108 protein-coding genes, 2 tRNA genes and 3 pseudogenes are annotated in these 115,343 nt (G+C 42.1%); 42 read left to right on the top strand and 71 right to left on the bottom strand.

The annotated features are described in order from the left end of the window. Positions 1–671: 671 nt before the first annotated feature. Positions 672–1,046: a hypothetical protein gene (locus tag NIES592_RS18930; RefSeq protein WP_073556564.1), complete on the bottom strand. Its 375-nt coding sequence runs from the start codon at positions 1,044–1,046 to the stop codon at positions 672–674. A 516-nt stretch (positions 1,047–1,562) separates the two neighbouring features. On the opposite strand from NIES592_RS18930, the gene NIES592_RS18925 reads away from it, so the two are divergent. From NIES592_RS18925 to NIES592_RS18910, 4 genes are all read left to right on the top strand, one after another. Then, positions 1,563–3,977, top strand: coding sequence for a sucrose synthase (locus tag NIES592_RS18925; RefSeq protein ID WP_062244251.1), 2,415 nt, complete (start codon positions 1,563–1,565; stop codon positions 3,975–3,977). Positions 3,978–4,089: 112 nt separating this feature from the next. Beyond that, complete coding sequence (gene pgmB / locus NIES592_RS18920; RefSeq protein ID WP_073556563.1) at positions 4,090–7,026, top strand: beta-phosphoglucomutase; 2,937 nt, start codon at positions 4,090–4,092, stop codon at positions 7,024–7,026. 218 nt (positions 7,027–7,244) lie between these two features. Further along, positions 7,245–8,108 carry a tetratricopeptide repeat protein gene (locus tag NIES592_RS18915; protein WP_073556562.1) on the top strand — a complete coding sequence of 288 codons (864 nt, stop codon included), beginning with the start codon at positions 7,245–7,247 and terminating at the stop codon, positions 8,106–8,108. A gap of 105 nt (positions 8,109–8,213) precedes the next feature. Continuing rightward, positions 8,214–8,576 carry a DUF2237 family protein gene (locus tag NIES592_RS18910; RefSeq protein WP_009455671.1) on the top strand — a complete coding sequence of 121 codons (363 nt, stop codon included), beginning with the start codon at positions 8,214–8,216 and terminating at the stop codon, positions 8,574–8,576. 263 nt (positions 8,577–8,839) lie between these two features. Here NIES592_RS18910 and NIES592_RS18905 read toward each other — a convergent pair whose 3' ends face one another. Together NIES592_RS18905 and NIES592_RS18900 are read right to left on the bottom strand one after the other, a co-directional pair. Continuing rightward, a complete protein-coding gene (locus NIES592_RS18905; RefSeq protein ID WP_062244264.1) occupies positions 8,840–9,871 on the bottom strand; it encodes a hypothetical protein in 1,032 nt (343 codons plus the stop codon). A gap of 321 nt (positions 9,872–10,192) precedes the next feature. Then, positions 10,193–11,374 (bottom strand): phosphoserine transaminase, encoded by a 1,182-nt coding sequence (locus tag NIES592_RS18900; RefSeq protein WP_062250435.1) that lies wholly within the window; start codon positions 11,372–11,374, stop codon positions 10,193–10,195. A gap of 322 nt (positions 11,375–11,696) precedes the next feature. Between NIES592_RS18900 and moaA the strand changes: the two genes are divergently transcribed. After that, positions 11,697–12,683 (top strand): GTP 3',8-cyclase MoaA, encoded by a 987-nt coding sequence (gene moaA, locus NIES592_RS18895; protein ID WP_073556561.1) that lies wholly within the window; start codon positions 11,697–11,699, stop codon positions 12,681–12,683. Between the two features lie 127 nt (positions 12,684–12,810). Then, positions 12,811–13,248: a hypothetical protein gene (locus NIES592_RS18890; protein ID WP_062244269.1), complete on the top strand. Its 438-nt coding sequence runs from the start codon at positions 12,811–12,813 to the stop codon at positions 13,246–13,248. 268 nt (positions 13,249–13,516) lie between these two features. On the opposite strand, the gene NIES592_RS18885 is transcribed toward NIES592_RS18890, so the two are convergent. Further along, positions 13,517–13,921, bottom strand: coding sequence for a hypothetical protein (locus NIES592_RS18885; RefSeq protein WP_073556560.1), 405 nt, complete (start codon positions 13,919–13,921; stop codon positions 13,517–13,519). 540 nt (positions 13,922–14,461) lie between these two features. Here NIES592_RS18885 and NIES592_RS18880 point away from each other — a divergent pair. Next, positions 14,462–15,358: a phytanoyl-CoA dioxygenase gene (locus tag NIES592_RS18880; RefSeq protein ID WP_073556559.1), complete on the top strand. Its 897-nt coding sequence runs from the start codon at positions 14,462–14,464 to the stop codon at positions 15,356–15,358. Between the two features lie 137 nt (positions 15,359–15,495). On the opposite strand, the gene NIES592_RS18875 is transcribed toward NIES592_RS18880, so the two are convergent. Beyond that, complete coding sequence (locus NIES592_RS18875) at positions 15,496–16,011, bottom strand: GNAT family N-acetyltransferase (RefSeq protein WP_073556558.1); 516 nt, start codon at positions 16,009–16,011, stop codon at positions 15,496–15,498. Between the two features lie 286 nt (positions 16,012–16,297). Further along, positions 16,298–17,212 (bottom strand): metallophosphoesterase family protein, encoded by a 915-nt coding sequence (locus NIES592_RS18870; RefSeq protein ID WP_073556557.1) that lies wholly within the window; start codon positions 17,210–17,212, stop codon positions 16,298–16,300. A gap of 117 nt (positions 17,213–17,329) precedes the next feature. Between NIES592_RS18870 and NIES592_RS18865 the strand changes: the two genes are divergently transcribed. Next, complete coding sequence (locus tag NIES592_RS18865) at positions 17,330–18,175, top strand: hypothetical protein (RefSeq protein WP_073556556.1); 846 nt, start codon at positions 17,330–17,332, stop codon at positions 18,173–18,175. 123 nt (positions 18,176–18,298) lie between these two features. Here the strand turns inward: NIES592_RS18865 and ggt are convergent, their stop codons facing one another. The 7 genes and pseudogenes from ggt to NIES592_RS18830 all read right to left on the bottom strand — a co-directional run. Further along, complete coding sequence (gene ggt / locus NIES592_RS18860) at positions 18,299–20,146, bottom strand: gamma-glutamyltransferase (RefSeq protein ID WP_073556555.1); 1,848 nt, start codon at positions 20,144–20,146, stop codon at positions 18,299–18,301. A gap of 387 nt (positions 20,147–20,533) precedes the next feature. Further along, positions 20,534–22,276 carry a diflavin flavoprotein gene (locus NIES592_RS18855; protein WP_073556554.1) on the bottom strand — a complete coding sequence of 581 codons (1,743 nt, stop codon included), beginning with the start codon at positions 22,274–22,276 and terminating at the stop codon, positions 20,534–20,536. A 122-nt stretch (positions 22,277–22,398) separates the two neighbouring features. Next, the gene (locus NIES592_RS18850; RefSeq protein ID WP_062250437.1) at positions 22,399–22,917 is read right to left on the bottom strand and encodes a phosphate-starvation-inducible PsiE family protein; all 519 of its coding nucleotides are present in this window, start codon (positions 22,915–22,917) and stop codon (positions 22,399–22,401) included. A 212-nt stretch (positions 22,918–23,129) separates the two neighbouring features. After that, positions 23,130–24,857 (bottom strand): diflavin flavoprotein, encoded by a 1,728-nt coding sequence (locus NIES592_RS18845; RefSeq protein WP_073556553.1) that lies wholly within the window; start codon positions 24,855–24,857, stop codon positions 23,130–23,132. A gap of 452 nt (positions 24,858–25,309) precedes the next feature. Next, complete coding sequence (locus NIES592_RS18840) at positions 25,310–28,045, bottom strand: MGH1-like glycoside hydrolase domain-containing protein (protein ID WP_073556582.1); 2,736 nt, start codon at positions 28,043–28,045, stop codon at positions 25,310–25,312. A 106-nt stretch (positions 28,046–28,151) separates the two neighbouring features. Beyond that, positions 28,152–29,828 carry an alpha/beta hydrolase gene (locus NIES592_RS18835; RefSeq protein WP_062244297.1) on the bottom strand — a complete coding sequence of 559 codons (1,677 nt, stop codon included), beginning with the start codon at positions 29,826–29,828 and terminating at the stop codon, positions 28,152–28,154. Between the two features lie 327 nt (positions 29,829–30,155). Further along, positions 30,156–30,578: pseudogene (locus NIES592_RS18830) on the bottom strand (EamA family transporter); the annotation flags it as partial. 215 nt (positions 30,579–30,793) lie between these two features. Here NIES592_RS18830 and NIES592_RS25360 point away from each other — a divergent pair. The 4 genes from NIES592_RS25360 (at position 30,794) to NIES592_RS18815 (ending at position 34,520) form a co-directional block, all read left to right on the top strand. Continuing rightward, a complete protein-coding gene (locus tag NIES592_RS25360) occupies positions 30,794–30,931 on the top strand; it encodes a hypothetical protein (RefSeq protein WP_178379583.1) in 138 nt (45 codons plus the stop codon). Between the two features lie 70 nt (positions 30,932–31,001). Then, positions 31,002–32,180 carry an anhydro-N-acetylmuramic acid kinase gene (locus NIES592_RS18825; protein WP_073556552.1) on the top strand — a complete coding sequence of 393 codons (1,179 nt, stop codon included), beginning with the start codon at positions 31,002–31,004 and terminating at the stop codon, positions 32,178–32,180. A gap of 140 nt (positions 32,181–32,320) precedes the next feature. Continuing rightward, complete coding sequence (locus tag NIES592_RS18820) at positions 32,321–32,770, top strand: hypothetical protein (RefSeq protein WP_062244302.1); 450 nt, start codon at positions 32,321–32,323, stop codon at positions 32,768–32,770. A gap of 190 nt (positions 32,771–32,960) precedes the next feature. Further along, positions 32,961–34,520 (top strand): serine/threonine protein kinase, encoded by a 1,560-nt coding sequence (locus NIES592_RS18815; protein ID WP_073556551.1) that lies wholly within the window; start codon positions 32,961–32,963, stop codon positions 34,518–34,520. A gap of 595 nt (positions 34,521–35,115) precedes the next feature. Here NIES592_RS18815 and NIES592_RS18810 read toward each other — a convergent pair. From NIES592_RS18810 to NIES592_RS18795, 4 genes are all read right to left on the bottom strand, one after another. Further along, positions 35,116–35,316: an NblA/ycf18 family protein gene (locus NIES592_RS18810; RefSeq protein WP_009455637.1), complete on the bottom strand. Its 201-nt coding sequence runs from the start codon at positions 35,314–35,316 to the stop codon at positions 35,116–35,118. Between the two features lie 568 nt (positions 35,317–35,884). Then, the gene (locus NIES592_RS18805; protein WP_062244308.1) at positions 35,885–36,610 is read right to left on the bottom strand and encodes a Stp1/IreP family PP2C-type Ser/Thr phosphatase; all 726 of its coding nucleotides are present in this window, start codon (positions 36,608–36,610) and stop codon (positions 35,885–35,887) included. Positions 36,611–36,625: 15 nt separating this feature from the next. Continuing rightward, positions 36,626–38,311 carry an ABC1 kinase family protein gene (locus NIES592_RS18800; protein ID WP_073556550.1) on the bottom strand — a complete coding sequence of 562 codons (1,686 nt, stop codon included), beginning with the start codon at positions 38,309–38,311 and terminating at the stop codon, positions 36,626–36,628. Between the two features lie 182 nt (positions 38,312–38,493). After that, positions 38,494–38,823 carry a DUF6825 family protein gene (locus tag NIES592_RS18795; RefSeq protein WP_073556549.1) on the bottom strand — a complete coding sequence of 110 codons (330 nt, stop codon included), beginning with the start codon at positions 38,821–38,823 and terminating at the stop codon, positions 38,494–38,496. A 231-nt stretch (positions 38,824–39,054) separates the two neighbouring features. On the opposite strand from NIES592_RS18795, the gene NIES592_RS18790 reads away from it, so the two are divergent. After that, on the top strand, positions 39,055–40,041 hold the full coding sequence (locus tag NIES592_RS18790; RefSeq protein ID WP_062244314.1) for a LysR family transcriptional regulator: 987 nt from the start codon (positions 39,055–39,057) through the stop codon (positions 40,039–40,041). 16 nt (positions 40,042–40,057) lie between these two features. Here NIES592_RS18790 and NIES592_RS25355 read toward each other — a convergent pair whose 3' ends face one another. After that, entirely contained in the window at positions 40,058–40,342 is a 285-nt protein-coding gene (locus tag NIES592_RS25355; protein WP_073556548.1) for a hypothetical protein, read from the bottom strand. A 74-nt stretch (positions 40,343–40,416) separates the two neighbouring features. Here NIES592_RS25355 and NIES592_RS18780 point away from each other — a divergent pair, with 74 nt between their 5' ends. Then, on the top strand, positions 40,417–40,794 hold the full coding sequence (locus NIES592_RS18780; protein ID WP_009455630.1) for a zinc ribbon domain-containing protein: 378 nt from the start codon (positions 40,417–40,419) through the stop codon (positions 40,792–40,794). A 110-nt stretch (positions 40,795–40,904) separates the two neighbouring features. Here NIES592_RS18780 and nblS read toward each other — a convergent pair whose 3' ends face one another. The 4 genes from nblS to NIES592_RS18760 all read right to left on the bottom strand — a co-directional run bounded on the left by nblS (position 40,905) and on the right by NIES592_RS18760 (position 46,179). Next, complete coding sequence (gene nblS, locus NIES592_RS18775) at positions 40,905–42,854, bottom strand: two-component system sensor histidine kinase NblS (protein ID WP_178379584.1); 1,950 nt, start codon at positions 42,852–42,854, stop codon at positions 40,905–40,907. Positions 42,855–43,087: 233 nt separating this feature from the next. Beyond that, positions 43,088–44,362, bottom strand: a complete 1,275-nt coding sequence (purD, locus tag NIES592_RS18770) for a phosphoribosylamine--glycine ligase (RefSeq protein ID WP_009455628.1) — start codon at positions 44,360–44,362, stop codon at positions 43,088–43,090. 388 nt (positions 44,363–44,750) lie between these two features. Continuing rightward, the gene (gene mraY, locus NIES592_RS18765) at positions 44,751–45,854 is read right to left on the bottom strand and encodes a phospho-N-acetylmuramoyl-pentapeptide-transferase (RefSeq protein WP_062244323.1); all 1,104 of its coding nucleotides are present in this window, start codon (positions 45,852–45,854) and stop codon (positions 44,751–44,753) included. 82 nt (positions 45,855–45,936) lie between these two features. Beyond that, positions 45,937–46,179: a DUF3134 domain-containing protein gene (locus NIES592_RS18760; RefSeq protein WP_062244326.1), complete on the bottom strand. Its 243-nt coding sequence runs from the start codon at positions 46,177–46,179 to the stop codon at positions 45,937–45,939. Positions 46,180–46,549: 370 nt separating this feature from the next. On the opposite strand from NIES592_RS18760, the gene NIES592_RS18755 reads away from it, so the two are divergent. The 8 genes and pseudogenes from NIES592_RS18755 (at position 46,550) to NIES592_RS18715 (ending at position 53,822) form a co-directional block, all read left to right on the top strand. Beyond that, positions 46,550–47,134: a PAP/fibrillin family protein gene (locus NIES592_RS18755; RefSeq protein WP_073556547.1), complete on the top strand. Its 585-nt coding sequence runs from the start codon at positions 46,550–46,552 to the stop codon at positions 47,132–47,134. 357 nt (positions 47,135–47,491) lie between these two features. After that, positions 47,492–47,710, top strand: coding sequence for a photosystem I reaction center subunit IV (locus NIES592_RS18750; RefSeq protein ID WP_062244332.1), 219 nt, complete (start codon positions 47,492–47,494; stop codon positions 47,708–47,710). A gap of 169 nt (positions 47,711–47,879) precedes the next feature. Beyond that, positions 47,880–48,812, top strand: a complete 933-nt coding sequence (locus tag NIES592_RS18745; protein ID WP_062244338.1) for a DNA-formamidopyrimidine glycosylase — start codon at positions 47,880–47,882, stop codon at positions 48,810–48,812. A gap of 116 nt (positions 48,813–48,928) precedes the next feature. After that, positions 48,929–49,144 carry an NAD(P)H-quinone oxidoreductase subunit O gene (locus NIES592_RS18740; RefSeq protein WP_009455621.1) on the top strand — a complete coding sequence of 72 codons (216 nt, stop codon included), beginning with the start codon at positions 48,929–48,931 and terminating at the stop codon, positions 49,142–49,144. An 18-nt stretch (positions 49,145–49,162) separates the two neighbouring features. Continuing rightward, positions 49,163–50,149, top strand: a complete 987-nt coding sequence (gene mdh, locus NIES592_RS18735; RefSeq protein ID WP_073556546.1) for a malate dehydrogenase — start codon at positions 49,163–49,165, stop codon at positions 50,147–50,149. A 222-nt stretch (positions 50,150–50,371) separates the two neighbouring features. Beyond that, a pseudogene (locus tag NIES592_RS25995) lies at positions 50,372–50,601 on the top strand (ABC transporter ATP-binding protein); the annotation flags it as partial. Between the two features lie 483 nt (positions 50,602–51,084). Then, entirely contained in the window at positions 51,085–52,044 is a 960-nt protein-coding gene (locus NIES592_RS18720; protein ID WP_256678170.1) for a hypothetical protein, read from the top strand. Between the two features lie 206 nt (positions 52,045–52,250). After that, positions 52,251–53,822 (top strand): metallophosphoesterase family protein, encoded by a 1,572-nt coding sequence (locus NIES592_RS18715; RefSeq protein ID WP_073556543.1) that lies wholly within the window; start codon positions 52,251–52,253, stop codon positions 53,820–53,822. 513 nt (positions 53,823–54,335) lie between these two features. On the opposite strand, the gene abc-f is transcribed toward NIES592_RS18715, so the two are convergent. The 3 genes and pseudogenes from abc-f to NIES592_RS25990 form a co-directional block, all read right to left on the bottom strand. Next, positions 54,336–56,285 carry a ribosomal protection-like ABC-F family protein gene (gene abc-f / locus NIES592_RS18710; protein WP_062244352.1) on the bottom strand — a complete coding sequence of 650 codons (1,950 nt, stop codon included), beginning with the start codon at positions 56,283–56,285 and terminating at the stop codon, positions 54,336–54,338. Between the two features lie 360 nt (positions 56,286–56,645). Then, a complete protein-coding gene (locus NIES592_RS18705) occupies positions 56,646–57,062 on the bottom strand; it encodes a DUF1824 family protein (RefSeq protein ID WP_062244356.1) in 417 nt (138 codons plus the stop codon). A gap of 75 nt (positions 57,063–57,137) precedes the next feature. Further along, a pseudogene (locus NIES592_RS25990) lies at positions 57,138–57,522 on the bottom strand (SPFH domain-containing protein); the annotation flags it as partial. Positions 57,523–57,745: 223 nt separating this feature from the next. Between NIES592_RS25990 and ccmS the strand changes: the two are divergent. Then, positions 57,746–58,174: a beta-carboxysome assembly chaperone CcmS gene (gene ccmS / locus NIES592_RS18695; protein ID WP_062244359.1), complete on the top strand. Its 429-nt coding sequence runs from the start codon at positions 57,746–57,748 to the stop codon at positions 58,172–58,174. Positions 58,175–58,538: 364 nt separating this feature from the next. Here ccmS and NIES592_RS18690 read toward each other — a convergent pair. The 5 genes from NIES592_RS18690 to yqeK all read right to left on the bottom strand — a co-directional run bounded on the left by NIES592_RS18690 (position 58,539) and on the right by yqeK (position 61,397). Next, positions 58,539–58,615, bottom strand: a tRNA-Met gene (locus NIES592_RS18690). Between the two features lie 46 nt (positions 58,616–58,661). Beyond that, positions 58,662–59,615, bottom strand: coding sequence for an asparaginase (locus NIES592_RS18685; protein WP_009455612.1), 954 nt, complete (start codon positions 59,613–59,615; stop codon positions 58,662–58,664). Between the two features lie 111 nt (positions 59,616–59,726). Beyond that, the gene (locus NIES592_RS18680; protein ID WP_009455607.1) at positions 59,727–60,227 is read right to left on the bottom strand and encodes a CGLD27 family protein; all 501 of its coding nucleotides are present in this window, start codon (positions 60,225–60,227) and stop codon (positions 59,727–59,729) included. Between the two features lie 6 nt (positions 60,228–60,233). Then, positions 60,234–60,686, bottom strand: coding sequence for a ribosome silencing factor (gene rsfS / locus NIES592_RS18675; RefSeq protein WP_016870846.1), 453 nt, complete (start codon positions 60,684–60,686; stop codon positions 60,234–60,236). Between the two features lie 114 nt (positions 60,687–60,800). Beyond that, positions 60,801–61,397, bottom strand: a complete 597-nt coding sequence (gene yqeK / locus NIES592_RS18670; RefSeq protein WP_073556542.1) for a bis(5'-nucleosyl)-tetraphosphatase (symmetrical) YqeK — start codon at positions 61,395–61,397, stop codon at positions 60,801–60,803. Positions 61,398–61,585: 188 nt separating this feature from the next. Here yqeK and NIES592_RS18665 point away from each other — a divergent pair. The 6 genes from NIES592_RS18665 to NIES592_RS18640 all read left to right on the top strand — a co-directional run bounded on the left by NIES592_RS18665 (position 61,586) and on the right by NIES592_RS18640 (position 67,051). Next, positions 61,586–61,659, top strand: a tRNA-Val gene (locus NIES592_RS18665). Positions 61,660–62,007: 348 nt separating this feature from the next. Beyond that, positions 62,008–62,982, top strand: coding sequence for a phosphate/phosphite/phosphonate ABC transporter substrate-binding protein (locus tag NIES592_RS18660; protein WP_062244370.1), 975 nt, complete (start codon positions 62,008–62,010; stop codon positions 62,980–62,982). A gap of 94 nt (positions 62,983–63,076) precedes the next feature. After that, complete coding sequence (locus tag NIES592_RS18655) at positions 63,077–63,808, top strand: phosphonate ABC transporter ATP-binding protein (RefSeq protein WP_073556541.1); 732 nt, start codon at positions 63,077–63,079, stop codon at positions 63,806–63,808. A 122-nt stretch (positions 63,809–63,930) separates the two neighbouring features. After that, positions 63,931–64,719, top strand: a complete 789-nt coding sequence (phnE, locus tag NIES592_RS18650; protein ID WP_073556540.1) for a phosphonate ABC transporter, permease protein PhnE — start codon at positions 63,931–63,933, stop codon at positions 64,717–64,719. A gap of 345 nt (positions 64,720–65,064) precedes the next feature. Then, the gene (locus NIES592_RS18645) at positions 65,065–65,544 is read left to right on the top strand and encodes a hypothetical protein (protein ID WP_073556539.1); all 480 of its coding nucleotides are present in this window, start codon (positions 65,065–65,067) and stop codon (positions 65,542–65,544) included. A 178-nt stretch (positions 65,545–65,722) separates the two neighbouring features. Then, a complete protein-coding gene (locus NIES592_RS18640) occupies positions 65,723–67,051 on the top strand; it encodes a PQQ-dependent sugar dehydrogenase (RefSeq protein WP_073556538.1) in 1,329 nt (442 codons plus the stop codon). 87 nt (positions 67,052–67,138) lie between these two features. Here NIES592_RS18640 and NIES592_RS18635 read toward each other — a convergent pair whose 3' ends face one another. The 7 genes from NIES592_RS18635 to dndE form a co-directional block, all read right to left on the bottom strand. After that, the gene (locus NIES592_RS18635) at positions 67,139–67,897 is read right to left on the bottom strand and encodes a HEAT repeat domain-containing protein (RefSeq protein ID WP_073556537.1); all 759 of its coding nucleotides are present in this window, start codon (positions 67,895–67,897) and stop codon (positions 67,139–67,141) included. Positions 67,898–67,974: 77 nt separating this feature from the next. Then, positions 67,975–68,472, bottom strand: a complete 498-nt coding sequence (locus NIES592_RS18630; protein ID WP_073556536.1) for a GNAT family N-acetyltransferase — start codon at positions 68,470–68,472, stop codon at positions 67,975–67,977. Positions 68,473–68,495: 23 nt separating this feature from the next. Then, positions 68,496–68,771, bottom strand: coding sequence for a hypothetical protein (locus NIES592_RS18625; protein WP_062244391.1), 276 nt, complete (start codon positions 68,769–68,771; stop codon positions 68,496–68,498). Between the two features lie 84 nt (positions 68,772–68,855). After that, positions 68,856–69,302, bottom strand: a complete 447-nt coding sequence (locus NIES592_RS18620) for an ABC transporter permease (RefSeq protein ID WP_073556535.1) — start codon at positions 69,300–69,302, stop codon at positions 68,856–68,858. Continuing rightward, positions 69,287–70,585 (bottom strand): AmpG family muropeptide MFS transporter, encoded by a 1,299-nt coding sequence (locus NIES592_RS18615; protein ID WP_443134931.1) that lies wholly within the window; start codon positions 70,583–70,585, stop codon positions 69,287–69,289. The genes NIES592_RS18620 and NIES592_RS18615 overlap by 16 nt, the downstream gene beginning before the upstream one ends. Positions 70,586–71,280: 695 nt before the next feature. Next, positions 71,281–72,747 carry a DNA phosphorothioation-associated putative methyltransferase gene (locus tag NIES592_RS18610; RefSeq protein WP_073556533.1) on the bottom strand — a complete coding sequence of 489 codons (1,467 nt, stop codon included), beginning with the start codon at positions 72,745–72,747 and terminating at the stop codon, positions 71,281–71,283. Positions 72,748–73,014: 267 nt separating this feature from the next. After that, positions 73,015–73,401, bottom strand: a complete 387-nt coding sequence (gene dndE / locus NIES592_RS18605; RefSeq protein ID WP_062244406.1) for a DNA sulfur modification protein DndE — start codon at positions 73,399–73,401, stop codon at positions 73,015–73,017. Between the two features lie 510 nt (positions 73,402–73,911). Here dndE and NIES592_RS18600 point away from each other — a divergent pair. The 5 genes from NIES592_RS18600 to brxL all read left to right on the top strand — a co-directional run bounded on the left by NIES592_RS18600 (position 73,912) and on the right by brxL (position 83,654). Further along, positions 73,912–74,742 (top strand): DUF4007 family protein, encoded by an 831-nt coding sequence (locus NIES592_RS18600; protein ID WP_073556532.1) that lies wholly within the window; start codon positions 73,912–73,914, stop codon positions 74,740–74,742. After that, positions 74,726–75,163, top strand: coding sequence for a hypothetical protein (locus NIES592_RS18595; protein ID WP_073556531.1), 438 nt, complete (start codon positions 74,726–74,728; stop codon positions 75,161–75,163). The genes NIES592_RS18600 and NIES592_RS18595 overlap by 17 nt, the downstream gene beginning before the upstream one ends. Positions 75,164–75,419: 256 nt before the next feature. After that, positions 75,420–80,048: a hypothetical protein gene (locus NIES592_RS18590; RefSeq protein WP_073556530.1), complete on the top strand. Its 4,629-nt coding sequence runs from the start codon at positions 75,420–75,422 to the stop codon at positions 80,046–80,048. Beyond that, complete coding sequence (locus NIES592_RS18585) at positions 80,045–82,219, top strand: hypothetical protein (protein WP_256678169.1); 2,175 nt, start codon at positions 80,045–80,047, stop codon at positions 82,217–82,219. The genes NIES592_RS18590 and NIES592_RS18585 overlap by 4 nt, the downstream gene beginning before the upstream one ends. Continuing rightward, on the top strand, positions 82,206–83,654 hold the full coding sequence (gene brxL, locus NIES592_RS18580) for a BREX system Lon protease-like protein BrxL (protein ID WP_073556528.1): 1,449 nt from the start codon (positions 82,206–82,208) through the stop codon (positions 83,652–83,654). Before NIES592_RS18585 ends, brxL begins: the two co-directional genes overlap by 14 nt. Before the next feature lie 169 nt (positions 83,655–83,823). Here brxL and dndD read toward each other — a convergent pair whose 3' ends face one another. After that, positions 83,824–85,806 carry a DNA sulfur modification protein DndD gene (gene dndD / locus NIES592_RS18575; RefSeq protein ID WP_073556527.1) on the bottom strand — a complete coding sequence of 661 codons (1,983 nt, stop codon included), beginning with the start codon at positions 85,804–85,806 and terminating at the stop codon, positions 83,824–83,826. A 114-nt stretch (positions 85,807–85,920) separates the two neighbouring features. After that, entirely contained in the window at positions 85,921–87,540 is a 1,620-nt protein-coding gene (gene dndC / locus NIES592_RS18570; RefSeq protein ID WP_073556526.1) for a DNA phosphorothioation system sulfurtransferase DndC, read from the bottom strand. 232 nt (positions 87,541–87,772) lie between these two features. Between dndC and NIES592_RS18565 the strand changes: the two genes are divergently transcribed. Continuing rightward, positions 87,773–89,371, top strand: coding sequence for a DGQHR domain-containing protein (locus NIES592_RS18565; protein ID WP_073556525.1), 1,599 nt, complete (start codon positions 87,773–87,775; stop codon positions 89,369–89,371). Between the two features lie 297 nt (positions 89,372–89,668). On the opposite strand, the gene NIES592_RS18560 is transcribed toward NIES592_RS18565, so the two are convergent. After that, entirely contained in the window at positions 89,669–90,148 is a 480-nt protein-coding gene (locus tag NIES592_RS18560; protein ID WP_016868056.1) for a DNA phosphorothioation-associated protein 4, read from the bottom strand. A gap of 396 nt (positions 90,149–90,544) precedes the next feature. Between NIES592_RS18560 and NIES592_RS18555 the strand changes: the two genes are divergently transcribed. The 6 genes from NIES592_RS18555 to NIES592_RS18530 all read left to right on the top strand — a co-directional run bounded on the left by NIES592_RS18555 (position 90,545) and on the right by NIES592_RS18530 (position 94,987). Beyond that, entirely contained in the window at positions 90,545–90,880 is a 336-nt protein-coding gene (locus tag NIES592_RS18555) for a DUF4870 domain-containing protein (RefSeq protein WP_073556524.1), read from the top strand. Between the two features lie 59 nt (positions 90,881–90,939). Further along, the gene (locus NIES592_RS25985; protein ID WP_256678171.1) at positions 90,940–91,353 is read left to right on the top strand and encodes a YjbQ family protein; all 414 of its coding nucleotides are present in this window, start codon (positions 90,940–90,942) and stop codon (positions 91,351–91,353) included. Between the two features lie 50 nt (positions 91,354–91,403). After that, on the top strand, positions 91,404–91,823 hold the full coding sequence (locus tag NIES592_RS18545; protein ID WP_062244450.1) for a KTSC domain-containing protein: 420 nt from the start codon (positions 91,404–91,406) through the stop codon (positions 91,821–91,823). Positions 91,824–92,060: 237 nt separating this feature from the next. Continuing rightward, positions 92,061–92,417, top strand: coding sequence for a hypothetical protein (locus NIES592_RS18540; RefSeq protein ID WP_062244453.1), 357 nt, complete (start codon positions 92,061–92,063; stop codon positions 92,415–92,417). Between the two features lie 143 nt (positions 92,418–92,560). After that, a complete protein-coding gene (locus NIES592_RS18535) occupies positions 92,561–93,919 on the top strand; it encodes a UDP-N-acetylmuramoyl-tripeptide--D-alanyl-D-alanine ligase (RefSeq protein WP_073556523.1) in 1,359 nt (452 codons plus the stop codon). 483 nt (positions 93,920–94,402) lie between these two features. Beyond that, positions 94,403–94,987 (top strand): GNAT family N-acetyltransferase, encoded by a 585-nt coding sequence (locus tag NIES592_RS18530; protein ID WP_016870838.1) that lies wholly within the window; start codon positions 94,403–94,405, stop codon positions 94,985–94,987. 163 nt (positions 94,988–95,150) lie between these two features. Here the strand turns inward: NIES592_RS18530 and prfA are convergent, their stop codons facing one another. From prfA to rplC, 31 genes are all read right to left on the bottom strand, one after another. After that, positions 95,151–96,251 carry a peptide chain release factor 1 gene (gene prfA / locus NIES592_RS18525; protein ID WP_009455560.1) on the bottom strand — a complete coding sequence of 367 codons (1,101 nt, stop codon included), beginning with the start codon at positions 96,249–96,251 and terminating at the stop codon, positions 95,151–95,153. 102 nt (positions 96,252–96,353) lie between these two features. Further along, positions 96,354–96,593 (bottom strand): 50S ribosomal protein L31, encoded by a 240-nt coding sequence (gene rpmE / locus NIES592_RS18520; RefSeq protein WP_009455559.1) that lies wholly within the window; start codon positions 96,591–96,593, stop codon positions 96,354–96,356. A 119-nt stretch (positions 96,594–96,712) separates the two neighbouring features. Further along, positions 96,713–97,129: a 30S ribosomal protein S9 gene (gene rpsI, locus NIES592_RS18515; RefSeq protein ID WP_009455558.1), complete on the bottom strand. Its 417-nt coding sequence runs from the start codon at positions 97,127–97,129 to the stop codon at positions 96,713–96,715. After that, positions 97,129–97,584 (bottom strand): 50S ribosomal protein L13, encoded by a 456-nt coding sequence (gene rplM, locus NIES592_RS18510; protein ID WP_016868069.1) that lies wholly within the window; start codon positions 97,582–97,584, stop codon positions 97,129–97,131. The genes rpsI and rplM overlap by 1 nt, the downstream gene beginning before the upstream one ends. A gap of 2 nt (positions 97,585–97,586) precedes the next feature. Beyond that, on the bottom strand, positions 97,587–98,450 hold the full coding sequence (gene truA / locus NIES592_RS18505) for a tRNA pseudouridine(38-40) synthase TruA (protein WP_073556522.1): 864 nt from the start codon (positions 98,448–98,450) through the stop codon (positions 97,587–97,589). A gap of 82 nt (positions 98,451–98,532) precedes the next feature. Further along, positions 98,533–98,883 (bottom strand): 50S ribosomal protein L17, encoded by a 351-nt coding sequence (gene rplQ / locus NIES592_RS18500; RefSeq protein WP_016868071.1) that lies wholly within the window; start codon positions 98,881–98,883, stop codon positions 98,533–98,535. A 93-nt stretch (positions 98,884–98,976) separates the two neighbouring features. Next, complete coding sequence (locus NIES592_RS18495; RefSeq protein ID WP_016868072.1) at positions 98,977–99,924, bottom strand: DNA-directed RNA polymerase subunit alpha; 948 nt, start codon at positions 99,922–99,924, stop codon at positions 98,977–98,979. Between the two features lie 344 nt (positions 99,925–100,268). After that, entirely contained in the window at positions 100,269–100,664 is a 396-nt protein-coding gene (gene rpsK, locus NIES592_RS18490; RefSeq protein WP_009455552.1) for a 30S ribosomal protein S11, read from the bottom strand. 54 nt (positions 100,665–100,718) lie between these two features. Next, complete coding sequence (gene rpsM / locus NIES592_RS18485; protein WP_009455551.1) at positions 100,719–101,099, bottom strand: 30S ribosomal protein S13; 381 nt, start codon at positions 101,097–101,099, stop codon at positions 100,719–100,721. An 88-nt stretch (positions 101,100–101,187) separates the two neighbouring features. Beyond that, on the bottom strand, positions 101,188–101,301 hold the full coding sequence (gene rpmJ / locus NIES592_RS18480) for a 50S ribosomal protein L36 (protein WP_071588098.1): 114 nt from the start codon (positions 101,299–101,301) through the stop codon (positions 101,188–101,190). 114 nt (positions 101,302–101,415) lie between these two features. Then, positions 101,416–101,640, bottom strand: a complete 225-nt coding sequence (infA, locus tag NIES592_RS18475; RefSeq protein ID WP_006276978.1) for a translation initiation factor IF-1 — start codon at positions 101,638–101,640, stop codon at positions 101,416–101,418. Positions 101,641–101,919: 279 nt separating this feature from the next. Continuing rightward, positions 101,920–102,474, bottom strand: a complete 555-nt coding sequence (locus tag NIES592_RS18470; protein WP_073556521.1) for an adenylate kinase — start codon at positions 102,472–102,474, stop codon at positions 101,920–101,922. 2 nt (positions 102,475–102,476) lie between these two features. Beyond that, on the bottom strand, positions 102,477–103,799 hold the full coding sequence (secY, locus tag NIES592_RS18465) for a preprotein translocase subunit SecY (protein ID WP_062244465.1): 1,323 nt from the start codon (positions 103,797–103,799) through the stop codon (positions 102,477–102,479). A 155-nt stretch (positions 103,800–103,954) separates the two neighbouring features. Then, positions 103,955–104,398 (bottom strand): 50S ribosomal protein L15, encoded by a 444-nt coding sequence (gene rplO, locus NIES592_RS18460; RefSeq protein WP_026086338.1) that lies wholly within the window; start codon positions 104,396–104,398, stop codon positions 103,955–103,957. Between the two features lie 63 nt (positions 104,399–104,461). Beyond that, positions 104,462–104,986: a 30S ribosomal protein S5 gene (gene rpsE / locus NIES592_RS18455; protein ID WP_009455542.1), complete on the bottom strand. Its 525-nt coding sequence runs from the start codon at positions 104,984–104,986 to the stop codon at positions 104,462–104,464. Positions 104,987–105,133: 147 nt separating this feature from the next. Further along, complete coding sequence (gene rplR, locus NIES592_RS18450) at positions 105,134–105,496, bottom strand: 50S ribosomal protein L18 (protein WP_009455540.1); 363 nt, start codon at positions 105,494–105,496, stop codon at positions 105,134–105,136. A gap of 2 nt (positions 105,497–105,498) precedes the next feature. After that, positions 105,499–106,047 (bottom strand): 50S ribosomal protein L6, encoded by a 549-nt coding sequence (gene rplF / locus NIES592_RS18445; protein WP_009455538.1) that lies wholly within the window; start codon positions 106,045–106,047, stop codon positions 105,499–105,501. Positions 106,048–106,195: 148 nt separating this feature from the next. Next, entirely contained in the window at positions 106,196–106,597 is a 402-nt protein-coding gene (gene rpsH, locus NIES592_RS18440; RefSeq protein ID WP_009455535.1) for a 30S ribosomal protein S8, read from the bottom strand. A 21-nt stretch (positions 106,598–106,618) separates the two neighbouring features. Beyond that, positions 106,619–107,164, bottom strand: coding sequence for a 50S ribosomal protein L5 (rplE, locus tag NIES592_RS18435; RefSeq protein WP_009455534.1), 546 nt, complete (start codon positions 107,162–107,164; stop codon positions 106,619–106,621). 123 nt (positions 107,165–107,287) lie between these two features. Next, the gene (gene rplX, locus NIES592_RS18430) at positions 107,288–107,638 is read right to left on the bottom strand and encodes a 50S ribosomal protein L24 (RefSeq protein ID WP_062244471.1); all 351 of its coding nucleotides are present in this window, start codon (positions 107,636–107,638) and stop codon (positions 107,288–107,290) included. Further along, positions 107,638–108,006, bottom strand: a complete 369-nt coding sequence (rplN, locus tag NIES592_RS18425; protein WP_009455531.1) for a 50S ribosomal protein L14 — start codon at positions 108,004–108,006, stop codon at positions 107,638–107,640. Before rplN ends, rplX begins: the two co-directional genes overlap by 1 nt. 99 nt (positions 108,007–108,105) lie before the next feature. Beyond that, positions 108,106–108,354 (bottom strand): 30S ribosomal protein S17, encoded by a 249-nt coding sequence (rpsQ, locus tag NIES592_RS18420; RefSeq protein WP_009455529.1) that lies wholly within the window; start codon positions 108,352–108,354, stop codon positions 108,106–108,108. 6 nt (positions 108,355–108,360) lie between these two features. Next, positions 108,361–108,588 carry a 50S ribosomal protein L29 gene (gene rpmC, locus NIES592_RS18415; protein WP_062244474.1) on the bottom strand — a complete coding sequence of 76 codons (228 nt, stop codon included), beginning with the start codon at positions 108,586–108,588 and terminating at the stop codon, positions 108,361–108,363. A gap of 9 nt (positions 108,589–108,597) precedes the next feature. Continuing rightward, entirely contained in the window at positions 108,598–109,023 is a 426-nt protein-coding gene (rplP, locus tag NIES592_RS18410) for a 50S ribosomal protein L16 (RefSeq protein ID WP_009455525.1), read from the bottom strand. 86 nt (positions 109,024–109,109) lie between these two features. Then, entirely contained in the window at positions 109,110–109,862 is a 753-nt protein-coding gene (rpsC, locus tag NIES592_RS18405; protein ID WP_073556520.1) for a 30S ribosomal protein S3, read from the bottom strand. A gap of 44 nt (positions 109,863–109,906) precedes the next feature. After that, positions 109,907–110,269, bottom strand: coding sequence for a 50S ribosomal protein L22 (gene rplV / locus NIES592_RS18400; protein WP_009455518.1), 363 nt, complete (start codon positions 110,267–110,269; stop codon positions 109,907–109,909). 80 nt (positions 110,270–110,349) lie between these two features. Continuing rightward, complete coding sequence (gene rpsS / locus NIES592_RS18395) at positions 110,350–110,625, bottom strand: 30S ribosomal protein S19 (protein ID WP_009455516.1); 276 nt, start codon at positions 110,623–110,625, stop codon at positions 110,350–110,352. A gap of 74 nt (positions 110,626–110,699) precedes the next feature. Beyond that, the gene (gene rplB, locus NIES592_RS18390; protein ID WP_026086337.1) at positions 110,700–111,563 is read right to left on the bottom strand and encodes a 50S ribosomal protein L2; all 864 of its coding nucleotides are present in this window, start codon (positions 111,561–111,563) and stop codon (positions 110,700–110,702) included. Positions 111,564–111,733: 170 nt separating this feature from the next. Further along, complete coding sequence (locus tag NIES592_RS18385; RefSeq protein WP_009455511.1) at positions 111,734–112,048, bottom strand: 50S ribosomal protein L23; 315 nt, start codon at positions 112,046–112,048, stop codon at positions 111,734–111,736. Then, positions 112,041–112,673 carry a 50S ribosomal protein L4 gene (gene rplD / locus NIES592_RS18380; RefSeq protein ID WP_062244482.1) on the bottom strand — a complete coding sequence of 211 codons (633 nt, stop codon included), beginning with the start codon at positions 112,671–112,673 and terminating at the stop codon, positions 112,041–112,043. Before rplD ends, NIES592_RS18385 begins: the two co-directional genes overlap by 8 nt. Positions 112,674–112,787: 114 nt before the next feature. Further along, on the bottom strand, positions 112,788–113,423 hold the full coding sequence (gene rplC, locus NIES592_RS18375; protein ID WP_062244485.1) for a 50S ribosomal protein L3: 636 nt from the start codon (positions 113,421–113,423) through the stop codon (positions 112,788–112,790). A 1,021-nt stretch (positions 113,424–114,444) separates the two neighbouring features. Between rplC and NIES592_RS18370 the strand changes: the two genes are divergently transcribed. Next, positions 114,445–114,921 (top strand): NAD(P)H-quinone oxidoreductase subunit N, encoded by a 477-nt coding sequence (locus NIES592_RS18370; protein ID WP_062244488.1) that lies wholly within the window; start codon positions 114,445–114,447, stop codon positions 114,919–114,921. Positions 114,922–115,343: the final 422 nt, after the last annotated feature.

Here is a 115,343-nt window from a genome sequence, read left to right as displayed (position 1 = left end):
TCTCTACATATCCGTGAATTGTAAATTCATATCTTGATTCAGCAATGCCAGATTTGTTGTTTCCTCAGATGAAGTTTGAGAAATATTAAAAATTTTGGTTTATCCCCCTAAGCTTTTTTGAAGGAAAGTTAGGGGAATATCTAATTGCTTTGTATATCGACAAGTACTTTTCAAACCTCATCTAAACCCGTGTTTGCAAGTTTTAAAGTTGGGTAGGTGAGGAGAGATACAGAGCAAAAAAAGAGGGGAGGGGAAATCTCTTTTTGCTGCTGTCGCCTCCGACAATGGATGAGGGAAGCTTTCTCTCCTCACAGCGCGACACAGGTAGCACGGTTATAGGGATAAACAGATACTAAATCAGTACATCCGTGTTAAAAATACCTCTTGTGACACTACTTAGAGCGAACACTAACATTGAACCCTACTAAAACTGTTGTTCTTCTTCGTAGAAGAAAAACTCTGCTAAAAGTGTCAAGCCAATAATCCAAAGAAAACACAAAATGGAAAAGCCAATAATTACTGTCATTTTTATCACCTTAACCTTTTATTAATTTTTTTGAAAATCTTGATAAGAGTGGATTAATTTTCTGACAGTAGAGAATTTAAACTTGCTAGTGATGGGTAATAGAAAATCAACCTGAATAATTCATTCTGTTTTCGCAACAATCCATTTACTCCCGCACATCCACCTGTAATTGCAATCCGTCATTACCGTTAGTATTAGACTGGGCAGGTTGTAAGATCAGCTCTGAACCATTTGTCTGCGATCGCGGTTTGAGAATTCTCTGTAACTGCACAGGATTATTTATTTGTTGAGTAGTCTGAGCAGTATTAGTATTGTTGTTAATTTGACCAGCTAAATTTTGTTGTTGGTCAAAAAATATTGCAAAGTCATTCTCAGATGTTCGATCAGTGATTCCAGTCAGCGAATCACCAGATAAGGTATACCCCTGTTGGTGAGAACTCGATGATTGAGCTTGAACCTTGGTAGACAAGCCAGCCACAGTTGCCGCAATTACCAAAACAGCAAGAGTTCTTTTATTCATTGTGTTTATCCAAACTCTACATATATATATATTTGTATTAGATAGTGCCTGTGTGATGATTTTTAGCTCAATTCTAATATTACATCTATATAAAACTGTATTTCTACATACTTATTTTATTAAGTATTGATTGTTTTTAAATAAATTTAATATCATACAATTTAGTTAGGAAGTGGTAAAATTTCGAGCTTAATATTAGTTAAAGAAAATGTGTGAGTGGATGAAATCAGTCAAAGTGAAAAATGAAGAATTAGTAATACTGCAAATAAAAAGTCAAATAAGATACTTTGATCAATATGTATCTGTTTTTTATTTACTGAACAAATAAACTATTCTGTATCTAGATTGATCGATACTTCAGATATGCTGCTGGTAACTCAATTTTTGCCTATTTACAGGAATAGAGACAATTATGCGCTAACGTTAAAGGTAGATGAAGCTTTTCCAGCCTGCCCCTTGAAATTTGTCGAGGAGAAATAATGAGGTCGTAGGCAAGCTCGAATGCAGGAATTCGCTATGTATGAACTAATTCAAACTGTTTTAAGTAGTGACGAAAAAACGATTCTGCGTCAATTAATCTCCAAGTTAAGCGCCTCGGGTAAACGTTATTTCCTGAGAAATGAAATTCTGCACGCTTTTGCTGACTACTGTCACCAATTCCAAAAGCCTGCCTACTTTTTTCATTCTTCTTCCTTAGGAACACTTATTCACTATACGCATGAAATAATCTTGGAAGGAGATGATATTTGGTTGCTGGTGCGACCCAGGATAGGTAGTCAAGAAGTTTGGCGTTTGTTATCAGCAGACACGAGTAACTTTGAACTGCAAACACCACAAGCACTGCTTGATGTGTGTGATCGCTTTGTCAATCGCTACCAATCTCCAATTCTCGAAATCAACTTTCATCCTTTTGATAGAGGTATTCCATCAATCGATGACCCCAGAAACATTGGTCAAGGTCTAGCCTTCCTCAATCGTTATCTGTGCAGTCAAGTGTTAAGTGATCGCGAGTATTGGTTAGATGTATTATACGATACATTACACCGATTAGAATATGATCATAAACAGTTACTGATTGGCGATCGCATCAAATCAGGCATACAACTATACAAAGAAATTAAACAAGCCATCAAAATCATCGGTGAAAGACCACCGGAAGAACCCTACGAAAAGTTTCACAAACAACTACAAGCCCTTGGCTTAGAACCAGGTTGGGGTAACACCGCCTCCCGAGTACGTGAAACTCTGGAACTATTTGATCGGCTGATTGAGACCCCACAACCAGCCATCCTCGAAGCCTTCGTGGCTCGTATTCCCGCAGTTTTTCGCGTTGTTCTCGTTTCCATCCACGGCTGGATCGGTCAAGATGATTCTGTAGGTAGACCGGAAACTCTAGGTCAAGTCGTCTACGTCCTGGAACAAGCCCGGAGTTTAGAACATCAAATTCGTGAAGAAATTAAATTAGCAGGACTCGATTCACTCGGTATTCAACCGCAAGTAATTATTCTCACTCGCCTCATCCCCAACTGTGAAGGAACCCAGTGTAACTTGCGCCTGGAAAAAGTAGAGGGAACCGAAAACGCCTGGATATTGCGTGTTCCTTTCCGAGAATTTAATCCCCAAGTCACGCAAAACTGGATTTCTAAATATGAGATTTGGCCATATCTAGAAACATTTGCTGTTGATGCTGAAAAAGAACTCCTAGCTCAATTAGGGGACCGTCCTGATTTAATAATTGGTAACTACAGTGATGGTAATTTAGTTGCCTTTTTGCTGGCACGTAGCTTAAAGGTAACGCAATGCAATATCGCCCATTCCTTAGAAAAACCCAAACATTTATTTAGTAACCTCTACTGGCAAGAACTAGAACAACAGTATCACTTTTCAGCTCAATTTACCGCTGATCTAATCAGCATGAATGCAGCGGACTTTATTATTACCTCGTCTTATCAAGAAATTGTTGGCACACCAGACACTCTTGGGCAATACGAATCGTATAAAATATTTTCCATGCCTCAGCTATATCACGTAGTTGATGGCATTAATTTATTTAGTTCCAAGTTCAATTTAGTGCCACCGGGAGTAGATGAAAATATCTTTTTCCCCTACAACAAAATAGAAAGACGTGATGAAAGTCTACGTAAAAAAGTTAACGAGCTACTTTTTAGTAGTTCAGATTCACAAATCTTTGGTCATTTAGATGATCCTAACAAACGGCCGATCTGTGCGATCGCTCATATCACCCCAGTGAAGAATCTTTCTGGTTTGGTAGAATGCTTTGGTAAAAGTCAGGCTTTGCAGAAGCAATGTAACTTGATTATTGTTACCAATAAGTTGCATTTATCTGAAGCTACTAATTCAGAAGAAGCAACAGAACTGGAAAGAATCCACAACTTAATTAATCAGTACAATCTCCAGGGTCAAATTCGCTGGGTAGGAATGCGCCTTCCTAAACCTGAACTTGGGGAAATTTACCGAGTAATAGGAGAACGTCAGGGTATTTTTGTCCATTTTGCCCGCTTTGAAGCCTTTGGCAGACCGATCCTGGAAGCAATGAGTTCTGGTTTACCCACCTTTGCTACTGAATTTGGTGGTGCAGCAGAATTAATTGATGATGGAGAGTGTAAATTTCATATCAACCCCACAGACTTAGAAGGTACAGCTCAAAAAATTCTGCAATTTCTTGACCAGTGCAATACTCACCCCGAACACTGGCACGAAATTTCAGAACGGGTCATCCAGCGAGTCCGTAACAAATATAATTGGCAAATGCATACCAAACAATTGTTATTACTCGCTAAAATTTATAGATTCTGGGACTTTTTGAATAAAGAAAACCGTGAAGCATTACTACGCTACGTGGATACTTTATATCATCTGGTCTTTAAACCCAGAGCCGAAAAAATCCTGGAAGAACATATGCAACGATAAATAGTTATTTGTTGCTGGTTGTTAGTTGTTTACAACCAAAAACTAACAACTACCAACTACCAACAGTTTTTGTTCTGCCCACCCCTCAGTCTCCTAAGTAACAGCAGCGACGATGGATACAACAGGACGTCACCAGCACCTCACTTATACAGATTGGACCGTCAGGGAAACCCAGCTTGAACCCGAGCAGTTTCGCTACCGAGAAACAGTTTTTACCATCGGTAATGGTTATTTGGGAACACGGGGTAGCTTTGAAGAAGGCTATTCTTATGCCTTACCAGCTACCTTTATCCACGGTGTTTACGATGAAGTTCCGATTGTCTATACCGAACTAGCCAACTGTCCTGACTGGTTGCCATTTACAATCACCATTGATGGCGATCGCTTCCGTCTGGAAAAAGGCGAGATATTAAGTTATGAACGAATCTTAGACTTGCGTCGGGGAATTCTCAACCGTAGCGTACGTTGGCGCAGTCCCAATGGCAAGATAATAGACATCCATTTTGAAAGATTTGCCAGCCTCGCAGATGAACATGTTCTTGTCCTGCGTTGTCAACTCACCCCAGTGGATTTTGCAGGTGCGATCGAGATACAAGCCAGTATTAACGGCTACCCAGAAAACCAGGGTTTTAACCACTGGGAATGGTTAGATCAAGGAAAAACAGAAGCAGGAGTGTGGTTAAACCTGCGCACCCGTTCTTCCCGTATTCAGCTAGGGATGGCTACTGGTATAAAAATCTCGGGGGCAGAAGCTGCGCTGCAAGTTACTAGTCCACCGGGTTATCCTACACTCAGTGCATCTTTTCTTGCTTCCCCTGGACAAACTGTGACAGTAGATAAATTTGTGACAGTTTTTACCTCTCAACACCGGGAAAACCCAGTCACAGCTGCTTGTGATCAACTCGCCCAATTGCCAGACTACTCATTCTTGTTAACTGCCCATACCCAAGCTTGGGAAGAAGTTTGGCAAAAAAGTGACATTGTAATTGAGGGAGATGTGACAGCTCAGTTAGCTGTACGTTACAACCTCTTTCAGTTACTGATCGTTGCCCCGCGCAATAATGATAAAGTCAGTATCCCAGCTAAAACACTTTCGGGGTTTGGTTATCGCGGTCATATATTCTGGGACACAGAAATTTTTATACTTCCTTTCTTTATCTACACCCAACCAGAACTAGCGCGTAATTTATTAACTTATCGCTATCACACCTTGCCGGGAGCGCGGCGGAAGGCAGTACATTACGGGTATAAAGGAGCAATGTATGCTTGGGAAAGTGCCGATAGTGGTGATGAAGTAACACCTCGATGGTTACCCCCTAACGATCCTTACGGTGAAGATATTCGGATTTGGTGTCGCGATCGCGAAATTCATATTAGCGCCGATGTGGCTTATGCCATATGGTACTACTGGCAAGCTACCAACGACGACGAGTGGATGCGGGACTACGGCGCTGAGATCATTCTGGATACAGCAGTATTCTGGGGTAGTCGGGTAGAGTACAACACCAAACACGAACGGTACGAAATTCGGGATGTGATTGGTGCTGACGAATATCATGAATTCGTCCACAACAACGCCTTTACCAACCGACTAGTGCAATGGCATCTAGAAAAAGCACTTTATATATATGACTGGCTAGACAAAAATTTCCCCGGCAAAGCCACAGAACTAAAAGATAAACTGCAACTAACTGCCGGCAGGCGATCGCGTTGGAGTGATATCATTACCAACATCTGGATTCCCTACGACGAGTCCACTGGGCTGATTGAGCAATTTGAGGGATTTTTCCAGTTGCAAGATATTAATCTAGAAGACTACGAACCACGCACCAAATCCATCCAAGCGATCTTAGGTATCGAGGAAGGCAACAAACGGCAGGTGCTCAAACAACCCGATGTGTTAATGCTGTTGTACCTGATGCGACAATCACAGGAATCTCCCTACAACCCGCACACTTTGCAAGCCAACTGGGATTATTACGCACCCCGTACCGATATTAGTTATGGTTCCTCTCTCGGCCCGGCGATCCATGCCATCCTGGCCTCAGACTTGGGCAAAACAGCAGAAGCCTACGAAAGATTTATGCAAGCAGCATTAGTCGATTTAGAAGATGTCCGAGGTAATGCCCATGAAGGTATTCATGGGGCTAGTGCTGGTGGCATTTGGCAAGCAGTAGTTTTAGGTTTTGGTGGAATTCAAATGGGAAACAGTGAACCCATAGCCCATCCCCACCTACCTCCTGGATGGACACGCCTGAAGTTCAAGTTAATGTGGCGTGGTAAATGGCATGAGTTTGACTTGGGAACTGGGGACAAGGAGATAAGGAGACAAGGAAAATGGATAACAACCAACAAACAACCACCAACAACCATGTCAGCAGACATCCGAGGCTTTATCTTTGACCTAGACGGCGTATTAACAGATACAGCAGAATATCATTATCTGGCTTGGCAAAAACTGGCAGATGAAGAAGGATTACCCTTCAGCCGTGAGGCTAACGAAGCTTTACGAGGTGTATCTCGTCGGGAATCACTTCTACGTATAGTAGGGGATAGAAAGTATTCAGAAGCACAATTGCAAGAGATGATGGATCGGAAGAATCGTTATTATGTAGAATCTATCCAGAACATCTCACCACAAGATTTGTTACCTGGTGTAGTCACTTTACTTGATGAATTAAAACAAGCAGGAATTAAAATTGCCCTCGGCTCAGCCAGTAAAAATGCTCGAACTGTGATCGAAAAACTGGGTATTGCCAACCGCATAGATGCGATCGCTGATGGTTATAGTGTACAACGCCCCAAACCAGCCCCTGACCTATTTTTGTATGCTGCCAAACAATTAGGACTTGAACCAGCCCAGTCCGTAGTTGTGGAAGACGCAGAAGCAGGCATTGAGGCAGCTTTAGCTGGTGGGATGTGGGCAATCGGACTCGGTCCCGCTTCACGAGTTGGTGCTGCTCACATTGTCCTACCCAGTTTAGCAGGCGTGCATTGGAGTGATTTACACGCCAAGTTGAATGAGTTGGTGATCGGAAATCGGGGATAGGGGAAGGTGGGGTTCCCTTTGGGGATAAGGGACAACGGGAATCAGGGACAAGGGGGAGACTAGGAGGACTAGGAAGCATTTCTCCCGTGTCTCACACTCCCCACATTCCCCACACTCCCCACCTCCCATCCCCCGCTACCCAATTATGCCCTAACGCCTTAATATAAAAGAGTGCGTGTGTCTGTAGCAGTAGTAACTGTTTGGTTGGGGCAAAAATTATGAGTCAAATAGCAGGGGCTAAAGCAGATATTCCACTGCTCATTACAGAAGACAGCAGATATTGGTATCGACAGGGTAAACGATTTGATGATCAAGAGTGTTATGCAGAAGCAGTTGCATGTTATGACAGAGCTTTAATCAATAGCCCGAATGCATACTGGATCTGGTATAACAAAGGTTGTGCTTTACGAGAATTAGGTGAGTATGAAAGCGCAGTAGCTAGTTTTAAAGAGGCATCCGCACTGCGCCCAAATGATTACTGGGCTTATTACAATCAAGCTTGCATATTAATAGAAGATTTAGATCAATTTGAAGATGCGATCGCAACTCTCAATCAAGCTTTAGCAATTCGCCCAAATGACTACTGGACTTATTTTCGGCGTGGAGATGCCAAAAGGCACTTAAAACGCTATGAAGACGCAATTTCTGACTATGATCAGGCTCTATCAATCCGTCCAAATGATTACTGGGCATGGTTACGTCGTGGAGATGCTTGTAGGCATTTAAAACGCTACGAAAATGCCATTAACAGTTATGAACAAGCCCAAGCCATTCATCCACAAGATTTTTGGTCTTATTACAAGTTGGCAGATACTTTCAGATACACAGAAGACTTTGCAGCAGCCTTGAAGAATTATCAAAAAGCCATCGAAATCAAACCCAATGATGAGTATGCCTGGTATAATGGCGCCTGTTGTGCAGCCAGAATTGGGGATATTTCCCTGGCGATGGAATACCTAGAGTCAACCCTACTCATCAATCCAAATTTTCAGGAATTATTAAAGAATGATCCTGATTTAGTTATAATTCGCGATCGCGGACTACTAGGAGATTTGTTACGCGAAATTAATTGTTTAAATTGATCAAGAGGGAACAGGCAATAGGGAACAGACAACAAGTTGATTTCACACGTCATCCTTCATACTTCATAATTGTTATCTGAAGTATTTCACTAACAAGTTATTGCCATGACCCAGGCTAAAAACGTTCTTGGAGAACCCTTAGAGGTTTGTTGTACCTCACCCATGACAGGCTTTTATCGTGATGGACTATGCAGCACAGGTGCAGGTGATGTGGGCGTCCATGTAGTTTGCGCCCAAGTGACTGAAGAATTCTTGGCATTCACTAAGTCCAGAGGAAATGATTTAAGTACACCCGTTCCTGCGTTTGATTTTCCGGGTTTAAAACCAGGCGATCGCTGGTGTTTGTGTGCTTCTCGCTGGAAAGAAGCCCTAGACGCTGGAGTTGCACCACCCGTAGTTTTGTCAGCAACCCATGCGTCAGCTTTAGAATATGTTTCTTTGAGTGAATTGAAGCAACACGCGCTTTGAGGAAGATGGGGGGATGGGGCGATGGGGAGATNTGTGTAGACGCGGTAGCGGTGAGGGGGTCGCAGTCTTGGACGCCAGGTGCTTTATGCCGGGAGACCCGTCCACCGCACTGGCTCCGCTTCCCGTCACGATTGCGAACCCCCGTAGACGGGCGAAGCCCGGCTTCTCGAAGAGTACCCGGAGGGCTTCCCGTAAGGGTGGAGTGTGGGAATAACCATTAACCACTAACCACTAACAACCAACCACCAACAATCAACAACCAACTAACTTGTTTCCTGAATTTGCAGGCGAATAGTACGTTCTCCTGCACCACCAAGTTGTAATTCCATCACTTCACTACCAAGGGGTTCTAAGCAATCCAAGAGCGATCGCAACTCTGGTGTACTTGCACCAGTATCTACGTATAATCTGTCTGCTAAATTACCGATGCGTTTCCAAGTCATGTACAATTTACCGATGGTTTGTTCTAACTGGGACGCTTGATTTACTAAGTCAGCAGCAATGCTTAAACAACCGACTCTTTGTGCTTCTATGAGTGCGGTTTCGATGTCAACTTCTTGTTCGTTCAACGCTTGGACTTGAGCAGCAGCTTTAAGATATTTTGCCAGACTCCGCGCTTCTGAAGTTACCTGTTTGAGAGTATCGAGGTCGGGATTTTGAGCGATTTCCTTCTGTAAGCTTTTTTGATGCGATTCTGGCAGTTTTTCCATTTCCTTGACCAGAGGTGCAATATAACGGGGAGGAAGAACGTTTTCTGCTGCTTTTTGCTTGACTGGTTCGGGTAACAATTCTGACGACATCGCTGTCCATTCATCAGTGAGTTGACGTACTTCTCTTCTGGTGATGCGATCGCCTTTTTGTGCTGCTTCACTCACCATGATTTGCACTTCAGGCGCTGATTTGGCGGTTTCTACAAAGGCGCGTTTACTAAAATTCTTAATCGCACTTGGATCTAGCTTGCCTTCTTCTAAAAGCGTATCAGCACTATTGGCAAGCTGAATCCAAGCATAAGCCTGGCTTTTACTGATTTCCCGCTCTTTGAGCCATTTGAGAAATCCCGCACCCCTTCCGTCTCCCCCCTTTTTCTCGCGATCTCGAACTGCTCTTAAAATTCGCCCCCGCCAAATTTCTGTTTGCAAATCAAAGCGATCGCACACTTGCCAAGCTATATCTACCTGCTGTTGAAATTCCTGCTCCGGAATTCCTTCATCCTCTGGATCAGGTATCTCAAAATCCAGATCTGCCGGCTGTTGTAAGGCTGCGGCTAAGTCATCAAAATTATCGGTTGCTTGCACGGTTGGGAACGTAATAGTGTATGCGATCGGTTTATTATTACACAATCTGCGAACACTAAGTGTTGCTTGTTATGGCTGTGCATCACACCGCATATTTTTTTGATTACAGGAGGTGCGATCGCCAGTTCGCATTAATTGTTTTAGGGGTTGTTTGCAGCGATCGCACTTCTTGAATAGAGAGTTTTACTGACAGTTACGAAAATTCCAACTTTTCAGCCCTTCAGGTGTCCAATATTCTAAAGTACTATTTACACAGAGACACAGAGAATTTCTGTGTCTCCCCTTGTTTGCTCTACCACGTCTTCCTAGTAAAGCTCTGGGTTATGATGCTGCTACTTTCATTTCTGCTTTTACATTCGCATACGCCCAATCTAACCACGGTAGCAAAGCTTCAATATCTGTGGTTTCGACTGTTGCACCACCCCAGATTCTGATTCCAGGAGGTGCAGCTCGATAGGCAGCTATATCATAAGCTACTTGTTGTTTTTCCAGGATTTTAGCTATTTTTTTTGCACATTGTCCTTGTGCTTCTGGACTTAAGTCTGTAAACCAAGGATCAACAATCTTGAGACAAATTGATGTACAAGAGCGAGTTTCCGGCTTTTGGGCTAAAAATTCTGCCCAGCTACTTTGCTCTACCCATTTGGTAATGGCTGCGAGGTTAGCTTGGCTGCGGCTAATCAAACCAGGAAGTCCGCCGATGCTTTCTGCCCATTTCAGCCCATCTAGTGCATCTTCTACACATAACATTGATGGTGTGTTGATGGTATCTCCCTGAAAGATACCTTCAATTAATTTGCCTTTTTGCGCCAAGCGAAATAGCTTTGGTAAAGGACGGGGTGGCTTGTAGGTTTCCAAACGTTCCACAGCGCGGGGTGAAAGAACGATGACGCCATGCTGCGCCTCTCCACCCAAGACTTTTTGCCAAGAATAAGTGACTACATCTAACTTATCCCAAGCTATATCCATCGCGAAAACTGCTGATGTAGCATCGCAGATGGTTAACCCAGTGCGATCGCTAGCAATCCAATCGCCATTTGGGACACGAACACCGGAAGTTGTTCCATTCCACAAAAATACTACGTCGTGGCTAAAATCCACTTGCGATAAATCCGGTAAACTTCCGTAAGGTGCTTTCAGAATGCGAGTATCGGGTAACTGGAGTTCATCCACCACATCTTTTACCCATTCCTGACCAAAGCTCTCCCATGCCAAAATATCTAGGGGTAGTTTTCCCAGCATTGACCACAGAGCCATTTCCACTGCACCTGTATCGGAAGCAGGGACGATACCCAGACGATAATCTGCGGGTACACCCAAAATTTTCTTAGATAGCTCTATGACTTCTTTGAGCTTTGCTTTCCCACCCTCAGAACGGTGAGAGCGCCCTACATAAGCATCTTGCAGAGCAGAAACAGACCAGCCAGGACGTTTGGCACACGGGCCAGAGGAAAAATGCGGACGACAAGGCTTGGTGGTTGGAGGAGTAAGAGGTGCTGACATTGGTTGAAGTTGCAAAATCACAAATGGGGGACAATAAACCCGGTTCCTATAAGGAAACCGGGTCTCTACATATTCAATAAAAAATTAGAAACTAATGAAACGATCATGCCAGATTAAATACACGTTTGTTTAGAAGAATATAGGCAAAAGTATGCGGTGTTCGCATAATTAGTATTTTTATTGAGCAAAGCTAAACTAGCAAACTAGTCAAATTCAAGCTAGCTTAAAAGAAAGTCAGTAAAATTTACAAAATAACTAGAAATTTTATCTTGACAAAGTTGTGTCTCTATTTACAGAGACAATCAGATAACTCTATTAAATCATGAACCAGGTTGATTACCTCCGGATTAGTTTGATTGATCGCTGTAATTTCCGCTGTCAATACTGTATGCCAGAGGGGACAGAACTAGACTATATCCTCAAACAAGATTTATTGACTGATGAGGAATTGCTCACCCTCATTCAAAAAGTTTTTATACCTCTAGGATTTACCCGGTTTCGTTTAACAGGGGGAGAACCTTTGTTACGTCCGCGTGTGGTAGAGTTGGTGAGTGCGATCGCTTCTTTTCGGGAAACACAAGACCTCTCGATGACAACCAACGGCTTTTTACTCGCCCCGATGGCGCAAAGTCTCTACCATGCTGGATTACGGCGGATTAATATTAGCTTGGATTCTCTCGATCCTGAGGTTTTTGACCAAATTATTGGCAATCGTGGTCGTTCTCGTTGGCAAGATGTGTGGAATGGAATTCAAGCAGCTTATAGTGTCGGATTTGACCCGTTGAAAATAAATGTTGTGGTTATCCCTGATGTTAACGACCAGGAAATTTTGGATCTAGCAGCATTGACCATTGACAAACAATGGCATGTCCGCTTTATCGAGTTTATGCCAATTGGTAATCTGTCATTATTTGGCGATCGCGGTTGGATATCTTCTGCCGAACTCAGGCAACGCATCCACGCACGCTGGGGATTGACAGAATCACAAGTTTATGGTAGCGGGCCAGCCGATATATTTCAAATTCCGGGAGCAAAGGGGACTTTGGGTTTTATCAGTCAGATGTCCGAGTGTTTTTGCGATCGTTGTAATCGGATGCGTCTTTCTGCTGATGGTTGGTTACGTCCGTGTTTATTAAATGAAACTGGGCAAATAGATTTAAAAACAGCCCTACGAACTGGAGTTAGTACCAGCAAACTTCGGCAAAAGGTGAGAGAGTTACTAGCCATTAAGCCAGAAATCAACTTTAAGTCACGTAATTCAGGCACAACAGGCGCATATACTCGTACCATGTCGCAAATAGGTGGATAGTCGTTGATATATTCAAATTCTAATCTCTTCAAGATTGCCAACTTTTTAGAAAAGTCCTGGATCTGGGCGACTCAAACTTGTTTTTATCTACTCTAGAAACTAGACAAAATTTACAGGAGATCATGCGGTGAGTAGTTTGGGCAAAAAAAGATTAGATGTAGCGATCGCCATCGCTGCTTGCGCCATTGGTGGTGGTGGTATTTCAGCTGCGCCGACTCCTGGCGTAGAAGTTCCGAAGCAGGTTGTCTTAACGACCTCTGATATTGCCATGTACACTTCGATCTGGAAAATCTATTTTGAAGAAGATTTATCTAGCAAACAAGTGATAGAAATGTTGGTAGAGATAGGTTTAGTAACAGTAGCAGCAGTAGGAACAGCTTATATTGTTTCCAAAGCAACCACAGCAATATTGTGTGAAATTACAGACTGGTTTGGGCCAGCCGGTTGGGGTATTGCAGCAGCGATCGCAGGTTCTTTAACAGGTTTATTTGGCGCTACTTGGGCAGTATATTGCGATTATATTTATCGTCAAAATTCAAATTTGAGAAATTTTCACACCAAGTAGTTAGGCAAAATATAAAGTTATAGGTAGAAGTAAGAAAACCCGAAAATAAAGAATGTGTGATGAAATTTTTCAAATACTGAATCAAAATCAGATTACTCATCAATAACCTTTTATTAACTTAAAATTTATCTGTTGTACTTACCCCCTATCCCAAAAGATTAAAGAAAAACTTTTCTTCCAAAACATATCTCTACTCTGCGTTCCTCTGCGTGAACCTTTGCGTTCCTTTGCGTTAAAAAATATATTATTCCGATGCTTTACCAAAACACTACTCAATCAGATAACTGTGCCAAGTGGGTTCAGTATCTTTACGACTCTGTTCTGGAAGTAGTAACCGCCACGTCTTACCCTCTTTTTGCAGTTGCAGATACACTTCAAACGGTTTGTTTAGTTGTGTTAATTTTCGTTTCGGTAGCTTGAAGGTGAAATCGTAGGTTCCACGAACTTGGTATGTAATCAGATTTTCAATAGTCAAAGGTTTTTCTTGGGTAATTGACAGGTGGTTAATTTGAAATCCCTGAAAATCAAGATCCAACTGTTGGTTGAGTTGCTGTTGGGTTTTCTCCAACTGAAGTGCGATCGCTTTTTCCACTAACTCATGAGGTGGTGTAAGTACGCTGGTAGTACATGCAGTCAGTACTAATAGCACAATGACAATGATTGTTAGCCGCATTTTTTGCCGTATAACTGCCAAAAACAAAGTTTTAGGGGGAAATCAGGAATTTATACTACTCTTCCTGTAGGATATACCAAACTACAGACTGAATCTGAACTCAAATCCATACGTATTAATTTTCTCTTTCTAATGAATTTAATTGCTATTTCTCCTGGAAAAATTAACACCTATGACAGCAGTTAGCATGATATTAACCGTACACTTAAGTATGCATTGATGAGTATAAAATTTTTCTAAAACTTTAGTTCACAATATTAATTTTGGAGATACTAATACTCATCTTTACATGATACGGTAATCACCTAGTTCATTTTTGTAAAGTAACGATAAATTTTTCATGAAAACCATTATGATTGATTAGACAAGTACACTTAATACTACTTACAATACATCAGAACTAAGTAGAACGAAAAAATAAACACCAGCCTATAAAGTAGGTATTCAACTAAAAAAGTGCTTATGCTTTGCCTGGTGACAACCTTCACAAAAAAACATTATGCATTACTCACTGTTTCATCAAAATAAATAACTGAAAATATGAGTACTATTGTTAAAAAGCTACGAAATCACGTTTTAAAGAATTTGTATCAAATTTCGTTCTTGCAAAATAAAGCTGAGCAGACTTATGAAGCTGCTGTTAAGCAGCACTCAGTAAATTTATCTGTTCTTTCAGTAGCTGATTTTAATTTAGTTGAGTCTATCATACGTGAAGGAGTAGTAGTAACTTCACTAGAAGCTTTATCTATTCCACATACAGAGAAAATGTTTTTGGCTGCACAAAAATTGATGCCAGAAGTAGCAAACAATGTGTGTGCAGAAGAACATGAATATGTTGTTCATGCTAATTTTGAACAAATGATGCAGCATCCAGAAATATTTATGTGGGGGCTGGAAAAACGTTTACTCGATATAGTTGAGAATTATATTGGTCTACCTGTAGCCTATCATGGAGCATATTTTCGCAGAGATCTTGCTAACTCTGTTGAGCGAAAATCTAGGCTATGGCATATAGACGTAGAAGACAGAAAAATTCTCAAGATAATTGTGTATTTAAATGATGTAGATGAAAATAGTGGTCCTTTTCAATATATTCCACAATCTTTAACTTCGACTGTAGCTCATTCTTTAAGATATAAACATGGTTACATTCAAGAAAAAAGATTGCAAAATGTTTTATCCCCATCTTTTTGGAAATCATGTACTGGTTCGGCTGGTACAGTAGTTTTTGCAGCTACTTCCAAAGTTTTTCACAGAGGGAAAATTCCTATAGATCAAGATAGATTCACAATCTTTTTTGACTATACAAGTAGACAACCTATGTATCCATTCTATTGTAAGTCATCCCTGCCTTGGGAAGACTTACTGTCACTAGCAGCAAAAGCAAATCTTTCCGAACACCAAAAGCAGTGTGTTTTTTGGCGTCCAAGTCTGTAAAAATTAAGTTTTAGCTATTATCTGCTGCATACGCTCCACCACACAACAGCAGAGATTAGGACTTGGGGCTAGTAAATTAAAAATGTAAAGAAAATAGGTTCTTTTTTGAGGTTTGAACTTAGATTTATCTTTACTAATTAAAGATTTTGAAAATACGCAGGATATAGCACAGTACCAGTTATATTTTTCAAAGCAGCAGGTTGCAACTCTAACGCCATAAAAACTTCATCAGGAAGAGATAATGATGATTGTAAGCCAAAGTTCCCTGCTGTTTGGAAACCAAAGCGTTGATAATAACGTGGATCGCCAACAACAATAACAATCGCATGATCTAATTCGCGACATTTTGACAAACCCACTTGCACCAATCTGCTACCAATACCTTGGTGCTGGTGTGATGGTTTTACTGCTAAAGGTGCTAGTGCTAGTGCTGGAATAGTTTTATTGGGTGTTTTAATGATAATCTGACTAAAAATAATGTGTCCTAATACTTCTTCTTTTTCTACTGCTACTAATGATAGTTCAGGTATAAAATTCTCCGATTTCCGAATAATATCTACAAGTTCAGCTACCTTAGCTTGCTCAAAAGCTTCTGTGATTAATTGGCGAATTGCTAAGATTTCTTTCTTACTTTCTGGAATAATATCAATCATTAACCTTTCAATAATAAATTAGGTGGGCACGAATGTAGAGACGTGCCATGACACGTCTCTACTAGTTAGGGTCATCATTTGTCATTGGTAAAAAAGTTTTGTCCGTATTTACTTTTTCTAATGTAGTTAAGTTTCTTTCCACTCATCTGACTTTAAATTAAGTTCACCCCGTCCTATCGGACACCCCTCTCCTTATTAAGGAGAGGGGTAGCGGGTGAGGTTTTTCCTTCATTTTGGTGTACACAGTTTATCTTGGCTGGTTATTTGTGATTTTTTGATTATAAAATCAAGCTGACTTCAATGGAATGATACCTTGATCAAAAATACGGTTCGCTGTATCAATACCACTAACTTCTATGCGATCTGCAAACACTTCATAAGCTGCAAAACTCAATCTTTCCGCAGAATACTCCGTCCATTCATTTTTACCAACAGAACGAGTACCTGCACCACCGCCACAAGTTAAATAAGTTGTGCCATTAATGACACGGGTACGTTCATAATGGTGTTCATGTCCATTGATATAAAGTTGCACACCATATTTTTGAAATAAAGGAGTAAAAATTTGAATAAAATCTGGGTTGCTACCATAGACACCTGATGCATAAATGGGATGATGACCAAAAACAATTTTCCAGGTAGCATTACTACGGCTTAATTCTTTTTCTAACCAATTTAGCTGGCTAATCCAGTCAGCATTACTATTAGTATCTAGTGCGAAAAACTGGATTTTATTCCGACCAAATGTGTAGTAGCGCCCTTGCATATTAAAGCCTGCATATTTAACTTGCAAGTCTCCATTGGCAGTGCGAATATCGTGATTTCCTAAAGCAGCTTGAAATTTTACACCTTGCTTTAGTAATGGAGCATAGGGACGCTCAAAGACTGCGTTGATTTTCTCAATTTCGCCGTTGGTATAGATATTATCTCCTGCTAAGATAACCAAATTATAAGGATTTTTGCTGTGATAATTAGCCATTGCTCTAGCTACAGCATATTGCCCTCTTGCACCTGTACCTGTATCTGCTACAGAAACAAAACGTAATAATAAATCTTTTTTGGTAGATGGATTTGCAGCTATTACCTTTGAGATTTGCTCGCTACTTTGACCAATAATCCCACGACTAATACTAGCTAAAAATCCTACACCGATCGCACCGAGTCCACTTAAAAATAAAAATTGACGACGTTTTAGTTTCATGTTTGGCAAAAATCATTAATTAGTCAGTTTAACCCAAGCATTGAAATGATACATTAAGGCTGGGGAGGTAGCAGCCACAATATAAATCTTTGATTAGCTGCTCTAGGTGAAAGTTCCATGTCACAGGACAATCAGAATTCACAACTACCTTCTTCGCCACAACCGCAAGATCATACATCTCGTCAGAGAAATCACCAAAGGGGACAGTCTTTTTGGAAGACTAAAACTATCCAAATTCTCAAAGGCGCGATCGCAGTTTTAGAAACGACAGTAGATAAGCTAGAAACAGAATCACCTCCAGGTGATGTATCTCTCAACTGGTGGAGTAGACTATTAGCCAAAATCCGTTCTTACTTACCAGCAAATTTCTCAGAAAAGTTGTCAGATACAGCCTTGACAGGGGCGATCGCTATTTTTGCTGTCATCCTAGTTTGGGCTACTTCCACCATTTTCCCAGGCAAACCCACCGAAATTGCCACCACTTCCCCTACTTCTCCTACCTCCCTCACCTCCCCATCTCCAGAACCATCTCTAACTGAAGAACCAACCGTAGCAGAAACACCACCAGAGGAAGAACCCACACCAATACCAGAACCAGAACCAGAAGTAACTCCAACACCCACACCCACAATTGACAACCAACCAGCAACGATAGTATTAACACCAGAACAAATTCTAATTGCAACGATTGAAAATCAAGTAGCAGAAGTTAGCGATCGCTTTGCTTCTGGACTCATAAAATCGATCCAAGCTAACTTTCTCACTAGCAATTTGGATATCAAAATTGGCGATGATTGGTACACCCTCAGCGAATCCGAACAGAATAAACTCGCAGCCGAAATCCTCCAACGTTCTCAAGAACTGGACTTTACCCATCTAGAAATTAGCGACTCACAAAATAGGCTTGTTGCACGTAACCCTGTTGTGGGTAGTGAAATGGTAATTTTTAGAAGACAAGCCTAAGAGTGGTCAATTGTCAATTGTTAGTAGTTGGTTGTTGGTGGTTAGTGGTTAATGGCTACTAATCCCCATCACCCCTACCCTACGGGAAGCCGCGCAGAGCGCGTCTACACCCCATCACCTAATTTAATATCCTCTTGCTGATCCTTCACCACGTGGATCGGCTGCTGCTTCTAAACTTCCATCAGACGTAACTGCGATCGCGTTAATATTACCCCAAGGCTGGGTTTGTTTAATTTTGTGTCCCCGACGCTGTAATTCTACCAAGGTGAGAGCATCCAAACCAAAGGGTTCGACTCGCAACTCATCAGGAAGCCACTGATGATGGATGCGAGGGACAGAAACGGCTGCGCCTACATCCATGTTGTATTCCAGCACATTTAGAATGACTTGCAGTACTTGGGTAATAATAGTACCACCACCAGGCGCACCCACCGCTAAACGTAGGCGGCCATTTTCAGTCACAATCGTCGGAGTCATGCTAGATAAAGGTGTTTTGCATGGCGCGATCGCATTAGCTTCGTTACCCAGTAAACCAAAAGCATTCGGTACTCCCGGTGCAGCGGCAAAATCATCCATTTCATTATTAAGTACAATTCCCGTCCCATCAGCAACCACAGCAGCGCCAAATCCCAAGTTAACAGTAAAAGTTAGACTTACGGTGTTGCGTTGTGCATCTACAACGTTAAGATGACTGGTTTCTGTAGACTCGTAGCGGGGTTTGTAGAATGTTTCCTGGGTGTTGTGAGTGATCATCAAAGAATTACTTGCAGAAATTAGTCTCGATTTCTGCCTACACAGAAGAGGTTGAGGAGTAAGATTCTGCTGTAATTTTATATTCGCAGGCTTGACTTCAGTTGCAGCCCTAGCTCTATTCATTGTAATTTCAGCCCGACGCAGTTGGGCATAGGCAGGGCTGAGTAATTGTTGTATAGGTACTTTGACAAAATTAGGATCGCCTAACAATTGTGAGCGATCAGCATAAGCAATTTTCATTGCTTCTACCATCAGGTGGATGGCATCTGGATGACGCCATCCTAAAGATTTTAAATCAGTGGAACCGATAATATTGAGCATTTGTAATAAATGCACGCCTCCAGAAGAAGGAGGTGGCATGGAGCAAATTCTTGCTTGGCGAAAATTGCCACATACAGGAGTGCGCCAGATGGGTTGGTAGGATTTCAAGTCTTCTAGAGTTACCAAACCACCATTTTTTGCCATGTCAGTAGCTATGGCACGGGCGATATTTCCAGTATAAAAACTGCGGGGGTTCTGGGAGATTGCTGTTAAAGTTTTTGCCAAGTCACGCTGTACTAATTTTTCTCCTGGTTGATACAATTCCCCGTTGCGAGTGAAAATTGCCCGTGCTGCTGGGTTAGTGAGAATTGCTTGCTTGCGAGTTTGGTGGGCTGTGATCGAACGCCACGTTACATGAGGACTCAGGATAAACCCATCTTTGGCAAGAGCGATCGCAGGTTTTACAACTTCTGCCCAAGGCAATTTACCATAACGTTGATGTACTTCGTACAGTCCTGCCACCGTCCCTGGTGTTGCTACTGCTAAGTGACCATTTATACTTAGATTCGGACGCACTTTACCTTGGGCATCCAAATACATATTTCTCGTTGCTTTGAGTGGGGCGCGTTCGCGAAAATCTAAAGCTTTAATTTCTCCTGTTTTGGCATCGCGAAACAGCAAAAAGCCACCGCCACCAATTCCCGCCGAAAAAGGTTCTACCACGGAAATAGCAAAAGTCGTCGCTACAGCTGCATCAATTGCATTACCACCTTTGCGTAAGATTTGCAACCCTGCGTTACTGGCGAGGGGATGAGCAGACACCACCATAGCTTTTTTGGTGCGTAGGGGTAAGCTAATGGTGGCAGTTACTTGTTTGTGGTTGTAAAAAAGTGATGCAGAAAAACACAGGTAATATACAAAAAGTAAAACCTGTGTGTGGGGACGGAATTTGGGCATTTTGATTACATACAGCACTCACCCAAGTATCACATAGATGATGATTTTCTCAAATCACCTCAATTTATTCTCTGTTGTGAATTGGAGAGGTGACAGAATATATATGTTTTGAAAATCGATCACCGATGCACACAGATGGACACCGATGGACTGTGATAGATTTTGGGTGTGTGCGGGTATAAGGGGTGACTCATGCTGACATTAAGTTGTAAATATTACACCGATGCACTCTGATAGATTTGGGGTGTGCGTGAGTATAAGGGGCGGCTTCTGCCAACATTAAGTTGTGAATCGAACACTGATGCACACAGATGCACACAGATGGATTTTGGGTGTGCGTTTATGTTATCTTTTGGTAAAAAAATTCATGTTGTGAGTAATTTGTGATTAATAATGACTACCTGATTTCCGATGCTGAATGGCGGTGACACCCGTTGGTTCTAAGACTTCGCCTTTATCTACAGTGGCATAAATTAACCAGCGATCGCCACATTCGGTTCGTTTTTGCACAGTACATTCTAGATAGGCAAGGGCATCACAAAGAATCAAGCAACCGTTATTAGCTGTTTTGGTTGCTAATTGAGCAAAAGGATGATCACCCGGCGTACTGTGGTAGGAAAAGTAGCGTCTGAGGTTACGTCCTTCTTTGAGAATATTCAGGACAAATTGATCACCAGGATGAATCATGGCATCGGCATTTTGATCTTGGGCGATCGCAATCATTAAACCGGGAGGGTTGAAAGTAGCCTGAGATACCCACGATGTGAGGATTCCACTGTGGCTATCTCCGCGGCGAGTACTAATAACACACAAAGAACCAATAATGCGTCCAACGGCTTGTTCTGTCCGGTCTACTTGCGCTGCTGTTAACGCTTGGCGGGGACTGCGGAGTTTCTTTTTCTTTTTCAAGACTTGGGCAAATTCTGCTCCCGCATCCTGGCATTGTTGCAAAGTGAACTCAGTAGGACTGAAGCGAATGCGGATAGTGTTAAACCCTAAGCGGTAATTGGCATCTAATAGTTTACTTTCAATCAGGTCGATCGCTTCCCCACTCCAACCGTAGGAACCAAATACACCCGCTAATTTGGTTTTCGCCGCCGCCGAGAGGACAATTCCCAAAGCAGTTTGAATTTGGGTGGGTGCATGGCCGCCTAAAGTAGGAGAACCGATGATAAAGCCATCGCAAGCTTCAATGGCGCGAGTAATTTCACTGGGTTCTGCTAGTTCGCAGTTGATAGATTCGACTGCAACTCCAGTTTGAATTAATCCTTGGGCGATCGCCTGTGCTAAAGTTGCCGTGTTACCGTAGGCAGAAGCATAAAGCAAGGCTACTCGCAATTCTTGATTTTTTTGTTCCTGACACCATTGGCGGTAATCGTAACTAAAGCGACTGAGACTGTAGCGAACAATCGGCCCGTGACCAGGGGCGTAATATTTCGCTTTTAGAGGTGCTAATTTATCTAAAGCTGCTTCTACTTGTTTGGCTTGGGTGGCGTGGAGACATTCAAAATAATAGCGGCGATCGCCATCCAGTTGTTTCCAATCTTCATCAAACAGGACATCACTACAGACATGTACGCCAAACAACTTGTCAGTATAAAGAATGCGAGTAGCAACGTCGTAAGTACACATACCATCTGCCCATCGGGGAGTCGGTACTGTGACAAATTGCAATTGATGTTCGCCGCCCAAGTTAAGAGTATCTTCGGAACGAACAAGTTGTATTTTTGACTCCCAGTCAGGAAAGGTGTTTTTCAGGACATTTGCACCAGGTTTAGAACAGACAATCTTGACTTGGGGTGCTTTTTCCATCAAGACTTTGAGAGTTGCCATCCGGTTAGGATTGACGTGATTGAGAATGATGTAATCCAACTTACCCAAATCTTGGTGTTTCTGTAACTCTTCTAAAAAAATCTGGGTAAAAGACTCACCAGGAGGATCAATCAAAGCAGTTTGCTGGGCTTGAATCAAATAAGAATTGGCTGTAGTGCCTTTTTGACGGGCGTATTCAACCTCAAACTTGAGACGTTCCCAAGTTCGCGATCGCAAAACTAAAGTATTAATACCAATTTCAGCAACTTGAACATCACGGGGACGACTGAGAGTTGGGATTACAGTTGAGAAAGACATAGTAAAGGTTGGTGGTTGTAGAGACGTAAGTAAATCAGTAAGCTATTGTGCAAACGGAATAACCCATCCGTGTGCATCGCCTTGCACGGTGTTCGATCTTCCAAACAAAACCTTGCGCTAATTCAAAAATCAGAATGGCCCATTTCTTTAGCAAGACGTCTCTTATAACGCCTCGAAACTTCTTGTTCAGGATCAATACCTTCAAAAGTTGGAGGTAGCCAAACCCTCAGCACCATCAACACACCCAATACCAGTAAAAATGCGCAAGCAGCCAATACTTGCATAAACGTCGTTTCTAATACACCCCGTACAATCATTTCTCGGAGTACAGAAACAATCGAAACTTCCACAGCAACCCCAATCGAAACTCGTTGCTCTTGCAAGTAAATAATCAGCAGACGGAATAACTCGACTAAAATCAGCAATGATAGGATATCTGCTGTCACAACGTGGAAGTGGATCGGGGGGATAAGAGAAAGGAACATAGTCCAGATTTGCAGCACCATAAAGCTAAATAGCCCGATGCACAAAGAAATCACAATTAAATCTTGAACAAATTCCAGTGCTTGCACAATCCGACCTAAATTCAACCAACTTTCTCGCTTAACAGGTTTGACAGGCAAATCTTTCAGCAATTGCATCATGTAATAACTCCAGTGCGGGAGGTGGGGAGTGGGGGGAGTGGGGGGAGTGTGAGGAGTGAGGGGAGTGTGAGGTGTGGGGGAGTGTGAAGAGTGGGGGGAGTGGGGGGAGTGAAAGAAATAATATTTATTCTTGTATTTCTCATACCTCTCATACTCCTCATACTTCTCACACCCCTCATACCCCTCACACTCCTCATACCCCTCATACCTTAATAATGGTTACCAACCTTCCGATGATGGACGGCGGTGAGGGCGTCTAGTTTGGCGACTCTACCAGTGTGGACGTTGCTGTAAATGATCCAGTGATCGCTGCACTCCATGCGGGTTGTGACTTCACATTCCATGTATGCTAGGGCATCTGCCAAAATGGGACAGCCATTGCTAGCGGGATAAGTTTTGATATCTGCAAACCGATCTGCACCGGGGGGAAAACGCTTGAGGAAGTGTTTCATTAAGCTTTGGTAGTTGTCTTCCTCAAGGACGTTGAGAATAAAGCGATCGCCTACATGCAGCAAGGATTCTATTGCCCGATCTTTGGCAACTGCAATGGCAACTCCTAAGGGATTCATACTTGCTTGCATCACCCAGGAGGCTAACATGGCACTACTAACATCGCCTTTTTGGGCAGTCAGAATGTAGAGTCCACTGCTTAGTCTTCCTAATGCCCGTTCTAAGTCATTATCTAGAGTTTTAATTTGCTTAATGGTGCGATCGCGCGTTAACCATTGTCCGATATCAGTTCCTGCTTCATCACACATTTGTTCAGTTGCTTGTGTGGGCGGTTCTTTGATCAAAATTGGGGGAAAAGCTTCGGTGAGTCCAATTTCTTGAAACTTGTTCCGTAGGGGATAAATTGGTTCATCTTCCCCACCACCAGTTTCAAACAGCCCGACTGCTTGTTTGTTGTGGGCGGCGGCGAGAATGGTACTTAAAGCTGCATGGGCATTTTGATCAGATTGGGATGGCATTCCAATCACTAAACCGGTTGCTTGGTTGACTAATTCCCGGACTTCTTGGGGTTCAGTAGTACTTAAATCTACCAGTTCTACTGCAACACCATTTCTTGTGATCCCATGAGCGATCGCCCTTGCTAATTGGTCGCTGTATCCGTAATCTTCACAGTAGAAGAGGGCTACTAAGGTATCTGTTTTGGCTTGCTCCTGGCTCCATTTTTGATAGTAATTCACCCAGTCTAAGAGGTGGTGTTGTAATAAAGGGCCGTGTCCCGTGGCAATCATGCCGACATCTAATTTTTCCATCCGCTTGATTGCAGACAACACAGAACGGGCATTTGGCCCCATCAGGCAATCATAATAATATTTAAAATCTTGTTCTATTAGTTCTGGATCTTCGTCAAAGGTATGGTCATCACAGTAGTGCATTCCAAAAGCATCACAAGTATAAAGGATGCGGGTTTTGGCATCGTAGGTAAAAATAGTATCTGGCCAATGCAGATTGGGAGCGGAGACAAATTCTAACTCATGTCCGTTGCCTAAATCCAAGCGATCGCCATTCTTGACGATTAAAGATGAGAATGGCTGATGTACCATGTTTTCTAAAAATTGGATGGCAACCTTGGCCCCTACTACTGTGACTTGGGGGGCTAACTGCAATACCTCTTTCACCAGTCCACTGTGATCTGGTTCGGTATGGCTAATAATTAAGTAGTCGAGGGTTGAGAGGTCAATTAATCCTTTGACCACATCTAAGTATAATTGCTGAAACTTGCGGTGAGAGGTATCAACCAGGGCAGTCTTTTCACCTTGGATGAGAAAGGAATTATAGGTTGTACCATTCTGCAATCCAAACTCAATATCAAAGCGATCGCGATCCCAATCTAGAGAACGAATAGCGATCGTCTCAACCCCAATCTCAATTGTTTGCATGGTCAAGCGACCTTGGGGTTTGGTATTTTCACGAGCAGTTAGTGCAACCATACGCTGCTGCCTCCAGCAATCTTCGTAATAATGCTTTACCTTATTTAATGTTTATCTGGATGCACTAGATTTGTAAAATGTCAATTTCTAAAGACTGTTATTAGTTATTTTAAATATTGGATACATATTTATTAGCTGATGCTTATCATAAAGTTTGTGCGATTAACAAGCCTAGCAAAGAGCGATCGCCTCAACGGTAACACCGTGAGTCAGACACTCAGTGAAGACGCAAATGCCCAACGCCAACCATAAATGGAGGTAGCCCCCTAGCAGCGATCCAGACAAGCCACCCAGTGTTGCAGCTAAAATTAGCGCTCGATAATGGTTTGCATTAATTTGTAGTATTTTTAAACGCAAAGGATCGCAAAGGAGAACGCTAGGGAGCGCAGAGTTTAGCTACGGGAATTTCGCTAAAAATGCGACTTTATACTAAATACAGCAATGCAAGCAATTCAAACACGGTACTTTGCCAGTTCGCCTGGTGTTATGGTATCCAACACAGTTTCCTTAGTAAAGTAGCCCAAACCCTGAATAATTCGAGCAACGCAGCCAGTCCATCCAGTTTGGTGACTCGCACCGATTCCTGCCCCATTATCCCCGTGGAAATATTCGTAGAACAGAATTAGATCGCGCCAGTGCGGATCTGTCTGGAACTTTTCACTACCGCCATAGACCGGACGGCGACCGGATTTATCCTTGAGAAAAATACTCACAATTCGCTCGCTGATTTGCTGGGTGATGTCAAACAGCGATAGGTATTTACCAGATCCTGTGGGGTATTCAACGGTAAAGGCATCGCCGTAGTAGCTATAGAGATGAAGTAGCGATCGCAACAGCAAAAGATTGACAGGCATCCAGATGGGACCGCGCCAGTTAGAATTGCCACCGAACATACCTGAGGTAGAGTCACCGGGAACGTATCCTACTTTGTACTCCTGTCCCGCGTGATAGAAGTAGTAGGGATGTTCCAAGTGATAACGGGAAAGAGAACGAATCCCGTAATCGCTCAGAAACTCTGATTTATCCAGCATTGTGGAGAGAACACGGCGCAGTTTGTCTTCGTTCAAGATAGACAACATCAGTCGTCCTCGCTCCCCAAGCTGATTGGGGAGATGGACTTTTTGAGTCAGTTCGGGATGCTGCAAAATGAACTTTTGTGCCTCTGCTTGAAAGCGTGGCAGTTTTTCAAAGGCTTCACGTGGGAAGACGGCTACTGCCATCAGTGATAATAAGCCCACCAATGATCGCACTTTTAAGCGGGTGGAGTTGCCGTTAGGAAAGCGCAACACATCGTAGAAGAAGCCATCTTCTTCATCCCACAGTTCGTCATGGTGTTCACCAATCCGATCCATAGCTCCAGCAATCCACATGGTATGTTCAAAAAACTTGATTGCAAAGTCTTCGTAGAGCGGATCGTGGAGTGCCAGTTCAATCGCAATCTGGAACATGCGCTGACTGAAGAACACCATCCAGGCTGTCCCGTCTGCTTGATCGAGGTAGCCGCCTGTGGGTAACGCTGAGCTGCGATCAAATACTCCTATGTTGTCCAGTCCCAAAAATCCACCTTGAAATAAATTATTGCCACCTTCGTCTTTGCGGTTGACCCACCAAGTGAAGTTGATCAGCAATTTGGAAAAGGCGTATTTGAGGAATTCAATATCGCCCACACCGTTGTTCCGTTCGCGATCGCGGGTGTAAATTTCCCAGGTGGCAAAGGCATGTACAGGTGGATTCACATCGCCAAAGTTCCATTCATAGGCAGGAATTTGCCCGTTGGGATGCAAGTAATCTTCCTGTAGCATCAGCATCAGTTGATCTTTGGCAAAGTCCGGATCGATTAAACTAATAGGGATCACGTGAAATGCCAAATCCCAGGCCGCATACCAGGGATATTCCCACTTGTCTGGCATGGAAATAATATCATCGTTATACATATGAAACCAATCGCTGTTCCGCACGTGCTTCCTGTGGGCTGCTAGCGTCCAAGGGGTAACGTTGCGCTCCCTCAGCCATTGATTCAGGTCGTAGTAAAAGTATTGTTTTGTCCACATCATCCCAGCCAGTGCCTGCCGCATGACATTGGTGCGATCGCTATCTGCTAAAACTGATGGTGGAATCACAGTCTTATAGAATTCATCTGCTTCCTGAATACGAGTCACAAACGTTTGCTCGAAGTCGGTGCTAAATGGCTCCGCCACCTGATCTGGAGCATGTTTTGAGAGGCGCAATCGGATCACCTTTGTCTCGTTTGCCCCAACATTAATTTTGTAATGGGGTGAAACTTTTGTGCCAACATTGCTGGGATTAATGGCATCTTGCTGCCCATGCACAATGTAATTGTTGATGCCGTCTTTCACATAGGGGCTGGCATTGGGTGTGCCAAATAATCGCTGATTGTTTGTTTCATTCTCCGTAAACAGCAGCGCAGGTATACCATCACAGTAGAAGTAGTAATCGCTGATGTGTTGATTCAGCAGGGTATCTGTAATGTGGGCATGAACCACACTGTTAGCCGTTCCCTCAACCTTTGTTAATACAGGCTTGGCTCCACCATCTGCCCAAGACCAAGTGTTACGAAACCAAAAGGTTGGTAGCACATGAATGGTAGCGGCTTCAGACCCCCGGTTGACAATGCTGATTTTAATCAAAATATCTTCGGCATCTGCTTTGGCGTATTCTACAAACACATCAAAGTAGCGATCGTCGTCAAAGATGCCTGTATCTAACAACTCGTATTCCAGTTCATAACGGCTACGGCTACGATTGGTGTTAACTAAATCATTGTAAGGAAACTCTGCCTGGGGGTATTTGTAGAGGTACTTCATGTACGAGTGGGTGGGCGTGCTATCGATATAAAAGTAGTATTCTTTTACATCTTCGCCGTGGTTGCCTTCGCCGTTGGTCAACCCAAACAACCGCTCTTTGAGGATGGGGTCTTTGCCATTCCATAGCGCCAGTGCAAAGCAGAGTAAGTTGTGGTTATCGGTGAGCCCGCCTAGTCCATCTTCGCCCCAACGATACGCTCGCGATCGCGCATGATCGTGCGGGAAGTAATTCCAAGCATTCCCATCAACACTATAATCTTCGCGCACCGTTCCCCACTGGCGTTCACTCAAATATGGTCCCCATTTGTACCAATCGACTTTGCCAGTACGGTTTTGTTCGAGCCGTTGTTTCTCTACGGTCATAGAAGACTCAAGCGCGATCGCGATCATTTTTTACTTTAACTAAGGCTGTAACTCCTCAAGTATCTACGTCATAGAAGACTCAAGCGCGATCGCGATCATTTTTTACCTACTTTGCTGTAGCTCTTGCCAATTCATTTGGAGTCAAAGACTGAATTAGACTTAAGCTCATATTCTGGTTAGAGATATATTTAGCATAGCCAGCATTCAAATAGGGAGAGTATCTCGATATGCCACCAACGTAAGTTTGCAAAAAAGGCATACTTAACATGCTTACATAACGACGTGCTTGCCTTGGATCATCTCCAATTAAGTTTGAAGGTAACGGTACTTGTTTAGAAGCATTACTACTCTCGCCGATACTAGAAAAATGTGTTCCACCGGCAAGTAAGACGAGATACTTGTGAGAATTTGTAATCCACGAGAAGGGTTGTATTTGCTCATATAAGGCAGGTGCGATCGTATCATCACTGCCAGCAACTATCATGACTGGAATTTTAATTTGACTTAAGCCCGCTTCACCAAAGATACTGCTGGTAATTGGGTTAATTGCAATCACAGCTTTAACTCGCTCATCTCGCAGGTTATAGCTAATACCATAGTTCTTGCCATGCAATTCTAAGGCACGACACTGGAATAGCAAAGACATGTTCCAAGTCTGCTGGAGTTTCTGTTCGTGACAGTCTTTATTTAATTTCTTAAAGTTAATCTTTGCACCAGCTAAAGCTAAAGCTGTGTAACCACCAAAAGATTGCCCAATTACACCTACTTGTTGTAGGTTTAGCCGATTCTTAAAGTTAGCATCATTCTCTAATCGATCTAATATATATTTTATGTCCAAAGGACGGTTGTAAAATTCTTCCGCTTGTGATATTTCTTTGGCACTGCCGTTAAGTAGCGATCGCAGTTGTTGAGTATTGCTACCCGGATGGTTGGGAACAACAACAGCAAAACCGTGGGAAGCTAGATACTCAGCTAAGTATTGAAAGTTGCTGCTGTCTGTACCTAAACCGTGAGAAATAACGATCACGGGTACTTTGGTGCGGGCGTTAGGAAGATAAACATCGCTCAATAAAAGTCGTTCCCGCCCTCTTGCGCCATCTATTTGATTCAACGAGGTTTTTGTCACAACAAATTTTCCCTGACGCCGTACATCTGGCAATTGGGAAAGATTAAATGATGATGGCATCCTGGCAGCTTCTGTGGCAGACTTTTGCAAAACTGCTTCTACGGCGCGGTTAGTGTCATCCACCATTTTTGTTAGTTCTGCTGCAATACCCAGAGTACGCGCTAAGTCAATATGAATGCTGGAATTGGGATACTTCCGCACCAAATTTAGTAGTGTTAAGCCTCCTGGTTCATTTGCTGCTAAAATCAACGCCGATCGCAAAGCATGGAATCCTGATTTTGGTTGGCGAGATTCGGTTCTAATCACTCCTCCCAAGCGTTTTAGCAAAAATTCTCCCTGCGGTGTATGGAGAAATTGTGATACTGCCACAGGATGAACCTTAATCGGACTAATTAATACCCGCCGCAACTCCTGAAGTTGTTCTGGTTTGAGAAATTGGGTATAAACTGCCAATTCTTCATCTACTACGCCATTTGTGGCGAAGTTTTCCAAGGCTGTAACGGAAACAGAACGTTCTATGGCTGAATAAGATCCATAAATTCGCTCTGCTGCCAAGGCTGAATGACTCAACCCAAAGGTTGGCAGCACCGTAGATAGAACCAGCAACTGCCAATTTTTTGTGAGGGTGCTGACCCACTTACTAAACAAGCTATTCATCGTTCAACCATACACAGTGATGTTGTTGACGAGGCGTGTATTGTGGTAGTTATTCCTACACCCTGGGTTTAGTTTTTGTGATGCGCCTCTAATGTACGGATTTTTTGCAGTTTCTGGAAATTTAGAAATTCAATATTGAACTTTAGTTAAGTTTACTGGATAAGTTGAGTTACTTATCTAGTCGTCGAGCAAATCAGCTAGTTGACGCTAACGATGACATCATATCAAATAAAAAAAACATACGCTTGCGTATGCAAATCATAAATATTTAGAATCCTCTTAACTGAATTAAATCAAGAGTAATAGTACTGATTAAATAAAATTTAACTAGCGTTTACCCAAAGCGTTCGCTACTGAACTAGTGATAACTAAAACTGTTCCTAACATTCCTACCAGGGTTAATTTTTCGGGAGCGATTAAATTAGGTGCGATTACTGATATAAATTCTACTGACAATAAAGTGATAATCGGAGTCGAAGCCAATACAGCACTTACGCATGATACTTCCCAATGTTCCAAAGCTTCCGAAAAAGCACCATAGGCAATCAGAGTATTTAAGGCACAAAAAAGTAATGTTGCAGCATGAAAGTAATCAAGATTAAATATTGTTTTTGGTTTTGCAAATACAGAGAAAAATAATGTACATCCTCCATAAATCATTAACATGATATTGGATGAAGATAAAGATTTTAATAACTTTTTTTGTGCTAAAGCATAGACTGCCCATGTGACTGCTGCTAAGATAATCACCACTGTCTCATCGGGATATAGGTTCAGCGTGAAAATTTTCGATTTGTTATGAAGGCGTTGCTGAATTTGGTCATGAATTATGTGTGCATACATTTCTGTAGTTCGATGCCAAATCATTGACCAGACGTAGAGACGTAGCAATGCTACGTCTCTACTACGTCTGGTCATACCCGTGAATTGTAAATTCATATCTATCTTGATTCAGCAACGCCGTTATGAATCAGGCTTTAGGAGATGGAGTGGCGATCGCTTTTGCAATTGGATTTTACAAAGCATTGGGAGTAGGTTTTTCTATTGAGAAATATTCTCATCCGATTAATCATCGCTATTCTACGGTAAAGGTCACTAGATAGCCTAATTACCGAGCAAAACATAAGCTTTGTGATATAACTAACCACTAACTACCAACCATTAACAATATATATGACTCGCGTCATCGGTTTAATAAGTGGCACATCTGTAGATGGTATAGATGCTGCTTTAGTAGATATTTCTGGTACAGGCTTTGATTTACAAGTAGAATTCGTAGCCGGAGCAACATATCCCTACCAAGATGATCTAAGAAAACGTATTTTGGCTGTTTGTGCTGGTCAAGCCATCTCAATGGCAGAGTTGGCAGAATTAGATGATGCGATCGCAATTGCTTTTGCTCAAGCCGCACAAAACATTCAAGTCGATCACCAACCAGCTAATTTAATTGGTTCTCACGGTCAAACAGTTTACCATCGACCAGCTGGTGTGGGAGATAGGGAAAACACTTCACCCCGCCATCGTTTAGGTTATACTCTCCAACTCGGTCGCGGTGCTGTCATTGCTCAATTAACAGGTATAACAACTGTAAATAACTTCCGTGTAGCAGATGTTGCTGCTGGTGGTCAAGGTGCGCCCCTTGTATCGCCTGTAGATGCTGCTTTGTTTAGTCATCCCCAAGAAGCACGTTGTATTCAAAATATTGGTGGTATTGGTAATCTTACTTATCTACCTCCTCGGCAAGATTCTCAGCCAGATCATTGGTTAGAAAAGATTCGTGGTTGGGATACCGGACCGGGAAATAGCTTATTGGATCTGGCAGTACAGTATTTAACAAATGGCACAAAAACCTATGATGAAAACGGCTCTTGGGCTGCTAGTGGAACCCCTTGTCATGCCTTAGTTGAACATTGGCTGGAGCAAGAGTACTTTCATCTGCCACCACCAAAGTCTACAGGCCGAGAATTATTTGGTGTTGATTACCTACAAGAGTGTATCAAAGATTCTGAACAATACCAACTCAATTCCGTAGATTTACTAGCAACCCTCACAGAACTAACAGCCGTTTCTATTGTTCACAATTACCGCTCTTTTTTACCAAAATTGCCAGAAAGAGTGTTTTTATGCGGTGGTGGTAGTCGCAATCTTTATTTAAAAAATCGCTTACAACAGCTTTTAGAACCAGTGCCAGTTTTAACAACAGATGAAGTTGGATTGAGCGCAGATTTCAAAGAAGCGATCGCCTTTGCAGTCTTAGCCTACTGGCGACAATTAGGCTTTCCCGGTAACTTACCAACTGTTACTGGAGCAAGCAAACGAGTATTGTTAGGAGAAATAAATTTTAGTCAATAGTCAATAGTCATTGGTCATTTGTTACTATTTATTCTCCTCACACTCCCCCCCCACTCCCCACACTCCTCACACTCCCCCACCTCCCCACCGATACTATGCTATCTTGGCGGTACTCGCTCAACGGCAAGGAATTTGACAAGGTGGCTCATACGTTTTTATTGCAACCCGGACGCTGGGTATTACAAGGGAGTTGGCTGGAACGCGATGGTCTACCAATCAATGTTAAGGGTATGACTTTGGTGGCTTGGAATCGAGATAATTGGTTCACAATGGCAACAAAGTTGATTTTTCCTGGTAGCGATCGCCCGGATATTGCCTTGCAGTATAAAGGACGTTTAGATGTAGGTGCGCGGCAGTATACTTTTTTACTACAACATAATATTTTAGGGCAAGTTGAAGGCGAGGGCTGGATTGGTTTAGATACAATTGTGCAGCGTTACTGGGTACTGAGCGATCGCGAACGTCGCAGCGGTTTTGAAACTCTACATCGAGTGAACGATGACAGCTACTACTTAACTAGTGGCATTATGGCTGGTCACTATTTAACTATCACAATGGAAGCGAGTCTAGAACGCCAGCGTACAAACTGAAAAATTGCCAAGTGTATAGTGCTTAATAATAACCGCTAACAACTGACTACCAACTACTAACTACTAACATTCCTTTATCCAGAGTTAATGAACTGAGTCAAAAGTGGGCAAACTAAAATACAAGGCAAAGCCAAAGATACTAGTACCTTTTGTATCGTTTTCTACTTTTGAACATTGGAGTCAATTTTATATGTCAGACCCCAACGTTGGTCGTTTACTCAGTAATCGCTATGAGCTTAAAGAGTTGATTGGAACCGGAGCAATGGGTCGAGTTTATTGTGCTAGGGACGTTTTGTTGGGGGGCGTACCGGTTGCTGTTAAGTTTTTGGCTTTGTCAGTTCAAAATAAAAAAATGCGATTGCAGGAGCGTTTTGAACGAGAAGCAAAAACCTGTGCTTTATTGGGACAAAAAAGTATTCATATTGTTCGGGTGATGGACTATGGCGTAGACGACCATGATACTCCGTTCTACGTGATGGAATATTTACAAGGTATAGGTCTAAACCAGATTGTTCGTAAGCAAAATTTATCTTTACCAAGATTCTTGAGCTTGGCGCGTCAAATTTGTTTAGGGTTACAATGCGCCCATGATGGAATTCCAATTGATGGCAAAATCTACCCAATTATCCATCGTGATATTAAACCCAGCAATATATTAGTCGTTCAAGACGCTAGTTTTGGAGAATTAGTCAAAATTCTAGACTTTGGTATTGCTAAATTACTACAGGCAGATAGCAATTATACAAATTTCTATTTAGGTACACTAGCTTATTCTTCACCAGAGCAAATGGAGGGTAAGGAATTAGACAACCGTTCTGATATTTATAGTTTGGGCGTAATGATGTTTGAAATGCTTACAGGCAAAATGCCCCTAGTCGCACCAACCCATTCTTTTGGAGCATGGTATAAAGCACATCAAACTCAACCACCACGGACTTTTGCTGAAGTTGCCCCGACATTACAATTACCTAAGCAAATAGAAAATTTGATCATAGGTTGTCTGGCTAAATCACCAAGCGATCGCCCTCAAAATATTGGTGAAATTCTCAAAGTACTAACATCTGTTGAACAGCATGGTTTTACACGTACTCAAGAAAAAACCACTAATTTACCTGCTATTATCAATCCTCCGCCTGTAAAAACTAATGTTGCTCACAAATCTGACGCTGATTCGCGCATATCTCCATTAAATAATGAAATTGCACAACAAGTTTCCTGGCCTCAAAATAAACCCATTGCCAATATTGTTTTTCCTCACCCTATTCGTCTCAATGGGGAACTAAAACCTGCTTTGTGGGTTATGCTACCGCAAGCAGAAATTCAAAAGCGTTTAGTCTGTACTCGTTATAATCAGTTTCTTTTTATTACTTCTCCTCATCCCATGCTCTTGTGGATTACTGTCCTCTATAACCGCAAGCATGGTTCTAAATGGTTACCTTATTATCTTGATCTCAAAACAAATATCGCCCAGGAAACTACTCGCCTACTCGTGGAAAATGGTTACTACCGTCTACTATTATTTGCTAGAGAAACACCAAACCATTGCGCTCACATCATAATTTCGACAATTGCCTCTGCTCAACGTCAAAGACTCGAAGAGTGGGCAAGAATGAGTAAATCACTGGCATCCTCAGATGACCCCCAAGTTAGTAAAAATTTACTTAAATTTGAGTACGAAAAACTTAAGCCCCAAATTTTAGCAAAATTACAAGCAATTGATACAGATTCCCCATTCGACCTCTCAGGCTAACTTGAAATGAAGGAAAAAGCCCGAATGAACTGGATCACATCTATGAAATTGCTGTGTGAAGAGAGCAAAATATTAATTAATGTTAAGAAAAATTGTTTAGGAGTTGCAAAATACCCTCATAAGAAATATAAATAATGAAGATATAAACTTAAAAACAAATATGAGCTAGAGGTTGTACAATAACCTCTTTTTGGGGCATGAGCGGAGGTAGAGATTGTTTATATCTAAAAGTCCAAGGCTCTGTGCCTTTGCATAAGATTTGTGCTAATGTACTCATCTAGTGAGCGTTTAAAATCATTTCATTGGTGCTATCGCTGGGTTAAAAAATTACAATAATGTGCTTTTAAACAAGGTACTTTGTTGTGGAGTAATAAATAATTTGCTAGTGTAATTTTTAGGAATACACGAATTTATCGCGGGTAACGTTTAGAACACGCAAGCTTATATGTTATGGTTTCCTTCCATACATTGGAGCTTGATTGTGTCAAGTTTTTTATTTTCACCCTTATCTAAAGTTGACGCCCCGACATCCCCAGCTCTTTTCCTCTGGTGGAACCTAGCAAGAGAAGGAGGTCGCCTACCGCGACTCAAAATCCTAAGCTGCCCAGCTAGAACCTGAGTCTAAGCCCCACTGGTGCTTGAGCAATTCTTTGTAAGTTGCTTCTCTGACAACCATTTGCTCATAGAGCTTGACGAGGAAATCTTTTGCTTGATCATGGCTCATGTTTTGTACCTGAGTAGCAAAAGAGCGGATGCTAAATTGCTGTTCTAAAGTTAATTCAATAGGTTTGTCCATAATTAGCTCCTGAAAAATAAGTAAAGGTTAGATTCGGTTACAAGGGATCCGAAGAGATTATTTGGCTAGTCGCTTATGTGTCTGACACTTAGTTTATCTATATTAAGAAAGATAACAAGTGTTTGACAGTTTGCCCATATCCTTTGTGGGGATTTTTTGACTAACCTAACATCTTTGTTTTCATCCTACTGATATAAACCTCAAGTCTACCTAAAGAAATTTCGGTAAAAATTAGGTTTTCCAGAAACGCTCTGGTCGGCGAAGTTCCCTTATTACTCTTTGCGATAGATCAAAGAGAGGGTATAAACATATATTATATTCGCCATACCCTATAAAGCGCAAGGTGTCAACCAGCTAAAGATAGTAAAATTAGCTTCTGTAGGTAAGTTTTTTCAGAGGTTAGATTTATATGTATCAAGTTGTAAATCAGAAAAATGCTCAAGATGAACAAAATGATGAGTATATTTACCAAAAAAAGGATAGGGGATCAGGGAGTGGGTATTGGGGAGTAGGATTTAGGAGAAAAGGAGGACAAGCCGACCGCCTATCCCCGCTCCCTAATCCCCAATTATTCAAGAGTAACGATGACAACAGTGATGTTATCGTGTCCACCTTCTTTTTTGGCAGCTTCAACAAGGGCGATCGCAGCTTTTTCCACAAGCAGGCTTTCTTGAAGGTAGGAAGCAATTTTTTCATCCACTAGTTCTTCTGTGAGTCCATCGCTACATAACAACAAGCGATCGCCACTTTTAACATCAAGTTGTTGTAAATCAATTTGATGTAGGTCTTCACGTCCTAAACAGCGAGACAAGACATGACGGAAAGGATGAATCCGCGCCTCATCTGGTGTAATATCACCCATTTTGATGGCACGTGCCACCCAGGTGTGGTCTTCAGTAATTTGTTGCAATTGGGAATCTCGGAAGCGATATAGCCTAGAGTCACCAACATGAGCACACCAGGGAGGTTCTCCAGGGCGGAAAATCACCACCACAGCTGTTGTTCCCATATCAGATCTTTCTGGATGACTTTCCTGATCCTGTAAGATAGCTTGATTTGCTTGCCAGAGAGCATCTTCTAACAGCTGCGCTGAGGTTTTGGAAGAATCCCAATTGTCAAGCAAATACTTTTTCACTTCACAAGCAGCAATGTGACTTGCCTGTTCACCTCCTGCATGACCGCCCATACCATCAGCAACAATGAAAAAGCGCCCTTCTGGGTCAATATAGTAAGCATCTTGATTGTTAGAACGAATAAGTCCCGGATCACTAATACCGGTAAAACGAAGTTTCATATATTTTTGCAAAAATTAATACATACGGTCATAACGGTCAAGACGCATTAGCAGTCTAATTAGCAACCATAATACTGCGGTTGCGATCAAGCCAATAAAAACTGCCTGCCAAAAATAATTGTTGACAAATAAAATCGTTGCTGAAAGTGTAAAAGCACTGATTATTAAGGCATAGGCTATGCCAAGTTGAATATTGCTCTGCCGACGTAGTAGACGCTCTGTTTCAATAGACCGGACACGCAGACGTACATCTCCACGCTCAAGTTTTTCCAGTGTATCTTCCAGTCTACGTGGTAGACCAAATGCTGTGCTACTAACTTGGGCAGCTTGTCGGCTTAATTCATTGAAAAAGCTATTGCCTTCAGAACCATTCATATTCGTCATAAGCTGCATTGCATAGGGTTGGGCAACTTCCATAAAGTTAAATTCTGGGTCTAAACCTTTGCCTACACCCTCTAAAGTCGAGAAGGCGCGCATCACAAAAGTGAATGTAGCTGGAAATCTAAAAGGTTGATCATAAGCTATCTCATATAAGTCGTCACTAATTGCTGCTACGGACTGATTTTCAAAAGGCTTATCCATGAAATTATCCAGCATGTACTGGACAGAACGCCGCACAGGACCCATATCTTCTACAGGTGCTAATGCGCCCAAATTGATCAAAGATTGGACAACGCGATCGCCATCTTTAGAAGCAATGCCAAATAGTGTTTCCATCAGTCCTTCTCGCACGTTGGATTTGATGCGTCCCATCATGCCAAAATCGTAGAAAATTAAAGCACCATCCGGACTAACAGCGATATTGCCAGGATGTGGGTCGGCATGGAAGAAACCATTGTCGAGTAGCTGAAGTAAATAGGCTTGAGCGCCCTGACGAGCAATTTGCTTACGATCTAAACCCGCGGCTTCAATAGCTTCGTATTGACTAATTTTGATCCCAGGAACGTATTCTAAAGTTAAAACTCGTGAGGAAGTATAGCGCCAGTAAACACGTGGTACTTTTACCCATTCGTAAGCGCGAAAATTGCGGCGAAAAGTATCAGCATTGCGTCCTTCATTGAGATAATCAATCTCTTCCCAAAGAATACGGCAACACTCTTCATAAATTCCGATCCAATCCCGCCCTCTACCCCACTTTGGATGATTTTGAAAGTAACGAGCTATACCTTTAAGAATTTTTAAATCAATTTCAAATAGCTTTTTTAATCCTGGACGTTGCACTTTCACAACGACAGCTTCACCTGAGCGCAAAACTGCTTTGTGTACCTGTCCCAAGCTAGCAGCAGCTAAAGGAATTGGTTCAAAACTGGCAAAGAGTTCCGGTATCTTTTTACCTAACTCTTGCTCAATAATCGTTTCTACTTGCTCATAGGTAAAAGCAGGCACTTTGTCTTGTAATTTTGACAATTCTTCTACATATTCGCTAGGAAAAATATCCGCACGTGTAGAAAAAAGTTGCCCAACTTTAATAAAGGTCGGCCCTAAATCCAGCAGAGTATTACGAATCCACACTGCTAACACTTTGCGTCTAGCAGCTTGCTTGGCTTCAGTAACTCCACCAGCATAACTCCAAGATTTGTTGTAGAGCCAGAGTCTATACAATAAGGTCAATACAAATGACCAAATGTCTACAAACCGCCGTCTACTCGAGTAGTTTTCGCGATTCCAACGGTATGCCTTATCTGTATAACCTTTTTCCATATGCTTTGCTTACCGCTGGTTTTGATCTAAGTCAAACAATTTTGGATTTTAGATTTTAGATTTTGGATTGACCCTACTTAGGTCATCTGGAGGCTTATAGCCTGGTCGGAATGATTGCTCATAGGTCATTGGTAAATAGTTGATTTTTCTAAACAAAAAAACTACTAACCACTAACCACTAACTAACTATTTCTACTGCTGCGATAACGTTGTAGTTCTGTTCGCAAAAAGGCGATTTCTGCCCGCAGTTCATCAATCATTGCTTGCAAATCCACAGGGTCAGTACCCGTTTGACCAAATCCTGTTGTGCTTTTACCTGTGTCAACAGCATCAGCGGCTCGATTGGCTCGCTCCATCACTTCCTCTGTGAACTGGCGCAGCTGCTCTCTGAGTTCCGCATCCAGTTTGCCTACTTCGCTCAAAGTGTCAGTCAAAGCGTTTTCCAGACGTTCTGTCATCACTTCTGCGACTGCTCTACCTACGAAAAAAGCTTGTACCAGGGGGTTGCTCATAAATTTTTGTTACGTCTCTTCTGCACAAAAATTATAACTTGCGGATTTGCTTTACTGCTTCTACTTAAAGTGTTGTTGGTTGTTTGTTGTTTGCAGAACCTACCAACAAATTTGAACTTTAGCAACATTAATGTTGTTAAAGTAATGTATATTAAAACTAAACAAAAATTAAGCAACATTAGTGTTGGTAGAAATTTTGATTTTTGATTAACAGACGCTTACTACAGTTCTATGAAAAGTTCTTTGGCAGAATTTAGACAAAAAGATAGCCTCTCAAGATCAATTACTCTCGATCAGTTGCAGGTCTTTGAAGCAGCTGCGAGACACTGTAGCTTTACTCGTGCTGCCGAAGAGTTGTTTGTCACCCAACCAACAGTATCAATGCAGGTGAAGCATCTTGCACAGGCTGTGGGTATGCCCCTGTTTGAACAAGTGGGTAAGCGTATCTACTTGACCCAAGCAGGTCAAGAAGTTTTGCATACTTGCCGGGAAATATTGCAGTGCCTAGATCGCCTAGAAACAACTATTTTTGACTTGCAGGGGATGAGACAGGGACGGCTGCGATTAGCCGCAGTGACTACAACAAAGTATTTCCTCCCTAAACTACTAAAGCCTTTTTGTCAACTCTACCCTGGTGTGAAATTGTCTTTGGAGTTTACCAATCATGAAGCGCTATTGGCGAGAATGCATGAGAACCTTGATGACTTGTATATCATGAGTTGTCCACCGAATAGAGAAGACATAGAGGTAAGGCCATTTTTAGCTAATCCCCTCGTAGCGATCGCTCCTGCAAGTCATCGTTTTGCTCACCAACGCGATTTATCCCTGAAAGCTTTTGCTGAGGAACCCTTAATCATGCGGGAAGAGGGTTCGGGAACCCGCAAGGTAGTAGAACAATTTTTCAAACAACATGAAATAGACCTGCAAATTAACATAGAACTAGGCAGCAATGAAGCAATTCAGCAAGCTGTCATTGATGGTTTGGGAGTTTCCATCATATCTATGCACACCCTTAACTGTGCAGAAGTCAGAAACCAGCTAGCAATATTAGATATTGATCATTTTCCAATTCATCGTCAATGGCAGATCATCTTTCCTAAGAAAAAACAGCTACCAATAACTGCTAGTACATTTCTAGAGTATTTGCTCAAAGAAAGTCAAAGATTTTCTGCTAACAAAGAAAACCCAATGCAAGTAGTTGAAGCTTTATGGATATAGCCTTGATCTGGGAGCATTAGCTTTGATCAAGTAATTCTTGATCACATTCCTGTGTTTGATGCAGCAGATATATAGTCATTTGCAAAGCTTGTTGAGTCAACTGAAAAGCTTTATTGATATTGATCCGGGTGAGAAAATCTAAATCATGGGAAATAGCGCAAACTGCACTCTGATATTCATTAATAGCTTGTACCATTTGCTCCACGCTTTTTATATAGAGGTTATTGGTTGGCTCATCAATGGCCAAACTCGATTTCCTAGAACCATTAGCACCAGCGATCGCAATTCTATTGCTTAGCAAATTCCTATTTCGGATACTCCAATCAAAAAAAATAAAATATAAGATCAAAGTATTTACTCATTGACATTCAAGTTGTGGACATTACTAAAACTACTTGCCCTCGTTGTCATCAACCTGTAAACAGGCAAGCTATCACCTGTCCCTATTGTCGCGCTCAACTAAAAGCTTACGGCCATCCTGGTATTCCTCTACACAGAGCAACTGGAAATAGCTATCTGTGTGACAGTTGTGCTTACCACGCTGATGATAGCTGTAATTTTCCCCAGCGTCCTTATGCCAAAGAATGTACGCTGTACCAAAATCTTGCAGAAAGTGAACTGGAGTTACAGCAGTTGCGCGAAGCGAAAAGCTTTAGCACTACTGCGAGAAACTGGATCAAACGCAATCAGGCTTTATTGTTGCTATTGGCTTTATTATTAGTGTGTTTGCTCGTAGCTCTGTTGCAATCTTAAAGATCGAATAAGCACATAAAAGTCAATAGAAACTGATACCAGTTAATCAAGTCTTCTGCATTATCCAGTTATTTTTGGGGGAAACGATATTAATTCATATTAAACATGTTTCATAATTCGCTGTGATTTTTGTAATCACTACTAGCTTTAGCTGAAGGCAACAGGGGTTCTTCAAATACTGCCAGATCAAACCAAAAAGTTGTGCCTACACCCACTTCGCTAACTAAATGAACTTTACTGTGATGTTTTTCTTCGATAATATTTCTAACAATTGATAATCCTAAGCCTGTACCTTCTAGGGTGTGAACACGATTTTCTACCCTAAAGAAGCGATCAAAAATTGCTTCTTGATCTTCTGGACCAATGCCAATACCAGTATCAGCAATTTCTACCCGCACTTGAGCAGGGCGATCGCCATCGTGTAGCTGCGGTTCTAGTTGATAGGCACGAATCATAACTTTACCACCAGCCTTGGTAAATTTCAGCGCATTGCCTAGTAAGTTTGCTAGCACTTGCAGTAACAAATCATAATGACCTACCACTAAAGGTAAATTGGGTTCCACTTCTTGATATAATTCGATACCTTTATCTTTGGCATTAAGTTGGTATGTACGTAGTGTCTGTTCTATTGCTTGCGTTAAATCCACCCCGTCTAAGTGATAACTCCGACCAGATTCTAATCTGGATAAATCCAAAACATCATTCACCAAACGTGCCAAGCGATCGGTTTCATGATTAACCGTTAACAAAAAATCTTGCCGTTGTTCTGAACTGAGTTCTTCCCCATATTCGTGCAAAGTTTCAATAAAAGACTTGATATTAAATAAGGGAGTGCGTAATTCGTGGGAAACATTACTGATAAATTGACTTTTGGCTTCGTTTAGTTCTACTTCTCGGGTGATATCTTGCACAGTAATGGCAATTCCTTTCACACTCTCCCTTTGTTGGTCAAATACAGTGGCTAGGAGAAGGCGAATAGTGCGTTTACTCGGTTGAGTGAAAGGAATACGAAATTCGGCACTTTCGCATTCCCCGGCTGCCATTTCATACAAAGTACGAGTGATTTCTATTTGTACTGCTGACGGCAATAAATTAAGAACACTCTCACCCACAACATCCAGCCCTTCCCAACCAAAAATGCGTCGGGCTGTGGGGTTGACTAAAATCACCTGCATATGGTCGTCTATCAAAACCGCACCATCAGCAATGGTGGAAACTAATGTTTCTAACTTGGCTTTTTCGGCAGTGAGTTCCTCAATATTCTGTTCTTCGTAGCGCTCTAGACGCTCTGCCATTTCATTAAAGCTGAAAATTAATTCTTTGAGTTCGCCTCCAAATGGCAAGTCAATACGCTGCTTAAAGTTGCCCGCAGCAATTTGCTTTACACCTAGTAATAGCTCTTTAATTGGTTTGGTGATTGTCAAAGCATTAATTACCCCTCCTAAAATCACCATTACCCAAATAGAAATGAATACAGCAATGGTGACATCGCGGGTAAAGTTTGTAGAAATGACGGCGTTCGGATTGGGGTTAATACCGATCGCTAAAACACCCAGATATTTTTTTTCTACTGTCAGAGGCACAAACACATCTGTCACAATACCATCTGGGGACATATGTTGTCGCACCATTGGTTTGTCGGCATCAGCAGCGTAATCGTCTGGTAGTTGGATGCGTCTTTCAATCGTTAAGGAGGTTTCAACCTCCGGTTCCCAAAAGGGAATACCAAAATAGATTTTTCCAGTCTCATCAGCGTAAAGCATGTAACGCACGCTGGAAGTACTGCTGTAAAAGCGTTGAGAAAATTGTGCTACCTCGGTCAGATTATGATCGGCAATTAAGGGAGCAACGTTAGCAGCCAGCAGCAGTCCTAAGTCACGACCGAAACGAGTGTCATTCAAACGGGCGTCCTGCTGAATCGTATTGATTGCCCAAAAGGTCAGACCACTCATCACCAAAGAAACCACCAAGGTTACAGCAGCCAAAAGTTTGGTCTGGAGAGTGAACTCTGACCACCAATTCACGATCGTTTCTCGGATGTTTTGTAAAAGAGCCAGCATCTTAAAATAAAAATTTGTTATGTCTGTGGTTATTTCAATTAAAGACATTGCTTGTTATTTTTGTTGTACCCTGCACCGATGTCTTTCTAGGATTACAGTTGCTCAAATAGTAGGCTTTGGGGGTGTTCTGGAAATTAGATACGGCTATAGACCTACGGTGCAGGGTAGCATTTGGTGAATAATATTTTTCCAAACTATAAATTATCGCTCAAATGCTTAGCCCCTAAATTATTTCACCCCTTTAACCGATGACCGATATCTCGCCGATAATACATACCCTCAAAGTTAATACATCTCATACCAACATATGCTTGAGCTAATGCTTGTTCAAAATTTTCTCCTGTACCAGTAACGTTTAATACTCGACCTCCATCGGTGAGCAATTGCTGATCCTGTAACTTAGTACCAGCATGAAATACAATTGCTCCTGCGGCTTGGGCTTCTGCAATTCCTGCGATCGCTTTACCTTTTTCATAAGTCCCAGGATAACCAAGTGCAGCAGCAACAACAGTAGCAGCTGCACCTTGTTTCCAAGCGATTGGTGGCATTTGTGCCAAGCGCTGTTCAATGCAGGCAAGCATTAACTCTTCTAACGGTGTTTCCAACAGTGGCAAAATCACTTGGGTTTCTGGATCACCGAACCGACAATTAAATTCTAAAACCTTAAAATCCCCATCAGGAGTAATCATCAATCCAGCATAGAGTACACCTCGATAGTCAATATTCTTGGCTCTAAAAGCTGCGATCGCTTTCTCTAATACTTCTTTTTCAACTCGTGCCATTAACTCTGGCGTCGCAATAGGTGCTGGAGCATAAGCTCCCATACCACCTGTATTTTCTCCTGTATCACCCTCACCGATCCGTTTATGATCCTGAGCTGGCAACAATGACCTAATTGTCAACCCATCTGTTAAGGCTAAAACAGAGACTTCTTGACCAACTAAACACTCTTCAATAACGACAAATTTTCCAGCATTGCCAAACTGACCCCGAAAAATAGCTTCAATAGCTTCAATAGCTTGATCAAGTGTTTGAGCAACTGTCACACCTTTACCTGCTGCCAAGCCATCAGCTTTCACAACAATGGGTGCGCCATGATCCTTTACATAAGATTTAGCAGCAGATGCCTGCGTAAATACCGCAGCATTAGCTGTAGGAATTCCTACTTCCTGCATTAAAGCTTTTGCCCAGGCTTTACTCGCTTCTATTTGCGCCCCTGCCCTAGTTGGACCAAAAACCTTCAAGCCTTGTGAGTGCAGATAGTCTGATATACCCATAGCCAAAGGAACTTCTGGTCCGACTACAACCAGAGAAATTTTCTCTTTTTGAGCAAACTGACTTATACCCTCAAAGTCATCTATTCCTAAAGGCAAGTTTTGACACTGTGACATACTGGCTGTACCACCATTTCCTGGCACACATGTAACTTGCTCAATTTGCCTCGATTGCAATAGTTTCCAAGCAAGGGCGTGTTCCCGCCCTCCATTACCTACTACTAAAACTTTCACAGATTTCCTCTTGCGTCCCTTGAAGCACGAGCAGCCATTAAGGATTCTCGCGCTTCAATTTTTTCACCAATTCTAATACTTATGCAAGTCCAAAGAACAACCTGAAGTTAATAAGAGGAAAGGTAGAGGACAGTCCAAATGAAACAATTTTCACCGCCACGCATGAAAATGTGATAGTTTCGAGTTAAGCCTGAGACAAAGAGGTAGTTCTCATCGCAATTTCAACCTGTAATTGATGTATAGGTTTTGGCTGTCGCCATTCCACGACTTCAGCTACATACTCTTGTTGGGTTTTAGCTAAAATTTTATTTTCAAGTTAGAAGGTTTAAATTAAAAAAACCTCCTTTACATAGGGAGGTTATCTGCTGTGATGATTTGTGTCGAAATCTCAGAATTTGCCGCTCGCCAAACAGATGACAGCCAAAATAGCACTGATGATGTAGAAAACTGCTACTACTTGTAATTCTGACCAACCTGAAAGCTCAAGGTGATGGTGTAGTGGAGCCATTTTCAACAAACGTTTGCCTTTGCCATCAGGACCTTTTGTGGCTTTGTAGTAGCTGACTTGTACCATTACAGACAGGGTTTCTACAAAGAAAATCCCGCTCAAAATGAATAGTGTTACTAGACTGTTAGTCAGCAATCCCACAGCCGCTAATGCTCCTCCCAGGGCGAGAGAACCAGTATCTCCCATGAAGACGCGAGCCGGGTTACGGTTGTGTGCCAAAAAGCCTAAGCAAGCACCACTCAAAGCAGCGCAGAAAACCATCAGTTCTGGTGAAGTGCAACCAATCAGCGCACCTAAGGCCAGCAATGCGATCGCTACTGTTCCTGCTGCCAATCCGTCAATACCATCTGTTAAGTTAGTAGCATTGCTCTCTGCTACTAATACAAAGCCTGCTAGAGGCCAGAACAGTAAGCCTAAAGGTAAAGAGAAGCCCAAAGGTAAAGCTAAATTTGTGATATTAGCAGGTTGATTAAAAAGCAGCCATAAACAGAAAAGAACCGCAAAGCCAATCTGTAGAAAAAGCTTCATCCGAGGGGAAATACCCTTGTTGGATTTACGGCGCAAAATTTGCCAATCGTCGAGCCAGCCAATTAATCCGTAACCTAACGTCAATCCCGAAACTGCCAATACATTTGTATTAAAGTTTGATAATATACAAGCAGCTATCACCCCAACAGGAACAAAAAAGATACCACCCATTGTCGGCGTACCTGCTTTTTTCAAGTGGGCTTGGGGGCCGTCTTCGCGAATTATTTGCCCTGTTTTGAGTGCTTGCAGCATTGGCACAACAAAAAAGCCCACGGCTGCTGAAATGACAGCGCATAAAAGAAATGGCAAGGTGAGGGAAAAAGTGTTAGCCCACGGCAATCTATTTGCCATGCCATCCAAAACTAATGCTGTGACACTTAACCCTACACCTAAAACAGAAACTAAACCTATGCCAGAAATATTCAACCCCTGGTCAGGAGATAATTTAGCGTCCACGGTTGTTTCCCCTCACTCCACACTTGTACGACAGATGAACAATAGGGACTCGTTAAGATGTTGACTCTTTAGTCTTTACTGACTACTCTTCGTCTGGAACGATATCATCATCGTCATCAAAGTCATAATCGGCTATACCGTCATCACCACCCAAAAATTCCGCAATTTCTTCTTCGTTATCTTCACTAAAATCTGGCTCTTGGGTGTCACGCGCTATCAGACGACCACTATTTTGCAACCAATCCAAAATGGAGGACTCTTGCTTTAATGGTATTACAGCAGCACGTTGATTGCGAGGTTCTTCGCGTAATGGGGAATTTAGCATATTAGACTTAGGATACAAGGAGTGCCATCATAGCTTGACATTAAGAGTCTATCACTTGATACGGAAGATTTTAGTTGATCATTCAACGAGTTACTTCCAAAATCCGACAAAATTTTTTGTTTTTACTATCAATCTAAGTAAATAGTGACAGTAACTTTGTGATTAGGCATCTTGCAAAAGTAACAATTACAGTAAGTAATTTTGGGTAAAAGTTAAAGAGTAAGGGTAAAGGAAAAATTAATACCTTTAGTTGTTTGGCTTTTCTGTTTTCCTAGCTTCTGCAAAAAGCTTATTGATACAGTGCAATACACAAAGATATTAACTTCTTGTTGTCCTTGATTGAGACTAATACTGTTTTAGGTGACAGGTGATGTTCACAAAAGCAACTTTATTACAAGCAATTGCTGGTAAAAATCGTGGTCTTTTGGCAAGCGAACAGGATAAGCAAGCTATTTTAGTCGCGATCGCCAACTTAGAAGACCTAAACCCCACACCGCGTCCGCTGGAAGCTGGTGATTTACTTGATGGCAATTGGCGACTTCTTTACACCACCAGCAAGGCTCTTTTGAATCTTGATCGCTTTCCTTTATATAAACTTGGAGAAATCTATCAGTGTATTCGTGTTAACACCAATAGCGTTTACAACATAGCTGAAATTTATGGTTTACCGCTACTTGAAGGTTTAATTAGCGTCGCTGCTAAATTTGAACCAGTTTCAGGGCGGCGTGTCCAAGTTAAATTTGAGCGATCAATAGTTGGCTTCCAACGTTTAATTAACTACAAGTCTCCTGATAAATATATCCAACAAATAGAAGCTGGTCAGAAATTGACTGCGATTGATTTTTCTCTCAACAGCAACGAACAACAAGGCTGGTTGGATATCACTTATTTAGATAACGACTTACGAATTGGCAGGGGTAACGAGGGTAGTGTATTTGTTTTAACCAAAGCATAGGTTAACAAAAAATTTTTGTTTGCGACTGAAGGATATTCCATGATTAGGGGATTGTCAAGGAGGGTGTGACACCCCATTTGTTAGGAGATGGGGAGATGGGGGGCTAGGGGTCCCCACTTTGTGGGGTTGGGGGGCAATGGGGAGATGGGGTGATGGGTGTGAGGAGTGTGAGGAGTAAATATTAAACAACTAACAACCAACCACTAACTACTAACTACTAACTACTAACCACTAACAATTGACCATTGACCAATGACAAATAACTTAACAAAGCTTCTGCCAGAGGCGCTGTGATTGTACAGTGAAATCAATTAGCCTTAATACGTTGGCAATTGATAATAAAAAGGGAACAAACTCATGGTTCAACGTGGTTCTAAAGTACGCATTCTCCGTCCAGAATCCTACTGGTTTCAGGATGTAGGCACTGTTGCATCTATCGAGCAAGGTGGTACTAGCAAATACCCAGTGATTGTCCGCTTTGATAAAGTGAATTATGCTGGCGTGAACACAAATAACTTTGCTCAAGACGAATTAGTAGAAGTGGAAGCGCCAAAGGCAAAAGCTAAAAAAGCCTAAGGGTTAGAAACCTCCAAAAAAACTTAATGGGGTGATTTTCGGGAGTAAAGCAGAGGGTAGAGAGTCAAGGCTTTGATTCTATACTCGCTGTCGACTACTCCCGATTTTAGTGTCTGCCAAAAAACCGCAGTACTTGTCACAATAAGCTTGTTGTCAATAATTAGCTTAGATGCCTGAGTTGCCTGAAGTTGAAACAGTCCGACGGGGTCTAAATGAATTGACCCTCAACCAAGAAATCACGGGTGGGGACGTACTGCTGCATCGGACGATCGCTTATCCGTTTTCAGTAGATGATTTTGTTACTGGTATCCAGGGAAGTGCGATCTCTACTTGGCATCGTCGCGGTAAATATCTCCTCGCCGAACTTACTCTTCCTTTAATAGACAAGGGAGTGAAGGTACAAGGAGGACACGGGGCACAAGGGGGACGACTTGGAGGAGATATTGCTTCCTTGTCTTTCCCCACTCCCCCCACCAGTTACTTGGGCGTTCACCTACGTATGACGGGTCAACTACTGTGGCTACGCCAAGACGAACCATTACACAAGCACACCCGAGTCAGATTATTCTTTCAAGATGGGTGGGAATTGCGCTTTGTTGATCAGCGTACCTTTGGTCAAATGTGGTGGGTGTCAGCAAATCAAGCACCAGAAAGCATTATCACTGGTTTAGCAAAACTAGCAGCAGATCCCTTTTCATCAGAATTTACAGTTGAGTATCTAGCCGAGAAATTCAAAAACAGACGTCGCCCGATCAAAACCGCCTTATTAGATCAATCTGTAGTGGCAGGATTAGGTAATATATATGCCGATGAAGCCTTGTTTATGAGTGGCATACTACCAGAAACAATGTGTATAGATTTGCAGCGAGAGCAAATCGAAAAGCTGCGATCGCACATAATAAAAGTATTAGAAACTAGTATCAAAGCTGGTGGAACGACTTTTAGTAATTTCCTCAACGTCAAGGGCATTAACGGTAACTACGGTGGTGTAGCATGGGTTTACAATCGTGCTGGCGAACCCTGTCGTGTTTGCGGGACTGTGATTCAACGGACAAGATTAGCTGGTAGATCCAGTCATTTTTGTTTGCAGTGTCAACGGTAATTGTTAGTGGTTAGTGGTTAGTGGTTGATGATTCCTCACAACTAACTACTAACTACTAACTACACTTCCCAAGATAGAATCCTGTATAGCAATCGATACACTCAAGAGGGGAATTTATGCCTGTAAAACGTGGAGATATGGTTCGCGTGATTCGCGAGAAGTTAGAAAACAGCGTAGAAGCAAAAGCCAGTGATACTCGCTTTCCTGATTATATATTTGACAGTAAAGGCGAAATCGTAGATATCAAAGGTGATTATGCCTTTGTCAAGTTTGGGAAAGTACCAACACCAAATATTTGGTTGCGTTTAGATCAGCTTGAAGAGTTTAAGTAAAATTATCAGTAAAAAATTATGTATACTTCCCCTTCCTCCCAGATTCTGTGTTATTCACCCCGTGTCACCATTATTGGTGCTGGTAGAGTTGGCAGTACCCTTGCCCAACGCATTGCTGAAAAAAACCTTGCAGATGTGGTGTTACTGGATATCGTTCCGGGAATGCCCCAAGGACTAGCACTAGATTTGATGGAGGCGAGGGGAATTGAAATGCATAACCGTCAGATTATCGGTACTAATGACTATGCCGATACGACTGGTTCGGAGATAGTGGTAATTACGGCAGGGTTTCCCCGCAAACCAGGTATGAGTCGCGATGATTTGTTGCGGACAAATGCCAAGATTGTTGTGGAAGCGGCTAAGCAAGCGATCGCTCATTCTCCCGATGCCATATTTATTATCGTCACCAATCCTTTGGATGTGATGACATATTTAGCATGGCAAGCAACAGGATTACCACGCGATCGCATCATGGGTATGGCAGGCGTGTTAGACTCGGCCCGGTTTGAAACTTTCATTGCAATGGAACTGGGGGTATTACCACGTGATGTCAAGACGATGGTTCTCGGTAGCCACGGCGATTTGATGGTTCCCCTACCACGCTTTGCTACTGTAAATGGCATTCCGCTGACAGAATTGCTAGATCAAGCTACAATCGAACGCTTGGTAGAACGCACCCGCCACGGCGGTGCAGAAATTGTGGAATTAATGCAAACAGGCGGTGCGTTTTTTGCCCCTGCTTCTGCTACTTCCATGATGGTGGAATCGATTTTATTAAATCAGTCGCGTTTGTTACCTGTAACAGTAGCTCTTATGGGAGAATACGGTTTAGAAAATGTGGCGATCGGTGTTCCCTGTCGGTTGGGATGTGGTGGAATTGCCAGTGTATTAGAATTGGATCTTAGTGACGAGGAGATGGCAGCAGTGCGTGTTTCAGCGGAGTCGGTGCGGCAAAATATTGCTCGGGCGCAGGAAATTTTGATGGTGTCTAATGCGACTAGTTAGATTTTCATTTGCTGGTATTTCTCAATGATTTTAAATCTCAAGAAATTTTCTTGAGATTTTTCAATATATACACTTATATTATAAGTTTTTATTAAAACTCTACTTCTATAGATTGCTCTCAAAAGACTGGGGCTACACAGACAAAACCCACCTACCTGTGCAGGTTTATTTTCTACTGGATTTATTAATGTGGCGTAAATCCAGCCACACCAAAGACCTACACCGACATCAGCAGTCTTTGGCGCTGAGAACGAGATTTTCAACCATTTTCGCGCCCTCACCAAAAATCAAATTGTGTTTTTAATCTCTCACCGTTTTTCCACAGTGCGGATGGCTGACAAAATTCTGGTGATTGAAGCAGGGAAGTGGTAGAAGAGGGAAATCACGAGGAATTATTGCAGGCTGGAGGCAAATATGCGAAGCTGTTTTATTTGCAAGCGGCGGGGTATTAGTAGGGATGGGGAGAGATTCGGGTGTAAGTCTTGAAGATGAGTTTTTCTTGGTGTCTTTGTGTCTTTGTGTTTCTAATATTCTTTTTCCACCACCAAGACACTAAGACACTAAGTCGAATCCCAAAATTTTCACAGAATTAAAGATACAAGGTTGGAATGGCGATCGCTTTTAACACAATGCTCACGATGAACATAACTGTAATTGAGTTGCTGGTAAGTTGTACTAAACGTTTGACTATACAATCATTAATTACTACTTAAGAAGTATAAGAAGAGTAGTTGTGTTTGCTAGTTTTTTCGCAAAACCGAAATCCTTATATCCAATGAAGCAGTAAAATAAATTTAGGATTGTTTCTTAAGAAAGATGCTTTTTAAAGTATAAAATGAGCAAGCTTAAGTCATAACAGTAACTTCAATACAGGCAATGTTTTAGTGCTGTCTCATAAAGTAAAGATCTAATTTTTAACTGCTATGACTAGTAATATGTCACCCAACAATGTCTGTAAATATACTAGAAATCATCAAACTGTAGAAATTTCTCTGTTACTCGCAAACCTCAAAAATAATATTTGGTTTTGGGGTATTTTTTCTTGGATGTTTGGAGTCACCGATAGAGGTGTGGCTGCGTTTGCTGATGGTTATTTATCTCCGGTAGAGATTCTACAAATATGTGCAATCTCTTTTTTATTCTTGAGTTGGTTGTTTTTAAAGCCAGATGAAAGCTTGAATGATGATGAAGGTGTTTGTTCAAGTGATCAAACTGACTTAAGTCATTATCGCCATGAGGCATTATCCACAGTTAGAGATAGAATGCTTGAGTTGCAAAGGCAACATATAATCAGTCAGGCGTATACTCTACCTTTTCCCTATCTCTGCCAAATCTATCATCTGTTAAATTTAAAACATTTGGAAACTGTTCACAGCTTCAGCTTGAATAATTTAAAGGTCGTTGATGTTAATTATGTTCAGGCTACAAACAATGGTGGAGTGCTAAAGTTTCAAAGCGTATTAGCTGTATCAGGTGTCAATATTTTAAGAATTTGGAGACAGCCAATAGTTGAAGTAGATTTAATATTGCATACACCTTTTACTGTGGAATTGAGCATTCCAGTTTATAATAATAAAAGAATAATTGTTATATTCAATGCTCTTCCCTTAAGTAGTAATGCCCATAAGTTTTTCGTAGATATTTACAGTGATCTAGGGTGGCCCAAGCCTGTAATGCAAATTATCTTACATTTTGCCTCTTGTCTGACACTGTATGAAGATTTTTTACCCTATCTACGTGCACTTGCGAAAAGAAATATAGACTGTTTAATCAGCTTAAATAGGATTTGCCAACACGAAACAATGTGGCTATTTAGAAGATTCGTTGAATTGTATGGTTCGAGCATAGAACCGGCTGATAAATTAAAACTATTGAGTAGCCAAGAAGATAAATAATTGTGCGATCGCGTTTTATCTGACAGAGTTAGGGAGATGGGGAGGTTCTGACCACTAGCTACTAACCACTATTGTACAGACGCGAGGAACATCGCGTCTGTACCCACTAACTACTAACCACTAACAACCAACAACCAATCACCAATAGATACAATCGGAATGCAAGCAGAAATTGAGAAAGTTCTGCATTCTGGGAGCGATCGCCAATGAAATTCATTTCTGAACCGTCGATACCTGTAAAAATTCAAAAGATGAAAGAACGGGTGCGCTGGGGTAATGCAAGTATTGTCCAGCGCGGAATTGATCAAACTTGCATGGTGATCGACGATCACAATTCGGATAATCCAGAATTTTCGTTTATGGTTATCGGCGATAGTGGGACAAAATCATATTACCAACACCACCCCCAGCGTCAAGTTGCGGAACTGATGCTACCGCACCAAGAGGAATGTAGTTTTGTCTTGCATACGGGTGATGTAATTTATATTGTTGGTTCCCACGAGTATTACCCCCGAAATTTTATCGAACCTTACCGCGAGTTCATCAAGGGTGGAGAAAACTACAAGCGTATTCTCTACGATCGCATGGTTTTTCAAACTCCGATTCTACCAGTTCTGGGTAATCATGATTACTATGATGTACCGTTGATGTATCGGCTTCTAGCAGGAAGTACGTTACCACTACGCCGCTTGTTCCGCTACAAAGATATTGAAATTGGTTGGCATGGTTCCTATCAAGGAGATGCCTATGCACGGGCATTTTTGGATTATCTCAAAGCGTTCCATTCTAGAGAACAGTTAGAATTTCACCTCGACGAACACTACACCGCCAAAACAGACACGGGACGGTGTTTGCGCTACGAACCTGGACGTTTTACCCGTCTACCCAACCGTTATTACACTTTTCGCTACGGCGGGATTGACTTTTTCGCCCTTGACTCGAATACTTTTAACGCCCCATCACCGCTACCTGCAACTAAAGAAGGAGAAAGCAGTCGCCGTCAACTAGAGAAGCGCCGCCACGAGATTGAAAACGAAGAAATGCAAATTTTGGAAGCGTGCGATCGGCTCAACCCAGATAATCCTGAAGAAGCGGAAAGACTCGACGCCCTTAAAGCCAAGTTATATCAAATTGATGAAGTCAAAATAGACATCGAAAAACAACTCACATCTCACCACGAACCAGCCACCGACTTTGAACAATTGGAATGGTTTAAGCAAAGGCTAATTGCATCTTGGCATACCCAAGAGGTACGGGGACGAGTAGTTTATTTCCACCATCCCCCCTACGTCACCGAGGCGAGTAAATGGCATCAAGCCCAAACTTTAGCAGTGCGTCGGCGTTTGCGTTGGGTATTTGATAGTGTGGCACAAACTCTTGGTTCGGTAACTCAGGGACGTCCCATTGTCGATTTAATTTTAAATGGTCATGCTCATTGCCTGGAATATCTCCGCACTACCGATACTGGCTATGCTGACTCTCACCTCAATTGTATAGTCTGCGGTGGAAGTGGTCGTCGTCCCCGTCGTCAGCGAGAGGAAGGGACAGAGTTAATGGAGACTTTTGAGTATCTAGAAGGAAGTCCTATTCGTAAAATTGCGGATTCACTTTTATTTGTTGGTCGCAATGGATACGATATTTTCAAGCGGCTGCCATACTCATGTGTGCGAATTGACGTTAGAGGTGGCACTCCACCCAAGTTTGTTGTCAAACCACTGGTTGCTGAATGGTTTCAAGGAGAGTGGTTTAACAAGGTAATGGAACCATTTGAGATTTAACTAGAACCACATGTTTATCTTCGAGGCTAAAGTCCTTCAAAAAGCCAACTAAAACCTTGATGTTGGCGTAGCAAAAATTAAGTCTGGAAAAACGAACACCGATGAACACAGATGCACACAGATGGACACTGATGGATTTTTTGTGTGCTTTTTTGGTTGGAGAAGATGAATATATTTTTTGTGATACCCGTTATTTGCCAGTTGCATCCTTCAAGAAGTCGGGGTTCTTGTTGTTAAGATGCAAGCATGTGTAACGCTGTCTTGTTTAAAACTGATATTTTTCTCATTATCATCTTTGATGTAACAAGAATCACCATTAAGGATAATTCATGAGAGTTTTGTGCACTCGTCCCAGAAGCGAAAACGAACCAGAACATATCAATGATATTGCTGATCAAATTCTCACGACAGAGCCTATAAAACAGCAATATCGACTTGTAAAAATTAACCCACCCCTCTATTTAGGGAACAAATTTTTCACCCTTGTCTCCCCACACTTTCCCATTCCCGTTCCTAAGACTCAATCTCCGCTAATTCTAACCACCGTTCTGTCGCTTGATCAATCGCTTGCTTGAGTGCTTCCACCTGTTCATACAACTTTTGCACCTGCGTATAATTCCCTGCGGGAACATTCGCCATTGCTTTTTCTGCTTCTGCTTTCTCGGCTTCTAATTGAGCAATTTTATCTTCCAACTGCTCAAACTCCCGCCTTTCCCAAGTTGATAAACGCTTTTTCTTAGCTGCTTGTTTGGGTTGAGTCTCTGTTGGCTGTGTCTGTTGATTTTTTGGCTTTTCCTTTGTATTGTTAGTCGCTTGTTGTTTTTCTTCTTCGGCTTTTTTGTAATCGAGATAGACTGAGTAATTACCAGGATACTGGCGAATGACTCCTCCTTCTTCCAAAGCAAAAATGGTATCTACAGTGCGATCCAGAAAATAGCGATCATGAGATACCACTATTACACAACCGTTAAAATCCTCTAAATATTCTTCTAGTACCGCCAAAGTCTGGACATCTAAATCATTAGTCGGTTCATCTAAAATCAAAACATTCGGCGCGCTGATCAACACACGCAATAAGAACAACCGCCGTTTTTCCCCACCAGAAAGTTTATGAATAGGTGCATACTGCTGATTCCCCAGAAATAAAAATCTTTCCAACATTTGGGAAGCAGTGATTTTAGTACCGTCGGCTATTTTGACGTATTCCCCTTCTTCCTTAATATAATCAATCACACGCTGATTTTCATTTAAAGCAGTCAGCAATTCTTCAGAGTGCTGATCAAAATAGCCAATATGAATCGTCGCACCAATATCTACACTACCTGCATCTGGCTGCACCCGCCCGGTGATTATATCCATTAAAGTAGATTTACCCGCACCGTTACCACCAATAATACCAATCCGGTCTTCAGGACTAAATTCGTAGGTAAAATCTTTAATCAAAGTGCGTACACCGAAGGGGTTGCCGAAGGCATCGCCATACCCCTTTGAGATATTATTCAGTTCAATTACCTTCTTACCAATGCGACGGCTGGCTGTAGAAATATCAACTTTACCTTGAGTTTGTTTAAACTCCGTCGCTTGCATATCACGAATGCGAGCTATTCTCGCTTTTTGCTTCGTACTTCTGGCTTTTGGCCCCCTTTTCAACCATTCCAACTCTCGTCGCAATACCCCTTGAAACTTACGCTGACTACTAACAGCACTTTCTTCTGCTTCGGCTTTCTTTTCCAGGTAGTAAGAATAGTTACCAGAATAGGTGTAAATATCACCCCTATCTATCTCAATAATCCGGTTGGTGACACGATCCAAAAAATAGCGATCGTGAGTTATCAATAAAAGTGCGCCACGATAACGCTGCAAATAACTTTGTAGCCACTCCACCGAATTTGCATCTAGATGGTTTGTTGGTTCATCCATTAATAACAAATCTGGTTCTGATAGCAAAGCTGTAGCTAAAGCAATACGCTTACGATAACCCCCAGATAAAGTCCCAATAGTAGCATTAAAATCCGTAATCCCTAACTTAGAAAGAATAATTTTGGCGTTGGTTTCCAACTCCCAAGCACCAGTCGCATCCATACGCTGCATTACCACCGAAAGACGCGACATGAGCTGATTATCTTCTGGATAGTGAGCCAGCTTATCAGATATTTCTTCATACTCACGCACCAAAGCCATATTTTCACCACTGTCAGCAAAGACTTGCTCTAAAACAGTGTGATTCTCATCTAAATCTGGCTGTTGGGGTAAATAAATAATCTTCGCACCAGAATTAACTAAAATTTGCCCTCCATCAATCGGTTCTAATCCAGAAATCATTTTTAATAGAGTTGATTTACCAGAACCATTAGTGCCAATTAAACCGACTTTATCATTAGCATCTAAACTAAAACTGACATCTCTAAAAATTTCTTTAATACCAAAATCTTTTTGAACTGATTGTAGTGTAATAATACTCATATTAATCTAGTCATTAGTTATTGCTCATTTAAACTTCGCGTCCTTCGTTTCTTCGCGGTTAAAAATTTTTTGAACCACAAAGACGCAAAGAGCACGAAGAAAATCTTGATATTTATAGCGGTTTGCAGTTGAGTGCAGTACAGAGATAGGACTTACCACACTCTACGAATCCTTGGCGTTATTGGCGTCTTGGCGGTTCAATAGTTCTGAGAAATAAAACGAACACAGATGTAGACGCGCTCATAGGCTTCCCGCAGGGTACACAGATACACACCGATAAAGTTGTACTTCATCTAAACGAGAACTGCTATGATGCTCGCATTTTGAAAAGGCAGGCCTACTGTAATAATATGCTAATAGTTAAACAAATAAATCCAAGGGTAAATGACCGTACATCTCATTAATTCCCTCTGAATCATAAGATTGACAAGATACCAACACCCCGCGATGATGGCCAAAATAAGTATCAATATGACACACGCCATTTTTGCCGTTTAATTTGATATAAACAGACCCATCAATTTTAGGTAAATTACTTGGTGGTTCATATCCTAACGCGAGGGAATAAGTTTTCATTGCCAGTATTCCTTCTTCTTCAGTGTCAGCGCAAATCCCTAAAATTTGATAATCAGATAATTTGGCAATCAAAAGTAAAGCCTCACGAATTAAGGATTTTTCTGATGGTTTGATTTGTGGTGCTATGTCTACACAGTTAAATTTATTGAGAACTTTTTTAGCTTCAGCAACTGTGAAATTAGTTTGATTTCTACTTGACATATATCGGTTTATTATCTGTGTTGATGTGCGCTTTCTTTTTAGGGAATTACCCTCTTGCCCAAGACAAGTTAAGGCTTAATCTTGTATATTACTCACATTGAAAAGGAAAGGAACACTACTTTGTGAGTCTTTAGCAATTAACAGAACTTGTGGCATTTGAGCGCCGCTGTTCTTCCAAGTTTCAATTGCTTTTTTTTGCAAAACTAATTGCCCTCCTGGAGCTTTTAAAGTTTGCGCTAAAAGTCTTTGAGCTTCTGATTTGCCTTTAGTACGATTAATTTCTGCCTGTGCTTCTTGTGCTATGTAAACAGCTTTTGCGCTCTTTGTTCAGCAATTTGTTTTTCCTCTACTGCTATTGCAAATTCCGGAGAAAAAGTTAAGTTAACACGCCAGTATCCAAAACTATTATTCCATATTTTTCTGAGCGTTGACCTAATGCAGTGTCAAAATCATCCTTAAGTTAGTTTCTTCTGGTAATAGACCAGAACAACAATTGCGATCGCTCACCGTCTTTCTAATATCCGCAATGCTGATCGTATCTACGTTATGGAATACGGACGATTTCTTGAGTCTGGAACTGATGAACAACTGTTAGAGCAAAACGAAGTTTATACAAGTCTCTGGTGTGTACAATCGGGTTTGAAGTAACCTAAAATCCAATATATCCAAAATCCAAAATTGACATGATATTTGGTACTACCCAACCAGAATCACCTAACAACCAATGGCGTCGCCAACTAGATCAATTTGTCAAAGTACATCAGCGAGAATTAGCAGCACTAGCTTGGGGTTTGTGGTTAGAAAATGGTGACACTCAGGGTACTATTGGTATTGATCTACAGCCTCAACCGCGATTTGTGTATTGTCCCAAAGAGACCATCGAAAAATTAAATGAGAGTGTGGAAAATAGACTCCAGGAAGTCTTGGGAATCATAGAACATTATCAACCAGAAGTTGAAGTTGTCATGGTTGCTATTGGCAAAGAGCAAATCAAGCTGATCCATTATGAGCCACAACCAGCACCACCAGAATGTTTTGCAGAAGTCGGGAGAGATATGGATAGTTTATTGAATATGTTGGAACAGGGTTTAAGTGAAGAATTGCAAGGGTAGATGGGAGTGTGAGGAGTGTGTAGACGCGTAGCGGTGAGGGGGTCGCAGTCTTGGACGCCAGGTGCTTTATGCCGGGAGACCCGTCCACCGCACTGGCTCCGCTTCCCGTCACGATTGCGAACCCCCGTAGACGGGCGAAGCCTGGCTTCTCGAAGAGTACCCGGAGGGCTTCCCGTAAGGTTGGAGTGTGAGGAGTATGAGGAGTATGAGGAGTATGAGGAGTAAAACAACTAACTACTAACCACTATTGTACAGACGCGATGTTCCTCGCGTCTCTAAGCACTAACTGTTTTGAACTACAACAATATCCATAATCAAAAACAAAGCTCTACAATCTCTGTGACTGTAGGGCTTTGTTTTTATTTGGTGGCGGGAAGTGGATTTGAACCACTGACCTTCGGGTTATGAGCCCGACGAGCTACCAGGCTGCTCTATCCCGCGTCGCTCCTTCTTCTCCACTATAACAGCAAAGACTAAAAATTGGCAACTATAAAAGTGATAATTCTCCAATGACTTCTAGACGCTTGTATTTACCGAGGTTCATAAACTTTTCTGATAAGGCTTGGGCAACGCTAGGACTAATCCAACCCATCTGCTGAAGCAAGTGAATGGCAGCAGCATATTTTGCCCGTTTGGCTCCATCTATAACTTTTATTGCCAGTCCCATACCTTCACCGAGTCTGCCTATACACTGCACTCCTTCCGCACCGGATTTACTTACCAGTTCTCCTGGAGTTAAACGCATCAGTTCGGTGTCAAATTCTCCATCTCCTGCCACCATCGTGGGATGATGAGTCATGGCTCGGACTATCCGCTCCATATCCAAATTACTGCGAGAAGCTAGCAGAGCATACAAATACCCCATTTGCGCCAGTTGCATGAGATATGTGGGTGCGCCGCAGTCATCATGAGCGCTGATAAATTCTTCAGCTGGCATTTTTAGCAATTCTGCTATTTTGGTAATAATCAGCTGCTGTACAGGGTGTTTGCGCTGTAAGTAGTTGTTTAAAGACCAATTACACTGTTGACATACGGCTAACATTCCGGCGTGTTTTCCAGAGCAGTTATATTCTAGGGGGCTACGCTTGCCTTCAGGAGTTGGACATTGCAATGCTGAGGGATCAATATCAGCCCGCCAGAGAATATTAAATACCTGACGGACTTGCTGAATTGTGCCTTTGTGGGAACTAGTGATGATTGCTAAGTCGCGATCGCTCAAATCATAGCGCTCTAGTGTCCCTGTAGTGGTGACAGCCAGAGCTTGAAATGGTTTGAGGGCGGAACGGACAAAGGTGGCGGTTTCAGCATTGCCAGCAACCGACAGCACCCGTCCCCGTTCGTCGCATACGACTGCTTGGACTATATGCTTTGATTCTATAATGCCTTCGCGCAGTAATCTAACTTCTAATGTGGCGGCTTGGGTTCGTTTTCCCATTGTCATGGGTAGTTATCTATGGTGATTTTGTTATATGTCATCATTTTGTTGGTAGTTGTTTTTTGTGTGTTGTTTTTTCTAACAACTAGCAACTATCAACCACCAACCAATGACTATTTAAATTAAGTGCCAAACTATCGTACCAACAACGAAGAACACAGCCAAGCCAGCGAAGGTAATTTGTAACCGTTTAATGATTGGTTTAATTTCATAGGTGACAATTAAGCGATCGCGATTGAGTACTTCTAACGGTTTTGTCCAGGTTTGACCGTCGTACCAGCCCGATTCTTCATAAAATATAATGGGACTGGCAAGGCGATCGCGCACATAAGACCAACCCAAATATAACCGTAACAGTACCAGTACGACACCAATACTTCCTCCGGCAGCACCACAGAGAACAAACTGGAGCGTGTACTTGTGTGGAGTAAAGCTTGCTGCTGCTACTGGAGCTGCGAGTACACAAGATAAACCCCAGATCCAAGCTATTTTTCTGATGTAGTCACGCCAGTTTAAGGTGCAATCACTAAATAACCAAGAAGATTTCAACTCTTCGTACTCATTCAGTGGTTGTTGCTCAGTAGGAACCGGGCAGTTTGAGACTGAAGACTTGATCATGTTGATTTACCCCCCACCATCGTTGGATGTTGGAAACTCGACACGTTCTGCATGACCCCAAAAGGCTTCTAAATTATAAAACTCACGCTCTTTTGGCATCATAATGTGGACGATGACATCGCCATAGTCTAGCACTACCCAAGTCCCTTCTGCTTTTCCTTCTACCCGTAAGGGACGTTTTTGCCACTCTTGTTGTACTTGATCTTCTACTGCTTCGGCGATCGCCCTGACTTGCACCCTGGAATAACCGGTCATGAATGCAAAGTAGTCTGCTAGATAAGATACATCTGCTACTCTCAGTATTAAAATATCACCTGCTTTCCGGTCTGATGCTGCTTCAGCAATGGTTGCGACTACATTTTCACTGGTGTCATTAGTGTCAATTTGTGGGCTTGTGAGCGCACTTTTTTGGACAGTAAGTGATTGTAATGGAAAGTTGGCTTGGAAATAATCAGACATTAAACCTCAGCTGCTTCTTTGTTTATTGGCAAATTTTTACAATTACTGACAAATGAGCATTGAACTGCAACTGTATGAGCTGGTTTTTTTGAATACTAACAAAAAAACAGCAGTCTATACAGTTGTTGTCATAATTGGCTGTTTAGTTTTCGACTTTTGTAAAAACCAATTGCGAGTGGCGATCGCGCGTGGATGAATCAGACTAGGGCTTTCTAGCAAGAATTTGAATGTGTAATCGCAGGTTAACCAAACAGCCCGTTCCAGATTTGCAAAACTTGTTTTTCTTAAAGCTTGTAATTCAGCAGAGTCACCCCGTCCCGGCTCGAGAGTATCTGCTAAAAATACGATACAAGAGAGTGGACTCATGCCTGGTCTACCCAAAGTGTGATTGGCGATCGCTTGTAATACTTCTTCATCTTGTACACCAAAAGTCTCTCTGGCGACGATGGCGCTGACATCTGCATGTAACAGATGGGGTGATGCTACCATCACCTCGTCTATTTCCAACCCAGCCAACTCTGCCATCTGCAAAAGTTTTTTGGATGGAAAATATTTTGCCAAATCATGCATTAGCCCAGCCGTGGCAGCTTGTTCTCTATCTAATTGATAATGTTGAGCTAATTCCACCGCCATCTGTTCGACTCTGAGAATGTGATTAATCCGTGAACTCGGAACGTTCTCAGCTAACCAGGCTAAGACTTTTTGGCGCATAATTCCTTGACACCTGAATCAGAATTGTGGCAATCAGACGAAGACTTGTGATCATATTGTAACGAATCACGCCAGCTTCCACTTTCAGCACCAATAAGGCTAAGTGGCGCGCTATAAAAATAGACAAAAATAAATTGTCTGCAAAACTTGCTTACAGCCAAAAAATTATGTTATACTAGCATAGGTGCGGACGTATAGCTCAGTTGGTTAGAGCGCTACGTTGACATCGTAGAGGTCACTGGTTCGAATCCAGTTACGTCCATATATTGTTTAGACATCCTCCCACTTACATAAGAAGTGGATTTTCTGCTCCACTCACTGTAAATATTGGCGCGACTGCCTTAAGATAGTGCATTAATAGACCGCATGAGGCAAGAAAGAACACACAGATAAAAGAAGAGATTGATTTATTGCACTATTTTTGCTGTGTCGTTTCACTACGCACTCCTCACTTCTGCCAGCAATCAGAGATATTGTTTTCATTAACCCATATCTCAAGTTTTTACACAATTCATCTTGACTTTAATTCTTGAAAACTCTAAAGTTTTAACAAAAACAATTGCAATAAATTCGCATAATTACTGATAAAAATTCCTGGTGGAGAAAGATAATGAGACTCATGACGAAGGGTGTTTTGGGTGTAAGTGTCGCATCTGTTGCCCTTGCAGGTATGATTGCCAGTACATTTGGAGAGAAATCAGCGATCGCCAATCTAATTCCTGACCAAAAAGAGCAAACCTTACTTGCCCAAAGAAAAACCAATGAATTAGTGGTTATTTTTCCTAGTCGCTCTGACTCTACAGATTTGCAAAATAAAGCTAATGCCGTAGCTGCGTTTTTATCTAAACAATTAGGAGTTCCGGTCAAAGCACAGATCGGTGATGACACCGCAGCAGTAGAAGCTTTAAGAGCTAATCGTGCTGATATAGCTTTCTTGAGTAGCCGTCCAGCTTTGAAAGCAGAACAATTGGCAAATGCTCGGTTGTATTTAGCGGAAGTCCGCCCCACTTATTCAGGGAAATATACGTATAACTCCGTATTTGTTGTTCCCAAAAATAGCCCGCTGAAAACACAGTCTACAGCTAAAGCCACTTTGACACAATTGCGCGGCAAAAGAATGGCTTTCACTTCCCCCACTTCTGGCTCTGGGTTTATTTTTCCAACTGGTGAACTTGTGAAACAGGGACTTGTACCAAACCGCGATCGCTTAAATGATTTCTTCGGACAAGTTACCTACGGTGGTAACTACAGCAAAGCAATACAAGCTGTATTACGTGGTCAAGCGGATGTGGCTGCTGTCTCAGAGTATGCTCTTAACCCCCCATACATTACAGAAGCAGAAAAGAATCAACTGCGAATTCTGCACAAAATCCCCGGTGTTCCTGCTCACGGCGTCGCTATTGATGATGATGTTCCCGTCGCTACCCGCAACAAAATCATCAATGCTATGCTGTTGTTGAATCAGCCACAAAACAACCAGTTGCTGCGTAATTTATATAACTCAACAGAATTGGTCAAAATTGACCACAACCAACACCTAGCACCTCTGCGTAATGCCCTGCAACTAGCAGGAATTCAACCGTAACAGAGTTAGTAGTGAGTGGTTAGTAGTTTACTACTCCCCCCTCCCCACTGCCCCTAATCCCCAGAGGGGACCCCGAGTTCCCACCTCCTTCAACATGTCTCCTGCCATTGAGTGTCACAACTTAAAAACAGCATATTCGCCATCATTACAGCGTCCCATCTTAAATGGGATTAGTTGTCAGATTCATCATGGTGAGTTTGTGGCTTTGCTAGGACTAAATGGTGCGGGTAAGTCTACATTGCTGCGATCGCTTGTTGGACTAGTACCATTAGAACGAGGAAACATAAATATCAATGGTGTACAAGTTAATCCCCGCACTCTACCGCAAATCCGGCAGGATATTGGGATGTTATTTCAAGGTGGGGGGCTAATTCGTCAACTTCCGGCGATCGATAATGTATTGTGTGGCAAGCTTGGTATACGCACAACTTGGCAAACATTATTTGGCTTTCCTAAACATGATCGCCGTCAAGCTTTGGAGATATTAGAACAGCTCGGTTTAAGAGCGCAAGCCTATCAAAAAACTAGTCAACTTAGCGGTGGACAACAACAACGGGTAGCGATCGCTCGGGCTTTAATTCAATCTCCCCAGATACTCCTAGCCGATGAACCGATTACAGGTTTAGATGTCATGGCCTGTAAACAGGTGATGGATACTTTATCTCAATTACATTCCCAACAAGGCATAACCATTGTCACAGTTTTGCATGATTTGGGCATAGCAGCAGAATACGCCCAACGAGCGATCGTCTTGGATGCTGGACGTATTGTTTATGACGGTGTTTGTGAGAATTTGCAAGCCCAGTTTTCTGGGATGAGAGGGTAAGGAATGGGGAACTCGGGGCCCCCTCTGGGGATTAGGGGCAGTGGGGTGATGGGGAGGTGGAGAGTGTGAGGAGTGTGAGGAGTGTGAGGAGTGGAAGAATTTTTTTACGCTGTCTACTGAAAATGAAGCACTTTGCAATTCTTTGGAAGCGTTTTGCTTGGCTGAGTCGCCTACTGATATTCTGCCTGGTGGTAGCAATTTATGCTTGGGCATTACAGGGTTTGAAGGTAGATTTTGAACTCCTCAAGAATAGTTGGCCTTACATTACTGATTTTATTTCCAGATTATTTCCACCAGATCCAGCTGTATTAGATATTGCTATTCAAGCATTAGTTGAAACAATACAGATGTCTTTGTGGGGAACTACTTTAGGGGCTATTATTTCTTTACCAATTGCGATCGCTAGCGCCCGTAATGTCGCCCCTGTTTGGTTGCAATGGTTGGCTAATTTCCTCCAAAATATAGTGCGTTCGGTTCCTTCGATTATTTTGGGTTTAATTTTTGTCGCAGCAACTGGATTGGGCGCACCTGCTGGGACTTTGGCTTTAAGTATCTATACAATTGGCTATCTGGCAAAGTTTTATCAACAAGCGATCGAAGCAGTGGACTCTCGTTCTATAGAATTTTTGCAAGTAACGGGAGCATCAAGATTACAAGTAGCGCAATACGGCATTTTACCCCAAGTCTTGCCCTTGGGTTTAGGATATACATTGTGGATGTTTGAGTACAATATCCGCGCTGCTTCTGTGTTAGGTGTCGTGGGAGCAGGGGGTATTGGCTTTCAATTGAAAAGTTATATAGATGGCTTTGAATACAACAAAGCAACAACGATGATGTTGGTGTTGTTGATCGTTGTTACTGTTATAGATTTGTTAAGTAGTCAGTTACGTAAACGCCTTGATTCAATGTAGATAGTAGTTGGTGGTTGGTTGTTGATTGTTGGTTGTGTGAGCGCTCCCAAAGGTCAGAGTCGGTAAATGGGAATTTATCGAGCGATCGCACAGCCATTCCTGGTACCAAACGTAAAATTTGAGGTTCAAAACCCGAACATTCTCGCTTCAAGTCTAAACCTTCTCATTTTCAACCTCAAAGTTCTCACTTCATACCCGAAGATTCTCATTTCAAATTATTTTCCTATTCCCTGATCCCCTAATAGAAGTGTCAAATTATCGGAACACTAACTGAAATCACTGAATCTGTGGTTACTATTGGTTACGATTATTTGGATTTCATTATATAAACTGGCTCAGGTGTAAATGTTTGTCGGCTTTCGTAAAAATAATATTATTGTTTCTGTGGGTGTCAGCCTCACTTTACTGCTGATTGGTTGTAATGACAGCAAAGCCTCTCAATGTCAGCGACTAATCAAGAGTGTGAATGACGGAAATTCTTTAGTAGAGATAAATAAGGGTACTCAGGTTGCAACAAGCTTGAAACTGGCTAAGGATTTGCAAGCAGCCACCGAAAAAATTGAGCAACTAAATTTACAAGACCCTAAACTGAAAGAATACCAAACTCGGTTTGTCAAAGTATTTACAACACTCAGTCAAAATATCAACAAAGCAGGTAAAGCACTTAACACTGCAAAGTCAGCAGAAGCTTCAACATCTGGTAGAAAAGAAATACAAACAGCAAGAAGTGAAATTGACAATGCGCTGAAAGCAGCTGAGATTGCTGCTAAACAATTAGATGTGTTAGGGACACAGGTAAATAAATATTGTAGTCAGCCTGAATAAGGAACTTCTAAATAAAAATTTTATTTGGTGCAGGAGTGGGATAATTCATTTTTTGGAGAGCCTCTGGCTCTTGCCCTTGAATGGTGCAAGATATCAATAAAATCTACTTGCAGACTGGGGACATCACTTGAAGTTGAGTATAAATTTGTAGGTGTTGGGCTGTATTTAGAAATTTGGAATTACTGTGATCAATTCTTCTAGGAGTTTCCTACTGCTAGTTTTACTACTAACCACAGCAGTAGCTTGCGATCAAAAGACTCGTGCTTCTTTGGATAGTTCCACACCAGTAGCACAGAATTCTCCACAGTCTCAAAATGTTGTCCGCACCGAACCACTCTCACCTCAACCCATCCGGATTAATCTTAAAGATTTACCAGAACCCTTTGCGACTGAAAGCGCCTCGAAATCACCTCAAGTAGTCTCAATTCCAGCTAATCCAACATTGCGCGTTCCACCCGGCTTTACAGTCAATGTGTTTGCGGAAGGTTTAGAAGCACCGCGTTGGTTAGCATTAACTCCTAGTGGTGATGTGCTGGTAACAGAAACCAAACAAAACCGCATTCGCTTGTTGCGTGATACCAACGGTGATGGTGTTGCTGATGTGAAGAAGACCTTTGCGAGTGCTAACAATGGGTTGAATATTCCCTTTGGCATGACTTTTGTAGGCAATTCTTTCTTTTTAGGTAACACCGATGCTGTGCTACGGTTTCCTTACACCAAAGGTCAGCAACAACTGAATGGTACTGGTCAAAAAATAGCAGACCTTCCTGGTGGTGGCTACAATCAACACTGGACACGTAATGTAGTAGCTGCCCCCGATGGTAAAAAACTATACATTTCTATTGGTTCCCGTTCTAACGTGGATGAAGAACCCCTACCACGGGCTTCTGTACAGGTTATGAACTTGGATGGTTCCAATCAACAGACTTTTGCCTATGGTTTGCGTAATCCAGTTGGTTTGGATTTTCACCCCCTTACCAAACAACTTTATACTACCGTCAACGAACGGGATGGTATCGGTGATGACTTAGTACCAGATTACTTGACAGGCATTCAACAGGGACAATTCTACGGCTGGCCTTATGCCTACTTAACACCTACCAACATTGAGCCGCGTCAAGCAAATAACGGTAGAAGTAAACGCCCGGATTTAGTACAGCGTACTCGCACGCCAGATGTGCTGTTCCAAGCTCATTCAGCCGCCTTGGGTTTGCAATTTTACGACGGACAAACTTTTCCTGAAAAATATCGCAATGGTGCTTTTGTTGCGTTTCGTGGTTCTTGGAATCGCGATCGCGGCACTGGTTACAAAGTTGTTTTTGTTCCCTTTGATACTCAAGGGCGACCGCAAGGATACTATGAAGACTTCCTGACTGGATTTTTATTAGACCCAAATGTCCCAACAACTTGGGGGCGTCCCGTCGGTTTACTGACCTTACCCGATGGTAGTCTAATTTTTACAGAAGAAGCCAACAATCGCATCTACCGAATTCAGTACACTGGTTAGTAGTTAGTAGTTTGTTCTCCCTTGTCTCCCTTGTCTGCCTTATCTCCCTTGTCCCCTCCAGGGGTCGGTGAGTTCCCCGATCCCCGATTAGAACCATCCCTCTTGTTCCAGGGTTTCAATCAACTGCAAACCTCGCGGATCGCCTACTCCCAAAAGCGCTGCTTTGGAATCTTCCCGGACTCCCAAATCTTTGTCTTCGGCAAAAGCTTGAATTAAAGCATCAATGGCAGTGGCATAGACAATATTAGAAGGTAGTTCGCGACATAACTGTCCGATCGCCCAAGCACTGTTACTCCGTACTGGTGCTACAGGGTCTTGTACCAAAGCTTCAATTAATGGTGGTATTGCTCCAACCACAGCTTCATAACCAATTTGTGCCATCTGGGCTAAAGAACTCGCAGCCCATAATCTAACTGCGGAAATATCAGTTCTCAGGGCATTTGCTAGGGGTGCTAAACAACGGCGATCGCGGCAATTACCCAATGCCCAAACTACGCCTTTGCGTACATATCCATTCCAATCTCGCTCTAATTGGTTAATCAATGGTTCTACAGCATCGGGACTAGGGTTGCGTCCAAGTCCGTAGGCAGCGCTGACTCGCACCAGGGGACAAGTATCAGTGAGCAAGCGAATTAAATGGGGAGTGGCACGTGCATCTTCAATGTCACAGAAAGCACGTGCTGCCAGCATTCTTTGCTGCGGTTGGGGATGCTCTAGTAGCGGTAGCATTTCCTCTGGATCGGGTTTTGACACTTCTGACTCTGTGGTCAGGGGCTCTATTTTATCTAGAGGACTTTCTAGCTCCACTTCAGCATCAAGTAGGCTGAGGTCGTCTTCGTCATACATACATCAAAAGTACCATTCCCTAATACCACTTACCAATTAATTCAATATTTAAAATTGAAATTTCAAAAAAATTAGAATTATAAAATTTTCTTGAGCCACAAAGACTGAGTTTGATAACCCAAGCCACTATAAAGACTTAATGCAGCTTGGTTAGATTGAAACACCTGCAACCCCATTTGCCGATCGCCTCTGTTTTTTGCCCAGTCCTCTGCATATCGCATCAAAGCTGTAGCAATTCCCCGTCGCCGATGTTTTGGTTCAACATACAGTAAAAAGATGTGAGCATGGCGATCGCCTGTAACTTGGTCAATAGCGTTTCCCATCCAGAGACAGGCTATTGGATGATTGGGTGGTGTGGTGAAATCTTCCCCATCTCCCAATCTTGCCATCTCCCCATCTTCTTCGACCCACCACAAAGGAGTTTGGCTAGAGAAGTATTGTTCTACTGTTTGTGCGAGATGAGAAAAATCTTGGTTAGGAAACATTTCTTGGTAAGTCAATTGCATGAACTTAACAAGTAATGCCCGATCTAGACTGGAGCCATGGCGGATACAGTAACCTGGTAGCAGTTCCACAATTAAAACTTTAGTAGTTGCTCCTATGACAATGAGTTAGGAGAAATTGAAGGAGTAGAGAAAGATACGGAGAAATTATTCTCTTTGTTAGCAAACGTCTCCCCATCACCCCATCTCCCCATTGCCCCTAATCCCCACTCCCCTAAGGGAGTGGGGGCCCCGAGTTCCCCATTTTCCTCAACGGGTGCAGGTGCTGCCATGTCCGCAGGTAAAAATATACGGGCGCTGACTGCCACTAGCGCAATTAAAAATAGCAACACTACGAGTAGGGGTGCAATGTATTGACGAAATATAGCCATTTTTTTAGATATGAAGTTTGACTGAAGATTTATGAAGTTAACATGATTTATTCTAGCGATGTTCCTGATAACTGTTCACTGATTTCATCTGCGATCGCGTTCCAAGTCAGCGATCGCTCTTTCCCAGTACCAACTTTCTGGAAATCCGGGATAATTTTGTCTTGCTTGTGCGACAAGGCGTTCTGCTGCGGCAATATCGCCATCTAACATAGAAATTAGCTTGTTTTGCAGACGGCTGTCAGCACCACGTGGAGTCGTTGGTTTGAGTGTGGGTTGGGTTGTTGACTCTGTTGCAGGTTGGGTTGCAGGCTGTGGTCTATTGCCTTTGATTTGGTTAGACTGCCTACGCAATTCCCAAAATAAAACGTAATAAAGCGTACCAAAAATTACAATTAAACTGAATGTCCCCAAAAAAGTCAGGAGATTAAGTGCAAGAAATCCTAAAACTAACTGGGAAAGCACATAGCCAAGTAGGAGTCCTGTAAATAACAGGATTGTTGTGGCAATAATAATGATTAGTTTTTGCCCCATACATCTTCTTCCTCATCATCTAGTCCTGGTCTGGGCATTGCTATCGGTTGAGGGTTCCAAGGAGCGAAAATAGGTAGCAGAAGTAACCCTGGCAGGGCGGCGATGATAGTAATTATGAAAAATGTAGGCCAACCCGTGCTTTTGGCGATCGCGCCAGCTGGGGCTGCCAAAATATCCCGGCTGACAGCCATTAAGCTGGAAAGCAATGCATACTGAGTGGCAGAAAATCGCTGGTTACAAAGACTCATTAAAAAAGCAACAAAGGCAGATGTTCCCAGTCCACCACAAAAGTTTTCGATGTTAATAGTCAATACTAATAATTGGTAATTTTGGGAAAACTGCGGTTGGGCCAGTATAAAGTAAGCAATGTTGCTTAAGGCTTGCAACGCACCAAATACCCATAGGGAACGATTGATACCTATACTGCTTAAAACAGCACCACCGACAAAAGCGCCCACAATAGTAGCAATTAATCCCATTCCTACCTGTATGGCTCCAATATCAGTTTTAGTGAAGCCGATGGTGAGTAAAAAGGGTGTCGCCATATTACTCAACAAAGCATCACCAAGTTTATATAAGGTGATAAACACCAAAATCAATAAGCCTTGGATTACTCCTTGGCGCTGAAAAAATTCCCCAAATGGTAAAACGACGGCTTCAGCCAAAGAAGCTGGTGGGCTAATTTGTCGTGGTTCTGGCGCAATTAAGACACCAAAAATTCCAAGCACCATTATTCCTGCCATGAACAAATACACTGAAGACCAAGGCATTCGATCAGCTAGTATTAATCCTAAAGAACCAGCAACTAATAGCGCAATCCGATAACCTAAAATAAAAACTGCCGCCCCAGCCCCCATTTCTAATTTTGTCAAAACATCCGTACGGTAGGCATCAGCAGCAATATCTTGAGTCGCACTCAAAAAAGCAATGACTATAGCGTTGATGGCTAAAAGCTGTAAGCCTTGTTTGGGTTGTTGAAAAGCCATAAAGGCGATCGCTACTATCAAAGCGATTTGCGTCACAATCAACCAACCCCGCCGCCGCCCGAAAAATGGAGGTGTAAACCGATCTAGAAACGGCGACCAAAGAAACTTCAATGAGTAGGGCAGACTAGCGAGGCTAAACCAGCCGATCGCTGCTAAATCAACCTGTTCTTGAGTCATCCAGGCTTTGAGGTTATTCCCAATTAATAATAAGGGCAAACCTGAGGCAAAACCTAGCAATAACAAAGCCGCCATTTTGCGGCTTACAAATAACTTCAGCAGAGATTGGATTGGTCGCACAGTATTTTAAGTTCCTTGTATAACTTAATCAAGAATCAGAATTACATCAAGGTTTTTTGGCAATTCTCTAGTTGATTTTGATTAGCGAACACAGTACAAGACGATGAACACCGATAATCTATCTGTGTTCATCAGTGTTTATCGGTGTTCGATTTTCAAAACAAGATTTCTACCATAGTTTTAATTCACATCCAGCGTAAATTTAATTTACTTTTAAGAATTAAATTATGCATTTCTTTATTGTTAACTATGACTTGTGTGTGTCTGTGTTTATCCTGATCAGGCATTGAAATATATTGCCATAATTAGTGTGTAATTTCGTGCCAATTTGGCTTGTACCATTGTTAAATGTTGGATTTTGAATATAGTTAGTGGTTAGTGGGTACAGACGCGAGGAACATCGCGTCTGTACAATAGTGGTTAGTTATTGGTTGTTAATGATCATTGGTCATTTGTCATTATTTATTCTCCTCACACTCCACTCTTACGGGAAGCCCTCCGGGTACTCTTCGAGAAGCCGGGCTTCGCCCGTCTACGGGGGTTCGCAATCGTGACGGGAAGCGGAGCCAGTGCGGTGGTGAGACAGCGCGGTCTTGGGGGTTTCCCCCATGAGCGACTGTCGAAAGGGTCTCCCGGCATAAAGCACCTGGCGTCCAAGACTGCGACCCCCTCACCGCTACGCGTCTACACACTCCTCACACTTCCCCCATCCCCAATTGATAAACCTGATGTCCTCTAATTTCTACTCCATGTTCAGCAAGGCATTTTGTCCAACCATCGCGAGTACCAATATTACTTTTGTCTTTGAGTAATCCTAATTCAATTTCTTTTTGAGTGAGTTGAGAAAAATCTTCATATAGATAATAATTAGGAGTCACAAATGTTTCTTTGCGGTGGAGTATAGGTGGATTGGCTCTGTTGGCATAGTCTCGGTGAGTGATGTATAAAGTTTTTAAATCAATCACAACACTTGCTTTTAAGGCTGGATGAGGGTCAGTATCAAATTCTGGGTAAAGCAAATAAGAAATTTGCGATTTCTCAGTATCAAATTTGATCAGCGTTGCATCATCAACACGTCCGATTGTACGGCTAGCACAACCTTCATAAATTCGTAGCAAAGCGTCCATTTCACACAAAGCGGAGACATGAACGTATAAAGCACCACGAGTACGTTTACCAATTTTACTTTTTTCACAAGCAGCTTTTACTACCCCTGGTTTTCCTAAGCTAAACAGCTTGGCGTCAGCAACTTCACAAGCTTCTTCGTAGGAACCAAAAAAAGCTTTGATATCATGACGCATTTCTGGGGCTAGCTTGTGCCATGAAGGACGACCCTCAAAATGAGTCAAAGCCAGGTAAACTTGAATGTCAAGGGAACGACGATAAGCGATCGCATCCCATTCTTCCTCATTGGTAGCTTGCAAAACCACCGCAAAAGCCCGGCGGAAGTTACCAAATTCTTTGAGTAATTCCTGTTCGTTTTCCAATTCACCTTTGACTGGTAGTCTCCCACGCTTGGTATAAAAATTCATCAACGGCTGAAGCATTTCTTGGTAGTCTTCAAACCGCTTGGTGGGGATGCGGACTCTGGGTGTGGAGGTTTTGGAAAAGAAGCGTAGGGCTTTGTATGCTTCTTTTTCAGCTTCATCCCGAAACACAAAGTATATACCCAGTGCTACAGGCACAGCATCGACGTTCAGTGTTTCATCAATGTATTTTTTTAACTCATCTTGTTGGTAATATTTCTGAAATGTGTTGTGGCGAGTGACAACGCCGTCGCCATAAGGTATGAGATTGCGACTAGGAGCGTTAACTAGGACTTGAGCAGCAACAATTAATACTTTCCGGGTAAGTGACCAAGCTTCTGCGAGGGCTTGACGACGTTCCTCGGGGTCTTCAATCACATTGAGGACATAACCTAAATTGACAATATCAGCAGGAATGCGATCGCGATCGGGAAAATAGTAAGGATCCCAACCTGCACTAGTGTAGCCTAAATTTGCCAGGCGATCGACATCACCACCGTAGCCACAGCCATAGTCAAAAAACGTGGTATCTTTGTTGAGAATTGACCACTCTATTGCCAATCGCACAGGGCGAGACAAGTCAATACGGAAAATCGCCGCTCTGTGACGTTCAATTTCTACGTAGCTCTCGGACATAAGAGCAATTGAATTTTTTAGTAGTTAGTAGTTAGTGGTTAGTGGTTAGTTGTTAGTTGTTAGTTGTATCTCTGTCAAGATGGGTAAAAACCTGCTTTCATGGGCTGATTTTTTGCGATTCGACTTGGTGTCTTGGTGGTTAAATAAAATTTATTTTTTCACCACCAAGACACTAAGACACAAAGAAAACTTGGTGTTTTCGGCAACAGTCGTAGAAATATCTATCAAAACCCGTCCCTACCTACTAACCACTAACCATTCATAATTTCAATTCTTCGTCGCTAATTCAATCAAATCTTCAATTTTCTTGATATTTGGATCACCAGCTAAATATCCAATGCCACGATGCAAATGCAGGCGGAACTGTGTAGCCAAAGTTTCTTTGTCAGTTCCTAAACCATCATTGTAGCAGCGTTGTTTGAGTGCCAGCAGCAAAATATCGGATATTTCCCCACCAAAGACGCGCCAACTCATTTCGAGGTTACTATCTTGGGGAATTGGTACTGGGGAAGGTGCAGTTGGTTCGGCGAGGGAACGACAAAACGCCCAGCGACATAGGATGTTCCATTGGTCGATTTTGGTATTGCGTTTGAGTTTGGTAAGTTGGTCTTTGGCTGTTTGAGATAATTTGATGCGTTCGATAGGGGTTTCCATAATATTGTGATTAGTCTGCACAGGGCGACTTTGCTTGTGTTGTAGCGAATTATATTCGTCTACAAGATTGTATATTGTCGGCTAGTGTTTTATCGCATTCGTTCTGAGGAGTATAAAACGAACCACCATAGACGTGCAGCGGCTTAAGACAGGGTAGACCCCAACTGCGCCAACAGAAGAAGAGAAAAGGGTAATTCATTAAATTATGTAACCATCAAAATGAATGACATAGACCACTAGTGGTCTATCGCAAAAGTTATGAGAAGTTGTGAGGGGTCAGATCCCCGACTTCTTCAATGAGTCGGGGATCTTGTAGCCCAGCAAAATCAATGCGATGAACCACTAGCCCGGGAGTAAGGTTTGTTTTCATACCGATGGGTAAGTACAATATATTAAAGTTAGAGATTTGAAATAAGTTTGTAGTAAGGGCTTTAGCCCTTTTGGCAAACCTTTAATTACTTATAGCTTTCTACTTACTAGTTGAATTTTATTGTCAGTATTTATAATTTTATGGCTAAATTGCAATTACATTTTAATGGTTCCTTTGCTTTTAAAAAAGAGGAAATCAGCAGAATTTTACAGGCGGCGAGTGAAGAAAATGGTTTAAATGATACTCTGCCTAATTTGATGCAAAAAACAAGTTTAGGTAACGCTAAAGTTGGACGGATAAAAAGTTGGACAATTCGGGCTGGGTTAATTCAAAATCATCGGCTTACTCCCGAAGGAGAAATTGTTTGGCGACGCGATCCTAATTTGGAATCAAGTGTCACAGAGTGGTTGATGCACTTTTATTTAAGTTTTGGTGGTCAAGGAATTCAGCCAACACCAAAATCGCCAGAAGATTGGGGAGGATGGTGTTATTTTGTTTATTCTTTTTTGCCTGAAAATAGCAAATTTACTAGTGAAGAGTTTTTAGATAGCTGTACTGCTGTTTTTGAAGAAGAAAGCAAAGTTATTGCTGATAGAATTAAATTTATCTTCCGGACATATACAGATTCCCAAGCTTTAGCATCTTGCAAGTTTCTCACTCAGGAAAATAAAAAATATGTTACTGGATATGCGCGTTTGCCTAACCCGTATTTAGTGGGGTATTTTCTGGCACTACTTTGGCAACGGGATTTTCAGGAGGAAGGATCTGTTTTAACTGAGTCTATTTTGAACCAAAAAATGGGACTTGCTGCTGTATTAGGTGTAAAAGCGACAACGCTACAAGAACAGCTAAATGCTTTGGAAGCATACGGTATCATCGAACAGCGCAGGACAGTGCCTCCTTTCCAAGTCATACGGCGTTGGGATGAACCCTTGGTATTGTTGCAGAAGTCGTATGACAGCGAATCCTAATATTTGTTTGCAAGGTGTTAGACCAGATAACCAGGTGTATCTGCTACTTTGGGATACACCTAATGAAAATGATTTGGTACGTATTGTCTTGTATAACAATGCCTTACGCGTCAACTACCGAGAAAATTTGCTACAACGGATTAATCAAAGCGATCGCTTTCTGACTCTTCATCATGATTTAGAGCGAGAATTGACAGCGATCAAGTTTATGTGTTCTGGAATTAAGGAACAGATGGTTTTACTTGAGGGTTTAGACTGCCTAATTACTTATTTGCAAGTCTACTCTCCCAAGCATCTTACCTTGTTTTGGAACAATTTAGAAAAAACTCGCAAGTTAGAACGAATTTTATGGGTGATATTACCTCAGCAATTAGTACCTAAAATTTGGCCGGCGATGCGAATGAAATCAATGTTTGATTGAATTGAAAGTAGGACACAATATATGTTGGAAAAATCGAACACAGATGGACACAGATGGACACAGATAAATCATTGGTGTGTCTCGGTGTTCGCCTTCCCAAAAAAATATTGGACGAGTCAGAAACTTGCAGCCACAAAAATTTCCTGAAAATCGAACACAGATGGATAATTACGAAAATCAGTAGTTTGTTGCTAAATTGTATACTAGTTTGCAAGTTGAATTCATGTGATATGTAATTGTTAATTTTTTATTGATTATGCTTCTCCACCAACTCGTCGAAATTAATGAAAAGGGTAGTGTTGCTCCCTCTGTCAACTTTGGCATGATGGATATTCCTGAGATAAATTTGCGTCTATGTGAGGGATTTATTTTTAATTACGACCCTAATAAACCGGAGTTATCGACAGTTGGTATTTTAGATGCAGTTAGACGCAGTTACCATAGTCGGAATGAGGTGAATATTCATTTATTAATCCAGGATTATGGTAAAGGTAAATCACATTTTGCAGTTGCGATCGCTAACTTTTTTAACAAACCCTTTGACAGTCCAGAAGTACAAGGAATTTTACATCAAATAGAGTTAGCAACTGCGGGTAAAAATCATCAGGGAATTACTGAAGGATTAAAGCTTTATAAACAAAGACAAAAAAGACATTTGGTAATTTGTCTCAGTGGCGACAGTGGCGGTAATATTAAAAAGCAATTTCTGCAACAACTTGTCAAGATTTTGGAAAATGAAAATATCCACAATTCTTTAGCGCAAAATACCTGTAGTGAACCTTTGCGCTATTTGGAAAGTTTGGATACAGCAGATAGACAAAAGGCAGAACAATATCTGCAAAATCTTGGTAATTCTGATGGGGATTTAAGTTCCCTCATCCGGCTATTGAGAGAAAATAATCCGGCGGCGATCAGGGCAGTTAAAAATCTTGCGCGTGAAATCACAGGATTTACCCCTGATTTTGCTGCTGATGTAGATATTGAAGCTATCCTACAAGATATAATTCAGAATTACTGCACAGGTGAAAATGCCCACTTTCAAGGAATTCTCATTTTATTTGATGAATTAAATTACTATCTGCAATCTTGGTCGGTTGATCAAATTGGTACAGGTGGAACTGCTCTACAAAATATTACCAATATTTGCAGCAACTATAAAGGTAAAATTGCCCTACTTAGTTTTGCTCAGTTTCATCCCAACAAGGCTGTAGGTATCTCTGCTAATGCTTTACCAAGCTATAATAAAATCTCTTCCCGACTGCATGATAAAATCTATGATAATCCAGCTTCTAGTTTAGAGTTAGTACTCAATAATTTATTAATTCAAAAAGAAGACGAATTATCTACACAAGATTTTTTTCAACGTTGGCATAATACTCTACTTGCTGAAGCTAGGGATGCTTTTGAGCGAAGAATTAAAATCTATCGAGAACAAGGTTGGACTTTAGAAAAGTTCTATCAGTATCTTGGCAAAGGTTGTTTTCCACTTCATCCTTTAACTGCGTATTTACTGTGTAATCTTGACTTTACTCAAGACCGGACAGCGATTCAATTTATCAAAAATTATGTGAAAAAATTTATCCAAACTGAGCCAGCAGAAAAATTTAGTAAACTTAACTATATATATCCAATTGCTTTAGTAGATAGCTTTATTGAAAACTTTTCCAATTATCCCATATATGCATTTTATAAACAAGCTCTGGCTACGGTTACTGGTTATGCTGACTCTGAAGATGAAATCATAGTTCTGAAAGCTTTATTCCTGTTTCATGCTTGCGGCGAAAAACTAACAAAATCAGAGAGAGAAGACCATCAAGAAATTCTTGCTACTTTGACAGGTTTACCAAAATCTAGACTCCAGTTAGCTTTAGATAAACTAGAAAAGACAGGAGATATTATCTATTACCGAGTAGAAACTAAAACTTATCGCTTTTGGGAAGGTGTCAGCCCGACATGTATTCAAGAAGATATAGAGGAAAAAATCAAAGGTAAGCCGACATCAATTCAAGATGTTGTGAGATATTGTCGGGAGAGAATTTCTGAATATCTAGGCGATGATAAGATTATCGCTGCTAAGTTTGTTCAAGATAACAAATTAGTGAGTGAAGATTGGCGATTTGAGTATAAGATTTACCGGATTGATGAGTTAATTCAGGGGTTAGAGAGTAATCGCCTTCAGAAAGACATCAAAGAGAAGGGAATATTGGCATTTGTGCTAGCAGAAACTCAAGATGAGTTACAAGAGTTTCGCAACAATGTAGATAATTACTTGTCTAAGTCTGCAATAAAAAATAAGATTGCTGTTGCTATTCCCTATCAGGAAACAGGAGATTTAGCGCGGATTTTACTAATGATTAAAACTTTGGAAGAAACAGATCCGGCTGGACAACGTTTACTTGGTGCCGCTTACAAACAACTTCTTCAGCGCTGGGAAGAACAGCTGAATACACAACTAAGTAGCTTGTTAAAATCTTGTACTTATCACTGTGTAGAATCAGAAAAAATTTCGCCTCTAGGAAAAGATAATAAACAACGGGTGATTAGTGCCTTGTTGCAAGAACTTTATCACTGTGTTCCTCCTGTGAATGGCATGGACAAAATGCGAAGCAACCATGCGACAGGTAAACAAATTGTGGGATGGACTGCAAAACAGCTTTTCGCCGATAGTTTAACTCCTCAAGCTTTATTGAATGAATCTTACAAAACAGTCATAGACCAAATTTTTGTTAGTTTGTGGGGTTTACTCAAGAAAACTCCCCAGAAATATTTTGTGCAAGAACCTCAGCATGAAAAAATTCGTGCTGCTTGGGAGGTAATTTCCCAGATTACTGATTTAGGAGAAGAATCAGAAAAGACTGTTGAGTTAGAGAAAATTTGGCAAGCTTTATCCGCACCACCCTACGGTTACAGTGAGTATAACTTTACGATTTTATTGGCAGCATGGTTAGTATATCACCGCAAAGAAGTTTCTCTTAGAGGAGTAGGAGAAATTTCAACTGCTAAGAAAAAAATTCTTCCTTCGCCACTGAAAACTCAATCTTTAAAAGATTGGACAAATAGTAATATTTTAGATAACCCCACAATGTTTGTCAGCGATTGGATTGTGCAACGCAAGGGTAAACTAATTCGGCGCCAACAAGCAGAAATACCTACTTTGCCAGCATCACCAATAGATTACGAACAGGCACAGCAATATCTGGAGAAGGTTGCAGCATTTCTGGAGTTGAATGAAGCAGATGTAGAAGTGGGTGAATTAAATAAGCATAAAAAACAGGTGAGTGCGGGTGTGGAGTTAATCAAGAAATGGTTTCAACCTGTGGTAGATGTGGAGGCACTATCTGAAAATACAAGCTTGGAAACTTGGCTGCAACTTTACCCACAATTACTCCAAAATCCACCAGCATCTTTAGTTCAACCAACTTCACAACAATTACAGCGTCAAACTCAAGCACTACAGATCGTCAACGAAAAAATTCAAGAACTCGTGACAGCAGCAAGTCAAGGTTTTCAGTCTTTGTCAACAATAGAAGCTTGTGATGCCTATAAGTTACAAATTCAGGCGCTGCTTAATCAGATTACCACAGTCACAAGTTTACCTCCTCATTTATTTGCAAGTTTGCAAAACGCTATTCAGGCTACAGAATCGAAGCTTACAGAAATTAGGCAGCAAGCTGAGGCACAACAAAGGCAGGCTGAAGATATGGAAATTATGCAGATTATCCGGCAATATCAATCTGCAACAAAACTCCATACGATTTCTTTATGTGAACAGGCGATTCATGATGTAGACAATTACAGAAATAGATTGCATGAACCAGAAAAATTTGCTGGGGAAATTGACCAAATTGTGCAAGCGGTAAGAAATAAAGTTACTGAATATCGGCAGAGATTAGCAAATATCCAAAATCGCGTTTCTACAGTTAATCATCTTAGAGATGCAAATCAAATTATGACTGAATGTGCGGAATTGGATGTTGTCTTTAAAGATACTGCTGATTACCAAAGTTACCAAAATATCAAAGCACAGATTAATCTGGTAACTGAGGATCTAGAAAGATTACAAGAGATAGAAAATCGCCTGACTCAAACTGATAATATTGCCAAATGTCACGATACCTTACAGATGATTGCAAATAATCAGAATCATCTGCATGATGCTGATCGCTTCCAGAAGAGAATCTCTGATTTAGAAGCAAATTTGCGACAAAAAATCCAAGATTACACCACAGAATTACGGCAAGTTGAGGAAAATCTAGACCGTTTAACTACAGCTAAAGACGCGCAAAGACAGCACGAAAATTTACTGAAAAAATCAGTGCGGTATGCTAATTCCGATGCGGAAGGACAATATAACAAAATTCTCTCGGAATTAAAACTACTCACCGAACTATTACAAATAACTGAATCCGCAAACTTACAAACATGGACATCTTGCCAAGCCCAAATCGGGAGAATCCAAGAGTGGCAAAATTCTCAAGAAAGTTTAACAGATAAATTACGCGATCGCATCACTTCTGTGTGTACAAAGCTAGAGGAACAAAAAACACGGCTGCTGGCACAAGCACAAGCCACTGCCCAGCAATGGTTGCAAGATATAAGAACTCAACAATGTACTCAATTATCTCAATTAGTCGAAGATACAGCCAAGCTGACAGCCGCAAATAATCTGTTAGCAGAAATTCACGCCGAGAAAAACCAGTATATTGATTTACTGACAACAGAAGAAATACAAACTCTAGAAAATATAGAGAGACAATGTATTGCCCAACAGCAAAAAGATATCGTAAATCAAATTTTTGTATTATTTAGAGAATTGGCGCGATCGCAACAACAAGAAGTATACGCAAGATTAGGGAAATATCTTGCAAATGAGGCGGAATCATGAATATCGTCCTAGACCCAACTGAACTATACGATATTCCTCCCGACTACATCCCCATCACCACAGAAGTAGAGTGGATAAAATCTTTTGGTGTGACTAACTCTCGGTACTGGGTAAGAGGAAAGCGCCTGTGTGAATGGGCAGAAGCATGGTTGCGGGCATGGAACAAAACTGATGCCATCATAGAAATTAAGCTACACCCACGCCGTCGTTTTGCAGCTTTGTTTGACACCGTACCTGTACCTGAGGAATGGAGTGACACCCAACTACTGATTTTATTAGCAAAATTAGACTCCTATCCTCAAAATCCAGTTGCCCATTGGTTAGCAGAGATTACAGGTGACGAACAAATATGGTTTGCCCAGCCTGCAATTTCCCATCTTGCTGCTTGGTTGGCAATCCAAGTACCCCAGGAGTACAGAATTTTAGAACTAGTTTGGCAACGGCAGTTTCAAAAACATGAGTTGGCAATCTATTACCAAACTGATGATAAATTATCACTCCTACGCCGTTGGTTAGGTATAGCTACACCAGTAATACCCAATCTCGGCAAATATCCTCTGCCGATTCCTGATTTTCTCTACGAAGAGTTTGATGCTTACTGGGAAGAACTACTCTACAACACAGAAGGCAAAATCCTGGAAGATATCATACCAACTCAAGTTGTGGGTATGGAACGAATCGCGAAAATTGCCCACAAAGTCCTGCAAAATCGACCACACTGGATCAATAAAGTCAGAGAAACGAAAGTTACTCCCTATCTGGGCCATCAGCAACAGCTAGAATTAGGCAAGCTATCGCCACCTCAATCTCTGCCTATTGATGCTACTCCAACAGAAGCGCTGGAGTGGGTGACACAAAAGTATCTCCCCTTCCGCCGTTGGGAAATTATCGTCAACCAACCTGCCTTAGATCAAAGAATCAGCGATCGCTTAGCAGATAGTTTTGTAAATTGGATCCTGGAACACTATCCCCAAATGACGCTGGATTCAGTTGAAAATTCTTACCTCAACTACAGCGTTGCCGCCAAAGTACAAAACTTGTGTCGCGAAAGTCCGGTGTTATGGGTGGTAGTGGATGGGTTGGGGTGGTTAGATCATCTCGAACTTTTGTCTTACCTCACCCAAAATCATCAACTGGCATTAGAAACTGACCTGCAACCTCGGTTTAGCATTTTACCTACAAAAACAGAGTACGCCAAGTGGAGTTTGTACGCCCAACTTTTACCATGTGATGCCGCTTGGGTTGCGGATGCTGGGAAAGCTTTTGCGAAAATGGGGATGGGCAAACGTTATACAGATCGAAGAATAGATCAGCTTTACAATGCTTTGCGAAAAAAGACACACAAGCTGTACTGTTGGGATACGGATACATTTGATAATCTTTATCACAGCCAAACAGACTGGCAGAGTCTTTACACCCTTGATCGCCCTCACACCTTGGAAGGCATTGCCAAAAAAATTAATTACTGTGTGCAGCAATACCCCAAGCCGGAAGAATTGAGAATTGTCATTGCTAGTGATCATGGGCAAGTTATGGGTACACAAGACAAAATCTCCCATTGTCCCCCTGAACTTGAACCCAAGGGGAGAATGGCTATTGGTAAAACTGATGACCCCCGGTTTGTCGTGTTAGAGTGCGATCGCTACCATCTTCCCGACGATATCAGTATTGTCCGCAGCGCTGCCAGCTTGGGTGCTTTCAATTACACAAATAACAAACAAATCATCGGTTCTCACGGAGGGCTTTTCCCCGAAGAAGTCGTAGTTGGCGTATCCGTACTCCGAAAATCGATTCAACGTGCCAAAGTATATATCTCTTGTCGTGGTGAAGGCAAATCCAGACAACCTGGAGAACTAGAAATTACTATTGATAACCCTAACTCAGTCCCACTCACAAACCTTTGTTTATATATACCAGAATTACCTGCTTTCAATTCTGGAAAATCCTTAGAACAGCAAATTCCAGCCAATCAACGAATTCACTTCCCAATTACAATTCCTGAAGTACCAGAATTACCACCAAGCCATGAGAGAAATTATTTATCTCTCTCCGGGGAATTAACATTTCGATTTGCCAATCTTGAACCAGGAAGCACAACCCTAGCTTCTGACTCGCAACTTAAAATTAACCAATTATTCAGTAGTGGATTTAATATAGATGAATTCTTATGAAAGTGTGAGCTATAACAATGATTTAGTTCGCAACGTTTTTGGTAATTTGAGTATCTCTAAAATTAGATTACCATCAAGTAGACTAAGTGATGCTGGTATCCCTAGCTTTGTTGCCGAGTGGATTATAGATAAAATTGTTCCTGGCGTGGGAGCAATGACGCTAACAGAATTGGAAAAAATAAATAACTTTATCAAAAAAGCATTTCCCCGCAAAGATGACCGCAATGAAATCATTTTTGATTTGACACAGGGAGAAGTGCGAAAAATTATTGCCTTGATGCAGGTACGTAATAAATTAGATAATACTGGTAAAGTAATTCTCGAACCATTAGCACAAATACCAGCCCTGAATTTAACTGATTGCAGCATTGCTACAGAAATTGTCGAACGTCATAAAATGTTGCTGCGTCAAGGAATTTGGGGAAAAATTAGCCTCTCTATGCTTCCCGACGGTCGAGTCGAAGTCATAGACTTTGAACCCTTTCAATGTTCTCAAGTTGACTTACAAACATACGCTGAATGTCGAGCAAAATTCAATTCCCAACAGTGGCGAGATTTGCTATTTTGTTCGATGGGTTTTAACCCCCAACATCCCAGTTATCACGAGGAAGTAAAAACCTGGATACTGGCAAGATTGCTGCCCTTGGTTGAATCTAATTACCACATTATGGAACTAGCACCAAAAGGTACTGGTAAAAGTTTTTTATTTGAAAATATTAGTAGTAAAGTTACTCTAATTAGTGGTGGTAAAATTACCCCTGCTCAACTTTTTGTCAATGGTAGAACCAAAGAAATTGGTTTACTTGGGCGTCATGAAGTTGTCGTTTTAGATGAAGTTCAAAGTCTAACGTTTGATAATCCTGATGAAGTCATAGGAACACTCAAAAATTATCTGGCTAATGGTCGGTATAATCGTTCTGGGTTCGCTGATATTGCCAGTGATTGTGGGTTAGTAATGTTAGCAAATATTGAACTAGATGAGCAATTACGACCACGCAACGAAGATAATTTAGTGGCGAATCTGCCCAAATTTTTTCATGAAACAGCATTACTAGATCGTTTTTGTGGCATCATTCCCGGTTGGGAAATACCGAAATTTAAAAGAGAAATGATTGCTACTCAAATTGGTTTAAAAATGGATTTTTTTGGTGAGGTATTATTATCTCTACGCCGAGACAATCGCTTTATGTTCTATGCACAGCAACACAGCCATTTTGATAAAAATGTCACAGTCCGAGATCAGAATGCTATTCTCAAATCCGCATCAGGTTTTCTCAAACTTCTCTACCCACATTTAGAACTAACATTAATGGACTACCAACGTGATTGTCTGGAACCTGCTTGCAGACTACGCCAAGCCATCCGCAATTCGTTATATTACCTTGATGATGAATTCAGACAGCTTGGTAAAGAAATTTATGTTGATGTGGTGTAGGGGTTGGTTGTTGGTTGTTGGTTGTTGGTGAGACCTGCCCCAAAAAGCTGTCTCCGTCACGTACACACGAAGTGGCTTCCCGTCAGCGTAGGGTTATTGGTGGTTAGTGGTTAGTAGTTAGTAAATATTCCCCTACTCCCCACATCTCCCCAATCCCCGATCGCTTTCATTACCAAAAATAACCCTGTTGTACAGTTGTCTGACGTGTAGATGAGTCGTATTTAAGAAGATACTCACGCGCGATCGCTTCGTTTTTTCTCAGTGTTTCTACTTCTTTCTCGCCAATTTCTGTATCTGTGGAAAGTAAAATTACTTGATGAGAAGCAGAGGGAAAGTAACGTTCAACTAAGTTACTGCGATGCGAAGAATCTAGTCTTCCCAGTGGTGTATCAATCGCTACTGGTAAACGACGACCAGAGACTCGTGCTAGTCCCCACAGAAAAGCGATCGCCAAAAGTTGTTTTTCCCCTGCGGAAAGCCTATGCTTGGGAACAGGCAACCCTTGTAAATTGTACAAAGATAAGCTAAAAGTATTGGTATCAATGGCGATGCGATGCACTAAATCAGATTTGTGTAGCAGATAGCGGAAGCTATCTGCTACTTCATTTTCTAATTTATTCAATTTTCTCAAAGTCAAGCGTTCACGGAAAATCTTTAGAGTTTCTTGAACTCTGGCAGAAGCCTTAATAATATGTTCTATATTCTTGTGATCAATAGTCTTTTCGGTATATTCTTTTAATTTCTTTTTAGCCTTTTCAATACCTGCTTCTAATTCAACCAAACGACGGCGGACTGTTTCGCAATTAGCTTTAGCTTCAGTCACTTGCTTTTGGGCTGTTTGCATGGCATCACGTAAGCGATCGTATGCTTCAGGTGATGCTGCTGTCAGCATTTGTCTTTCAATAGTGAGAATTTCTTCTTCTTTATTTTTCAGAGAAGCTAGTTGTTGTTTAGCAGAAATTTCGGCATTGGGTAAGTAATAAATCACATTACCCAATTGACTCAAAGCTTCATCATCAGCTAATAACCAAGGTGGTTCTTTCAAATAAGATGAATTTCGTCTGTATTCATCTTCTTCTAAAAATACTTTGATTTTATCTAAACTTTCTTTAGCAATGTCTAACTTCCCAATTAAATCCAATAAAAGTTGATCTCGCTCTAACAAAATATCTTGTACTATTTGTGCTTGGCGTGCGCGAAATTCTTTTTCTCCTTGTGTTTGTACCTGCGTAAGTATCGGTTGAATTAACATTAGTGGTAAAATATCACTAGCCAATTGACTCATCTGGTGGCGAATTTGCTCAGCTTCTGCTGTTTTTTCTTTCTTTTGTTGATCTAAAAAGCTTCTTTCTGCCGCAATTTTTCCACCTTCAGAAATAAATTTATTCTCAGCTTCTTGATATAGCTGTTCAAATAATTTTAATTCTTCTTGTAAATTTGCATAACTTAATTTATTAACTTCAAACTCTTCTTGTATCTGCTTTAGCTCATTTTCAATATCTTCTAAATTTGCCAAATCTTCTTTATCAGCTATTTCCTTGCGTTTACGATTGACTAAAATTTCTATATCAACTGCTAAACGTTCAGCCAGTTCTAATCCTAAAAGGGCGCGAATTGCGTCTACTACAATTGGTGGTGGTACTTCTTGCTCTGCCAACTCTTTAACTTGTTCTCCATCAAAGAGAAACAAATTAGAAATTCCTAAAGGCAAAATATTTTCAATATAATCATCCCAAGTATTAACTAAAGCCTCAATCGACCATGTATCATCATCCCCAAAAATGCCTAAAGAATCTTTGCCATCTTTAGGATTTTTTTCCCAAGCTCTGACTATTTTATATTTGGCTGGTTTGTCATTTTCAATATGTTCAAAAACTAATTCAACACGAGTTTGTTCATGAGGTGAAGCCTTACTATTAACGCACTGAGTCAAAAAATCAGCATAACTTAAATTTCCACGAGTAGAACATTCAGCACGATGTCCATAAAGTGCCAGGCGAATAGCGTCCATTAGCGTAGTTTTACCGCCTCCATTCATCCCACCTAAAAGAAGAATAGGACGAGTACAATCGTTAGATTTTGGATCAAGATTTATTACTTGACGCCCATTGTAGGGGCCAAAATTTTGCAGAACAAGTTCAAGAAAAATCATAGCGATATTTTATATTTAATTCTCATACAAATAAGCAAAATCACACTGGATATTAGATCCCCGACTTTTTCAAAAAGTCGGGGATCTGGGAGGTAATTTTTACTTCTGTTCATCTCAAGACGTTGTTTCCTTATTTTGAAACTTCATACTCGCCCAAGTCTTAGGTTTAGCAGCAGAAAATGCATCTGTTATATCCTCTGCCACAACATCACCCAAAGTTAGCTGTTTCACTTTTGCCACATCACCTTGAGTAACAGCAGTTTTTAAATCTCTTTTCAAGTAAGCATTTTTAACTGCTTCCTCAAATGAGCGAGAACTAGATTCAAAACATTTTTCTAGTGCGTCGTATATTCCTATGCGGCGGGCTTTTTTACGAAATTGCCTTTCTGTATCTAATAATTTCGCCATTAATTCTAAGTGCATGGCATCACCTTCACAGATTTCCTCTAGCACTGCCCATTCATCGCTACCCAAAAGACTATAATCAGCACCGGGGCGTGGATCTTGAAAATCTTCGCCTGTCACATCTTTATATATGCGGGGTAAACTATCATCAAATTCGTGTTTATCTTCTAGCCAAATCCGGCGAATCTCACTCAGTTCCTCTGGAGTAATTAAAGTGAGGTCCCTCATATTTTCTGGTGCTGTACGCCGGATTTGTGTTTGTGCTTCCAATACTCGTCTTAGCCAATGTTCTCGCCAGTATTTGGTATAAGGACCTGGTATTGGTTCAACTGAAGTTTCTCCGTCGACATTGCGTTCAAATAGTGTGACTTCACCCCAAATCCTGCGGAAGTCTCTTTTATCGTGGTCATTTTCAATATCTAATTCATTACGAATGTCTAATAGAGGCTGCATCCATTCTTTTTCTTCGTCATTTTGGATCATCGCCTCCATAGATTTATCTTTACTAACCATTGTGCATACCCAACACCCAAAACGTGAATCACCACAACTGGGGGTTGAGGAATCGACAACAAGAGGGCATTCATTATCTGCTGTTGCACCTCGATACATAGTGAATAAGTCCTTGTTGCTGTATCCCCAAGGATTCTTCCACTGATTCAAATAAATCCAAACTTCTTCAGTACTCCAGTCTTCGATAGGTAGATAAATTAGCGAGTTAGGTCGATTAGGATTTGTATTCAGGCGATCGCGTACCCGCCACTCTCGATGCTTTGCCATTGTTCTAGCACGTTTCGCGCTTTCAGCTTTGCGAGTACCCAGCACAAGAATCACTTCACCACTAGAACGTATTACTGATCGGATAAAACTATCCGCCGGTTGAATCTTCAAACGTTGGGTACACCATCTAAATCTATTACGCGGTGCTGCATAGCCTTTTCCAATTAAGTTTACCCAAAAAGTATCTTTGATTGCTGGATAAAGCAGATGAGGTTCAATTGGCATTTGTTGTTCTTTTGCTGCTACCTTCATCTGTTCTAAAGAGTTGCGTACCCAAGCAGAAACTACAGGGTTTTCTACTAAAGTATCTGTTGTAATAACATAAATAGTTTTAGTCCGCTTTTCGGGTGGGAGTGCTGCGATCGCATTCCAAATCAGCTGCAAAATTGCGGTCGAGTCTTTACCACCACTATATCCAATACACCAAGGTATATCATCCAAACAGTATAACTCTTGTATTTCAGTGGTGAGAGCTTGGATATCTTCCACTAACTCTGCCACAGTACGCGGTTGCGGATTTTTAGTTTCTGGCTGTTGTGCTGTAGCCATTTCTCCCTACCTCTGAATACACGGTTAATTGTCACCTCTGTTGGATTTGTGTTACCCCTCCCCGCAAGCGAGGAGGGGGGAAGATGGTGCAATATTTTATTCACCTTTTTATATGTACTGTAATTGCAACCTCAGTATTGTAAACTTTAAAGGTTTTTAAAAAGTTTGTTCATTAGATTCATTTTTATAGAAAAATAACTTGGTCTATGATTTAAGGTTTTTAAAAATCAACATGAAACAGACCACAGCTAACCCAACTGCTGATATTGCTAGCGAGTATCTAGAACGAGAAAACAAGGATAAACAGGTATTGGCTTTACTGCTAGAAAAATTCCTTAACCAAAGAGACCAGATTCTGGTTCAAAAAACTGAGATGGGAGGTACTGAGGCATATGTAGGCTCTGTTACCTTAGAATGGTTTGCGGGTCGGGTTCGCTTTGCGTCTGCTTTACCCCTGCTTCAGCCAAAATACAACTCTCAAACAGAGAATATCGAGATTGACGCGGAAAGTATTGACGAGATTCAGCAGCGGCCGCTTGATTGGTCACGTCAACTACCCTTAGCGCAGTATTTAGCAGCTCGGAAAAATCACAAGTTTCCGCCTGTGCTAGTAGTGATTAACCAACCGTGGGCGGATAATCCCCAAGCTGCTGAGTGGGATAGGCAAGGATGCGCTGTAAAGTCTACCACAGATTTTACGCCTCTAGATAAAGAAGGTAAGGTTGGTCTACTTAATATTTCTGAGGAAAATGTGACCATTTATGCATTGGATGGTCAACACAGACTGATGGGGGTGCAAGGGTTGATGGAGTTACTGAAAACAGGCAAACTCCAACGCTACAAGAAGGATAAAAGCCCTGACGACACTTTTATTGAAGTCGCTGACTTGATTGAACAGTATCATGTTCAGCCTGCTCATCTGCAAAGCTTGCCTAAAGAAAAAATCGGTATTGAGTTTATCTGTGCGGTTGAGAAAGGAGAAACTCGCGAACAGGCAAGACGACGGGTGAGAAGCATCTTTGTTCATGTCAACCTGATGGCTGCACCTTTAACTAAAGGTCAGCTAGCACAGCTAAATGAAGATGATGGTTTTTCGATTGTTGCCAGAAAAATCGCTGTGACGCATCCGCTTCTGGAACAACAAGAAACCCGAAAACCTCGCGTGAATTGGAATAGTGCGACGGTTGCAGCCAAGTCAACAGTTTTGACAACACTGCAAGCGCTCAAAGATATGTCTGAACGATATTTAGGGCAAAAGTTCCCTCACTGGAAACCCTTAGACAAGGGTCTAATTCCCATGCGTCCAGAGGATGAGGAACTTGAGAAGGGACTACAGGAGTTTCACAAGCTGTTTGATTATTTAGCAAGCCTACCCAGTTATAAGATTTTAGAAGATGAAGATACACCAGCCTTACGACGATTCAGCTTTGAAAAGGATGGAGGCGAAGGAAATATGCTTTTGCGTCCTGTTGGTCAAGTTGCTTTAGCACAAGCTTTGGGTATCTTGGTTTTCCGAAAAGAATTTAAGCTGGAAGATATTTTTAAGAAACTACGAAAGTTCGACCAGCAGGGCGGGTTTAGTGGGATGGAATATCCGCAATCTCTGTGGTATGGCGTTTTGTACGATCCAAATAAAAAGCGAGTGCAGGTGGCTGGAAGGGATTTGGCAGCGAAGTTATTGATTTATATTTTGGGTGGAATTCAAGATCAGATGGAACGTGCAGAACTTCGCAAAGCTTTGGCTAATGCTAGAACCATTGAAGATAAAACAATAGGTTTTGACGGTAAGTTTGTTGAACCCAAACAAGTAGGACTTCCAGTAATTTTATAACTGGCAGAGTCAAAGGGATGTTTTCATTTTAGAAATATCGCAATACCACAAATCTAATCTGTCTTATGAACTTGCAACAAGCAGTAGTTATTCTATGCTGTGCTTTTTTCGATGCCAAAGCAGCGCTTCAGGATGTGGGCGATATTTTTCTTCCTTTGGTAAAACAATTTTGTGCCCATGATAATTTTTCAATGGTATTACATTCAAACTTTCTAATGTAGTCAAACATTCTTCAGAAAGCTGATCAGAGACAATTATTGAGTAGTTGTTGCCATTATTTTTACTTATGTAATGCTTCTATTGATAATTAAGAAATTTGCTCAAATCAAACTCCTCTTTTGTTTCCTCATAGTTATCTTTTTCTATCATTAAAAGCAATAAAAGTCTTTCTGAATAGTCTACTGCACCCCGCAATTCTGCCTGTAATATTTCAAGTCCACCATTGGCGTATTCTTCAAAGAGTAAATTACGTTTTTCGTTATTTTTTTCATCATGAAAAGATAAAACTTTTATGTCTTGAGTTTCAACGATCGCGATTAAATTTATTACCGTATCATATCCCCTGACAATAAACTGTTCTTGAGGAATTGGTGACGGTTCTCTTTTAGAAATTTCGCCTAAAGGTACTCGCTTTTTATGCTTTGCACCCAAAGCAGCAGCAAACACAACTACATCAGCAAAGGTTTGAAAAGGACCCGTACCACCATCTGCCGATGTTAAAGCCTTTACCAATTCAGCTTTATCTTTTGCAACTCTGATTCTGCCAGTTTCAGCCATTGTTCTGATATCTAATTTGTTGCAATTTTAACTGAAACACAAAAGCGATCGCACTCCCTTCTCTTGGCGTCTTAGTGGTTCATTTCCTAAACAAACAAATCATCCACTGGCATAAACCACCCTGGCACAGCAGGTTCAGCTTCCGCTACTTCCCCACGACGATACACTTGCGGTTGTTCGGGATTGCTAGCACGATACACTCGGAATATTTTCTAAATTCAAGAATTGCGATCGCACTCCTTCTTTCTAAATAGCCTATCCTGTTGTTCTCTTCAAAAAGCGATCGCTTTTTTGGACTGTATTCAAGATGAGACAAAAATATTTTCTGGCAGAATAATGGCGACACCAACTAAAATCGAAGAGTAACAAGAACTACGCAAACTCAGAGGCTGTATTATGGAAGATTTAGCCCAACGCAAGCTTTTGTCAGCGCTGAGTCATGGGGCAATATTTTTTAGCTCTTTGATTGTGTCTATCGGCATACCCATTGCAATCTTGTTTATCAGTAATGATCCTATAGTCAAGGAAAATGCCAAAGAATCCCTAAATTTTCACATCAACCTTTATATTTATGGGATCATTTTTGGATTGCTGTCAATTATTCTGATTGGTGTCCCGTTTCTGATTGCTTTATGGATTGCTAGTTTGATTATGCCAATTATTGCTATTGTTCGGGTTCTTAGTGAACCCAATATACCCTACCGCTACCCGTTAATCTTTCGTTTGGTTTAGATATTTACTCCCTACGGTTTGGACAACTTGTTTGCTGGAATTATTGAGATTTACCTGATATCCTCAACAAGCTAATTCCACCCAGCCGCGAATACGGACACGAACAAACCTGGCATGATGGTAACGGACACTCCCACCTACAAGCTACATGGTTGGGACCAGAAATCACGGTTCCGGTGCGCGATCGCAGATTAGTTTCAGGTACTTGGCAACAAATCTTTCATTTAGAATGCGATATCAAGCCCCGTCAGCGCCAAATAATGGTGACTGTTTACGGGAAGAGACAAGGAGAACAGGGGAGAGAGTGTAGGCTGTATGGGCGTAACTTCGTATTACTTATCATTCAAATCTCTCTGCATTCCCGTGTCCCTACCTCCCTTGCATTTGCGCATCTCTACTTTTTTTTTGACAAAGGCTTGACTGGTGATTATTTATATAGTATATATGTACTATTAAAATTTACTCTTGCATAAAAATCTACCAAAAATAGAAACTGTTTTGCCAATAGGAGAGCAAATTATAGATGAAGCTATCGAAACTGGACTTGGGTAATGTAGTAGCGATCGCTCACTCTCAAGGACATTTACAGTTATTACTTGATTTAGGTAATGAGTTAGAGTTTATAGAAATTCCTGCACCAGTCGCAGCCTTTGAAGGACTGCAACATTTAAACGAAATCGTTGCGGACGCGAAAGATTTGCCTGCATATGAGCAATCAATTGCAATGTTGCCAATGAATTCATCAATGGCGAATGCTATAGGCTATGACAGCGACAGAAATATCTTACAGATTGAGTTTCATAACGGTGCTGTATATCAATATTCAGACATAGACCAAGATACTTGGCAAGATTTGCATCAAGCTGATTCTATTGGTAAATTTTTCAATGAAAATGTGAGAGGTAAATATCAGTATGAACGTATAGATGATGATTATTGCTGATCATTACCTCATTTAAATGTTCCTGGTGCTTCTGGCTAATTGCTGATAGTGAATTGCTATTGGCGATTAGCCTTTACTTTTTTTAATGTTGGTGGTTGATAGTTCAATACTCACAACTTCCTCAAATTCTTTCTTTAAATTTAAGATCAAAACCTATCTATTTCCGATCTCTGGTCATACCTCTATCGGCAATAAATTTGATAAACAGAAAGATTACAAGCTGAGGGTTGATAAATCATGACTAAAACTATTTTTAATTTAACATTGCCAGTAGTTGTCAGCTGTATAGAGGATGTTCTGGAAACTTATCCTCACCATCCTTATCAGCAAGCTTTCTCGATTCCCGATCTCCGCCAAGAACTAATTGCACATGTTCTTAGTCAAGTCTCCAATTGCTATGTGGTTGCGGAAGAAGGTCAACAACCATGTTTGAACTTAGGGTCTTTGACTTGTTCGCTCAAAGACAAGTATTGCATAGAAGATTTAATCCGCCAAGGTATTGAGAACATTATGTACAAGCGGGAAAAACAGTTAAGTTTACAAATACCTGAAGAAGTTGACCCTGGTTTAGCTCCTTCACACTGGTTTGGTTAAAAATACCCGCTTTGCTGCATAAAGTCAACAGCCCAAAGAAAAGAGAAATTTTTCGTCCAAAAAATTTACCCACTTTGACAAAGGTAGTAGTAAACTACTAACCATTTACGATCAAAATTTTGTAAACCGAAAAATCTCTCACTATGGCTTGTTCTGCCACTTTAAGTCAACTCATAGATATTCTTGCAGCCAAAGGAGCTAATTTATCGGATGCAGCCTTAGCAAAATTAAGTTATGGTATACAAACAGATACCCGTATTCTCAAACCGGGTGAAGTTTTTTTAGCTTTACGCGGTGAAAAGTTTGATGGACACGAATTTGTACCAATGGCGATCGCTAAAGGTGCGTTAGCAGCAATTGTTGATTTTGCCTACCCAAATCCGCAATTTCCCGTACTACAGGTAAAAGACACTCTCCAGGCTTATCAAAAAATTGGTAGATGGTGGCGCGATCGCTTTGAGATCCCGGTAATCGGGGTGACTGGTTCTGTAGGTAAAACCACTACAAAAGAACTAATCGCCGCAGTTCTAGCAACTCAAGGAAAGGTTCACAAGACTCATGCTAATTTCAACAACGAAATTGGTGTCCCCAAAACTCTATTGGAGTTGAATGCAGAACATGATTTTGCCGTGGTGGAAATGGCGATGCGGGGTAAGGGACAAATTGCTGAACTTACACAAATAGCACGTCCGACAATTGGCGTCATTACCAACGTCGGCACAGCACATATAGAATTACTCGGTTCCGAAGCAGCGATCGCTTCTGCTAAGTGTGAGTTATTGGCGCAAATGCCCCAAGATAGTGTGGCGATTCTCAACTATGACAATCCTTTATTAATTGAAACAGCAGCAAAAGTTTGGTCAGGAAAGGTAATAACTTTTGGCTTCACTGGCGGAGACATTCAAGGAGAATTGATTGATGCCGATACCTTGGCAGTCGCAGATATGCAATTACCTCTACCAATGCCCGGTCGTCACATTGCCGCTAACTACATGGCAGCTTTGGCTGTGGCGCAAGTATTAGGTATTGATTGGTCATGCCTAAAATCTGGGGTAACAGTAGATATGCCAACTGGTCGATCGCAACGGTTCGCATTACCCAATGATGTGGTAATCTTAGATGAGACTTATAATGCTGCACCAGAAGCTATGCTAGCAGCATTAAATTTATTAGCACAAACCCCAGGCAAACGACACATAGCCGTACTAGGTGCAATGAAAGAATTGGGAGAGCGATCGCGCCAATTGCATCAACGAGTCGGCAAAACTGTGCAGAAATTGAATTTAGATGCTTTGTTAGTTTTAGTAGATGGACAAGACGCCGAAGCGATCGCTACTAGTGCCAAGGGTATCCCCTCCGAATGTTTTACAACTCATGCAGATTTGACGGCTAGATTGAAAACGTTAATGAAGGAAGGCGATCGCATTCTTTTTAAAGCAGCGCATTCCGTAGGACTAGATCGGGTTGTGAGTCAATTGCGCGCCGAATTTTCCAATTCTTAGAAATATGACTGTAACATTCGCTATTTACAAGAGAAATTGATATTTTTTAGGGATGGACAATCAAAACCGTCCCTAAATCAAATATGAATCTACTTCAACAGTATCATCAAAGCTTATTCACAATAAATCAGATAAATTAGATTACATATTTGCAGAATGATTTTTGTCCTGAAAAAATAAAACAATTTCTTGGCGTTCTTGGCGTCATGGCGGTTAATTTTTCATACCTACTTTATCCAATGTCGTGAATTTTCTATACCTCAAGTTAGATAGTGTTTTTTTGAAAAATTTTTATTATCAATTGTTGCAAATTCTACCTTTTTTCCGGAAAATAGAGCAATTGCCAAGAGGTCAATGGGGTAATTAAGAACGACTCTGGATAATTCTTCAATCAATTTTGTGTAAAATTTAACATCTGAAGATAGTTAAGAGTTATGAATAGTGAGTCATATTCTTAACTCCTAACTATTAATGTCTAATTGTATGAGCAGCATCCATCCACTTTTAGAAACCCAACGTTTAATCCTCCGAGATTTTGTAGAATCAGATTTGCCAGCAGTACACGCCTACGCTGCTGATCTAGAAGTTGTTCGCTATTTGCCATTCGGTCCCAATAGCGAAGAAGAGACTCAAAACTATTTGCATACAGAGATTAAAATGCGGCGGAAGAAAATACGTGAGCATTTTGCATTTGCGATCGCATTAAAAGCAGATAAACAAGTCATCGGTTCCTGTCGCATTTCCATCACTGATCGCACCAAGCAAGAAGGTTCGATAGGATACTGCTTGGCTAGGGAATTTTGGGGACAAGGCTATGCAACGGAAGTAGCACAGAAGTTATTAGAGTTTGGTTTTAAGCAACTAAGTCTACACCGCATTTTTGCACTTTGTCATCCCAAAAATAAAGCTTCGATGCGAGTGTTAATTAAAATTGGGATGCGACAGGAGGGTTATCTGCGAGAGTACGAATGGAGTAAAGGAGAATGGCAAGATAGGTTACTATTTGCCATGTTGGATCGGGAAATGATGCAGATGCAATTTCTCAGTATGGAGGCGGAAAAAGTGTAGGATGAATTTTGTTCTCTTACAACAATAAAAGATGCGATTGTCGCCCCTTGAACGCAAAACCTCACCCCGTCAAGAGAGGACACCACTCTGGGCGAGTTCACCAGAGGGGCTGTGGGTGAGGTCTATCTCATGTTTTCTCCGAATATTATTTAACAGCGTCTATTTAATTTGTTGCCCCAGAAGCAGCAAGTTCTGCTAGGCGTTCTTGCTGGTCTTGAGAGATACAAGACTGAATCAGTTGTTCTAAATCACCTTCTAGAACTGGGCTAAGGGAGAAGTTTTGACCAAGACGATGGTCAGTAACTCGGTTATCTTTATAGTTGTAAGTGCGGATTTTTTCGGAACGTGACCCTGTACCTACTTGCGATCGCCGCATAGAAGTTACTGCTTCTTGTTGTTCGCGTAACTTCATTTCATACAGCTTTGCCCGCAAAATCTGCATCGCCCGTTCTTTGTTTTGTAACTGGCTGCGTTCTTCAGTACAAAAAATCCGAATTCCCGTTGGTTTGTGGAACAAGTCAACAGCAGTTTCTACTTTGTTGACGTTTTGTCCACCAGCACCACCGGATCGCGCTGTAGTCATTTCAATATCTTTGGGATCAATGTGGACTTCCACATCATCGACTTCTGGCATTACCGCCACCGTGGCTGTAGAAGTGTGAACTCTCCCTCCCGCCTCAGTGACTGGTACACGCTGAACACGATGCACCCCAGCTTCAAATTTTAATTTGCTGTAAACATTATCTCCCTGAATTTCCAGGATTGCTTCTTTGAAGCCACCCATCTCTGCCAGGGATTCACTGACTAACTTGACTCGCCAACCTTGAGTGTCAGCATAGCGGGAATACATGCGTACTAGATCCCCTGCCCAGATACTGGCCTCTTCACCGCCAGTCCCTGCCCGAATTTCCAACATGATATTTTTATCATCGTTGGGGTCGCGGGGTAGCAGCAATATCTTTAGGCGGTTTTCTAAGTATTCTATTTTCTCTTCTAATTCTTGAACTTCCAGGGCTGCCATTTCTTGCAGTTCGGCATCTCCCTGAGATTCTTTCAGTATTTGCCGCGCCCCTATTAGTTCTTCTTGGGCTGTTTTCCAAGTTTCATAGGTATTAACTACTTCTTCTAACCCTGAACGCGCCTTTGCCACTTTCTGATACTCATCAGGATTTTTGGCGGTATCAGGATCAGCAAGACGACGGGTTAATTCATTAAAAGTTTGTTCAACAGATCTAAGTTTCTCCAGTAAGTATTGTTCTGCCATGATGAGTGCGATCGCTCCTTCAAATAACAAGTTGGCCTGAGCATTTGTGACAAGCGACCCAGCAGATGCAGGGTCGTCATTACCAGCAACAGAGCCAACCCGCTACTTTTTCTTTTTGCCGCCAGAAGCTTGATCGCCCTTCATGCCATACTTCCGCATGAAGCGCTCAACACGACCTTCAGTGTCAATAATCTTTTGAGTGCCGGTGTAGAAGGGGTGGTTTCCAGACCAAACATCTACGTGCAGTTCTGGCTTGGTGGAGCCGACGGTCATTACAACCTGACCGTTGCAGTAAACTTTAGCTTCTGGATACCACTCAGGATGAATACCAGGTTTAGCCATTGTTCCTTTTGTGGTGAATATACTACAATTATAGCTTTGGTGTTTGATTAGGACTAGGGAATGGAAGGGAGACAAGGAGGAGCATAAACACCAATACCCGGTCCCCGATCACCAATTCCTTACCGCTTCGAGTACTGAGGTGCTTTGCGAGCTTTGTGCAGGCCGTACTTTTTCCTTTCTTTGGCACGGGGATCGCGGGTGAGATAGCCTTCAACCTTCAGAGGTGAGCGATTATCAGGATCAAGTTGGCATAAAGCACGAGCCACTCCTAAACGAATTGAATTGGCTTGGCCAGTCAAGCCACCGCCTTCGGCTTTCACCAAAATATCATATTCGTTTTCCAGTCCTAAAGTTTCCAGAGGTGCTTTGATGCCTCCGAGATAATTAGGATTGAATTGGAAATACAAATCTCCAGGTCTGCCATTGACAATCAATTGTCCAGTACCTGGAACTAGGCGTACTCGTGCGACCGCAGACTTACGACGACCAGTACCCCAGTACATAGCGCGACCGCTAGTGTTATCTGTTGCTTGCATTAATCTTGTTCTCCTGGAATAGTATTAATTTTCAGTTCTTTTGGTTTTTGGGCATCATGGGGGTGAGTTGGGCCTGCGTATACTTTTAATTTAGTGAATAACTGCCGTCCCAAGCTATTTTTCGGTAGCATTCCTTTGACAGCGTGTTCAATAATGCGTTCAGGTAAACGTCCTTGGAGTTTGGCAAAAGTTTCCGTTTTCATCCCGCCAGGACGACCGGAGTGACGACGGTAAATCTTTTGGGTACGCTTTTTACCAGTTACGGCCACTTTATCGGCATTGACTACTATTACGAAGTCACCTGTATCCATGTGAGGCGTATAATGAGGTTTATTTTTGCCTCGTAGAACCATAGCAATTTCACTGGCTAGGCGTCCAAGACGCTTGTCGGTAGCGTCTACGACGTACCAATCACGCGTTATGGAATCAGTAGGAGGAAGATATGTTTTGTTCATCGTTAATTGTTGATTGTTGATTGTTGGTTGTTGATTGTTGGTGATTGAATGACAAAAAGTGGCTGAGTGTCAAACCAGACTGTTTTGGGAAAGGGAAAATCTGGATAACCGACTCGCAATAAACATAAGCCGTGGGCAGGTGCAGCATATTTGACTTCTTCCCGTCGTTCATTTTTCCAAAGATCAGTAAAGCTAGCAAGCGATCGCTCTCCTGTTCCTACCTGCACTAACATTCCTACTAACAGCCGCACCATTCCATACAAAAATCCATTGGCTTGTATTTCTATATGGAGAAACGGCCCATTTCGATAACACTCTACTGCTTGCACCTCGACCCAAGAATGCTTACGTGCTGAGTTGCTACGGTGAAATGCAGCTAAATGATGATGTCCGAGTAACGGTTTTAATGCTGCCTGAATTAAAAATTCATCTAGGGGTGCATGGTAGTAATGCCAACTGAAGCGCCTCACAAACAAGTTCGGCTGTTCTCCAGTGTATATAGTGTAGCGATAACGCCGATACACTGCGCTAAAGCGAGCGTGCCAAGTTTCGCTGACACTTGCTGAAGCTAAAATTAATATGTCTTCGGGCAGGTAACTATTCAGAATGGTTGCCCATTTGTGAGCTGGAATTTTACCAGTCGCATCAAAATGAGCTACTTGAGCTGCGGCGTGGACTCCGCTATCAGTACGTCCCGCTCCGTGTAGTGTAACAGAATAACCTAGTAAATTGGCTAAAACTTTCTCTACTTCTTCCTGTACACTACGGTGATGTGGTTGCCTCTGCCAGCCATGAAAATGAGTGCCCAGGTATTGAATTACCAGGGCGACTCGTTGTTTTGGTGTAGGCTGGCGGCTTTCTAACATAGAATCAACTCAAGGCTGAAGTGTGAAGTATGAAGTATAAAATCTAATTTTTTACCTTCTGCCTCCAGCATAGCTGCCTTCTTTATACCAGTTCAATGATTGCCATCTCAGCATTATCACCACGACGAGGCACGGTATGTAGGATACGAGTATAGCCGCCTTGACGATTACCGTAACGAGTGGGAGCTTGCTCAAATAGAGCATGAACTAATTGTTTATCGTAAATGTAGCCAAGGGCTTGACGGCGTGCCGACAGGGAACCGTCTTTAGCTAAAGTGATCATTTTATCTACTTCGGCTCTCACTACCTTAGCTCGCTGTAGGGTGGTGGTAATTCGACCATGACGAATTAACTCAGTGGTGAGCGCACGCAACAGGGCGCGACGTTGATCAGCTGGTTTGCTGAGTTTTTTGACACGACAACGATGACGCATAACTATGAACCATTTAAAGATAACGCTTACTCAGAAAGTTATTAGTTAGTCCATGGTCTAATCATTAATTGACTCTTGACTACTGACAAATGACTAACCGTGTTTAGAAGACCTTTCAGTTGGTAGGGTAATGCCCAAGCGTCGCTGTAGTGCTTCAACTACTTCTTCCGCTGACTTCTGACCAAAGTTTTTAATTTCTAATAGGTCTTCTTGGGTATAATCCAACAAATCTGCTACCGAGTTAACTTGCGCCCGCTTGAGACAGTTATAAGCTCTTACAGAAAGCTGCAACTCTTCAATCGGAATTTGAGCGGTAGGATCATCTGGGATATCAGAATCTGTATCTGTTTGTCTGATATCAATATCTTTTAAGGGATTGAATAAGTCTACCAAAATTCCGGCTGCGGAAGAGAGAGCTTCTTGAGGGCTAAGACTGCCATTCGTCCAAACTTCTAGAAGCAATCTATCTCTTGGCATTCCGTTATCGCCACGAGTCTCTTCAACACTGTAGTTAACTTTTCTGACTGGCATAAATACCGAGTCAATTTGCAGGAAATCTAGAGATGTGGCTTCTTCACGACCTCTTTCTACGGTGCGATACCCTTTGCCTTTTTCAATCCGAAATTCCATTTCTAGCTTTCCCCCTTCGGCAAGGGTAGCTATGTACTGGGTCGGATCCATGACTTCTACTTCACTCGGTAAATCGAAGTGTGCTGATGTGACTGTAGCCGGACCGTTGACGAGTAAACGACCTATTTGGGGTTGAGAGGAATAACTTTTGAGAATTACTTCCTTCATTCTCATGAGGATTTCTAGTACATCCTCTCTGACACCAGGAACGGTGGCAAATTCATGTGTTACTCCTGCAATTCGTACTGCTGTCACAGCCGTACCTTCTAAATTTGACAACAATACCCGTCTAAGGGCGTTGCCAACGGTTGTTCCTTGACCCCGTTCTAGAGGTTCTAGGATAAATTTACTGTAGTGGCTCCGACTTTCCTCTGTACTAGACTCTACACATTCAATTTGAAACTGCGCCACGGAGTAGCCTCCCTTGCTCTAAGGTCTTAGTAGTAGACAGAATATAGACTACCTACAAATTTGGATTTTTGCCTTGTGTTTGAGGTGGAGCAAACTAAATACTTTGCTTAATGAGTAATTAAGTTTAATACTCTACCAACTTACAGGCGCTACTGTTTTTTAGGTTTTCCGAAGTTTAGCAGCCCTCTGTACCAACTAGGGCTTACGAACTTCGGACGGCCACTATACGTGTGAGGGAAACAGGTAAGTTTAACAGTTATTCAGTTATCAATGATTAATTAATTGCTGTTCACTGTTCACTGGTTACTGTCAACTGACTATCTTTACCACCCAAAAAGTCGTATTTAGACTCGACGGCGTTTGGGAGGGCGGCAGCCGTTGTGAGGAATTGGGGTAATATCTCGAATGAGCGTTATTTCGAGTCCTGCTCCTTGCAGCGCCCGGATGGCTGTTTCCCGACCTGCTCCTGGCCCACTCACCATTACCTCAATTTGGCGCATCCCCTGATCGATCGCTCGGCGTGCTGCACTTTCAGCTGCGGTTTGAGCTGCAAAGGGAGTTCCTTTTTTTGCTCCTTTAAAACCGCTAGAACCAGCACTTGCCCAAGAGATCACATCTCCGTTTTGATCGGTAATGGTGACAATGCTATTGTTGAAAGTAGATTGGATGTAAGCAACACCATTTGGTACGTTGCGTTTCTGTTTTTTGCTCCCGGTCTTTTTGCTTGGTTGTCGCGCCATATGGTTGTGATTCGATGAATGTAAAACTTGCTAACAGCAAGCGTTGCCAAAAATTTATTTCCCTGGTGCTTTCTTCTTACCAGCGACTGTTTGTCGTCTTCCCCGTCGGGTGCGGGCATTGGTGCGAGTTCTCTGTCCTCTGACTGGTAAGCCCATGCGATGACGACGCCCTCTGTATGTACCAATATCAATTAGGCGCTTGATGTTCATCGCCTCCCAGCGCCTCAAGTCACCTTCGACTTGATAGTTTTCTTCTACTTCTCCCCGTAGAGCTGCTACATCAGCATCACTGAGATCCTTGACACGAGTATCAGGATTTACACCCGTAGCCTTTAAAATCTCCTGCGATCGCGATAGACCAATTCCATAAATATAAGTTAGACCGATTTCAACACGCTTATCGCGTGGTAGGTCTACTCCGGCAATACGTGCCACAACAATTGTCTCCCTAATTTGCTTGCTAGTGATGTAAGTTAGTGTTTAACGATGGTACCAAGTCTTAAAAGTTGTACCTTAATTCCCTTTAACCTTGGCGCTGTTTATGCTTCGGATTGGAACAGATCACCATAACGCGACCCCGACGGCGGATCACGTTACACTTTTCACACATTTTTTTGACTGAGGCTCTGACTTTCATGCTTGCTAATTGACTCCAAATGTTAAATTATAGCATTTTTTTGATAAATGTTCAGTTAAATTACAGGAAGAAAACTTATTGTTTTGAACGTGTGGTATATTAACTTACATAGAGCTACTTCTTCCGTAATCGATAAGTAATTCTACCTTTGGTCAAGTCGTAGGGAGTTAGCTCCACCTTGACGCGATCGCCAGGTAAAATTTTGATATAATTACGGCGAATCTTGCCAGAGATATGAGCTAAGACGTTGAAGCCATTGTCTAAATCAACGCGAAACATAGCATTGGGCAATGACTCAGTAACTGTACCTTCCATTTCAATCAAATCTTGCTTAGACAATTTATTTTTCCCTCAATTCAACACTTCTTTATTCATTTACAGCCATTTCATAGTCTGGAAATGAACATATTTTTAGAAAAATATCAACAGTCTATTAATATATCTTATCCAAGTTTTACATGTATCTGCTCAGGTAATGGGTAATTGTTAGTGGTTGCTGGTTGGTGGTTAGTTGTTGTTTGTCTACTACTCCCCACACTCCACCCTTACGGGAAGCCGAAGAAGGTGGGTCTACACACTCCTCAATCCCCAATACCCAATCCCTTTTTGTTTGTTAATTCAGGAGGCTATAGCCTTTTTCAGTTCGGCGGTGACTTCTTCTAGGGACTGATTGCCGTTGACAGTGATCAATTGGTGGCGATCGCCATAGTAGTCAATCAAGGGAGCGGTTTCAGAGCGGTATACTTCCAAGCGACGGCGAATTACCTCTTCTGTATCATCAGCACGCCCTCGTTGTAGCAGACGATCAACAACCACATCATCTGGCACATCTAAATTGACTACTCTTTCCCCTTGCTGTTCAAGTTTTTGCAGTAATTCTCCCAGAAAAGCTGCTTGTTTTACAGTCCGAGGAAAGCCATCCAAAATCCAACCTGACTTGGTATCCGGTTTACAGAGGCGTTCTTCCACCATTTCCTGTACAAGCTGGTCGGGAACTAGCTCACCCCTATCCATATAACTCTGAGCTTTTATACCCAAAGGAGTTTGCTCTTTCAATGCTTGCCGTAAGATGTCACCCGTGGAAATATGGGGTATATCACAGTCATGGGCCAATGCTTTAGCTTGAGTTCCTTTACCAGCACCCGGCGGTCCCAAGAAGATTAATCGCGTCACTATTACTTCACCATTCCTTCATAGCGCTGAGAGATCACATAAGTTTGGACTTGTTTAGCTGTTTCAATCGCCACACCTACTAGAATCAGCAAAGAGGTAGCACCCAAACCTCTAAAAGTTGGTACTCCTAAAGCAGTTTCTACAGCGGTGGGGATGATCGCAATTAAGCCCAAAAAGATAGCACCCAAAAAAGTTAGTCGATTCAAAATGCGCTCTATATACTCACTAGTGGCTTTACCAGGACGTATTCCTGGAATACTAGAACCCATTTTCTTCAGGTTCTGGGCCACATCAACTGGGTTTACTATCAAAGATGAATAGAAGTAGCTAAAAAAGATAATTGAAACTAGGTAAACAAGGGCATAGACCCAAGACTGAGATCCACCAGGACTGAGATAGGTGTTGATGATATTTGCTAGTTCTGGATTTTTGGTGAAATTAGCTATAAACAGTGGCAAACTGAGGATTGCAGCCGCAAAAATGATTGGCATAACTCCGCCTTGGTTAAGACGTAAGGGGAGATAGCTACGCTGCTCAGCAAAAATGCGCCGACCGACTTGGCGACGAGCGGAAATAATTGGAATACGGCGAATTGCTTCCTGAACAAAGACGATACCAACAATTGTGAATAGAAACACTAGAACCAATACAATTACTGGACCAACTCTTTCTCGAACTATCTCTTGACCACTACCTTGGATATAAGCAATGGTATCGCTCAGGGATTTAGGTAGGGTTGCCACAATATTGACAAAAATTAACAAAGATGCTCCGTTACCAACGCCGCGCTCTGTAATTACTTCTGATGCCCACATTACAAACATCGAACCAGCTACAAGAGCAACAGCTGTCTCAATAACGAAAACGGGACCAAAATTCAAGGCAAAAGGTCTTAACCAAAATGCGGCCAAGAAAATACTTTGTAAAATTGCCCAACCTAAAGATACATAGCGGGTAATTTGCGAAATCCTCCGCCTTCCTGCTTCCCCTTCGTTTTTTTGTAAATTTTCTAAATATGGAATCGCAGCAGTGAGCAATTGGATGATAATCGAAGCATTGATATAAGGCAGAATACCTAAGGCAAAGACTCCCAATGCAGAAAGACCGCCTCCGGAGAATATATCCAAAAAGCTGAATACCTGATTATTACTATTAATTGCTGCGGCAAATGCCTGTCGATCAATTCCTGGTATGGGTATATGTATACCTAGACGAATCAATATGAGAATACCGACAGTAACAAGCAGCCGACCTCTTAATCCGGCCGCTTGCGCCATCTGCATAAAAGTTTCTTGAGCGGTTGGGGGTTTATCTCGACTGATCATAGAGGGCTACCTTATGAAGTATGAAGTATGAAGTCAGAAGTGTGAAGAATGTGGAAGTGTGAAGCACGAAATTTGAAGTATTAAGTTTTTCATCTTTTATCCTTCATTCTTCATCCTACCCTGTGGAAAGCCGCCCTATAGGGCGTCTACAACCTTCACACAACTTCACAACTTCCGCCTGCTGCCTCAATTTTGCTACGAGCTGTACCTGTAAAAGCTGCGGCCTTTACTTTGAGCGGAACATTTAATTCCCCATCTCCCAAAATTTTCAATGGCCCCTTGGCAGCAGTCAGAATACCCGCTTCTTGTAAAGAAGTCAAAGTAACTTCTGTGTTAGCTGGAAGTGAGGCTAGCTTCTCTACATTAATCGTAGTGTAATTTTTACGGTTAACTAAAGGAAAGCCTTTCAGCTTGGGTATACGACGGTACAATGGCTGTTGACCACCTTCAAAACCGGGTCTGGTACTGCCACCAGAGCGAGCTTTTTGACCCCGCATACCTTTACCAGCACTTGCGCCTTGACCAGCAGAGACACCTCTACCTAAACGCCGACCGCGTTTTTTAGATCCTTTTTGGGGGCGAACATCGTTGAGTCTCATAAGCAATAAACTAAGCAAAAGTTGTTGTTTGTCATTTGTCATTTGCTAAGGACAAATGACTTTTTAGATGTAAAGATTCTCCACAGTAATACCCCTATCCTCGGCTACCTCAGAGAAGGTACGTAAGGTAGTGAGGGCATTGATCGCAGCTCTGGCATTATTTAGCGGATTGTTGGAACCAAGTTGCTTAGCTAAAACATTACGCACACCTGCCAACTCTAGTACGGTACGAACCGCACCACCAGCAATTACACCAGTACCAGGAGCTGCTGGTCGCATAATTACTTTTGCACCACCGCCAGTACCATCAATGGGATGAGGTATAGAGTTGGATTTTGTAATAGGAATCTCAATCAGATGTTTTTTACCATCGGCTACACCTTTTTTCACCGCACCAATTACATCTGAAGCTTTACCCACTCCTACACCAACTTGACCACGTTCATTGCCAACAACTACGATCGCGCGGAAGCTGAGTTTTTTACCACCTTTGACTACCTTACTAACACGTCGGATCTGAATGACCCGCTCTTGCCAGTTAGTTTCTTCTTTTTTAACGCGGTTAGTTTTACGACGATTTGTTGCCATTGTCTGATTCCCTTTGTCATTTATTTATCATTTGTCATTTGTCATTTGTCATTTGTTGTTTGTTGTTTTTTGTTGGAAGCAACCAACTACTAACCACTAACTAGCAACTACTCACCATTGACTAATGACCATTGACTCTTGAAAAATTTAGAAATCTAACCCAGCTTCACGTGCTGCATCAGCTAGTGCTTTGACGCGACCGTGATAAAGATTACCACCGCGATCAAACACGACTTTGGTTATGCCTTTTTCTAAGGCTCGCGTTGCAATTAGTTTGCCAACTTCAGTAGAGGCTTGAATATTGCCTCCAAAGGTGAGCTTGGATTTGAGTTCTGGTTCTACAGTGGAAGCTGCCACTATGGTGTGATGTTGAGTATCATCAATCACCTGAGCATAGATGTGTTGGTGGGAGCGAAATATTGCTAACCGTGGACGTTCTGGAGAACCGCTTACTTTCCCACGAATGCGCCGATGACGACGCTGTTTTGATTCTCTACGAGTAAGTTTCATATTTACTTCTTACCACTCTTACCAGTCTTACCAGCTTTACGTCTAACTGCTTCGCCAGCGTAACGAATACCTTTGCCTTTGTAAGGTTCGGGTGGACGGACAGCACGAATTTTTGCTGCTGTGTTCCCGACTAATTCTTTGTCGTAACCGCTGACAATTACGTTAGTATTATTTTCAACTGCAAACTGAATTCCCTCTGGTGGGGCTATCTGTACCTGATGACTGTAACCCATATTCAGTACTAGGTTACGACCTTGGACTTGCGCCCGATAGCCAACCCCTTGAATTTCCAAACGCCGTTCAAATCCTTTGGAAACTCCTTCAACCATGTTGGCAACCAAGGTACGGAATAAGCCGTGTAACTGCCTAGAAGTACGTGACTCATCTCGGCGACTAACCGTGAGTGTTTCCCCATCTTGGGACAAAATCACATTGGCGGGAAGTTCGCGCGAAAGCTCACCTTTTGGACCTTTGACAGTCACCTTGGCGTTATCAAAATTTACTTGGACTTTTGCGGGAACTGTAATTGGGCGTTTACCAATTCGAGACATAACTTTATCTTTGTTGTTAGTTGTTTGTTGTTTGTTGGTTGTTAGTTGTGAGTCAGCGCGCAGAAAGGGGGTTCCCCCCATGAGCGACTGCGAACCCGGAGGGTTGGTTATTACTACTAACTATTAACCACTAACCACTAACCAATGACTACCAAACGTAGCAAAGTACTTCACCACCCAAGTTCTGACGCCGTGCTTCTCTGTCGGTCATGATGCCACTAGATGTAGAAATAATGGCGATGCCTATGCCACCTAATACCCGTGGTAATTCTTTTTTATTGGAATAAACGCGCAAACCTGGTTTACTTACCCGTTTGAGAGTGGTGATGATAGGTTGGCGATTTTTACCCTTGTATTTCAGTGAAATTACTAAGTTTCGCTTACTTCCTTCTCCAACATCTTCGTAATCACCAATGTATCCTTCTTCTCGAAGCACTTTAGCGATATTACGGGTCATTTTTGTGGATGGCACTTGTGTAGTTTGATGCCGCGCCAGATTGGCATTGCGGATGCGCGTCAACATGTCAGCAATTGTGTCGTTAGTCGCCATCGTCTCCTCGTTTAATTGAACTTATTGTTCCCGAAAGGGCATTCCCATTTCTTTTAGTAAGGCACGACCTTCTTCATCACTCTTAGCTGTGGTGATGATGGAGATATCCATCCCTCGGATTTGGTCAATGCTGTCGTACTCAACCTCTGGAAAAATCAACTGTTCTCTAACGCCAAGGGTATAGTTACCACGACCATCAAAGCTTTTAGGACTAACACCACGAAAGTCGCGAATTCTGGGTAGAGCCAGGTTGATTAATCTGTCGAGAAAGGAATACATGCGTTCGCCTCTCAAGGTAACCATGATCCCTACAGGCATACCTTGACGAATTTTAAAACCTGCGATCGCTTTTTTCGCTCTTGTCACTACAGGCTTTTGCCCTGTGATCAAGGCAATTTCACTTAAAGATGCTTCTAGGGCTTTGGCGTTTTGCGCTGCTTCTCCCAATCCTCGGTTGACAGTTACTTTCACCAATTTTGGTACTTGGTGAACGTTGGTGTACCCAAACTGTTTGGTGAGGTTAGGGACTATTGTTTCTTGGTATAAACTTTTAAGTCGTGTTGGCATAGTTTTTTGTCCTGGTTGTCCCTGGGCTTGGTCAGGGAAATAGCATTTTTTTGTTTGTTGCTTGTTGGTTGTTGTTTGTTAATTTTTCCGATCAACTACTAACTACCAACTGACAACCAATAACTATTTATCGATAATCTCACCTGTTTTCTTGAGCATCCGTACCTTCTTACCTTCTTCGGTAAAGGTGTAGCAGATGCGACTAGCGACGTTCTGCTTAGTGGAGTAAAGCATGACGTTGGAACTGTGAATTGGGTATTCCTGGGTGACAATGCGCCCGGATTCACCTTCCGCTTGGGGCTTGACGTGCTTGGTTTTGATATTGACGCCTTTGACAATGACTTTGCTTTCTTGAGGCAGGGCTTTGATAATCTCGCCAACTTTGCCTTTGTCTTTACCGGCAATTACCTGGACGGTATCTCCAGCTTTGACATGCATTTTGTAGAACTTTGGCTTTTGTTTTTTCCTTGCCATTACAGCACCTCCGGAGCCAAAGAGACGATTTTGGTAAAGTTTTTATCACGCAGTTCTCGAGCAACGGGGCCAAAGACGCGAGTGCCTTTAGGATTGCCGTCTTTATTAATGATGACTGCGGCATTGTCGTCAAAACGGATGCTCATACCGCTATCCCGCTTAATATTATGGCGGGTACGAACAATCACTGCTTCTACAACATCTGATTTTTTGATAGCCATATTTGGCTGGGCATCTTTGACAACAGCAATAATTCTATCGCCCACAAAACCGTAGCGACAGTTACCTGCTCCTAAAACACGGATACACATGAGTTTACGAGCGCCGCTGTTGTCTGCAACATTCAGGTAAGTCTGGGGTTGGATCACAATAACTCTCCTTGTGGTTGGTAATTGCTAATTGATAATTGCTAATTGGTAATTACTAGTTGTCTTACCTATTACCCATTACCCATTACCCATTACCCATTAAGTATTTTTCGTAGTCAGAATTTCTGTGACTTGCCAGCGCTTGGTTTTGCTCAGGGGTCGGGTTTCTTGAATGCGGACGCGATCGCCTATCTTACAGCGATTTTCTTCGTCATGAGCCTTATAACGCCGGGTATTCACCACAATTTTGCCGTACTTGGGATGAGGAGCGCGGTTTTCAACAGCGACTACAACTGTTTTTTGCATTTTGTCGCTCACTACCAAGCCAACTCGTTCTTTAACTGCCATAATCTCCTACTCTTGTTCTTTTGCGGCTTGACTTGCGGCCCGTTTGCGTTCTGACTCTACCGTTAGCAATTGGGCTAAGCGGTGTCGGGCATGTCGAAACAGGTGTGGTTTTTCTAGCTGTCTGGTTGCTTTTTGCAAGCGCAATTGAAATAACTCTTTTTTGACGGCAAGAATTTCCTCAGCCAGCTTTTCGTCGCTTAATTCTCTTGCTTCCGAAATCTTGGGAAGAGGCATAACTTACTCCTACTCCTGTGGTTCTATTTCAGAGCGTGAAATGAATTTAGTCTTAATTGGTAGCTTGTATGCTGCTAAGCGCATTGCTTCGCGGGCGGTAGCTTCAGGTACACCAGCAATTTCAAATAAAATTCGTCCTGGCTTGACTACTGCTACCCAATATTCGGGAGAACCCTTACCAGAACCCATCCGGGTTTCGGCGGGACGCATTGTTACAGGCTTATCAGGGAAAATGCGAATCCAGATTTTACCACCCCGACGGATGTAACGGGTCATGGCTCGACGGGATGCCTCTATTTGTCGAGCGGTGATCCAAGCTGGTTCTTGAGCTTGGAGAGCAAAATCACCAAAGTTCAGGGAACTACCAGCAGTGGCTAGACCTTTCATGCGTCCGCGCTGCTGTTTGCGGAATTTCGTTCTTCTTGGACTTAACATGATGTGTTAGTTGTTGGTTGTTAGTTGTTGGTTGTTAGTTGTTGGTTGTTAGTCGTTACTACTAACCACTAACTATTAACCATTAACTATCCTTCATTTGAGCGGTCTTCAAATTGCTGACGACGGCGTTGTTGACGACGACGCGGTTCACGTTCCCGTGTTGTTGGTGGGGGAGGTGCTTCTTCTTGTCCAGGAATAATTTCTCCTTTGAATATCCAGACTTTGATCCCAAGAATACCGTAGATGGTTTTTGCTGTGCAGTAAGAGTAGTCAATGTCAGCCCGTAGGGTATGTAAAGGTACTCTACCTTCACGAGTCCACTCTGTGCGAGCGATTTCCGCACCATTGAGACGACCACTAACCTGGACTTTGATCCCTTGTACACCAGCACGTTGGGCGCGCTGAATGGCTTGACGCACAACTCGGCGGAAGGAAACGCGGCGTTCTAGCTGTTGAGCGATGTATTCAGCAATTAGGTAAGCATCAGCATCAACACGTTGTACTTCCACAACGTTGATGCGGATTTGACGATTGCTGCCCAACAGGTCTTGAAGTCCGGTACGCAATGATTCAATGCCTTGCCCACCTCGACCTACAACTACACCAGGGCGTGCGGTGCGTACTTCCAGATCAATTTGATCGGCTTTACGCTCAATCCGCACTTCCGAAATGCCTGCATTGTTCTGAGCGTATCTACCCAGTTTATCCTCGATAAAATTACGAAGTTTGTGGTCTTCTTGTAGGAGTTCTGGATAGCGGCTAGGGTCAGCAAACCAACGAGATTGATGCTCTTGGGTAATTCCTAGACGAAAACCAACTGGATGTATTTTCTGTCCCACGAATGCTTTCCTCTAAAATTTCTTTCAGCTATGGGTGTAAGTAGTTATTCAGCTGAGGCTCCAGGAGCAACAGCGACTGTAATATGACACGTTGGTTTGCGAATCTGGTACGCTCGACCTTGCGCCCTTGGTTGAAACCGTTTCAGAACTGGCCCTTGATCTGCATAGGCCTTAGTAATTACTAAATCTGCCCGATCCAATCCTTCGTTATGCTCTGCATTGGCAGCAGCGCTTCTGAGAACCTTCAATACTGGTTCACAAGCCCGATAGGGCATAAATTCTAGAATGATCAGTGCTTCTCGATAAGACCGTCCACGAATTTGATCGAGTACCCGACGCACTTTATAAGGGGACATGCGTATATAACGGGCGATCGCTTTTACTTCATTAGTAGTATCAACAGCCATAGTTTTCTCCGTTTTAGTTAGTGGTTAGTAGTTATTGGTTAGTAGTTACTGTCCACTATCTACTAACCACTAACTACGTTCTACCTTCCTGCTTTTTTGTCTTTAGCATGACCTCTAAAAGTGCGTGTGGGAGCAAATTCGCCCAGCTTATGTCCCACCATTTGGTCACTGATGAAAACAGGTACGTGCTGCCGTCCGTTATGAACAGCAATGGTATGACCAACCATTTCCGGCAGAATTGTGGAAGCTCGTGACCAGGTTTTGATCACTTCTTTTCTATTGCTTTCGTTAAGCTTCTCAATTTTGCTGAGCAAGTGATCTGCTACGAAAGGACCTTTTTTAAGAGAACGACCCATAATCTTGGTAATTGGTAATTGGTAATTGGTAATTGGTAATAGGTAATTAACCCATTACCTATTACCCGTTAGCATTAACTTTCACGACCACCGCGACCGCGCTTAGAAGACTTACGGCGACGGCGTACAATTAACTTGCTACTTGGCTTTTTAGGTTTGCGTGTCTTCAGACCCAAGGCTGGTTTACCCCAAGGAGTAACAGGACCGGAGCGACCGATGGGCGCACGACCTTCACCACCGCCGTGGGGGTGATCAACCGGGTTCATGACGCTACCTCTAACATGAGGACGGCGGCCTTTCCAGCGATTTCTACCGGCTTTACCTGCACTCAAGTTTCGGGCATCAATGTTACCCACTTGTCCAATGGTGGCATAGCATTCCCGGCGGATCATGCGGACTTCTCCTGAAGGCAACTTCAGGGTGACATAATTACCTTCTTTGGCTACGACTTGAGCTGTTGCACCGGCAGAACGAACGATTTGACCACCTTTACCTGGAGTCAGTTCAACGTTATGAACGCTCGTACCCAAGGGAATGTTTGACAAAGGTAAGGCGTTGCCATCTTCAATGGGAGCATTGACACCAGCGATTACTGTTGTTCCAACTTTTAATCCGTTGGGCTGGAGAATATAACGTTTCTCGCCGTCTTGGTACTGTAAAAGGGCGATGCGGGCATTACGGTTGGGATCGTATTCAATGGCAATGACTTCAGCAGGGATATCACGTTTATTACGTTTGAAGTCGATGATCCGGTAAAGCCGCTTGTGTCCGCCTCCCCGAAAGCGGCTGGTGATCCGACCTTGGTTGTTGCGGCCTTTGGCACGATGTACATATTTGGTTAAAGACTTTTCCGGCTCAGTTTTGGTAATTTCTGAAAAGTCGGAAATAGTTACCTGGCGAGTACTGGGGGTATAAGGGCGAAAAGAACGAGTACCCATAATTTTATTTGTTAGTTGTTGGTTGTTGTACCAGACGTGCCATGGCACGTCTGTACATTGGTTAGTTGTTAGTTGTTAGTTGTTTGGTTGTTTGGTTGTCATCCCTAACGACTTACAGGCCAAAGTCTTCCTTACTATCCACTAACTACTAACTACTAACCAATAACTAGTTAGACTTCAGGGAATAGAACTTGTCTGATCTTGTTTTCATCCCCAGTCGCCACTGTGACAATGGCTCGTTTGTATTGGGGTTTGTAACCAATAAATCTACCGACACGACGCTTTTTGCGTGGACGATTGCTGGTATTTACTTGTACTACTTTGACGTCAAACAGACTTTCTATTGCCGCTTTGATTTCTGGTTTTGTTGCTTTGGGAGAGACTTCAAATGTATATTTATTCTGCTCCATGAGGATGGTCGCCTTTTCGGTAATAATTGGGCGACGCACTAGGTCAGGGAGGTTGCGGGGGTCGAAGTTAGGCACTGTAGACCTCCTGAATTTTTTCTAGGGCTGATGCGGTAACGACGATTTTGTCTGCGTGGAGCAAATCGTAAACGTTGAGATTATCAGCGGCAATGAGTTTGAGATTCTCAACGTTACGGGCTGACAAAAGTACGTTTTCGTTTTTTTCGGACAAGACTAACAGTGTCTTACTTTCTGGGTCAGCACCCCAACGGGCGATCGCTGACACTAATTCTTTGGTTTTGGGACGCTGTAGCTGTTCGCTAAATTCTTCTACCACAATTAAGTCATCAAGGCGGCTAGCAAACGCTGTCCGCAATGCTAACTTCCGCTCTTTGCGGTTCATCTTGATTTCGTAATCTCTGGGTTTGGGTCCGAAGATGACACCGCCACCACGCCACAGTGGAGAACGAATAGAACCTGCACGCGCCCGACCTGTACCTTTTTGCCGCCAAGGTTTGCGACCGCCGCCTCTGACTTCAGAGCGGGTTTTTGTACTGGCGGTTCCTTGACGAGCATTGGCCATTTGTCTAATCAAGGCTCTATACACAATATGAGCCGCTGTTTGTTCTTTGGCAACCCGCAAGTCAAAGCTTTTTTGCCCGACTTGTTCTCCCTGCCAATTTTTGACTACACATTCAAACATTGTTTATGTCCTTTGTCATCTGTTTGATGTTGCTTGTTGCTTGTTGTTTGTTGTTTGTTGTTTGGAAGTACAACCAACAATCAACTACCAACAAATAACCAATGTGACTATTGACTACTTACCAACTACCTTGGCAGGCAAAATATTTAGCAATGACCCGGGTTTACCAGGGACAGCTCCCTTGACTAGCAATAAGTTACGTTCCGAGTCTACTCGTACCACTGTTAATTTCCGAACTGTGGTGCGGCTACCTCCTAAACGACCTGGCGCGCGCTTACCTGGATAAACACGACCGGGCGTCGTACCAGCACCGGTGGAACCAGGCGCTCTATGGTTTTTGGAACCATGCGACATGGGCCCACGACCGAAGTTGTTGCGTTTTTGGTTGCCTGCAAAACCGCGACCGATGCTTGTACCGATGACATCTACTTGTTGACCTGCGCTAAATATATCCGCTTTTATCTCTTGACCTAAGGCATAATCACCAGAGTTATCGAGGCGATATTCTTTTAAATGACGTAATGCTGGGGCAGAGGATTTTGCTAGATGACCTAATAAGGGTTTGTTTAGCGCCTTTGGCTTTACTTCGCCATAGCCTACTTGGATGGCGGAGTAACCGTCGGTCTGTTTTGTTTTAACTTGAGTCACTGTACATGGCCCCGCCTGAATGACAGTCACAGGAATGGCTACTCCTGCATCGTCAAAGATTTGGGTCATGCCCAGTTTGGTGCCGAGAATACCTACAGACACAGTTACTGGCTCTCCTTTCTACTTTTTTCTTGGGAAATTGGATTCTTCAGGATACTGGTACAGTAGCTGTTGCGGCTACTTTCCGCTTGTGAGCGGCGCCTATTGAAGTCAGGAGCGGCTTAGGTATGGCGGCTCCAACTTCCCCGGCCTTTCACCAAGTATCCATACTAATTACGTGAATCCGTTTGCTGTCACTCAGATTTGATTAGAACAACCAAAACATCTTTCCACTGGGGAAAGTATACTGTTTGGGTTCAATACAAGGCTTTGGAGCTTTGTGCAACAATGCTTCTATCTAAGCAATTGCTCTGGCACTTTACTTGCTTGTAGCAGGACTTAGGCAGCAAGCTACCCAGTATCCTTGTAACTGAGACTTACGCCATGCTACAAACCGACATCACTGCTCAGTTTCTACCCCTCCAATTACCTTAAACCATAATTTTTAAGGTTTTGCCTGTTTTTGGCTCTATTACAAGAGTGAACCTGTTTTACTGACTGGTGTGAGTTTGAGTTTTTGACTCTACTCTTTTACCTTGACCTGAAAGTTTTTATAGTTTACCAGTCTCTTGTCTATTCTAGCCAGCTAATTCTGTTGAGAATTTAGCTATTAGCTTTAAATAGCTAATTTGTGGCTAGTAATAACAATGAAGGGGTATCCTAAATTTGGTCACGATCTAAGAGTATAGATCAAATATTTACTTTTGTCTATTAACTTTTTTAGAGAAATGAGAAATAGGAAGATGAAAAACAAAGCGATCGCCTAATCAAACCACTTTTTTAACTCAATTCCAGGAAAGGAATCTTAAAAGTGCGATCGCTTTTGGCTATTTGCCAGCTTGTTATCTAAACCTACGATCAAGCTAGTGGTCTGGCTATCTAACTTTGAATATCCTGATTTCGGCATTACATTTGGAGAAAATTATGCTATTTGCTTTATCCTGTCGATAAGATAATTATTTAACGTAATTTCATAACTAAAAGTAAATAATAGAGATATCTAAGTCGGACAACACAAAAACCTATGGCACTAATTACCACTGGTAACACTTTAATTCGCGATCTAGAAAAAAATGGCGCTCTTGGCGTATACGTACCTCTAGAAGGAGGTTTTGAAGGTCGTTACAGACGCCGACTACGTGCAGCAGGCTATATCACTCTTCATATCACTGCTAGAGGACTAGGTGACCTAGCTGCTTATCTCACAGGTGTACATGGAGTTAGACCTCCCCACCTTGGCAAAAAAAGCACTGGTAGCGGGGCGGCAGTTGGTTACGTGTATTATGTGCCACCTATCGTTAACTATCAGCTAGAGCAGTTACCACCAAAATCCAAGGGATTGGTATTGTGGATTATTGAAGGGCATATTCTTTCTGATCAAGAAATTGAGTACTTAGCGAACTTGCCCAAGCTGGAACCACGGGTCAAAGTCGTAATCGAACGAGGTGGCGATCGCGCCTTCCGCTGGATGCCTCTGGAAAAAACTCTGTTAGCTAGCTAGATTTAGGGTACCGGGTATTGTTGGCAAAATCAAAAAATTAATGGCGTTGCATAAAATCGGGATGGATTATTGAACCGCGTTAGACGCGAAGTGCGCGTAGACGCGTAGCGGCTTCCGTAGGTAGAAGCTAGATTTTTTCGTTTACAAAATTTCAAAAACATCCCGCTTTCTCTGCAACGCCAAATTAATTGCTTCCAAAATGGAATTAATGCAGATGTCTTTATCAAACGTACATTACATCATGTTCTGTTGAATACTTATACTGTCGCCTAGGCTGGTAATTGGTAATAGGTAATTGGTGAGACTACTTGCCGTCTTGGCTTATGCCGAGATGGCAAAGTAGCTAACCCGAAGGGTAATGGAGAAAAACCAATGACCAAAAGCGAAGCATAATATCGTAAGCAATTAGCCGAACTTGATAT

It is taken from the genome of Fischerella major NIES-592, from assembly GCF_001904645.1.
Taxonomy (GTDB): Bacteria; Cyanobacteriota; Cyanobacteriia; order Cyanobacteriales; family Nostocaceae; genus Fischerella; species Fischerella thermalis.
This window is presented reverse-complemented; position numbering and strand designations above follow the sequence as displayed.

Excerpts from the sequence above, each read along its gene's own strand:
- rpsQ (WP_009455529.1), bottom strand. The coding sequence starts at position 108,354 with ATGGCAGTTAAAGAACGAGTTGGCTTGGTAGTGAGCGACAAAATGCAA.
- rpsE (WP_009455542.1), bottom strand. The coding sequence starts at position 104,986 with ATGGCAACAAATCGTCGTAAAACTAACCGCGTTAAAAAAGAAGAAACT.
- truA (WP_073556522.1), bottom strand. The coding sequence starts at position 98,450 with ATGTTAGAAAGCCGCCAGCCTACACCAAAACAACGAGTCGCCCTGGTA.
- NIES592_RS18595 (WP_073556531.1), top strand. The coding sequence starts at position 74,726 with ATGACAGCGAATCCTAATATTTGTTTGCAAGGTGTTAGACCAGATAAC.
- rpsH (WP_009455535.1), bottom strand. The coding sequence starts at position 106,597 with ATGGCGACTAACGACACAATTGCTGACATGTTGACGCGCATCCGCAAT.
- NIES592_RS18585 (WP_256678169.1), top strand. The coding sequence starts at position 80,045 with ATGAATATCGTCCTAGACCCAACTGAACTATACGATATTCCTCCCGAC.
- NIES592_RS18685 (WP_009455612.1), bottom strand. The coding sequence starts at position 59,615 with ATGACAATGGGAAAACGAACCCAAGCCGCCACATTAGAAGTTAGATTA.
- NIES592_RS18805 (WP_062244308.1), bottom strand. The coding sequence starts at position 36,610 with ATGAAACTTCGTTTTACCGGTATTAGTGATCCGGGACTTATTCGTTCT.
- NIES592_RS18815 (WP_073556551.1), top strand. The coding sequence starts at position 32,961 with ATGTCAGACCCCAACGTTGGTCGTTTACTCAGTAATCGCTATGAGCTT.
- dndE (WP_062244406.1), bottom strand. The coding sequence starts at position 73,401 with ATGGAAACCCCTATCGAACGCATCAAATTATCTCAAACAGCCAAAGAC.
- NIES592_RS18850 (WP_062250437.1), bottom strand. The coding sequence starts at position 22,917 with ATGCAATTGCTGAAAGATTTGCCTGTCAAACCTGTTAAGCGAGAAAGT.
- NIES592_RS18880 (WP_073556559.1), top strand. The coding sequence starts at position 14,462 with ATGAGTACTATTGTTAAAAAGCTACGAAATCACGTTTTAAAGAATTTG.
- NIES592_RS18810 (WP_009455637.1), bottom strand. The coding sequence starts at position 35,316 with ATGGACAAACCTATTGAATTAACTTTAGAACAGCAATTTAGCATCCGC.
- secY (WP_062244465.1), bottom strand. The coding sequence starts at position 103,799 with ATGATCAGTCGAGATAAACCCCCAACCGCTCAAGAAACTTTTATGCAG.
- NIES592_RS18600 (WP_073556532.1), top strand. The coding sequence starts at position 73,912 with ATGGCTAAATTGCAATTACATTTTAATGGTTCCTTTGCTTTTAAAAAA.
- NIES592_RS18370 (WP_062244488.1), top strand. The coding sequence starts at position 114,445 with ATGGCACTAATTACCACTGGTAACACTTTAATTCGCGATCTAGAAAAA.
- NIES592_RS18750 (WP_062244332.1), top strand. The coding sequence starts at position 47,492 with ATGGTTCAACGTGGTTCTAAAGTACGCATTCTCCGTCCAGAATCCTAC.
- NIES592_RS18540 (WP_062244453.1), top strand. The coding sequence starts at position 92,061 with ATGACTAAAACTATTTTTAATTTAACATTGCCAGTAGTTGTCAGCTGT.
- rplF (WP_009455538.1), bottom strand. The coding sequence starts at position 106,047 with ATGTCTCGAATTGGTAAACGCCCAATTACAGTTCCCGCAAAAGTCCAA.
- rpsK (WP_009455552.1), bottom strand. The coding sequence starts at position 100,664 with ATGGCGCGACAACCAAGCAAAAAGACCGGGAGCAAAAAACAGAAACGC.
- moaA (WP_073556561.1), top strand. The coding sequence starts at position 11,697 with ATGAACCAGGTTGATTACCTCCGGATTAGTTTGATTGATCGCTGTAAT.
- NIES592_RS18680 (WP_009455607.1), bottom strand. The coding sequence starts at position 60,227 with ATGATCAAGTCTTCAGTCTCAAACTGCCCGGTTCCTACTGAGCAACAA.
- NIES592_RS18875 (WP_073556558.1), bottom strand. The coding sequence starts at position 16,011 with ATGATTGATATTATTCCAGAAAGTAAGAAAGAAATCTTAGCAATTCGC.
- NIES592_RS25360 (WP_178379583.1), top strand. The coding sequence starts at position 30,794 with ATGAATCAGGCTTTAGGAGATGGAGTGGCGATCGCTTTTGCAATTGGA.
- rplQ (WP_016868071.1), bottom strand. The coding sequence starts at position 98,883 with ATGCGTCATCGTTGTCGTGTCAAAAAACTCAGCAAACCAGCTGATCAA.
- rpsS (WP_009455516.1), bottom strand. The coding sequence starts at position 110,625 with ATGGGTCGTTCTCTTAAAAAAGGTCCTTTCGTAGCAGATCACTTGCTC.
- rplP (WP_009455525.1), bottom strand. The coding sequence starts at position 109,023 with ATGTTAAGTCCAAGAAGAACGAAATTCCGCAAACAGCAGCGCGGACGC.
- NIES592_RS18760 (WP_062244326.1), bottom strand. The coding sequence starts at position 46,179 with ATGCTAAATTCCCCATTACGCGAAGAACCTCGCAATCAACGTGCTGCT.
- rpmE (WP_009455559.1), bottom strand. The coding sequence starts at position 96,593 with ATGGCTAAACCTGGTATTCATCCTGAGTGGTATCCAGAAGCTAAAGTT.
- rsfS (WP_016870846.1), bottom strand. The coding sequence starts at position 60,686 with ATGTCTGATTATTTCCAAGCCAACTTTCCATTACAATCACTTACTGTC.
- NIES592_RS18660 (WP_062244370.1), top strand. The coding sequence starts at position 62,008 with ATGAGACTCATGACGAAGGGTGTTTTGGGTGTAAGTGTCGCATCTGTT.
- NIES592_RS18855 (WP_073556554.1), bottom strand. The coding sequence starts at position 22,276 with ATGTCTTTCTCAACTGTAATCCCAACTCTCAGTCGTCCCCGTGATGTT.
- NIES592_RS18790 (WP_062244314.1), top strand. The coding sequence starts at position 39,055 with ATGAAAAGTTCTTTGGCAGAATTTAGACAAAAAGATAGCCTCTCAAGA.
- NIES592_RS18715 (WP_073556543.1), top strand. The coding sequence starts at position 52,251 with ATGAAATTCATTTCTGAACCGTCGATACCTGTAAAAATTCAAAAGATG.
- NIES592_RS18545 (WP_062244450.1), top strand. The coding sequence starts at position 91,404 with ATGAAGCTATCGAAACTGGACTTGGGTAATGTAGTAGCGATCGCTCAC.
- ccmS (WP_062244359.1), top strand. The coding sequence starts at position 57,746 with ATGATATTTGGTACTACCCAACCAGAATCACCTAACAACCAATGGCGT.
- NIES592_RS18590 (WP_073556530.1), top strand. The coding sequence starts at position 75,420 with ATGCTTCTCCACCAACTCGTCGAAATTAATGAAAAGGGTAGTGTTGCT.
- NIES592_RS18845 (WP_073556553.1), bottom strand. The coding sequence starts at position 24,857 with ATGGTTGCACTAACTGCTCGTGAAAATACCAAACCCCAAGGTCGCTTG.
- NIES592_RS18835 (WP_062244297.1), bottom strand. The coding sequence starts at position 29,828 with ATGAATAGCTTGTTTAGTAAGTGGGTCAGCACCCTCACAAAAAATTGG.
- NIES592_RS18560 (WP_016868056.1), bottom strand. The coding sequence starts at position 90,148 with ATGGCTGAAACTGGCAGAATCAGAGTTGCAAAAGATAAAGCTGAATTG.
- nblS (WP_178379584.1), bottom strand. The coding sequence starts at position 42,854 with ATGCTGGCTCTTTTACAAAACATCCGAGAAACGATCGTGAATTGGTGG.
- NIES592_RS18530 (WP_016870838.1), top strand. The coding sequence starts at position 94,403 with ATGAGCAGCATCCATCCACTTTTAGAAACCCAACGTTTAATCCTCCGA.
- prfA (WP_009455560.1), bottom strand. The coding sequence starts at position 96,251 with ATGGCAGAACAATACTTACTGGAGAAACTTAGATCTGTTGAACAAACT.
- NIES592_RS18705 (WP_062244356.1), bottom strand. The coding sequence starts at position 57,062 with ATGTCAAGTAGAAATCAAACTAATTTCACAGTTGCTGAAGCTAAAAAA.
- NIES592_RS18900 (WP_062250435.1), bottom strand. The coding sequence starts at position 11,374 with ATGTCAGCACCTCTTACTCCTCCAACCACCAAGCCTTGTCGTCCGCAT.
- dndD (WP_073556527.1), bottom strand. The coding sequence starts at position 85,806 with ATGATTTTTCTTGAACTTGTTCTGCAAAATTTTGGCCCCTACAATGGG.
- rpmC (WP_062244474.1), bottom strand. The coding sequence starts at position 108,588 with ATGCCTCTTCCCAAGATTTCGGAAGCAAGAGAATTAAGCGACGAAAAG.
- NIES592_RS18745 (WP_062244338.1), top strand. The coding sequence starts at position 47,880 with ATGCCTGAGTTGCCTGAAGTTGAAACAGTCCGACGGGGTCTAAATGAA.
- NIES592_RS18915 (WP_073556562.1), top strand. The coding sequence starts at position 7,245 with ATGAGTCAAATAGCAGGGGCTAAAGCAGATATTCCACTGCTCATTACA.
- rplB (WP_026086337.1), bottom strand. The coding sequence starts at position 111,563 with ATGGGTACTCGTTCTTTTCGCCCTTATACCCCCAGTACTCGCCAGGTA.
- rplD (WP_062244482.1), bottom strand. The coding sequence starts at position 112,673 with ATGTTTGAATGTGTAGTCAAAAATTGGCAGGGAGAACAAGTCGGGCAA.
- abc-f (WP_062244352.1), bottom strand. The coding sequence starts at position 56,285 with ATGAGTATTATTACACTACAATCAGTTCAAAAAGATTTTGGTATTAAA.
- NIES592_RS18925 (WP_062244251.1), top strand. The coding sequence starts at position 1,563 with ATGTATGAACTAATTCAAACTGTTTTAAGTAGTGACGAAAAAACGATT.
- NIES592_RS18740 (WP_009455621.1), top strand. The coding sequence starts at position 48,929 with ATGCCTGTAAAACGTGGAGATATGGTTCGCGTGATTCGCGAGAAGTTA.
- brxL (WP_073556528.1), top strand. The coding sequence starts at position 82,206 with ATGAATTCTTATGAAAGTGTGAGCTATAACAATGATTTAGTTCGCAAC.
- NIES592_RS18620 (WP_073556535.1), bottom strand. The coding sequence starts at position 69,302 with ATGGGGCAAAAACTAATCATTATTATTGCCACAACAATCCTGTTATTT.
- NIES592_RS18840 (WP_073556582.1), bottom strand. The coding sequence starts at position 28,045 with ATGACCGTAGAGAAACAACGGCTCGAACAAAACCGTACTGGCAAAGTC.
- rplX (WP_062244471.1), bottom strand. The coding sequence starts at position 107,638 with ATGGCAAGGAAAAAACAAAAGCCAAAGTTCTACAAAATGCATGTCAAA.
- yqeK (WP_073556542.1), bottom strand. The coding sequence starts at position 61,397 with ATGCGCCAAAAAGTCTTAGCCTGGTTAGCTGAGAACGTTCCGAGTTCA.
- NIES592_RS18565 (WP_073556525.1), top strand. The coding sequence starts at position 87,773 with ATGAAACAGACCACAGCTAACCCAACTGCTGATATTGCTAGCGAGTAT.
- rplV (WP_009455518.1), bottom strand. The coding sequence starts at position 110,269 with ATGGCTGTTGATACTACTAATGAAGTAAAAGCGATCGCCCGTTATATA.
- rpsI (WP_009455558.1), bottom strand. The coding sequence starts at position 97,129 with ATGCAAGCAACAGATAACACTAGCGGTCGCGCTATGTACTGGGGTACT.
- pgmB (WP_073556563.1), top strand. The coding sequence starts at position 4,090 with ATGGATACAACAGGACGTCACCAGCACCTCACTTATACAGATTGGACC.
- rplO (WP_026086338.1), bottom strand. The coding sequence starts at position 104,398 with ATGAGACTCAACGATGTTCGCCCCCAAAAAGGATCTAAAAAACGCGGT.
- rplE (WP_009455534.1), bottom strand. The coding sequence starts at position 107,164 with ATGCCAACACGACTTAAAAGTTTATACCAAGAAACAATAGTCCCTAAC.
- NIES592_RS18535 (WP_073556523.1), top strand. The coding sequence starts at position 92,561 with ATGGCTTGTTCTGCCACTTTAAGTCAACTCATAGATATTCTTGCAGCC.
- NIES592_RS18645 (WP_073556539.1), top strand. The coding sequence starts at position 65,065 with ATGTTTGTCGGCTTTCGTAAAAATAATATTATTGTTTCTGTGGGTGTC.
- rplR (WP_009455540.1), bottom strand. The coding sequence starts at position 105,496 with ATGAAACTTACTCGTAGAGAATCAAAACAGCGTCGTCATCGGCGCATT.
- NIES592_RS18635 (WP_073556537.1), bottom strand. The coding sequence starts at position 67,897 with ATGTATGACGAAGACGACCTCAGCCTACTTGATGCTGAAGTGGAGCTA.
- rplM (WP_016868069.1), bottom strand. The coding sequence starts at position 97,584 with ATGAACAAAACATATCTTCCTCCTACTGATTCCATAACGCGTGATTGG.
- ggt (WP_073556555.1), bottom strand. The coding sequence starts at position 20,146 with ATGCCCAAATTCCGTCCCCACACACAGGTTTTACTTTTTGTATATTAC.
- NIES592_RS18655 (WP_073556541.1), top strand. The coding sequence starts at position 63,077 with ATGTCTCCTGCCATTGAGTGTCACAACTTAAAAACAGCATATTCGCCA.
- mdh (WP_073556546.1), top strand. The coding sequence starts at position 49,163 with ATGTATACTTCCCCTTCCTCCCAGATTCTGTGTTATTCACCCCGTGTC.
- NIES592_RS18865 (WP_073556556.1), top strand. The coding sequence starts at position 17,330 with ATGTCACAGGACAATCAGAATTCACAACTACCTTCTTCGCCACAACCG.
- NIES592_RS18885 (WP_073556560.1), bottom strand. The coding sequence starts at position 13,921 with ATGCGGCTAACAATCATTGTCATTGTGCTATTAGTACTGACTGCATGT.
- dndC (WP_073556526.1), bottom strand. The coding sequence starts at position 87,540 with ATGGCTACAGCACAACAGCCAGAAACTAAAAATCCGCAACCGCGTACT.
- NIES592_RS18930 (WP_073556564.1), bottom strand. The coding sequence starts at position 1,046 with ATGAATAAAAGAACTCTTGCTGTTTTGGTAATTGCGGCAACTGTGGCT.
- NIES592_RS18910 (WP_009455671.1), top strand. The coding sequence starts at position 8,214 with ATGACCCAGGCTAAAAACGTTCTTGGAGAACCCTTAGAGGTTTGTTGT.
- phnE (WP_073556540.1), top strand. The coding sequence starts at position 63,931 with ATGAAGCACTTTGCAATTCTTTGGAAGCGTTTTGCTTGGCTGAGTCGC.
- NIES592_RS18555 (WP_073556524.1), top strand. The coding sequence starts at position 90,545 with ATGGAAGATTTAGCCCAACGCAAGCTTTTGTCAGCGCTGAGTCATGGG.
- NIES592_RS18870 (WP_073556557.1), bottom strand. The coding sequence starts at position 17,212 with ATGAAACTAAAACGTCGTCAATTTTTATTTTTAAGTGGACTCGGTGCG.
- NIES592_RS18720 (WP_256678170.1), top strand. The coding sequence starts at position 51,085 with ATGTCACCCAACAATGTCTGTAAATATACTAGAAATCATCAAACTGTA.
- NIES592_RS18800 (WP_073556550.1), bottom strand. The coding sequence starts at position 38,311 with ATGGAAAAAGGTTATACAGATAAGGCATACCGTTGGAATCGCGAAAAC.
- rpmJ (WP_071588098.1), bottom strand. The coding sequence starts at position 101,301 with ATGAAAGTCAGAGCCTCAGTCAAAAAAATGTGTGAAAAGTGTAACGTG.
- NIES592_RS18755 (WP_073556547.1), top strand. The coding sequence starts at position 46,550 with ATGTTCACAAAAGCAACTTTATTACAAGCAATTGCTGGTAAAAATCGT.
- NIES592_RS18625 (WP_062244391.1), bottom strand. The coding sequence starts at position 68,771 with ATGGCTATATTTCGTCAATACATTGCACCCCTACTCGTAGTGTTGCTA.
- NIES592_RS18795 (WP_073556549.1), bottom strand. The coding sequence starts at position 38,823 with ATGAGCAACCCCCTGGTACAAGCTTTTTTCGTAGGTAGAGCAGTCGCA.
- NIES592_RS18610 (WP_073556533.1), bottom strand. The coding sequence starts at position 72,747 with ATGTCCGAGAGCTACGTAGAAATTGAACGTCACAGAGCGGCGATTTTC.
- NIES592_RS18825 (WP_073556552.1), top strand. The coding sequence starts at position 31,002 with ATGACTCGCGTCATCGGTTTAATAAGTGGCACATCTGTAGATGGTATA.